At 62.2% G+C, this 101,772-nt stretch carries 67 protein-coding genes; 30 read left to right on the forward strand and 37 right to left on the reverse strand.

Going from position 1 to position 101,772, the window contains the following annotated elements:
* Window positions 1-152: 152 nt before the first annotated feature.
* Window positions 153-1,781 (reverse strand): pyoverdine maturation tyrosinase PvdP, encoded by a 1,629-nt coding sequence (gene pvdP, locus DYL61_RS11845; RefSeq protein WP_135308440.1) that lies wholly within the window; start codon window positions 1,779-1,781, stop codon window positions 153-155.
* Window positions 1,782-1,923: 142 nt separating this feature from the next.
* Between pvdP and pvdM the strand changes: the two genes are divergently transcribed.
* The 5 genes from pvdM (at window position 1,924) to DYL61_RS11870 (ending at window position 9,863) form a co-directional block, all read left to right on the forward strand.
* Entirely contained in the window at window positions 1,924-3,267 is a 1,344-nt protein-coding gene (gene pvdM, locus DYL61_RS11850) for a pyoverdine-tailoring dipeptidase-like protein PvdM (RefSeq protein ID WP_135308441.1), read from the forward strand.
* 30 nt (window positions 3,268-3,297) lie between these two features.
* The gene (gene pvdN, locus DYL61_RS11855; protein ID WP_135308442.1) at window positions 3,298-4,578 is read left to right on the forward strand and encodes a pyoverdine-tailoring periplasmic protein PvdN; all 1,281 of its coding nucleotides are present in this window, start codon (window positions 3,298-3,300) and stop codon (window positions 4,576-4,578) included.
* Between the two features lie 46 nt (window positions 4,579-4,624).
* Entirely contained in the window at window positions 4,625-5,515 is an 891-nt protein-coding gene (pvdO, locus tag DYL61_RS11860) for a dihydropyoverdine dehydrogenase (RefSeq protein ID WP_135308443.1), read from the forward strand.
* A gap of 149 nt (window positions 5,516-5,664) precedes the next feature.
* Window positions 5,665-7,323, forward strand: coding sequence for a cyclic peptide export ABC transporter (locus DYL61_RS11865; protein WP_135308444.1), 1,659 nt, complete (start codon window positions 5,665-5,667; stop codon window positions 7,321-7,323).
* A 95-nt stretch (window positions 7,324-7,418) separates the two neighbouring features.
* A complete protein-coding gene (locus DYL61_RS11870) occupies window positions 7,419-9,863 on the forward strand; it encodes a TonB-dependent siderophore receptor (RefSeq protein WP_135308445.1) in 2,445 nt (814 codons plus the stop codon).
* A 60-nt stretch (window positions 9,864-9,923) separates the two neighbouring features.
* Here the strand turns inward: DYL61_RS11870 and DYL61_RS11875 are convergent, their stop codons facing one another.
* The 5 genes from DYL61_RS11875 to DYL61_RS11895 all read right to left on the reverse strand — a co-directional run bounded on the left by DYL61_RS11875 (window position 9,924) and on the right by DYL61_RS11895 (window position 37,110).
* The gene (locus DYL61_RS11875; protein ID WP_135308446.1) at window positions 9,924-10,883 is read right to left on the reverse strand and encodes an alpha/beta hydrolase; all 960 of its coding nucleotides are present in this window, start codon (window positions 10,881-10,883) and stop codon (window positions 9,924-9,926) included.
* A gap of 59 nt (window positions 10,884-10,942) precedes the next feature.
* Entirely contained in the window at window positions 10,943-21,325 is a 10,383-nt protein-coding gene (locus DYL61_RS11880) for an amino acid adenylation domain-containing protein (protein ID WP_476705392.1), read from the reverse strand.
* Between the two features lie 189 nt (window positions 21,326-21,514).
* Window positions 21,515-29,422: a non-ribosomal peptide synthetase gene (locus DYL61_RS11885; RefSeq protein WP_135308448.1), complete on the reverse strand. Its 7,908-nt coding sequence runs from the start codon at window positions 29,420-29,422 to the stop codon at window positions 21,515-21,517.
* A 2-nt stretch (window positions 29,423-29,424) separates the two neighbouring features.
* Entirely contained in the window at window positions 29,425-35,970 is a 6,546-nt protein-coding gene (locus DYL61_RS11890; RefSeq protein ID WP_135308449.1) for a non-ribosomal peptide synthetase, read from the reverse strand.
* 156 nt (window positions 35,971-36,126) lie between these two features.
* Window positions 36,127-37,110, reverse strand: coding sequence for a TauD/TfdA family dioxygenase (locus DYL61_RS11895; protein WP_135308450.1), 984 nt, complete (start codon window positions 37,108-37,110; stop codon window positions 36,127-36,129).
* A 187-nt stretch (window positions 37,111-37,297) separates the two neighbouring features.
* On the opposite strand from DYL61_RS11895, the gene DYL61_RS11900 reads away from it, so the two are divergent.
* On the forward strand, window positions 37,298-37,549 hold the full coding sequence (locus tag DYL61_RS11900; protein ID WP_038846635.1) for a type II toxin-antitoxin system HicA family toxin: 252 nt from the start codon (window positions 37,298-37,300) through the stop codon (window positions 37,547-37,549).
* Window positions 37,546-37,911 (forward strand): type II toxin-antitoxin system HicB family antitoxin, encoded by a 366-nt coding sequence (locus tag DYL61_RS11905; RefSeq protein ID WP_135308451.1) that lies wholly within the window; start codon window positions 37,546-37,548, stop codon window positions 37,909-37,911. Before DYL61_RS11900 ends, DYL61_RS11905 begins: the two co-directional genes overlap by 4 nt.
* Here DYL61_RS11905 and DYL61_RS11910 read toward each other — a convergent pair whose 3' ends face one another.
* The 7 genes from DYL61_RS11910 to DYL61_RS11940 form a co-directional block, all read right to left on the reverse strand.
* Entirely contained in the window at window positions 37,912-39,084 is a 1,173-nt protein-coding gene (locus DYL61_RS11910) for an MFS transporter (protein WP_135308452.1), read from the reverse strand.
* 40 nt (window positions 39,085-39,124) lie between these two features.
* Window positions 39,125-40,480 carry an MATE family efflux transporter gene (locus DYL61_RS11915; RefSeq protein ID WP_135308453.1) on the reverse strand — a complete coding sequence of 452 codons (1,356 nt, stop codon included), beginning with the start codon at window positions 40,478-40,480 and terminating at the stop codon, window positions 39,125-39,127.
* Window positions 40,481-40,517: 37 nt separating this feature from the next.
* Window positions 40,518-41,501: an AAA family ATPase gene (locus DYL61_RS11920; RefSeq protein ID WP_135308454.1), complete on the reverse strand. Its 984-nt coding sequence runs from the start codon at window positions 41,499-41,501 to the stop codon at window positions 40,518-40,520.
* Between the two features lie 3 nt (window positions 41,502-41,504).
* On the reverse strand, window positions 41,505-42,548 hold the full coding sequence (locus tag DYL61_RS11925; protein ID WP_135308455.1) for an aliphatic amidase: 1,044 nt from the start codon (window positions 42,546-42,548) through the stop codon (window positions 41,505-41,507).
* A gap of 15 nt (window positions 42,549-42,563) precedes the next feature.
* A complete protein-coding gene (locus tag DYL61_RS11930) occupies window positions 42,564-42,911 on the reverse strand; it encodes an FmdB family zinc ribbon protein (protein ID WP_135308456.1) in 348 nt (115 codons plus the stop codon).
* 2 nt (window positions 42,912-42,913) lie between these two features.
* The gene (gene fmdA / locus DYL61_RS11935) at window positions 42,914-44,143 is read right to left on the reverse strand and encodes a formamidase (protein ID WP_135308457.1); all 1,230 of its coding nucleotides are present in this window, start codon (window positions 44,141-44,143) and stop codon (window positions 42,914-42,916) included.
* 87 nt (window positions 44,144-44,230) lie between these two features.
* A complete protein-coding gene (locus tag DYL61_RS11940; protein WP_193559435.1) occupies window positions 44,231-44,962 on the reverse strand; it encodes a GntR family transcriptional regulator in 732 nt (243 codons plus the stop codon).
* Between the two features lie 113 nt (window positions 44,963-45,075).
* On the opposite strand from DYL61_RS11940, the gene DYL61_RS11945 reads away from it, so the two are divergent.
* The 3 genes from DYL61_RS11945 (at window position 45,076) to DYL61_RS11955 (ending at window position 49,354) form a co-directional block, all read left to right on the forward strand.
* Window positions 45,076-46,431 (forward strand): class-II fumarase/aspartase family protein, encoded by a 1,356-nt coding sequence (locus DYL61_RS11945; protein WP_135308459.1) that lies wholly within the window; start codon window positions 45,076-45,078, stop codon window positions 46,429-46,431.
* Window positions 46,432-46,630: 199 nt separating this feature from the next.
* On the forward strand, window positions 46,631-47,935 hold the full coding sequence (locus tag DYL61_RS11950) for a cation:dicarboxylate symporter family transporter (protein WP_135308460.1): 1,305 nt from the start codon (window positions 46,631-46,633) through the stop codon (window positions 47,933-47,935).
* Between the two features lie 12 nt (window positions 47,936-47,947).
* Entirely contained in the window at window positions 47,948-49,354 is a 1,407-nt protein-coding gene (locus DYL61_RS11955; protein ID WP_135308461.1) for a class II fumarate hydratase, read from the forward strand.
* On the opposite strand, the gene urtE is transcribed toward DYL61_RS11955, so the two are convergent.
* The 5 genes from urtE to urtA form a co-directional block, all read right to left on the reverse strand.
* Window positions 49,332-50,021: an urea ABC transporter ATP-binding subunit UrtE gene (gene urtE / locus DYL61_RS11960; RefSeq protein ID WP_105698381.1), complete on the reverse strand. Its 690-nt coding sequence runs from the start codon at window positions 50,019-50,021 to the stop codon at window positions 49,332-49,334. The two genes, DYL61_RS11955 and urtE, sit on opposite strands and share 23 nt — an antisense overlap.
* Before the next feature lie 10 nt (window positions 50,022-50,031).
* A complete protein-coding gene (gene urtD, locus DYL61_RS11965; RefSeq protein ID WP_025855702.1) occupies window positions 50,032-50,790 on the reverse strand; it encodes an urea ABC transporter ATP-binding protein UrtD in 759 nt (252 codons plus the stop codon).
* On the reverse strand, window positions 50,787-51,923 hold the full coding sequence (urtC, locus tag DYL61_RS11970; RefSeq protein WP_135308462.1) for an urea ABC transporter permease subunit UrtC: 1,137 nt from the start codon (window positions 51,921-51,923) through the stop codon (window positions 50,787-50,789). Before urtC ends, urtD begins: the two co-directional genes overlap by 4 nt.
* 10 nt (window positions 51,924-51,933) lie before the next feature.
* Complete coding sequence (gene urtB / locus DYL61_RS11975) at window positions 51,934-52,851, reverse strand: urea ABC transporter permease subunit UrtB (protein WP_167497957.1); 918 nt, start codon at window positions 52,849-52,851, stop codon at window positions 51,934-51,936.
* Between the two features lie 211 nt (window positions 52,852-53,062).
* The gene (gene urtA / locus DYL61_RS11980; RefSeq protein ID WP_135308463.1) at window positions 53,063-54,271 is read right to left on the reverse strand and encodes an urea ABC transporter substrate-binding protein; all 1,209 of its coding nucleotides are present in this window, start codon (window positions 54,269-54,271) and stop codon (window positions 53,063-53,065) included.
* Between the two features lie 314 nt (window positions 54,272-54,585).
* Between urtA and DYL61_RS11985 the strand changes: the two genes are divergently transcribed.
* Window positions 54,586-57,969 carry an ATP-binding protein gene (locus DYL61_RS11985; RefSeq protein ID WP_135308464.1) on the forward strand — a complete coding sequence of 1,128 codons (3,384 nt, stop codon included), beginning with the start codon at window positions 54,586-54,588 and terminating at the stop codon, window positions 57,967-57,969.
* Window positions 57,944-58,609: a response regulator gene (locus DYL61_RS11990; RefSeq protein ID WP_135308465.1), complete on the forward strand. Its 666-nt coding sequence runs from the start codon at window positions 57,944-57,946 to the stop codon at window positions 58,607-58,609. The genes DYL61_RS11985 and DYL61_RS11990 overlap by 26 nt, the downstream gene beginning before the upstream one ends.
* A gap of 40 nt (window positions 58,610-58,649) precedes the next feature.
* Here the strand turns inward: DYL61_RS11990 and DYL61_RS11995 are convergent, their stop codons facing one another.
* Window positions 58,650-59,558 carry a LysR family transcriptional regulator gene (locus DYL61_RS11995; protein WP_105698037.1) on the reverse strand — a complete coding sequence of 303 codons (909 nt, stop codon included), beginning with the start codon at window positions 59,556-59,558 and terminating at the stop codon, window positions 58,650-58,652.
* A 203-nt stretch (window positions 59,559-59,761) separates the two neighbouring features.
* Here DYL61_RS11995 and DYL61_RS12000 point away from each other — a divergent pair, with 203 nt between their 5' ends.
* Together DYL61_RS12000 and DYL61_RS12005 are read left to right on the forward strand one after the other, a co-directional pair.
* A complete protein-coding gene (locus tag DYL61_RS12000; protein ID WP_105698036.1) occupies window positions 59,762-60,160 on the forward strand; it encodes a helix-turn-helix domain-containing protein in 399 nt (132 codons plus the stop codon).
* Window positions 60,161-60,218: 58 nt separating this feature from the next.
* Entirely contained in the window at window positions 60,219-62,981 is a 2,763-nt protein-coding gene (locus tag DYL61_RS12005; protein ID WP_135308466.1) for an ATP-binding protein, read from the forward strand.
* Here DYL61_RS12005 and DYL61_RS12010 read toward each other — a convergent pair.
* Both DYL61_RS12010 and DYL61_RS12015 read right to left on the reverse strand, forming a co-directional pair.
* Window positions 62,928-64,397, reverse strand: coding sequence for an ATP-binding protein (locus DYL61_RS12010; RefSeq protein ID WP_135308467.1), 1,470 nt, complete (start codon window positions 64,395-64,397; stop codon window positions 62,928-62,930). The genes DYL61_RS12005 and DYL61_RS12010 overlap by 54 nt on opposite strands.
* 149 nt (window positions 64,398-64,546) lie before the next feature.
* Window positions 64,547-65,497, reverse strand: a complete 951-nt coding sequence (locus tag DYL61_RS12015) for a GlxA family transcriptional regulator (protein WP_135308468.1) — start codon at window positions 65,495-65,497, stop codon at window positions 64,547-64,549.
* A gap of 189 nt (window positions 65,498-65,686) precedes the next feature.
* Between DYL61_RS12015 and DYL61_RS12020 the strand changes: the two genes are divergently transcribed.
* Both DYL61_RS12020 and DYL61_RS12025 read left to right on the forward strand, forming a co-directional pair.
* Window positions 65,687-66,409: a pirin family protein gene (locus DYL61_RS12020; protein ID WP_135308469.1), complete on the forward strand. Its 723-nt coding sequence runs from the start codon at window positions 65,687-65,689 to the stop codon at window positions 66,407-66,409.
* Window positions 66,410-66,554: 145 nt separating this feature from the next.
* Window positions 66,555-66,941 carry a hypothetical protein gene (locus tag DYL61_RS12025; protein ID WP_135308470.1) on the forward strand — a complete coding sequence of 129 codons (387 nt, stop codon included), beginning with the start codon at window positions 66,555-66,557 and terminating at the stop codon, window positions 66,939-66,941.
* Window positions 66,942-67,004: 63 nt separating this feature from the next.
* Here the strand turns inward: DYL61_RS12025 and DYL61_RS12030 are convergent, their stop codons facing one another.
* From DYL61_RS12030 to DYL61_RS12040, 3 genes are all read right to left on the reverse strand, one after another.
* A complete protein-coding gene (locus tag DYL61_RS12030) occupies window positions 67,005-68,354 on the reverse strand; it encodes a Fic family protein (protein WP_135308471.1) in 1,350 nt (449 codons plus the stop codon).
* Between the two features lie 70 nt (window positions 68,355-68,424).
* Window positions 68,425-69,183: an ABC transporter ATP-binding protein gene (locus DYL61_RS12035; protein WP_135308472.1), complete on the reverse strand. Its 759-nt coding sequence runs from the start codon at window positions 69,181-69,183 to the stop codon at window positions 68,425-68,427.
* Window position 69,184: 1 nt separating this feature from the next.
* Window positions 69,185-70,006, reverse strand: coding sequence for an ABC transporter permease (locus DYL61_RS12040; protein WP_135308473.1), 822 nt, complete (start codon window positions 70,004-70,006; stop codon window positions 69,185-69,187).
* Window positions 70,007-70,273: 267 nt separating this feature from the next.
* Between DYL61_RS12040 and DYL61_RS12045 the strand changes: the two genes are divergently transcribed.
* Window positions 70,274-71,356: an LLM class flavin-dependent oxidoreductase gene (locus tag DYL61_RS12045; protein WP_135308474.1), complete on the forward strand. Its 1,083-nt coding sequence runs from the start codon at window positions 70,274-70,276 to the stop codon at window positions 71,354-71,356.
* Between the two features lie 149 nt (window positions 71,357-71,505).
* Here DYL61_RS12045 and DYL61_RS12050 read toward each other — a convergent pair whose 3' ends face one another.
* Window positions 71,506-72,300 carry a class II aldolase/adducin family protein gene (locus DYL61_RS12050; protein WP_135308475.1) on the reverse strand — a complete coding sequence of 265 codons (795 nt, stop codon included), beginning with the start codon at window positions 72,298-72,300 and terminating at the stop codon, window positions 71,506-71,508.
* A 223-nt stretch (window positions 72,301-72,523) separates the two neighbouring features.
* Window positions 72,524-73,429 (reverse strand): LysR family transcriptional regulator, encoded by a 906-nt coding sequence (locus tag DYL61_RS12055; RefSeq protein ID WP_105699696.1) that lies wholly within the window; start codon window positions 73,427-73,429, stop codon window positions 72,524-72,526.
* Window positions 73,430-73,642: 213 nt separating this feature from the next.
* On the opposite strand from DYL61_RS12055, the gene DYL61_RS12060 reads away from it, so the two are divergent.
* From DYL61_RS12060 to DYL61_RS12115, 11 genes are all read left to right on the forward strand, one after another.
* The gene (locus DYL61_RS12060) at window positions 73,643-74,254 is read left to right on the forward strand and encodes a cysteine dioxygenase family protein (protein ID WP_105699699.1); all 612 of its coding nucleotides are present in this window, start codon (window positions 73,643-73,645) and stop codon (window positions 74,252-74,254) included.
* A complete protein-coding gene (locus DYL61_RS12065) occupies window positions 74,251-75,834 on the forward strand; it encodes a rhodanese homology domain-containing protein (RefSeq protein WP_135308476.1) in 1,584 nt (527 codons plus the stop codon). Before DYL61_RS12060 ends, DYL61_RS12065 begins: the two co-directional genes overlap by 4 nt.
* A gap of 94 nt (window positions 75,835-75,928) precedes the next feature.
* Window positions 75,929-76,759, forward strand: a complete 831-nt coding sequence (locus tag DYL61_RS12070; RefSeq protein WP_135308477.1) for a TauD/TfdA dioxygenase family protein — start codon at window positions 75,929-75,931, stop codon at window positions 76,757-76,759.
* A 197-nt stretch (window positions 76,760-76,956) separates the two neighbouring features.
* On the forward strand, window positions 76,957-79,410 hold the full coding sequence (locus DYL61_RS12075; protein ID WP_135308478.1) for a TonB-dependent receptor plug domain-containing protein: 2,454 nt from the start codon (window positions 76,957-76,959) through the stop codon (window positions 79,408-79,410).
* 9 nt (window positions 79,411-79,419) lie between these two features.
* A complete protein-coding gene (locus tag DYL61_RS12080) occupies window positions 79,420-80,937 on the forward strand; it encodes an FAD-dependent oxidoreductase (protein WP_135308479.1) in 1,518 nt (505 codons plus the stop codon).
* Window positions 80,938-81,126: 189 nt separating this feature from the next.
* Complete coding sequence (locus tag DYL61_RS12090; RefSeq protein ID WP_135308481.1) at window positions 81,127-81,492, forward strand: 4Fe-4S dicluster domain-containing protein; 366 nt, start codon at window positions 81,127-81,129, stop codon at window positions 81,490-81,492.
* Between the two features lie 156 nt (window positions 81,493-81,648).
* Window positions 81,649-82,623, forward strand: coding sequence for an ABC transporter substrate-binding protein (locus DYL61_RS12095; protein ID WP_135308482.1), 975 nt, complete (start codon window positions 81,649-81,651; stop codon window positions 82,621-82,623).
* A gap of 30 nt (window positions 82,624-82,653) precedes the next feature.
* The gene (locus DYL61_RS12100; protein WP_135308483.1) at window positions 82,654-84,000 is read left to right on the forward strand and encodes an LLM class flavin-dependent oxidoreductase; all 1,347 of its coding nucleotides are present in this window, start codon (window positions 82,654-82,656) and stop codon (window positions 83,998-84,000) included.
* On the forward strand, window positions 83,997-84,680 hold the full coding sequence (locus tag DYL61_RS12105) for a peroxiredoxin-like family protein (RefSeq protein ID WP_135308484.1): 684 nt from the start codon (window positions 83,997-83,999) through the stop codon (window positions 84,678-84,680). The genes DYL61_RS12100 and DYL61_RS12105 overlap by 4 nt, the downstream gene beginning before the upstream one ends.
* 124 nt (window positions 84,681-84,804) lie before the next feature.
* The gene (locus DYL61_RS12110) at window positions 84,805-85,974 is read left to right on the forward strand and encodes an acyl-CoA dehydrogenase family protein (RefSeq protein WP_135308485.1); all 1,170 of its coding nucleotides are present in this window, start codon (window positions 84,805-84,807) and stop codon (window positions 85,972-85,974) included.
* On the forward strand, window positions 85,971-86,915 hold the full coding sequence (locus tag DYL61_RS12115) for a D-isomer specific 2-hydroxyacid dehydrogenase family protein (RefSeq protein ID WP_135308486.1): 945 nt from the start codon (window positions 85,971-85,973) through the stop codon (window positions 86,913-86,915). The genes DYL61_RS12110 and DYL61_RS12115 overlap by 4 nt, the downstream gene beginning before the upstream one ends.
* Window positions 86,916-87,070: 155 nt before the next feature.
* Here DYL61_RS12115 and DYL61_RS12120 read toward each other — a convergent pair whose 3' ends face one another.
* The 5 genes from DYL61_RS12120 to DYL61_RS12140 all read right to left on the reverse strand — a co-directional run bounded on the left by DYL61_RS12120 (window position 87,071) and on the right by DYL61_RS12140 (window position 93,468).
* Window positions 87,071-87,817: an energy transducer TonB gene (locus tag DYL61_RS12120; RefSeq protein WP_135308487.1), complete on the reverse strand. Its 747-nt coding sequence runs from the start codon at window positions 87,815-87,817 to the stop codon at window positions 87,071-87,073.
* A complete protein-coding gene (gene tolR, locus DYL61_RS12125) occupies window positions 87,814-88,260 on the reverse strand; it encodes a protein TolR (protein ID WP_135308488.1) in 447 nt (148 codons plus the stop codon). The genes DYL61_RS12120 and tolR overlap by 4 nt, the downstream gene beginning before the upstream one ends.
* A gap of 14 nt (window positions 88,261-88,274) precedes the next feature.
* Window positions 88,275-88,967: a protein TolQ gene (gene tolQ / locus DYL61_RS12130; RefSeq protein ID WP_135308489.1), complete on the reverse strand. Its 693-nt coding sequence runs from the start codon at window positions 88,965-88,967 to the stop codon at window positions 88,275-88,277.
* A gap of 47 nt (window positions 88,968-89,014) precedes the next feature.
* Window positions 89,015-90,877 (reverse strand): phytase, encoded by a 1,863-nt coding sequence (locus DYL61_RS12135; RefSeq protein ID WP_135308490.1) that lies wholly within the window; start codon window positions 90,875-90,877, stop codon window positions 89,015-89,017.
* An 83-nt stretch (window positions 90,878-90,960) separates the two neighbouring features.
* On the reverse strand, window positions 90,961-93,468 hold the full coding sequence (locus tag DYL61_RS12140; protein ID WP_135308491.1) for a TonB-dependent receptor: 2,508 nt from the start codon (window positions 93,466-93,468) through the stop codon (window positions 90,961-90,963).
* A gap of 369 nt (window positions 93,469-93,837) precedes the next feature.
* Here DYL61_RS12140 and DYL61_RS12145 point away from each other — a divergent pair, with 369 nt between their 5' ends.
* Window positions 93,838-94,752: a GGDEF domain-containing protein gene (locus DYL61_RS12145; protein WP_135308492.1), complete on the forward strand. Its 915-nt coding sequence runs from the start codon at window positions 93,838-93,840 to the stop codon at window positions 94,750-94,752.
* Window position 94,753: 1 nt separating this feature from the next.
* Window positions 94,754-95,791, forward strand: a complete 1,038-nt coding sequence (locus DYL61_RS12150; protein WP_135308493.1) for an AraC family transcriptional regulator — start codon at window positions 94,754-94,756, stop codon at window positions 95,789-95,791.
* Here the strand turns inward: DYL61_RS12150 and DYL61_RS12155 are convergent.
* The 6 genes from DYL61_RS12155 to DYL61_RS12180 all read right to left on the reverse strand — a co-directional run bounded on the left by DYL61_RS12155 (window position 95,778) and on the right by DYL61_RS12180 (window position 101,605).
* Window positions 95,778-96,659 carry a LysR family transcriptional regulator gene (locus DYL61_RS12155; protein WP_135308494.1) on the reverse strand — a complete coding sequence of 294 codons (882 nt, stop codon included), beginning with the start codon at window positions 96,657-96,659 and terminating at the stop codon, window positions 95,778-95,780. The two genes, DYL61_RS12150 and DYL61_RS12155, sit on opposite strands and share 14 nt — an antisense overlap.
* 169 nt (window positions 96,660-96,828) lie before the next feature.
* A complete protein-coding gene (gene ycaC / locus DYL61_RS12160; protein WP_105699740.1) occupies window positions 96,829-97,443 on the reverse strand; it encodes an isochorismate family cysteine hydrolase YcaC in 615 nt (204 codons plus the stop codon).
* Window positions 97,444-97,471: 28 nt separating this feature from the next.
* Entirely contained in the window at window positions 97,472-99,310 is a 1,839-nt protein-coding gene (locus DYL61_RS12165; RefSeq protein ID WP_135308495.1) for an amidohydrolase, read from the reverse strand.
* On the reverse strand, window positions 99,307-99,897 hold the full coding sequence (locus DYL61_RS12170) for an antibiotic biosynthesis monooxygenase (protein WP_135308496.1): 591 nt from the start codon (window positions 99,895-99,897) through the stop codon (window positions 99,307-99,309). The genes DYL61_RS12165 and DYL61_RS12170 overlap by 4 nt, the downstream gene beginning before the upstream one ends.
* Window positions 99,898-99,994: 97 nt before the next feature.
* Window positions 99,995-100,828 carry an SDR family NAD(P)-dependent oxidoreductase gene (locus tag DYL61_RS12175; RefSeq protein WP_135308497.1) on the reverse strand — a complete coding sequence of 278 codons (834 nt, stop codon included), beginning with the start codon at window positions 100,826-100,828 and terminating at the stop codon, window positions 99,995-99,997.
* A 9-nt stretch (window positions 100,829-100,837) separates the two neighbouring features.
* The gene (locus DYL61_RS12180; RefSeq protein WP_135308498.1) at window positions 100,838-101,605 is read right to left on the reverse strand and encodes an SDR family oxidoreductase; all 768 of its coding nucleotides are present in this window, start codon (window positions 101,603-101,605) and stop codon (window positions 100,838-100,840) included.
* Window positions 101,606-101,772: the final 167 nt, after the last annotated feature.

A 101,772-nucleotide genomic window follows, 5' to 3' on the forward strand; every position in this document is an offset into this window, starting at 1 on the left:
AAATGTGGGGGGGAGCTTGCTCCCGATGGCGGTGGGTCAGCTTGCAGGTGGGTTGACTGGTACACCGCCATCGGGGGCAAGCCCCCTCCCACAGGGGATCAGCGGTGTACTCAATTTCCAAGCCTGACATAGAGCCAAATGTAGTGAGGCCGTTAAGCTTCGCGGGGCTTGATCTTGAGGTGCCGCGCATACCAAGGCCGCTTCGGCACGCGTTTGAACAGTCCCTTCAGGGCATCGTTCTCATCACTGAACACAATTCGCAGCGCCAGCTTCATGGTTTCCGGATCCATCTCCATCGACCGCCCCATTTGCAACCCAGGCGTCGTGCTGCACCCGTGGGTATCCGGCCCCAACCAGGGGTCGCCCACCTCCACCCAGCGCCCCGGTGCGAACCAGGCCACGCCATTGACCTCCAGCCGGCTCACTTCCCCGGGGTTGAAGCGCTCGTGAGCGCGAAACCAGTCTTCGACACGGTCATCAATCCAGCCATGGAAGTGCCAGAACACAGGGTTCACGTGGGAGGAAAACGGGTCACCAAGAAAGTCGTTCTCGGGCGCGTACCAGCGTGGGGCAAAGTCCGAGGGGTCGCGGGCAAAGGGCACCGGGCCGCCATTGGATGGGTCGCGAGGCACCGAGGCCCAACGCATGTGCAGCCAGTCGTGCAGGCCCAGCTCCATCTCGGAACCCAGTTGTCCCAAGGTCAATTTGGCCAGGTAGCGCGGATCGCGGTACTGGGACTCCCAGACCTGAAAGTTGCTGTGATAGGTCTCGGCAGCTTTTATATCACTGACCCACTGGGTGTATTCGGCATCGTCCGGTGCCGACCACGTGGGCGGCAGCGCAAAGCCATCCTGGTTGTCGAAGTAGCGCACGAAGCCCAGGCGATCACGTTCCAGGGCGGGCTGGGGCTCGGGAAACGCGGGCCATGAGGGCAAGTCCTGCATGGAACGTGCGGTACCCAGCATGTGGCGGTGCATGAAGAAGAAATCGATGCCCGAGCCGTTACGGTCCTTGCGTTTGCCTCGGGCATCGCGCTCCTTGCCACGCGGGCCGGGTTGCCAGCCGATGCCCCGCAGCGCCTCGTGTTTTTCTTCGGAGAGTTTGTGCCACTTGTCACGGGTGGCGTGCCAGAGCTGGTGGAACAATCGGTGTTCGGGAGAGATCAGCCACGCAAGCAGCGTGGGGTTAAGCCCGATGCGTTGGCGCGCCTCAGGGAACAACTGCTTGTGGGCGACAAAGCGATGGTCGCGCTCGACCAGTGCCAAGGGCCGCTGTAAATCGAAGATCTGCCCACTGAGGGTTGTAGTGCCGGCATTGCCGAAGCTGGCCCAGACTTCATCGACCGTGGTCTTGAACTCATAGGCAGGCGAGCCGTCGGTGGTGTCGCGGTCGATCAGGCGCCAATAGAGCACATTGCCCGCTACGCCCGCCAAATCCCCCAATACGCGATAACGGGGCTCGCCCTCGCTGCGCAGATTGGCGGCGGTATCAAGATAGCCCCGCAGGCCACGACCGCGAGGCGCGATGTCCAGCAGCAGTTCCAGGCCTTGGTGCGGCAAGCCTTTGATAGCGGCATCACGCCCCTCCATGCGCAGGCTCCATACGCCGCGCAAGGTGTCAGCCAGATGCTGGCCAGTGGTATCGGCCAGGTCTACGGTGGCTTCACCCGGAGTAATGGGGAATTCTTCGCGCGTCAGCTCGCGATGGGCGTAAAAGGCCGCCGGCACGGCGGCACTCGTCAGCGCCAAGCCTGCGATGAACCCACGTCGAGAGATCGTCATTGTCTACCTTAGGAAACGGCTTTATCAGAGCTAGAACGTATGCATCGCGGAAAAATTTATAGCCTGCGCGACGGCACCTAAATTTCTCGCTCCATCGCTCGTTCTTCCCAGATAGCAAAGGCCTCAACCGACTGAGACGGCAATGACAAAACCACGTTCAAAAAAGGCACTGTATATAGGCCTGCCCCTGGCGCTGGCCATCGGGGCCGGGGCCGGTTTCCTGGCTTGGGACCATTGGTTCAGGAGCGATTACCCGCTTGCGGTGATCAAGCAGGCCAACGAACTGCAAGAGCGCGTGTTGTCCTTCGACAGCCATATCACCGTGCCTCTGGACTTCGGCACTGCCGGCAAGGAGGCCGACAAGGATGGCAGCGGCCAGTTTGACCTGGTCAAGGCCAACCGGGGGCGCCTGTCCGGTGCGGCGCTGACGATCTTCGGCTGGCCGGAGATGTGGAACGGGCCAAACGCGCCACACAAACCCACCGATGGTTTTGTCGACGAGGCCCGCAACCAACAAGAGGTGCGCTACAAGATCATCTCGGGCATGGTGCGTGACTACCCCAATCAGGTTGGCATTGCCTACACCCCCGAGGATTTCCGGCGGCTGCACGGCGAAGGCAAGTTTGCGATCTTTATCAGCATGCTCAACGCCTACCCGCTGGGCAACGATTTGAACCAGCTGGACCTGTGGGCCGCGCGCGGCATGCGCATGTTCGGGTTCAGTTATGTGGGCAACAATACCTGGTCCGATTCATCACGCCCGCTGCCCTTCTTCAATGACACCACCGACGCGCTCGACGGCCTGTCGGACCTTGGCCAGCAAGCGGTGCACCGCCTCAATGACCTGGGGGTGATCATCGACGTTTCGCAAATGTCGACCAAGGCCCTGGAGCAGGTCGCACGCTTGAGCCGCACGCCCATGGTCGCCTCCCACTCCGCGCCTCGCGCAGCGGTGGATATCCCGCGCAACCTCAGCGACAAAGAAATGCAATTGATCAAGCAGAGCGGCGGCGTGGTGCAAGTGGTCGGCTTCGGTACCTATCTGCGCCCACTGACGCAGAAGACCCAGGAAAAACTCAATACGCTGCGTGCGCATTTCGACCTGCCGCCCCTGCCCAACCTGCACGTGGCACTGATGCCGGGCGATCCGATCATTGCGGCCTGGCCCGAGCAGAAGTTCGGTGAGTACGCCAGCAGCCTGTACGCGATCCTCGAAGACGAACCCAAGGCCACCCTCAAGGACCTGGGTGACGCCATCGACTACACCGTGCGCAAGATCGGCATCGATCATGTGGGCATTGCTTCAGACTTCAACGATGGCGGCGGGATCGCAGGCTGGGACAACGTCGGCGAGATCCGCAACGTCACCGCCGAGCTGCTGCAACGGGGCTACTCGGAAGCCGATATCGCCAAGTTGTGGGGCGGCAACTTCCTGCGGGTCTGGGCCGAGGTCCAGCAAGCCGCCAAACCCGTCGCTCAGCGCTGACATACTTTCTTTCCCAAGCGAATCGACTTCATGACTGACCGCCGCACATTTCTCAAGCAGGCCGGCCTTCTCGCTGCCAGCCTGCCCCTGGGCGCCGCCTTCGCCCCCCAGGCTTTCGGCACGCAGCCGCCCGCGGGCAGCCAGGATAAGTGGACCGAACTGCGCCAGCTGTTCAACCAGGATCCGGCCTACCTGCATTTCTCCAACTTTCTGATCACCTCCCACCCCAAACCCGTGCGCGAGGCCATCGAACGCCACCGGGCCGACCTCGACCGCAACCCGGCCCTGGCCATGGATTGGGAGCTTGAACACACCTGGAAATGCGAGGCTCAGGTACGTGAATGGGCTGGCCGCTACGTGCAGGCCAAGCCCGCACAAATCGCCCTCACCGGCAGCACCACCGAAGGCCTGGCGATGATCTACGGGGGCATCCACGTGCGGCCCGACCAGGAAATTCTGACCACCGTCCATGAGCACTACTCCACACGCAACAGCCTGGAGTTCCGGGTGCGCAAGGAAGGCACCCAGGTGCGCAAGATCAAACTGTTTGAGGATGCTTACCGGGTCTCGGCAGACGAAGTGCTCGGTTCGATTGACCGCGCCATCCGCCCCAACACGCGCGTGCTGGGCATGACCTGGGTGCAGTCGGGTAGCGGCGTCAAGCTGCCCATTGGGGAAATCGGCAAGCTGGTGGAAGAACGCAACCGCCAGCGGGAAGAGAAGGACCGCATTCTCTATGTGGTCGACGGTGTCCACGGGTTTGGTGTTGAAGACCTGGCGTTTCCGGATATGCACTGCGATTTTTTCATTGCCGGCACCCACAAATGGATGTTCGGACCCCGAGGCACCGGGATCATTTGCGCTCGCTCCGAAATACTCACGGACGTGACCCCCACCGAACCGACCTTTTCCCAGGACACCGACTTCGCCACCAGCATGACCCCCGGCGGCTACCACGCATTCGAACATCGCTGGGCACTGGACGAAGCCTTCAAACTGCATTTGCAACTGGGCAAGGCCGACGTGCAGGCGCGTATCCATGAACTCAACAGCTACCTCAAGAGCCGCCTGCAACAACACCGCCAGATTGAGCTGGTGACCCCGCTCAGCCCCGCTCTGTCAGCCGGCTTTACCTTCTTCCGGGTCAAGGGCCAGGACAGCGAAAAAGTCGCCGCCCACCTGATGCAACAACGCGTGGTGGTCGACGCGGTGCACCGCGACGCCGGCCCGGTGGTGCGTACCGCCCCCGGCCTGCTGAACGACGAACAGCAGATCGACCGCCTGATGGCGGTGCTTGAACAAACCCTATGACCCGAAACGCCCCGAGGCGCCCTTTTTTCCTTTATAGAGACGACTCATGAACAAAGTCCCACTGCCTACTCGCCAGTCCCGCTCCCTGCGCGGGCTGCTGGCCCTGTCCCTGGCGACCCTGCTCGCGGGTGCCGCCCACGCAGCACCGACACCCGCACCCGGCAAGGTGTTCAAGGACTGCAAGAACTGCCCGGAAATGGTGGTGCTACCCGCTGGCAGCTACGTGATGGGCACGCCGGAGGGTGAAGTCGGCAAGGAAGGCGACGAAAGCCCGCAACATACCGTGACCTTCGCCAAACCCTTTGCCATGAGCCGCTTCCACGTCACCGCCGGGGAACTGGACGCTTACATCCGTGAAAGCGGTGTGGTGATCAAGGATGGCGACACCCGCCCAGGACGCCTGTGCCAAGCCAGCAAGCCCCGTTACAAACAGGGACCGCGCCAGCCAGCGGTGTGCATCGATTACTTCGAAGTCCAGGCCTATGCCGACTGGCTGTCGAAGAAAACCGGGCACACGTACCGCATGGTCAGCGAGGCCGAACGCGAATATGCCGCCCGGGCCGGCACTACCGGGCCCTTCCCCTTCCCTTTCGATGAGGAAGGCCAGTACCAGATCAGCAAACACGCCAATACCTATGGCCCCAAGGACGGCTATACCTACAGCGCCCCCGTGGGCAGCTACCCGCCTAACGCCTTCGGCATGTACGACATGCATGGCAACGTCTACGAGTGGGTCGCCGACTGCTGGCACCCCAACTACGAAGGCGCCCCCACCGACGGCAGCGCCTGGCTGACGGGCGGTGACTGCAACGACGCCCATATCCGTGGCAATGACTGGGGCGAAGCGCCGGTGTTCTCCCGCTCCGGGAATCGCAACAGCCGAGAGAAAAATGTCAGAGGTGATTTCCTCGGGTTCCGCGTCGCACGGGAACTCTGAACCTTCTGCGTCCCGTGGCGAGCCCGCTCGCCACACTGCCCTAAATCCCGCCTGCCGCCCTTCGTCTAGTTGCTAAGAACCCTCCAGAAATCCAAGCCCTTCGGGTCGTTCGTGCCGGATTTCGGGCATTCCCCACACAGGAATTTTTCATGACCAGCCAACCTCGCGGCGCCATCAGCGAACTTTTCGCCCTGCTCAAACCTTTCTGGCCCATCGTGACGCTCTCGATTGTGCTGGGCATGGTGGGTGGCTTGGCCATCACCACCCTGCTGGCGACCATCAATACCTCACTGCACTCGGACACCGGTCTCACCCAGGGGGTGGTGCTGCTGTTCGCCGGCCTTTGTGTGCTGGCCTTGGCCAGTTCGATTTTCTCGGATATCGGCACTAACTACGTCGGCCAGAAAATCATTGCCCGGCTGCGCAAGGAACTGGGGGAGAAAGTGCTCTCGGCGCCTATCGAGCAGATCGAGCGCTATCGCAACCACCGGCTGATCCCGGTGCTGACCCACGACATCGACACCATCAGCGACTTCTCCTTCGCCTTTGCGCCGCTGGCCATTTCCTTCACCGTGACCCTCGGTTGCCTGGGTTACCTGGCAATGCTGTCGTGGCCAATGTTTGTGATCATGCTGATCGCCATCGTCATCGGCAGCGTCGCGCAATACATCGCGCGCGCCCGTGGCATGAGCGGCTTCTATGCGGCGCGGGAGCAGGAAGAAGAGCTGCAAAAGCACTACACCGCGATTGCCTCCGGCGCCAAGGAGCTGCGCATCCATCGCCCCCGTCGCCACCGCATGAATGTCGATGGCATCCAGGCCGCCGCCAACAGCATCTGCGACACCCAGGTTCGCTCGGTGAACATCTTTATCGTCGCCAAGACCTTCGGCTCCATGCTGTTCTTCGTGGTGATCGGCCTGGCCCTGGCCTTGCAGGCCTACTGGCCGAGCGCCGACAAAAGCGTGATGAGCGGTTTCGTGCTGGTACTGCTGTATATGAAGGGGCCACTGGAGCACTTGATTGGAACGCTGCCGATTGTCAGCCGTGCGCAGATCGCCTTCCGACGCATTGCCGACCTGTCGGAGCGCTTTTCCTCGCCGGAGCCGCATCTGTTGCTCAGTGATGCCGAAGCGCCGAAAGCCTCGGTGCATAGCCTGGAACTGAACAATGTGCGCTTTGACTTCCCTCCCGTGGAGGGCAGCGAGCCATTTCGCCTGGGTCCGGTAAACCTGAACATCAAGCAAGGCGACATCATCTTCATCGTCGGCGAAAACGGTTGCGGCAAGACCACCTTGATCAAGTTGCTGCTGGGGCTCTATGCGCCGCAACAGGGCGAAGTGCGCCTCAACGGCCGACCGGTGACGGCTGAAAACCGGGACGACTACCGCCAGTTGTTCACCACCATCTTCGCCGACTACTACCTGTTCGATGACCTGGTACGTGACGGCCTGCACATTCCCGACACCGCCAACCAGTACCTGCAACGTCTGGAGATCGCCCACAAGGTCAGCATCAAGGACGGTGCCTTCACCACCACCGACCTTTCCACCGGCCAACGCAAACGCCTGGCACTGGTCAATGCCTGGCTCGAAGAACGCCCCGTACTGGTGTTTGACGAATGGGCGGCCGACCAGGACCCGACCTTCCGCCGGATTTTCTATACCGAGCTGCTGCCCGACCTCAAGCGCCTGGGCAAAACCATCATCGTCATCAGCCACGACGATCGCTATTTCGATATAGCCGACCAGCTGGTGCACATGAGTGCCGGGAAGGTCAGCGCCCAACAACAGGAAATCGCCACTGTTTAATTTCCGGTTTTTCCAGGGACGTGCGTCTTATTAGTTGATTGAGAAACAATCTCACTACCTTTAACCACTGCCGACCATCAAGAGCACTTTTTAAAATGCCTGCACATCGACTTCGCCCCCAGGCCCTGGCCCTAGTGATCCGTCATGCACTCAAGCCGGACCTGCGTTTCTGTACCCTGGGCCTGAGCGCCCTGTTGCCCATGTTGGTACAAGCCCAGGAAATAACCTTCAACATTCCGGCGCAGCCACTGAGCAGCGCATTGCAGGCCTTCGGCACCCAGTCGAACCTGCAAGTGCTCTACAGCCCGCAAGATGTGGAAGGCAAGCGCAGCACTGCCGTTTCCGGTCACCTGGAGCCGTCGGCCGCCATCGCCAAACTGCTGCAGGGCAGCGGTGTGTATTACCAAATGCAAAGTTCCTCCGTGACGGTCAGCGCCTCGAACAACAACGCGCTGCAACTGGGGGCGACCACCATCAGCGGCGAGGCCCTGGGGAGCACCACGGAAAACACCGGGTCCTACACCACCGGTGCAATGCAGACCGCCACCAAACTGCCCCTGTCCCTGCGCGAGACCCCACAGTCGGTGACCGTGATCACCCGCCAGCGCATGGATGACCAAGGCATGCGCAGCCTGGATGACGTCGTCCAGGCCACGCCCGGCCTGCGTCTGTCTGCCGCGCGCCCGGCCAACAGCGAGTATTTCGCCCGTGGTTTCCCGATCACCAACATCATGTTTGACGGCCTGCCAACCACCTACAACGCCGACTGGGTCGCCACTGCCGACCTGGCCCCCTACGATCGCGTCGAAGTAGTGCGCGGCGCCACCGGCATGATGCAAGGTGCCGGCAACCCATCGGCCGCCATTAACATGGTGCGCAAGCGTCCCACCAAGGAATTCCAGGCCAGCATCACCGGCAGCGCCGGCAGCTGGGACAACTACCGCAGTGAGCTGGACGTGTCCGGCCCGGTCAATGAAAGCGGCAGCGTGCGTGGCCGTTTTGTCGGTGCCTACCACGACAAGGACAGCTACCAGGATTACGCCGGGCGTGAACGCGGCGTGTTCTATGGCATCACTGAGTTCGATCTGACCGACAGCACCACCCTCACCGTGGGCGCCTCCGATCAGAACGACAATAACAACATCAACTGGGGTGGCTTGCCGGTCAGCCCGAATGGCAGCCACATGGGTTTCAACCGTTCCAAGTCGTTCGGCTACAGCTGGTCGCATCAGGACGTCGAAAACAAAACCGTATTCGTCGAACTGGACCAACGTTTCGACAACGACTGGCGCCTGCACCTGGGCGCGTCGAAGAACTGGTCCGACTTCAAGCTGGGTGGCGCCGTACTGGAGCGCAACAACGACGCGACGTACCGCCAGCGGGTGTTCAACCAGACCCGTGACTACGACCAGTCCACCTACGACTTCTTCGCCAGCGGCCCGTTCTCCTTGCTGGGACGCCAGCACGAACTGGTGGTGGGCGCCAGCAAGCGTCAACTCAAGACCGAGGCCGTGGGCGGCACCTCCTTCCTCAACAATATCGATATCAATAATTTCAACCCGAATACGCCCAGGCCTTTCGTTCCAGACATTTACTCCATCAATGACAAGGTCGACCAGGAGGGTCTCTACGTCACCACGCGCTGGAACCTCGCCGACCCACTCAAAGTCATTCTCGGCGCACGCCTGGACTGGTACGACTCGACGTCGATCTACGACCAGACCAACGACCAGTACTACACCTCGGGCAAAACCAAGGAAGTACGCCACGTCACCAAGTACGCTGGCGTGATCTACGACCTGGACGACAACCATTCGGTCTATGCCAGCTACACCGATATTTTCCAGCCCCAGGACGAGAAAAACGGCGACGGTGCCGGGATCAAGCCAATCACGGGCGAAAACTATGAAGTGGGCATCAAGGGGGAATACTTTGATGGCGCGCTCAATGCCAGCGCTTCGTTGTTCCAGATCGACCAGCTCAACCGTGCAGCAGAAGTGGCGGACGTCAGCACTTGCCGAGTCATCCCCGTAGGCAGCTACGCCTGCTACGAGGCTGCCGGCAAGGTCCGCAGCCGGGGTATCGAACTCGAGATCAACGGCGCCCTGACGCCAAACTGGCAGATCGGCGCCGGCTACACCTTCGCCCAGGCCAAGTACGAAAAAGATGCCGACAAGAACAAGGAAGGCACCCTGTTCGACACCGATGTGCCTCGCCACATGTTCAAGGCCAATACCACTTACCACCTGCAGGGCGACCTGAACAAGCTGCGAATCGGTGCAAACGTCTACAGCCAGAGCAGCACCTACAACAAAGGCAGCAACGTGTTCGGCAACTACCATATCGAACAGGAAGCCTACGCCCTGTTCGGCCTGATGGCCGGCTACCAGGTCACTAAAAACCTGGATACCCAACTGAACATCAACAACGTGTTCGACAAAAAGTACTACCAGGGCATCGCCAGCAACTCCACCTGGAGCCCTTACGATGTCTACGGTGACCCACGCAATTTCACCGTTACCGCCAAGTACACCTTCTGATCCACGCGTAAAAAAAACCGCAGCCCAACGGCTGCGGTTTTTTTATGCCACCTGCAAAGGTCAACCCAACCGCTGGGTCAGTGCCTGCGCGACACGTTCACGGGCCAGGTCGGCCTCATCGATGATCGACCCCATCCGCAGGAAGTCATGGCACATGCCGTCGAAGACCTCCAACTGCACCGCCACGCCACCGGCCTCAAGATGTCGGGCATAGGCCACCGCCTCGTCATGCAAGGGATCGCACTCGGCAACGATCAGCAAGACCGGTGCAACGTGGGCATTCACCGTGCCCAACAACGGCGAGAACCGGGGATCCAAACGGTCAGCGGGGTTGCTCTGGTATTGCTGGTAGAACCACTCCAGGGTGTCTTTCTCCAGCAAATGGCCGACGCCATAGCGCTCCACCGAGGCACTGACACGGCTGGCATCGGTGACCGGATAGATCAACACCTGCAAACGCGGGTGCGGCAAGGCCTGCTGGGCCGCCAGGCTATTGGCCAATACGGTGGCCAGGCTGCCGCCGACACTGTCGCCCACCACCGCCATGCGCTCAGGGTCGATACCCAGCTCCCGTGCATTGAGAGCCAACCATTGCCAAGCGTCCTCGGCATCATTGAATGCCGTCGGAAAGCGCCATTGCGGGGCCAATCGGTACTCCAGCGAGAGCACGGGCAAGCCCGAATCCAGGGCCAGGTTCCAGCACAGGGCATCGTGGGAATCCAGGCTTCCCACCACGTAGCCACCGCCGTGCAGGTACAACACGGCACCACTGAGCTGGTTGGCGTCCCACTCCGGCGGACGATACAGCCGGGCTTGCAAACGCTGGCCGTCCCGGGCCGTCAGGGCAATAGTCTGGATAAATTCGGGCTCATCGGCGCCCGGGTCCATCAGCGCCGACGACTGGTCAAACTGGCGACGGGCCTCCTCAGGTTGCAGTTGATGCATCGGCAAGGCTTTACCGCTGCGGCGGCCGCTGCCCACCAGTTCCAGGTAGGCGGCGAGGTCGGGATTGAGAGGCATGATCAAGTGTTCTCCGGACGGGCACCACGCTCGGTGGTGCCCGTCGACTGGTTCAAGGTTCAGGAAGGTTCGGTAACCGCCAGCAGCTCATTGAGGGCATCTTCCAATTCACGCAATACCGACGGCTCGCGCGGCACCTGGAAGTGACCGCACGTCAACGGCTGGGCAACCCAGCCAGCAGAGCCGATCTGACGAGCCAGCTCGTGCTGTTCGTCGTCACGCCCGGCGACCCACCAGCTCAATGGCTGCACCGCAACTTTCGGGCAGTAGTCCAGCGCTCGGGACAAGCGTTTAAGGGTCCGGGCACAGGCGAAGACTTGCGTCAGCTCATCCACTCCCAATCCGGCAGGCACCTGGCCCAGCGCCTGCACGATCAGTGCCCGCACGGTCTGCGGATTTTCCTCGCGGGTGTCGGACACATCCACGGCGGCGGCGCCAGGGACGGTCGCACGCAACAACTCGCTCAGATCATCCAGCCAGTGATCCGACTGCTGAACATTGGCCGGTGACGGTACGAAGCTGTCGAGCAGCGCCAGAAACTCCACGCCCTGCCCTTGTCGCTCCAGCTCAGCGGCCATCAGCAGACTCAAGGTTGCGCCCAACGACCAGCCCAGCAGGCGATACGGCCCCTGGGGTTGTTTGTCACGCAGATACCCGACGTAGTCCTTGGCCATGGCGACCAGGGACTGCTCCTCCCAGTTCGGGTCCAGCAGTTGCCGGGCCTGGATACCGATCACCGCGCAAGTGCCGTTCAGGCGACGCGCCAACGGTTCGTAGTCAAATACCGTACCGAACCCCGCATGCACGCAAAATAGCGGCGTTGTACCACTGACCTCGGCATTGAGCGCCAGCAACGGCACGTTCTTGCCCGGCGCGGCGGTGAGTTGGGCAATGCTCGGCTTCTGGATCAGATCACGCAGCCGCAAGGTGAAGCCGAATTTTTTCAAGGCGCGGGACTTGGCCACCACCTGCATGCTGAGAATCGAATCACCGCCCAGCTCGAAAAAGTTATCCGTCACCCCGACCCGCTCGACCTTGAGCACGGTTTGCCAGATAGCGGCCATGGCCTGCTCCAGCTCGTTGCGTGGCGCCAGGTATTCGCTGCGCGCGTCGGGCATCGGCAACGCGTTACGGTCCAGCTTGCCATTGGGGTTCAGGGGCAGTCGGTCCAGTACCATCAGTTGCGCCGGCACCATGTAGTCGGGCAGCGCCTGCTTCAAGCGCTCGCGCAAGCTGTCGAGCACGCCCTGCGGCGCAAAATCACTCAGGGTGACATAACCAAACAGCTGATTGCCGCTCGGCCCTTCGCGCACCACCACGGCGGCGTGCCCGACCTCGTCCATGGCAGTGAGGCAGGCTTCGATTTCCCCCAACTCAATACGGAACCCACGGATCTTCACCTGGTTATCCAGGCGACCGAGGTAGTCGAATGTGCCGTTTTCCCGTTGGCGCACCAGGTCGCCGGTGCGGTACAGGCGACCGCCGCGGGCACAAGGGTCTGCCACAAAGCGCTCGGCGGTGAGGCCGGCACGGTTCAGATAGCCCCGTGCCACGCCTTCGCCCCCCAGGTACAACTCGCCCGCGACGCCCGGTGGCAGAGGGTTCAGGTCAATGTCCATGACATAGGCGCTGCGCTGGCCCACACACTCGCCGATCGGAGCGTAGATCGCACCGCATGGCTGGCCTTCGGCGGCCTTCCAGATCAATGGCGTGACCACGGTTTCCGTCGGGCCATAACCGTTGATGATGTACTGCGGCTTGAGCGCCTCGCGCGCCAGCGCGTAGCTGGCCTCGGGCACGGCGTCGCCGCCAAAGCAGTAGATCCGTACCGGTGGCGGGTTGCCGTCGAGCCGCGCATGCTCGGCCAACTGCAACAGGTACACCGGCGGGAACGCCGCCACGGTCACGCCATGCTGGTGCATCGCGCTGTAGGTCTGCTCAGGTGTCCAAAGCTCATCATCACGCAGCAACAGGCAACCGCCGTGAGTCAGGGTAGTGAGCCAACGCTCGTGCGCGCCGTCGAACGCGAACGACATGAACAACAGCTCGCAATCGGCAGGGCTCATTTCGTAGCGTTCACCCACGGCCTGGCAGTGCATGGCCAGCGGGCCGTGGCTGACGACAACGCCTTTGGGCTGGCCGGTGGAGCCGGAGGTGTAGATCACATAGGCGAGATTTTCCGGATGAACCCGGTTCTGCGGGGCCGACGCGGGCCATTGGCAGGTTTCGAGACGGTCCACTTCAAGCACATGCAGCGCCGGATTGATGGGCAGGCTGGCGACGATCCGCGAGTCGGTCAGCAACAGCGCAATGCCGGAATCCTGCATCAAGTAGCTCAAGCGCTCGCGCGGGTAAGCCGCATCGATGGGCACATAGGCCGCGCCGGCTTTCAAGACAGCGAGCAAAGCGACGATCATGGTTTCGCTGCGGGGCAAGGCCACCCCTACCCGCACTTCCGGCCCCACGCCTTCGGCGATCAAGTGATGGGCCAGTTGATTGGCACGGGTTTCCAGTTGTGCAAACGACAGGCTGCGCTCACCGACCTTGACCGCCGTCGCGCTGCCCTGGCGCTCGGCCCAGTGCTGGATGCGCTCATGCACCAGCGGCGCGGGTGCACTGGCTGGCAGTGCAAGCTGTGGCGCAGGCGGCGTGTACTTCAGGCCCAGATTACCGACAGGTTGGCGAGCGTCGGCCGCCAGCGCCAGCATCAACGCTTCCATATTCGCCCGGATGCCTTCCACGGCCGCGTCACTGAAGCATTGGCGCAAGTACATGTACTCGATCGCCAGATAGTCTTCCAGGGTCACCATCAGGTCCATCGGGAAGTCTGTCAGGCCCGCACCGCCAACATCGCCGAAGCGCAGGGAGTCATCCTTCCACTCCCGTAGGGTGCGGTCCAGCGGTTGGTTTTCGAACACGATAATGCTGTCGAACAGGGCTTGCCCGCTGCGGCCGGCCCAGCGCTGGATATCCCCCAGCGGGGTGTATTCATGATCGCGCAGCTCCAGGTTGACCCGCTGCAAATCCTGCAACCATTGGCCGACAGAAGCCTGGGGGTCGACTTCATGGATCACCGGCAAGGTATTGATGAACAGGCCGAGCATGCTCTGTGCCCCCGGCAAGGCGCTGGGGCGCCCGGCCACCGTCGCCCCGAAGCACACGGTACGCTGGCCACTGTAACGGCTGAGCAGCAACAACCACGCGCCCTGTACCAGGGTGTTCAGGGTTATACGCTGCGCAGCCGCAAACGCCTTCAAGTCCTGGGTCACTTGCGGCGTGAAGCGACTGTAAAGGGCCTGGTGCCCCTGTTCGCGTTTGCCACTGGCGAAGGCATCGGCGAGGTAAGTCGGTTCCTCGAACTCGGCCAGCTGCTTGCCCCAGAACGCTTGGCTGATCGAGGGGTCCTGTTGGCGCAACCAACCGATATAGTTGCGATAAGGCACTACCGGCGCGAGGGTCTGCCCGGAATAGGCGGCCAATATTTCACCCATCAACTGCGACGTGCTCCAGCCGTCCAGCAGGATGTGGTGATAGGTCCAGATCAATTGGTAGCGGTCATCCCCCAGGCGAATCAACACCACGCGCTGCAAGGGCGGCTGGGCGAGGTTGAAGCCGCGCAAGCGTTCCTCCCGCGCCAGGTCCTTGACCAGCACGTCCGTGGCCGGCTCATGACGCCAGTCCAGTTCGGTCAGCGGCAACCCGATATCACGCAGTACGAACTGCACGGGCTCATCCAGGTTCTGCCACAGGAAGCCGGTGCGCAGCACATCGTGGCGCTGCGCGACGGACTCCCATGCCTGGCGCAGGCGCGCCACTTGCAGGCCTTCGACCGAGACATTGAGCTGGTTGATATACAACTCATCCTCAGGGTCGCTGTTGAGCCCCAGGAACAACATGCCCTGCTGCATCGGTGACAAGCTGTAGAGCGCTTCGACCTGCCCATGGGGAATCGGCAACGCCTGCACCTGCCGCTCATTCAAGCCATGCAAGGCCACAGGTTGCACGTCAGCCGGAGCCTGCACCTGGGTCACAATGCCAGCCAGTTTCTCGATGGTCTGTTGCAGGAACAGATCCTTGGGGGCGAGCTGCAAACCCAGCTGCCGGGCCTGGCTGACCACCTGGATCGAAATGATCGAATCTCCGCCCAGGGCAAAGAAGTTATCGATAACGCCCACCCGCGGCAGGTTCAGCACGTCTTGCCAGATCGTCACCAGTTGTTGCTCGACCTCCGTGCGCGGTGCACGGTACTCCTCCAGCGCCTGACTCATATCCGGCGCCGGCAACAGGTTGCGGGCAAGCTTGCCGTTGGCCGTAACCGGCATCTGTGCCAGCAGCAGCCAGTGTGCCGGGACCATATAGTCAGGCAATTCCCGGCCCAGAAACTGCGCCAGTTCACTGCGCAACCGGGCGCCCTCCTCGCTGCCCGGCGCGGGCACCGTACCGTCGGCCGTCACGCAATAGCCCACCAACTGTTTGCCCAGCGCACCGTCAACCGCCAGCACCACCGCCTCGCGCACCTGAGGGTGCTCCACCAGTCGCGCCTCGATTTCGCCCAGCTCAATGCGCAGGCCACGGATCTTCACCTGATGGTCAATGCGACCGACGTAGTCAATCACGCCGTGCTCGCGGTAACGCGCCAGGTCGCCGGTACGGTACAGGCGGCCGCCACCGACGGGGTCGAACGGGTCAGGCACAAAACGTTCGGCGGTGAGTGCCGGGCGCTGATGGTATCCCCGGGCCAGCCCGATCCCGCCCAGATACAGCTCACCGCTGACCCCACGGGCCGCCGGGGTCAGGCTTGGCTCCAGAATGTGGGTCTTGAGATTGTCGATCGGCAGGCCGATGGGCACGCTGACGCCGTGCTCCTCGCCACAGGTCCAATGGGTCACGTCGATAGCCGCTTCGGTCGGGCCATACAGGTTGTACAGGCCAGCGGCAGGCAAGCGCGCCCGGGTCTGGTCCGAGAGTGCCTTGGACAAGGCCTCCCCGCTGCACACCACCCGACGAAGGCTCTGGCACTGCTCCACACCTTCGCTGCTCATAAACACCTGCAACATCGAAGGTACGAAATGCAGGGTGCTGACCTGATAGCGCTGGATGGTGTCGCGCAAGCGTTCCGGGTCGCGATGGTCGCCGGGCTGGGCGATGGCCAGGCGCGCGCCGGCCATCAACGGCCAGAAGAACTCCCACACCGACACGTCAAAGCTGAACGGCGTCTTCTGCAACACCGTGTCGTCAGCCTGCAAGCCATAGGCTTTTTGCATCCAGTCCAGGCGATTGAGCAACGCCTCGTGAGTGTTGCCTGCCCCCTTGGGTCGACCGGTTGAGCCAGAGGTGTAGATCACATAGGCCAGGTTATTGGACGACAGTGCTGGCGACGGGTTGCTGTCGCTGTAACTTTCCAGCCAGCCGCCGTCCTGGTCCAGGCACAGACTGTGCATCGATTCGGCGATGGGCAACTGCGCCAGCAGGTGGCTCTGGGTCAGCAGCAGCTTCACCCCGCTGTCTTCCAGCATGTAGGCCAATCGGTCCGTCGGATAGTCCGGGTCCAGGGGCACATAGGCACCGCCAGCCTTGAGAATGGCCAGCAAGCCCACCACCATTTCCAGGCTGCGCTCCAGCGCCACGCCCACCAGCACTTCAGGGCCCACGCCCAATTCGCGTAGCTTGTGCGCCAGACGGTTGGCCCGACGATTGAGTTGCTCATAGCTCAGGGTCTGGTCGGCGAACAGCAACGCAGGGGCATGGGGCTGCTGACGAACCTGGTGCTCGAAGCGCTGATGAACATAGCGCTCACCCGGATAGATCGCATCGGTGCGGTTCCAGGTACGCAGAATCTTGCGCCGCTCGGCGTCATCCAGCAGCCGCAGTTCATCGACACGCTGCGCCGGCTGCTCGATGATCGCCTGCAGCAGGTTGCGCCAATGCCGGCCCATCTGTTCAATGGTGCTGGCGTCGAACAATTGGGTCGCATAGGTAAACGCCGCAGACAGGCCACTGTGGTGTTCGACGGTGTCCAGGGCGAGGTCGAACTGGGTGCTGTGGGCTTGCCAATTCAGACCTTCCACGGTCAGGCCGGGGAGTGATAGACGGGGGCCCTTTACGTCGGTCTGGTGGTTGAACATCACTTGGAACAATGGGCTGTGGTTCAAGCTGCGCTGTGGCTGCAACGCATCCACCAGTTGCTCGAACGGCAGGTCTTGGTGGGCCTGGGCCTCCAGTGCCGTGTGCTTGACCTGTTGCAGGACGTCGCTAAAGGTCGCATGGGTGTCGAATTCGGCCTGGAGCACCTGGGTATTGACGAAAAAGCCGATCAATCGCTCGATTTCGCCACGCGTGCGGTTGGCCACCGGCACACCCACCCGCACCTGCGACTGCGCCGAATAGCGCTGTAACAAGGTCTGGAACGAGGCCAGCAAGAGCATGAACAAGGTCACGCCCTCATGTTTGGCCAGGGCCTTGAGATCGTTGATCATGGCCGGCTCAAGGTTGATCGTCACCTGGGCGCCGGCACGACTGGGCAACGCAGGGCGGGCACGGTCGGTGGGCAACTCCAGCACCGGTTGCTCGCCGCCCAGTTTCTGCGTCCAGTACGCCAACTGGCGGTCGCGCTCGCCGGCCTGCAACCACTGGCGTTGCCAGGCGGCGTAGTCGGCGTATTGGATCGGCAATGGCGCCAGCTCTACGGCCTGCCCCTGGCTGAATCCGGCATAGCGTTGCACCAGTTCATCCACCAAGATGGAGGTTGACCAGCCGTCGGTCACGATGTGGTGCAAGGTCAATACCAGCACGTGCTCATCAGCATCCAGGCGCAGCAACTTGACCCGCAGCAACGGGCCCTGTACCAGGTCAAACGGCAGTTGCACCAGGTGCTGGACCCGCGCCGTCAGTTGCGCCTCGCTGTCCAGCGCTTCCTGATCCAGCACAAAGGCCGTGGCCGGATGAATGATCTGCAACGGCGTATCACCGTCCTGACGGAAGGTGGTACGCAGGGTTTCGTGGCGGCTGATCAACGCCTCGAAAGCCTGGCGCAGCGCCTGAGGGTCAAGGTGGCCAGTCAAGCGCAGGGCAGCGCTGATGTTATAGGCGGCGCTGGCAGGCTCAAGCTGCCAGAGAATCCACTGCCGCTGCTGGGCATAAGACACCGCCAGCGGCTGGCCGCGCTCGACTACAGGCATCGCCTGTACGGCGGCACCACTCGCCTGCGCGGCGAGTTCGGCAAACCCCTGCAGGTCCTGAGCCTCGAACAGACGGCGCAACGGCACCTCAAGATCCAGGCGCTGACGAATGCGTCCGATCATCTGAGTGGCGAGCAACGAATGCCCGCCCAGTTCGAAGAAGTTGTCGGTCAAGCCGACCTGGTCCACCTTCAACACCTCGGCCCAGATGTGTGCCAAGGCGACTTGCAGTGGCGTCTGCGGCGCGACATGGACGCCTTGCTGCGCAGTGGCATCCGGGCGCGGCAGGGCCTTACGGTCGACCTTGCCATTGGGGGTCAGCGGCAGCTTGTCCACGACTACCAGATGCGTCGGCACCATATAGTCGGGCAGTTGCTGTTTCATATGGTTTTTCAGCGCCTGGCGCCAGGCACTCTGGGCATCGTCGTCGGCCTGGTGGGCAGCGGCGTCAACGCTGACCAGGTAGGCAGCCAATTGTTTTCCCAGCGGGCCATCGATATCGATCACCACGGCTTCGCGCACTTGCTCATGGGCCACCAGGCATGCTTCGATCTCACCCAGCTCAATGCGGAACCCGCGGATTTTCAATTGGTGATCGAGGCGCCCGATGTACTCCACCACACCGTCCTGGCGATAGCGCACCAGGTCGCCGGTACGGTACAGGCGACCGTTGCCGAACGGGTCCGGTACAAAGCGTTCGGCGGTCAGGCCGGGACGCCGCAGGTAACCCCGCGCCAGACCGTCACCGCCGATATACAACTCGCCGCTGACACCCACGGGAACTGCATCGAAGTTGTCATCCAGGATATGGAATGCGGTATTGGCAATGGGTCGCCCCAGCCAGGTTCCGGCGTGCGGGCCGACGTAGTGTACGCCGGACCAGATGGTGGTCTCGGTGGGACCGTACAGGTTCCAGACATGACCGGCCTGGGCGATCAGGCGCTGGGCCAGTTCCGCCGTCAGGGCCTCGCCGCCGCAGAGGATTTTCTTGCCCTTGAGTGCGCCTTCCGGGGCCGCATCCAACACCATGCGCCAGGTCGACGGCGTGGCCTGGATCACGCTGGCCGCTTGCTCATCGATAACCTTGAGCAGCGCATGGGGGTCCTTGTTTTCCTGGTCCCGCAACAGCACCACCGCAGCGCCCCGCAACAGCGGCAAGTACAACTCCAGGCCCGCGATGTCGAAGGACAACGAGGTCAGGGACAAAACCCGGTCACTGGCGGTTATGCCCGGTCGCTCGCCCATGGTCCACAGGAAGTTGACCAAGGCGTCGTGACGAATGGTCACGCCCTTGGGCAGGCCTGTGGAGCCGGAGGTATAGATCACGTAAGCCAGGTTCCCCGGCAATACCTGCGCCACAGGGTTTTGCTCACTGCAATCGTCCAGCCAGCCTGACGCCTGATCCAGGCACAGGCTCTGGACCGTTGCCGGGATCGGTAGGTTTTCCAGCAGGCGGCCCTGGGTCAGCAGCAGTTGCAGGCCGCTGTCATTCATCATGTGGGCCAGGCGCTCGGACGGGTAATCCGGGTCGAGGGGGACGTAGGCACCGCCGGCCTTGAGGATCGCCAACAGGCCGATGATCATCTGCGGTCCGCGCTCGAGGGCCACCCCCACCAACGCTTCCGGACCGACACCCAGGTCGCGCAGTTTGTGCGCCAACTGATTGGCCTGCCGGTTGAGTTCACGGTAGCTCAGCGATTGCCCGGCGAACACCAAGGCACAGGCCTCGGGGGATCGCTCGGCCTGGGCTTCGAACAGCTGCGGTACGCACTGCCCCTGGGGATAGTCCGCCGTGGTGCGGTTCCAGTCATGGATGATGCGCTGGCGCTCGTCGGCGCCCAGCAACGGCAGTTCATCGACCCGTTGCTGCGGCTGCGCAATGATTGCCAGCAGCAGGTTATGCCAATGTCGACCCAACTGTTCGATGCTGCCAGCGTCGAACAGGTCGACGGCATAGGTCAGGGACGCCGACAGGCCGGCGGTATGCTCGGCGGTGTCCAGGGTCAGGTCGAACTGGGTGGTATGGCTTTGCCAGTCCAGCGTGTTCACGCTCAGTCCAGGGAGCTGGCGGCCAGCACTCGCGGCTTGGGTTTGGTGGTTGAACATCACCTGGAACATCGGGGTGTGGCTCATGCTCCGTTCCGGCTGCAGCGCTTCCACCAGTTGCTCGAAAGGCAGGTCCTGATGGGATTGGGCATCCAGCGCCGTCTGCCGCACCTGTTCCAACAAGTCGCTGAAGCGCATCTGCGCGGTGAACTCGGCCTGCAGCACCTGGGTGTTGACGAAGAAGCCGATCAGGCTTTCGGTCTCACTGCGGGCCCGATTGGCAATCGGCACCCCGACCCGCACCTGGCGTTGCCCGGAGTAGCGATGCAACAACGCCTGGAAAGACGCCAGCAGCACCATGAACAACGTCACGCCCTGCTGTTGCGCCAGGCCCTTGAGGGACGCCAGCAAGGCCGCATCCACGTCGATAGCCACCCGTGCACCGACACCGCTGGGCACCGTCGGACGCACACGGTCGGCGGGCAGCTCCAGCACCGGTTGCTCGCCCCCGAGTTTTTCCAGCCAGTAAGCCAGTTGGCGCTCGCGTTCGCCGGCGTCCATCCAATTGCGCTGCCAGAGGGCATAGTCGCCGTACTGGATCGGCAGTGCTGGCAACGCCGCCGCCTGACCCTGGGTGTAACCGACATACAGTTGCACCAGGTCATTGACCAGAATGGGCATCGACCAGCCATCGGCGACGATATGGTGCACTGTCAGTACCAGCACATGGTCCTGTTCGGCCACTTGCAGCAACTTCATGCGCAGCAGGGGGCCCTGTTGCAGGTCAAACGGGCTTGAAGTCTGGGCCTGTACATAGTCGGTGATCTGACGTTCAGTATCGCCATCACTCAAGGAGTCGACGTACAAATTGAATTCACCGGCGGGATGCACCACCTGCACCGTCCGATCATCCTCCTGCAAAAACGTGGTGCGCAGCACCTCATGGCGTTCCACCAGAGCAGCACAACTGGCCCGCAGGGCATCGACATCCAGCGCGCCTTCCAGGCGCAGGGCCGCGCAGATGTTGTAGGCGCTGCTGTCCGGCGCCAACTGCCAGAGAAACCACTGGCGTTGCTGGGCATAGGAAAGCAGGAGAGGTTCGGCACTGGCTCTTTTGAAGATCGGCGTGAGCCCATAGAGGTTGACGCCCTGGCGCTTGAGCAAAGTGGCGAGCGCCTTGCGTTCCTTGGGTGACAATGACTCTACGGAATCGAGCAATGCTTGCACTTGAACCTCTCCTACAAAGATATCGGCTCAACACGCCTGGGGCACGCATGGGTGTTGAGCACATGAAAAAGCCGGACTTTTGCCGGCTCCTTGAATGCTGAAAATGAGCGTCCACCCTGGGTGGCACGGCCTGCGGGCACGGCATCCGCAATGCCTGGATGCGGTGCCCGCAAGGGAGCGCTAAATCAACTCATCAATTTCCTCTGTAGTAAGACGTTTGAGGGCCTCCAAAGATTTAGCCAATTCGCTGTGAATCGTCTGGCTCTGGTCTTGCTTGCCCGCTGCCACGCGGCAGAACGCCGCCAGGGTGGAATGCTCGAACAGCTCCCGCAGGTTCACCTCGATCGATAACTGTTCGCGTACCCGCACCACCACTTGCACCACCAATAACGAATGGCCGCCCAGTTCGAAGAAGTTGTCGGTCAGGCCAACCTGGGGCACTTTCAGAACATCGGCCCAAATGGCGGCCATCTGTTGCTCCAACGCCGAGACCGGTGCCACGTAATCCTGCTGCAGTTGGCTGATATCCGGCTGCGGCAGGGCCTTGCGATCCAGCTTGCCGTTGGCGGTCAACGGCAGCGCTGCCAACATCACCCACTGCGCCGGCACCATGTAACCCGGCAGGCTGGCACGTACATGCTCGGCCAGGTGGGTGCGCAGCTCGCCCAGCGCCTGGTTGCCGGCGTCGATCAACGCGAGGTCGCGAGGCACGCAGTACGCCACCAGTTGCTTGCCTCCCGCCCCGTCGACATCCACCACGACAACGTTGAGCAATGCCCCATGGCTTTGCAGGCGCGCCTCGATTTCGCCCAGTTCGATACGGTAGCCACGGATCTTCACCTGGAAGTCCGCACGCCCGATGTACTCCAACACGTCACTGTCCGGCTGCTGGCGTGCCAGGTCACCGCTGCGGTACAGACGCTCGCCAGGGCAGGCGCTGAACGGGTCCGGCACAAAGCTCAACGCGGTGCGCAACGGATCCCCCAGGTAACCACGCCCTACCCCAACCCCGGCGATATGCAGCTCGCCCGTTGCCCGCACCGGCATGGGTTCGAGCAGGTCATTCAGTACATACAGACGGTTGTGGTCGGTGCGCGTGCCAATCGGCAAATGGGCTTGCTCGCCGGTTGTGCGTACGCGGTACAACGCCACGTCATCGGAACATTCCGCCGGGCCGTAGGCGTTGATCAGTTCTACCTGCGGGTAACGTTCCAGCCAGCGCCGCGCCAGCGCCGGCGGCATGGCTTCGCCGGTGGTCAGCAGGTAGCGCAAGGCCGGCAATGGCACCGCCGGCAGTTCCAGCACGGCCTGGATCATCGCCGGTACACACTCCAACACGCTGACCCCGCTACTGCGCACGTGTTCCAGTAACCGTTGCGGATCCTGGGCAATGGCGTCCGCGATGATTTCCACCCGCGCCCCGCAAAGGGCGGCGGTCAGCAGTTGCCAGACGCTGATGTCGAAACTCTGGGAAGCGGTCTGGGCAATGACATCTGCCGACGACAGGCCCAGGTACGGGATCTTGCTCAACTGATTGTTGAGCATACCGGCCTGCTCCACCATCACCCCCTTGGGCACGCCAGTGGAGCCGGACGTAAAGATCACATACGCCAACAAACGCCCGGCATCCTCCGGCATGCCACGCAAGGGGTTGGCGAATGACGGCTGCGCCTGCACCTGCTCCCACACCAGCAGCGCCGGCGGCTGTGCGAGCCCGTCGAGCAACTGCTGCGCCAACGGCTGGCATGCGGCGTCGCACACCAGCACCGCCGCCTTGCTCAAGCCCAGCACCTCCACCAGGCGTTTGACCGGCAAGCTCGGGTCCAGTGACAGATACCCCCCACCCGCCTTGAACGTCGCGACGACCATGCCCAGCAACGGCAGGTCACGCTCGCCCAACACCGCTACCAGTCCATCGGCTTCGATGCCGTTGGCTTGCAGCGCTTGCGCCAAGTGGGTGGATTGTCGATCCAGGTCCTCATAACGCCAGCTGCGGCCCTGGCTACTGGCGGCCACGCGTTGGCGATGCTCCAGCGCACTGGCCGCGAACAAGCGAGCATAGCCCTGGCTCAGGGCAGGCGGCACGGCGTCGCTTCCAGCCAAGTCCCGGGTCAAGGCCGGCAGTTGGTGGAACGGTTGGTCCAAACCTTCGGCCAGGGTCAGCAACGTGGCCTGGAAGTCAGCCAGCAAGGCTTCGATGGTTGCCGCCTCGAACAGGCGCTGGTCGTAGGACAGGTGCAAGCCCAACACCTCGCCGGGGTATACCACCACGGTAATCGGATAGTTGGTGTGCGTACGCGAGGTGCCTGCCTGCACGTTCATGCTGGCCGCCTGCACGCCGACACTGGACTCCACCGGGGCGTTCTCGAACACAAACAGGCTGTCGAACAAGGGTTGGCCGGCACCGATTTCACTGCAGCCCTGGATGGTCACCAGCGGTAGATGCTCATGCTCACGCAGGTCCAGGTTGTGTTCGAACATCGCCTGCAACCAAGCCTTGGCAGATTGGCTGGAGCCTGCACCCGGCACGGCCACACGCAACGGGATACTGTTGATGAACAGCCCCACAGTCGCCTGCATTTCCGGAAACTCCACCGGGCGGCCGGCCACGGTGATGCCGAACAGCACGTCACGCTCACCGCTGTAGCGTTGCAACAGCATTGCCCAGGCGCCCTGCACCAGGGTGTTGACGGTCAGCTGGGCCGCTTGGGCCTTTTGGGCCAGGGCCGCGCTCTGTTCGTGGCTGAAGTAGACAATGCGGTCGTCGACCGTCGCCTCCCCCTGCTCACGGTTGATGGTGTGGTCGAACGGCAACGGCGTCGGCCGTTCGAACCCGCGCAGGTTGTCGCTCCAGAATGCCTTGGAGGCATCTTGGTCCCAACCTTCAAGCAGGGCGATAAAGTCGCGATAGCGCGACGGCACCGGCAACTGAACCTGCTCACCCTTGAGCAGGCCTTCGTAGACCTTGAAGAACTCGTCCACGATGCCCATCCGGCACCAGGCATCCAGCAGCACGTGGTGGTTGCTGAACACAAAACCGAAGCGTTCCGGCGCCAGCTGGATCAGACGCAGACGGAATGGCACCTCCCTGGCCAGGTCGAAGCCCTGGCGCAACTCCTCGGCCAATTCGGCGGCCAGTGTGCTTTCATAGTCGGCACTGTCGATGTGCTGCCAGTCATAGAACCGAATGACAGGCTCCTGTCGACGATGAACGATTTGCACCATGCGCTCACTGACGTCCCAATTGAACGACGTACGCAGCACCTCATGGCGCCCAACCACCACCTTCCATGCCTCCATGAAGGCGGGTACATCAATGCCATGCTCTACCCGGTAGCAGTACTGCATCATGTAGATGCCCGAGCCCGGCTCCAGCAAGGTGTGCAACAACAGCCCTTCCTGCATGGGCGACAACGGGTAGATGTCCTCAATGTCCCGCGCGGCGACTGGCAGGCGATCCAATTGTGCTTGCGTCAGGCGCGCCAGGGGGAAGTCGCCCGGCGTGACGCCCTGGTTGGATTCATCCAGGCAATGCTCGATCACCTCCTTGAGTGACTGCTCATAGGCGCTGGCCAGGTGTTGCAGGGTTTCTTCGCGGAACATGTCCCGGCTGAAAGTCCAGTCCAGGACCAACTCGCCGTTGTAGACCTGACCATTGATGCTCAGCCAGTTGCCCAGCGGTGCATGGTCGTCCTGGCGGCGACCGCAGTCTTCACTGGCCGGCACAAACAGCGCGCCCTGGTCGGGGGAGAAGCTGCCGTCGAACTGCCCCAGGTAATTGAAGGTCACCCGCGCCTCGGGCAAGGCCCGCAGCTGGCTGGCGTAGTCCTCGCCTCCCAGGTAACGCAGCACGCCATAGCCAATGCCCTTGTGGGGCACTTGCCACAGCTGCTGCTTGATGTGCTTGATGCTGTCGCCGACGCCGGCGTGGGGCGTGAGCCGAACCGGGAACAGGCTAGTGAACCAACCCACGGTACGGCTCAGGTCGATGTCGTCGAACAAGTCTTCGCGGCCATGGCCTTCCAGGGCAATGCTCACCCCAGGTTGCCCGCTCCACTGGCACAGCGTACGGGCCAGGGCGGTGAGCAGCAGGTCGTTGACCTGGGTACGATACGCCGCCGGCGCCAGCTTGAGCAGTTGATGGGTCAACCCCTTGTCCAGCCGCGAGGTGACACGGGCGGCCTGCAGAGTGGTCATGGCGCCGTCGGCTGAATCGCAGGGCAACTCCTGGCCGCCCTCTCCCTGGGCATTGAGCCAATAGTCGCGCTCCGCCGCCAGGGTGTCACTGCTGGCATAACGGCTCAGATGTTCTGCCCATTCCTGGAAAGAACCGGTCTTGGCCGCCAGAACCACTGGCGCGCCCCGACTCGCTTGGCGATAAGCCGTTTGCAGGTCTTCGAGCAGAACGCGCCATGACACGCCGTCCACCACCAGATGGTGGATCACCACCAGCAAGCGTTGCTGGCCGTCCGGCAGGTCAAACAGCACTGCGCGCACCAGTTGCCCCTGCTCAAGGTCCAGGCTGCCCTGGGCCTCGTCGGCGGCATTGGTCAGGTGGGCCGCGTCGTCCAGGGTGTTATGCCACAGGAGGGTCGATACCTTGGGTGCCTGGAACTCGGCTCGCCATTGCCCCTGTTGTTCACTGAAGCGCAGGCGCAAGGCATCGTGTGCCAGAACCACAGCCTGCAAGGCAGCCTCCAGGGCCGACGCGCTCAAGCGCTCGCCCGGGGTCAGCAAGACAGACTGGTTCCAGCGTTGGCGCTGAGGGATGGGCGCCTGGAAAAACCGCTGCTGGATCGGCAACAGAGGCACCACGCCGCTTGCCACCGATGATACCGACGCCGCACGGGGCTTTTCCTCGACCGGCCTGGCCACCTGAGCCAGCAAGCCGACGGTCTGTTTCTCGAACAGCTGCTTAGGTGTGATCTTGATGCCCTGGCGCTTGGCACGGGCAATGATTTGCAGGCTGAGAATCGAATCACCGCCCAGTTCGAAGAAGTTGTCGCTGGTGCCCACTCGATCCAGCTTGAGTACGTCGGCCCAGACGTTGGCGAGCTTTTCTTCAACGTCGCCTACCGGCGCCACATAGGGACGGCTGGTCACTTCGGGTTTGGGCAGGGCACGCTTGTCCAACTTGCCGTTGGGGGTCAGTGGCAACCGCTCCAACAGCAGGATATGGGCCGGGACCATGTAGTCCGGCAGTCGCGCCTGCAACTGTGGAGCCAAGGTCACGGCGTTGACACCATCGGCAGCTACGCAGTACGCCACCAGTTGCAGGCGTTCGGGATCGCTGTCCAACGCTTGCGCCAGGACAACGGCGTCCTGCACGCCGTCGAGTTGGCGCAACCATTCAGCGATTTCCCCCGGTTCAACCCGATAGCCACGGATCTTGACCTGTTCGTCGGCCCGCCCCAGGAACTCCACCCGCCTCTGTTCGATTCGGGCGCGGTCGCCAGCCCGATACAGTCGCTCGCCATGCCGCGCCTCAGGGTCTGGCACAAAGCGCTCGGCGGTCAGGGCTGCGCGCCCCAGATAGCCGTGGGCGACGCCCTGCCCGCCCAGGTACAACTCGCCTGCCACCCGTTCGGGGACTGGGTTGAGCCCGCCGTCCAGCACCCGCACGCAACTGTTGGCCAGCGGCTGGCCGATTGGCACGCTGCGGTAGCCGGCCAGGGTGTCACCCACTTCATGGGTGAGAATGCCGACCGTGGTTTCCGTCGGGCCATAGTGGTTGACCACCCGGCAATCGGGGCGCAGTTGGCGCACCTTCTGCGCAAGGGACCAAGGGCATGCCTCGCCCCCCACTATCAGCAATTGCCGAGGCAGCACATTCCCGGGGGTGGCGGCTTGCAACAGCCCCTGCAAGTGGCTGGGCACGATTTTCAGCACGTCGACCTGGTGCTCGCTCATGTAGGCGGCAAAACTATCGGGGTCGAATGCGTGGTCCTTGGACAGCAGGTGCAACAGGCGACCGGAGGCCAATGCACCAAACAGCATGGTGTGCCCCAGGTCTGCCGCCACCGTCGACGCCATGGCCATGCTGGCGCCTGCCGGCACGTGCAGACGGTCCAGCACGCCTTGCAGGTAGTTGGCCAACATCTGATGGCTGAGGACCACACCCTTGGGCTGGCCGGTGGAGCCCGAGGTGTAGATCACGTAAGCGGTTTGCTGTGGCAGTACGTCTACACTCACCGCTGCGTCACTGCATTCACGCCAGATGGACGGGTCGAAGGCCAGTACCGGGCAGGCGTCCAACCGGGCCAAGGCCTCATCACCCAACGGGCGAATCAACAACGCTGCCTCGCTGTCCACCAGCAACTGCTCCAAGCGCTCGGCCGGCTGGGCACCGTCCAGGGGCAGGAAGGCCGCGCCGGTTTTCAGCACGGCGAGGATGCTGGTCACCCACTCGATGGAGCGCTCCTGGGACAAGGCCACCAAAGAGCCAACGCCGACGCCCTGCTCGCGCAGGTACGCCGCCAATCGGTTGGCATGGCGCTCCAACTGCTGATAGCTGACGACCTGGGCACCGCAACGCAACGCGGGCTGGTCGCCCGCTGTCGCCAACGCCTGTTGCCACAGCCCGAGAAAATCTTGATGTGCGAAGGTGGCGACGTCGCCTTGCAGGGTTGTCGAGGCCATCGGCGGCTGATCGAGCAAACGGCTGCCAGGTGCCTGCGCCAACTGCTGCAACACCTGCTGCAACGACGCGGCAATGCGCTGGATGGTCGGCGCGTCGAACAAGTCGGTGGCGTAGGTGAAATAGCCCTCGATGCCCTGGGGGCTGTCGCTGAAGTCGAATGCCAGGTCAAACCGTGCATCGGCACCACTGAGCGGGAACTCTTCCACACTCAGTCCACTCAAGGTCTTGCGTGTATCGGCACTGCTGGCTTCGCCCGCGACATTCTGGTTGAGCTTGAACTGGAACAGCGGGTTGTGGCTCAGGTTGCGCTCCGGCGCAAGGGCGTCCACCAACTGTTCGAACGGCAGTTCCTGATGCGACTGGGCACCGCCTACCACCGCCTTGACCTGTTCCAGCAAGCCATTGAACGTGGCGCACTCATCGACCTGCACACGCATGACCTGGGTATTGATGAAAAAGCCGATCAGGCCTTCCAGGTCCTTGCGATTGCGTCCGGCGTTAGGCACGCCGACACGGATGTCCGACTGCCCGCTATGGCGCGACAACACCACGGCCACCGCCGCCAGCATCAGCATGAACAGGGTCTGGCCGTTCTTCTGTGCCAGGGCCTTGAGGCTTGCCGACAGCGCGACGGGCACATCGGCCCTGACCACGGCCCCCTTGTAACTGGCCTGGGCCGGACGCGGGCGATCCAGGGGCAGCTCCAGCACCGGCTGCTCGCCCCCCAACTGTTGCTGCCAGTATTGCAATTGGCGCTCGCCCTCGCCGGCCTCGAGCCAGGCGCGTTGCCAGATGGCGTAGTCGGCGTACTGGATCGGCAAGGGTGCCAGCTCCACGGTCCGCCCGCTCACAAGGCCGTCGTAACACTGCACGAAGGTTTCGATCATCAGTTCGCTGGACCACCCATCACTGACGATGTGGTGCATGCACACCGTCAACACATGATGGGTAGCGTCCACGCGGAACAACTTGACCCGCAGCAACGGGTCGTTGAGCAGGTCGAACGGGCGGCGCAGTTCCGCCTTGACCAATGCTTCAATGTTCGCCTGTGCATCGACCTGCGCATGCTCCAGGCTCACGTCGGAATGCTCAAGGATTTGCTGGTAGAACTCACCGTCCTCGCTGACCAACCGCGTACGCAGGGTTTCATGCCGCTGCACCAGCGACGCGAGCGCCTCGGCCAGGGCCGCCTCGTTCAATGCGCCCGTCAGGCGCACCGCCATCGGGATGTTGTAGAACGAACTGGTCGGTTCCAGTTGCCACAGGAACAGCATGCGTTGCTGGGCGTATGACAAGGGGATACGAGCCACGTCGTGGCGAGTGGCGGCAATGGGCAGCAGTTTGAAGCTCTGGCCGGTGGCGTGCATTTTTTCCAGGATCTGGCGACGCTGCTCCAGTGGCAGGCCGACGAAGCGCTTGGCAATCCGTTCAGCGGTAGTCTTATCCATGTTCAAGCCTCCGTCATTTCGTTCATCAGTCGCTCGATATCCGACAAGCCTTCATCGGTCAGCGACCGGCCGGCACTCTCCAGCGCGCGTGAAAATTCACTCAGGACGGGTGTTTCGAACAGTTGGCGAATTGGCATATCGATACCCAGTTGAGTGTTGATTCGTGAGATGGCCTGGGCTGCCAGCAGGGAGTGGCCACCCAATTCAAAGAAGTTGTCTTGCATGCCGACCCGCTCGATTCGCAGCACCATGGCCCAGATCTCGCACAGCTGGTGTTCCAGGTCGGTTTGTGGTGCGACATAGCGCGCCTGCATCTGTCGGGTGTCGGGGGCTGGCAGCGCCTTGCGGTCCAGCTTGCCATTGGGGGTCAGGGGCAACCCGGACATCCACATCAGGTAAGCGGGAACCATGTAGTCCGGCAGGCTGCTGCGAAGATCGTCGCGGATACGCCCCAACTGCGCGTTCTGCACCTCGGTATCGGCATGCAGAATCGCCGGATCGGCCGGCACCAGGTAACCCACCAATTGCTTGCCCAGTACGCCATCGATGTCGATAACCAGGGCGTCGGCAAGCAACGCGTGCTCCAGCAAGCGCGCGCTGATTTCCCCCAGTTCAATACGGAAGCCACGAATCTTCACCTGATGGTCGATACGACCGACGTACTCGATCACCCCATCATCGACGTAACGGGCAAGGTCGCCGGTGCGATACAGACGCCCGCCGTGCGGACTGAACGGGTCGGGAATAAAGCGCTCAGCCGTCAGCGCCGGACGGTTGTGATAACCCCGCGCCAACAGCCCGCCGCCGACCTGCAGTTCTCCGATGGCACCAGGGACCGTCAGGCCGGCACTGTTATCCAACAGGTAGATGGAGCGCCCGCCAAGGGCCTTGCCAATGGGCATCAGGGCCGGCGGTGCAACACTGTCGGCTGCGGCAAACGCCGTACAGTCGTGGGCGGTGACGGTGACGGTGGCTTCGGTGGGCCCATAGGTATTGAGCAGACGCACATGCCCAAGCCCCGCCTGTCTCCAGGCCACCACACCTTCCGGCGGCATGGCCTCGCCGCCCGCGTGCAACTGGTGAAGGCGCCCATAGTCCCGTGGGCCCTGGGCGGCGAAATCCTTGGCGAGCATGAACCAGTAGGCCGTGGTCAGGTCGACCACGCTGATGTCTTTGTCGATCAACTCGCGGTAGAAGGTTTCGCTGTCCCATAGCGCCGGCCCGCGAATCACCACCGATGCGCCACAGATCAGCGCCGGGTAGAGCTGCTCGACAAACCCGTCGAAATTGAACGTCGCGAACTGCAGGATGCGGTCGCTGGCCGACAGGTTGAAAAAACCCAGCGAGACCTGGGCGTGCAGGCTTAAGGAACCCTGGTTGATGCCCACACCCTTGGGCCGTCCGGTGGAGCCGGAGGTGTACATGACATAGGCCAGGGACTGCGGGTCGATGTACGTGGACAGGTTGCCCGCGTCGTAATCGGCCAACCAGTCACCCGGCTGATCGAGGCACAGGCTGGGCAGCCCTTCGGGTATCGGCAATTGCTGTTGCAGGCCGGTCTGGGTCAATAACAAGACAATCCCGCTGTCCTGCATCATGTAGCCCAGACGTTCGCGAGGATAGTCCGGGTCCAGAGGCACGTACGCACCACCGGTCTTGAGGATGGCCAGCAGGCCGACCACCATTTCCAGGCTGCGCTCCACCGCGACCCCAACCAGTACTTCCGGACCAACCCCCCATTCGCGCAGCTTGTGAGCCAAACGGTTGGCCTGGCCATTCAGCTCGTCATAGCTCAGTTGGGTGTCGCCCATCAGCAATGCAGGCGCATGGGGCTGTGCCTGGACCCGGGCTTCGAATAACCGCGCCACGGCGGTATCGGCCAGGTGCACAGTGGCTGGGCCCTGGCACCAGTCCTGTTCCAGGCGCGCTTGCTCGTGGGGCAGGAACAGCGGCAGACGGTCTACGCTTGTGTGCGGTTGCACCACCAGTGCCTGTAGCAGGTTCAGCCAGTGCGCGGCCATCTGCTCGATGCGGGCATGGTCAAACAGGTCACTGGCATACACGAACGTGGCCAGCACACCGTCAGAGCGTTCAACGGTGTCCAGGGACAAGTCGAACTGTGCCGTGCCTTCCACCAGGTCGATTTCCTCGGCGCTGACCCCGGCCAGGCTCTGCCCAGTGACTTGTTCTCCCAGGTCGCGCATGTGGTTGTACATCACTTGGAACAGCGGGTTATGCCCCAGGCCTCGCTCCGGGCCCAGCTCCTCCACCAGCACGTCAAAGGGAATGTCCTTGTTGGCCTGGGCCTGCAGGCTGGTTTCCTTGACCGACGCCAGCAACTGATCAAAGGTCGCGGCAAAGTCCACGCCCACCCGCACCACCAGGGTATTGACGAAAAAGCCGATCAAGCCTTCGAGCTCAAGGCGATTGCGATTGGTGACCGGCACGCCGATGTTGATTTTTTCGTTCGCGCTGTAGCGCGCCAGCAATAGGCCGAAAGAGGCCAGGAAGATATGGAACAACGTGGCATTGGCCTTTACCGCCAGACGGCGCAGACCGCTGGCCAGTTCGGCGGGCAGGCGCACGTCGACGCGCCCGCCGCAGTAGCTCTGGATCTGTGGCCGCACACGGTCGGCTGGCAATTCCAGTACGCTGAAATCATCTTCCAACTGGGCCTTCCAATAACCCAGCTGTGTGTGCATCTGCCCCTCTTCGAGGCGCTCGCGCTGCCAGGTGGCATAGTCGGCGTATTGCACCGTCAGCGGTGCCAGCACAGGCACGGGTTGCCCCAGAACCTGGGCGTTATAGCTGGCGATGCATTCGCGCACCATGACACTCATGGACCATCCATCGGACACGATGTGGTGCAGATTGAGCAACAGCAAGTGTTCTTCGGGGCTCACTTGCAGCAAGTTGAGGCGTAACAGAGGACCATTCGCCAGATCGAAGGGTTGCTGGGTTTCTTCCTGCAACCGTCGCTCCAGTGCCTCGCCCTGCAACGCACCGATGAACGCTTTGACCAGCGGCACCCGTACGCTGGGCAGTGGCTTCAAGTAGGGCACGCCCTGCTCTTCGACAAATACCGTGCGCAGGCTTTCATGACGGGCCACCAGCGCATCGAACGCAGCCTGCAGGGCCAACGTGTCCAGCGAACCACTGATACGCACGGCCATGGGAGTGTTGTAAGCCGCGCTGCGCGGGTGAATTTTCCAGAACAGCCATTGCCGATGCTGGGCATGGGACACCGCTAGCAGCTGCTGGCGATCCAGTTGCCGTATCGGCGCGTCATCAACCCCAGCCTGGCCGGTAACGGCGGCGCAGAAACTGCCCAGGTCAGCGCTGTCAAACAGCAGTCGCAAAGGAATATCCAGGCCCAACTGGCGGCGGGCCCGAGAGACAATTTGCGTCGCTAGCAAGGAATGCCCGCCCAGGGCGAAAAAATTGTCCCCGAGGCCGACACGCTCAACGCCGAGCACGTCTTGCCAGACTTGCGCCAGAAGCTTCTCCTGCTGCGTGACCGGCGCCGCGTACTGCGGCTCATCGCCCCCGAAACCGCAGACCGGCAAGCGACTGGCGTCGACTTTCCCGTTGGCCGTCAACGGCACTTCGTCCAGGAACAGGATATGCCCCGGAATCATGTGATCCGGCACAAACCCCTGCAGGGCCTGTTGCAGCGCCAACCGGGCCGCCTTTACCGCCGCCTCGTCCGGTAGCGCCTGGCTGGCAACCACATAAGCCACCAATTGCGGCGCATCCGGGGCGCCCGTTACCCGGACCAAGGCCTGCCTGACCCCCGGCAGGCCCTGCAAACGCTGCTCGACCTCCCCTGGCTCAACTCGATAGCCACGGATTTTCACCTGGTGATCCATGCGCCCGATAAACCGCAAGGCACCGACCGCGTCGCGGCGCACGAAATCCCCGGTACGGTACATGCGCGCACCCGCCGGGCCGAAGGGGTCCGGTACAAAACGTTGTGCCGTCAAACCCGGCTGCCCCACATAACCACGGGCCAGGCCCGCCCCGGCGATATGCAGCTCCCCCTGGGCACCGCCGGGCACCGGCAACAGGCTGGCATCCAACACCTCGACCCGCACATTATCCAGCGCAGCCCCCAGATGCGGCGGTTGGCCCATTACCAGCGGCGTGGTCAAGGCCCCCACGGTGGACTCGGTCGGGCCGTAGTGATTGATCACCGCAAGCTGCGGCGCGAATCCAGCAATACGCGCCAACAACCTTTCGGAGCAGGCTTCCCCACCCAGGATCAGGCACTGGCGCGGCAGCACCTCGGCACTGGCGTTGGCCGACAGCATCGCATCCAGGTGCGAGGGCACGATTTTCAGTGCATCGATCGAATGTTCATTCATATAGGCCGCGAACGCGTCGGCGTCCAGGACCCGCTCCCTGCTCAACAGGTGCACACATTTGCCGTTGCACAGCGCACCGTAAAACACCGTATGGCCAAGGTCGGCGGCGGGCGTGGAAGTCATTGCAAGGTGATGGATATCCGCGATGGGCAAGCGCAAGGACACGGCCTGGATGTAATTGACCAGCGCACCGTGCGTAACCGCAACGCCCTTGGGCGTGCCAGTGGTGCCAGAGGTGTAGATGATGTACGCCAGGTTGCCAGGCGCCACGGGTGCAGGCAGCGCTTCGATTGCCGTCTGCTCGATCCGGTCGAAGGCAATGGCCTGCACTCCCTCCGGTAACGCCCCCTCCCAATCGCCAGGAGCCAGCACCTGAACGACGGCCGCGTCCCGGAGCATGAAGGCCAGGCGTTGCTCTGGCTGATCAGGTTCCAAGGGCACGTAGGCCGCGCCACTCTTGAGCACTGCCAACATGCCCACCACCATGCCAAGGGAGCGGTCAGCCACCACACCAACAGCCTGCTCCGGCAAGACTCCGGCAGCCAGCAACTGTTGCTGTAATTGGCTCGCCTGGCGATTCAGTTGGGCATAACTGAGGGACTGCCCTTCATGGACTACCGCCAGGCGCTCGGGAAACTGCCGGGCAAACTGCTCGATCAACTCGTGCACGCCCAACTGGGGCTCAAGCCAGTCCGCCGCAGGCACCACCGGCACTGCATCGCCCAGGCAAAACTCACCGATGGGCATCGCAGAATCCTGCGCCAGACCGTGCAATACGCGCACCCAATGCTCCGCCAGGCGAACAATGGTGGGCCGTGCAAACAGCTCGGTGGCAAAGGTAAACGCGGCCTGCAACTGGCCGTCGTTTTCGACGGTGTCCAGGGCCAGGTCAAAGCGTGCGGTGGTCTTGGGCAGGGCGAGTTTTTCCAGCAGCAGCCCGGAGCGGGTGTTGATCGTCCCGATATCGGTCACGTTCGACTGATGGTTGAACAGCACCTGGAACAACGGGCTATGGGCGTTGCTTCGATCCAGGTTGAGCGCTTCCACCAGCTTTTCGAACGGCAGGTCCTGGAACGATTGCGCCTCCATGGCGCTGGCCTTGACACGACGCAACAGCTCGGCCGTATCGATCACGGGATCGACGACCGTATGCAGGACCTGAGTGTTGATAAAGCAACCAATCAACCCTTCTGTTTCAGGGCGGTGGCGGTTGGCAATAGGCACCCCGACTCGCTGGATGTTCTGTCCGGTATAGCGGTACAGCAGCAGGCTAAAAGAGGCCAGCAGCAACATAAACAGGGTAACGTTGTGCTTACGTGCAACATCCCTGAGTTGCGCCACCAATTGCGGATCGATGTCCACCCCGTACCGCTCACCCTGATGATCGGGTTTGGCGGGCCGCGAAAAGTCGGCAGGCAATTGCAGCACCGGATGCTCGTCACCCAGCTTGTCCAACCAGTAACCCAATTGCCGCGCCTGCTCACCGGCCTCCAGCCAGCTGCGCTGCCAGAGTGCATAGTCGCGGTACTGAATCGGCAAGGCCGACAACCCTGCGTCCTCCCCCATGCTCGCGGCCTCGTAAAGGCGCACCAGTTCATCGATCAGCACACCCATCGACCAACCATCGGCGACGATGTGGTGCAAGGTGACCAGCAGCAGATGTTCCTCGTGATTTTTTTTCAGCAGTTTGATGCGCAGCAACGGACCACTCACCAAATCGAAGGGCGCCAGCGCCTCGGCCCTGGCAAGGGTGTCGATCCGCGCGTCACGCTCGGCCCCCTGCTCCTGGGAGAAATCCATGAATTCAATGCCGACCTGACTCACCTCAACGACATGCTGGACGACTTGGTCTGCCTGCTCGCGAAACACCGTACGCAAGCTTTCATGGCGCATCACCAGAGCATCAACCGCACTTTTCAGCGCGTCCACGTCCAACGCGCCGTGCAGTTTGACCGCCATGGGCAAATGGTACGCACTGCTACGCGGATCCAGCTGCCAGGCGAACCACATACGCTGCTGGGCGTACGACAACGCATCGCGGTCAGCCACCTGCACATCGGACGCAATGGGGAAAAGCGAGAAGTCGACGTTCTCCGCCTCCAGGGCCTTAAGAAACAAAGACCGCTTCTGGGCAGGCAACTCGATGAAACGGCGAGCGAGCCGAAGTGAATCCTGGGTGTTCATTGCATTCCGTCCTTACTGATCTGCGGCCAGGCCTGCGGGCCAAGGCGTTTTCAGTAGAACGATCAAGCAAGGGGCTAATTTAGACAGGAGGACCACAGAGCGACCGTCTGCATGCAGCGCCGCAAGGCGCTGCTGCACGGGCACCTGGCCAAAGGTTCAGCGCGGTTGTTCGGTATGCCCCTCGGCCATCGCCACCACCACTTTGCGTGGCCCGGTGAAGGGCGAACGAGCGTGGGCGGCCAGCATATTATCCAACATCAGCACATCGCCCTCCTGCCAGGGAAAGCTGATGGCGCAGCTATCCAGCACCCGCCGAACCTCATCGAGTACCTGGGCCTCGATCGGCGAGCCATCCCCGTAGTAGACGTTACGAGGCAGGTCTTCCTCGTCAACGATTTCGAGCAACGTCTCGCGCACTTCCTGCGGCAGGTTGGAAACGTGAAACAGATGGGCCTGATTGAACCAGACCCGGTCCCCGGTAGAGGGGTGAATGGCCACGGCCTGGCACACCTGGCGGGTACGCAACTCACCGTCGTCCTTCCATTCCCATTCAATGGCATGGGCCTGGCAATAGGCTTGCACCACACTGCGGTCATCGGTATTGAAGACTTGCTCCCAGCCGACATCCAGGCCGTTGCCATAGTTGCGCACATACATCAGGCCCTTTTCGACAAAGCGCTGACGGATGTACTCGGGCATACGGCGGTAGACTTCACGGCTGTCGGCAATGGGCGTCTCACCGCCGGTCTGTGCGGCAACCACGCTGTAGAACCAGATCTTCATCGGCCATTCGAGGGTGTAGGCCTGCTCGTTATGCAGCGGAATACTCTGGTGTGCCGGGTATTCAGTCGAGGTGTACACCCCTTGGGTCACGTTACTGCGGGGCGTGGAACCAAACTCGTAATTGAGCAACGGGTGACCGAACGATTGGGCGAACAGGCGAAACTCATCCACGCCTCCCACCTCAAAGCCGCGGAACAAAATCCCGCCACTCTGAGGCAGGTGCTGCTCCACCAAAGGTTTCAGCTCGGCGAATACGTCCATCAAGCCGAGGCCAGCCTCGGGCGCCTCGATTAACAATGGCAAGCTGCCCCGCTCGCTCAACAACGCAGAAACGTTGAATTCCAACAATACGGTCATGTCGCTCCACTCCAAAGGCACGTCGTCCCTATAAAACGAATCGAGCGAGGAAAAATTAGCGCGAGGTGGGAGGCCGGGAGGGGTGTCATCAAGGGTTACATCAATCCCGAGAAAACCACGCAAACCCGAGCTAGCATTGACGGACACCACTTTTTGCAACTACATTTAGTTACACGCAGGGAACGCCGTGTCCAAAAATGAAAAGCTGCTCGCCAAATTGCTCAATGAACATATGGCATTTACCTGGCCCGAACTCGTTACGCTGTTGCGACGACTGGGCTACACACAGATTGAGGGGGCGGGAAGCCGGGTCAAGTTCGACATCGGCGACCCCAGTGCAATGATCACCCTGCACAAGCCTCACCCCGGCAACGAACTGAAACACTACATTCGGCGCCAGATCATCGAACAATTGAAATCAGGAGAACTGATTCAGTGAACAACCAACTGAAACACAATGGCTACATCGGCTCCATCGAAGCCAGCCTCGAAGACAACTGCCTGTTCGGCAAAGTGCTGTTCATCAAGGCACTGGTGAGCTACGAAGGCAAAACCGTCGCGGAGCTGGACGCCGCATTTCGCGAAGCGGTGGAAGACTACCTCGCGACCTGCCAGGCGCTGGGGCAAACACCCGAAAAACCTTGTAAAGGCTCTTTCAATGTTCGCGTCGGCCACGACCTGCACCTGGCGGCGGCCCTGGCGGCGACCCGCAAGAAAGTGACACTCAACGACCTGACTCGCCAGGCACTGAACGAGTTTCTGCAACATCACAGCGCGGATACGTGTCCGGCACTTGGCTGATCAGCCCAGCCGCCGATACCCCAACACCGCTGACCCCATCACCACCGCTCCCGCCACCAGCGCCACCCAGAACCCGCTGGTGGCGCCAAAGTGGTCGATCATCCAACCGGAGCTGGCGGCACCGATCGCTACACCGATGCTGAGGCCGGTGATCAGCCAGGTCATGCCTTCGGTGAGGCGGCTCGGTGGCACAACCCGCTCCACCAGCGCCATCGATACGATCAGGGTCGGGGCGAAAAACAGGCCGGAGATAAAGATCGCCGCCGCCAGTCCCGGAATGTTGGTGACCAGCAGCAACGGCAAAGTGGTCAACGCAGTAGCCACGCCACAGAACAGAAACTGTCGGGCCAACGGCGCCTTGAGCTTGAGGGTGCCGAAGGCCAACCCGGCCAGGCATGAACCAATGGCGTACACCGACAGCACAATGCTTGCCGCCGCCGGCTGGCCCTGGTGCTGGGCGAACGCCACGCTGACCACATCGACCACGCCAACGATCACGCCCATGGCCAACAGCAGGATCATCAGGATCAACACCGAAGGCGAAGCGATCAGCCAACCGCTGTGATGTTCGTGATGCTCATGCACCGGCGGCTCGGTCTCACGTTGCAACACAAACGTGGTCACACCCACCGCCAGCAGCAACGCCGCAACCAACGGCCCCGCTTCGGGGAACAGCACCACACTCAACCCCACCGACATCGGCGGACCAATGATGAAGCACACCTCGTCGAGTACCGATTCCAGGGCAAATGCGGTTTGCAGCTTGGGTTGACCGCGATACAGTTCGGTCCAGCGTGCCCGCACCATCGCCGACATGTTTGGCATGCAGCCGGCCACTGCCGCGAACAGGAACAGCGTCCAGTTCGGCGCCTGCAAGCGAGTACACAGCAACAGCAATAACAATGCCCCGCCGCCGATCAGCGCCGCGATGGGCAATACCCGCCCCTGGCTATACCGGTCCACCAAGCGCGAAACCTGTGGCGCACAAAACGCCGTAGCCAAGGCAAATACCGCCGCCACCGAACCCGCCAGGCCGTAGCCGCCGTGCACTTGGGACAGCATGGTGATCAAGCCGATACCGGTCATGGACACAGGCATGCGCGCCAGCATGCCGGCCAGTACAAAAGCACGAGCGCCAGGCACCTGAAACAGCTCGGCGTAGGGGTTTGCCATGGGTTAAACGCCTTCAAGCCTTAAGTTGCGCCACCTTTTATCACACCAACCGCGTGATCTGCTTGTGCCGCCATACCAATCGGTAATACGCGGTCTGCAAGGCCAACATCGCCAGGTAAGTCACCGGAAACGCCATCCACACCCCTTCCAGGCCGAAGTGTGCGTTGAGCAGGTAGGCCATCGGCAACTCAACACAGAGTACGCAGAAGATCGAGATCGCCACCGGCATCAACACCACACCGCTGGCGCGCATGATCCCGCCCACCACCGCCTGGAAACCGAACACCAGGATGCTCCACAGCATGATGTGCAGCAGGTGTTCAGCCTTGATCCGTGCCGCATCGTCGGTAATGAACAGACCCAGCAACCAGTGGGACAACACGTAGCCCAGCACGATCAGGCCACCAGTCAGGCAAGTGTTGATCAACAACCCGGTGCGCAGGATCGGCCCGATACGTTCCAGACGCCCGGCGCCAATGGCCTGGGCGCCGAGGATCGAGGCAGTGATAGCAATCGACAGCGCCGGGAACTGCACATAGTTGACGATCTGTGTCACCGCGCCATACGCCGCCGTGGCCTGGGAACCGTGGCTGTTGACCAGGGCGAGAATCACTAATTCCGATAGCGACAACACCACCATCTGTAGGCCGGTGGGCAGGCCGATGCGTAGGACCTTTCCCAAAATCACGCGATCCAGGCGCAAGGCGGCGATCAGTTCCCTGTCCGGCGCCATCACATGATTTTTATGGCGCAGACGCAGGACCAAAAACACCATGGCCAACGCGTTGCCCACCAGCCCGGCGAATACCGCGCTCTGGATGCCCAAGGGCGGCAGGCCGATCCAGCCGCGAATCAGCGCTGGGGTCAGCAGCAAGCCCACCAGGGTCGAGACCATCAGCGCCAGCAACGGCGAGACCGTATCGCTGACGCCACGCAACAATTGGGTATAGAGGATGAACACCAGCAACAGCGGCATGATCAACATCATCATCTGCGCGTAACCCACCGCATCGTCCAGTACGTCAATGGGCGTGCCCAACGCCTGCAACGCTGGCCGCGCAAAAAGGCTGCCCAACACGGCCGCAATCACCCCCACCAACGCCCCCAACGTCAGGGTGGCGCCCGTGATCACCTTGACCATCCCCGTTTCCTGGGCGCCCCAGGCCTGGCCGATCAACACCGAGGCGCCCGCCCCCAAGCCGATCACCAGGGCGATAAAGAAAAACACAATGGGAAACATGCCCGACACCGCCGCCAGCGCCTGGGTGCCGAGCATTTGCCCGACATAGATGCCATTGAGGGTGCCGGAAAAACTTTGCAGGAAGTTGGACAGCACCATGGGTGCCAAAAAGATCAGGTAGACCTGCCACAGCGGACGTTGCAAAGGGCTTTGCATGAAAAACGGGGCCTCGGATAACTAAAGCGTCCGAGGGTTATACCGTAATTGGATCCCACCTTCCTGTGCTTTCGGGTTCAACCACCAGGCCGGCGTTGCGCACCGTCGCAATCAAGTGCCGAGCGCCGCTTTGCAGCAGGCATTCGGCAAGTGCCGGCTCCAGCTCCACCCGCAAGCGCCTGGTCAGCGCCCTCGCGCCAAATCGCGCGTCGTGCTGGCGGCACAACCAGGCCTTCGCCTGCGCATCCACGCTTAACCTGCGCTGTTGCGCTGCCAAGCGTTGGTTGAGTTTGCCCAGCTCCACGTCCAGCAGCGCATCCAGCCACTGAATATCGATAGGCTCGAACATCAAGATACGATCAATGCGGTTGAGAAACTCCGGCTCGAAATGACCGTGCAACGCCTCTTCCAACACCGCCGCTTCATCGCGTACAAAACCACGCACCACGCGCCGCCACCCCTGGGCAAACCGCTGGCGATGGCGCCGCGCCTGCTGCGCGCCGATATTGCTGGTCATGAAGATCAGGCTGTTGCGAAAGTCCAGCGTGCGCGTACCCCCGGCCAACGTGAGCTGGCCGTTTTCCAGGATGCCCAGCAGGCTGCGCACCACTTCCTTGCTGGCCTTTTCCAGCTCATCGAACAACACGATGCCCGGCCGACTGTAGGTGCCCTGGATCAACTCGCTGTTGAACAGGCTGATGCCCTCCTTGCTGCCCACATACCCCGGCGGCGCGCCGGTCAGGGCTGCCGCGTAATGTTCCTGGGCCAGCGTATGCATGTCGATACGGCAAAAGCCATCGCTGCGACCGTGCAGCGCCTGGGCCAGCAGCCGCACGATCTCAGTCTTGCCCACGCCGGTTGGCCCCATGAACAGGTTGACACTCAGCGGTCGATCACGCTCGCCGATATCGGCCTTGACCACCTTGAGCAACCCCTCCACCTGGGCCAACGCCGCGTCCTGGCCGACGATGCGACTGCGCAGCAACGCCATCACCTGCGCCGGTTCAAAGGTAAAGCGCATGCCCTACCCCGCAGTCTTTTCTTTACCGCCATGGGGCAGTTGCCCCACCGGGCACTCGGCCACACCGACGGTGCTGCGAGTGATTTTTTCCACATTCTCCTGGGCCTTTTGCGCGTCCAGCACCCAGGTGCGATAGAACTCGAAAGGACAGTCCGCCATGCCCTTGTCGCCATCGCCCGAGGCATGCATGCCGGTGTAGCCGCGATGCAGCAATTTGAACAGATGGTTCTGCGACTGATCATTGGCCCGCGCATCGCGAATCTGCGAGATCGACAACTGCGCATACTGGATGCCCATCTCTTCTTCGCCGCATTCGCCCAGGGTGCGCCCATCAAAACCGATGATCGCCGAGTGGCCAAAGTACGAATACACCCCGTCGAAGCCGGCCGCATTCGCCACGGCCACATAGCAGTTGTTCGCCCAGGCCATGCTCTTGGACATCTGCACCTGCTGCTCCTTGGCCGGGTACATGTAGCCCTGGCAACGCACGATCAGCTCGGCGCCCTTCATAGCGCAATCGCGCCAGATTTCCGGGTAGTTGCCGTCATCGCAGATGATCAGGCTGATCTGCATGCCCTTGGGCCCCTCGCACACATACGTGCGGTCGCCCGGATACCAGCCTTCGATGGGGCACCACGGAATGCACTTGCGATAACGCTGCACGATTTCGCCGAGGTTATTGATCAGCACCAACGTGTTGTACGGCGCCTTGTGCGGATGTTCTTCGTGGCGCTCGCCGGTCAGGGAGAACACACCCCAGGTATTCGCCTGGCGGCAGGCCGCCGAGAAGATCGCAGTTTCCTCGCCAGGAATGCTCGCGGCGGTGGCCATCATCTCGTCGTGGTCGTACATGATGCCCATGGTGCTGTACTCGGGGAACACCACCAGATCCATGCCGGGCAAGCCCTGCTTCATGCCGACAATAATTTCGGCGATCTTCTTCGCGTTATCGATGACTTCGGCCTTGGAATGCAGGCGCGGCATCTTGTAGTTCACCACCGCTACACCGACGGTGTCCGGGCTGCTGGAAATGTCGCCATGGCGCATTGCAACGCTCCTGTTCTAGTGACTGATCATCCACGGCCGTGGGCCGGTCCTGGTCTTGAGGCCCAAAGGGTTGGCCTTGCTCGGCACGACTTTTTTACTCGTGCCGCAGCAACTGCAACCGGCCGGGTGCCGGCGGCTTTCCTGGTATTCGCCCACGGTTTGCGGCGCATTGGCGCTGCGTTCGTTGCCGGCGATGGCCTTGCGCTGGTGGGCCGACAAGGTTTGCAGCGCGGGAGCGGACACCAGCAGGTGCCCGCCCGGCCCTTCGCAGTACGGGCACTGGCTGGGTTCGTTGCGCTGGGCGATAGGCCGCAACATCGTGAAGGTGCCGCACGCGGCACACGTGTATTCATAGGTCGGCATGGCTACAGGTCCGGGGCGATGGGCAAATCGATGCTGCCGTCGAGGAATTTGGTCGGGCCGTTGGCATTCGGGTTGATATCGAATTCGAAGATTTCCGTGGGCAACCACAAGGTGGCGCAGGCATTCGGAATATCCACCACACCGCTGATATGCCCCTGCACCGGTGCCGAGCCGAGCAGCGCATAGCCCTGGGCCGGCGAGTAGCCGAACTTGGTCAGGTAGTTGATCGCGTTGAGGCACGCCTGGCGGTAGGCGATATTGACGTCCAGGTAATGTTGCTGGCCCTGTTCATCCACCGAGATGCCTTCGAAGATCAGGTAGTTTTTGTAGTTCGGCGTGATCGGACTGGGCTTGAACACCGGGTTCTTGATGCCGTACTTGGCCATCCCGCCCTTGATCAGCTCGACCTTCATGTGCACCCAGCCGGCCATTTCAATGGCGCCGCAAAAGGTGATTTCACCGTCGCCCTGGCTGAAGTGCAGGTCGCCCACCGAAAGCCCGGCACCGTTGACGTAGACCGGGAAGAAGATCTTCGAGCCTCGGGACAAATCCTTGATATCGCAGTTACCGCCATGCTCGCGCGGTGGCACGGTGCGCGCGCCGGTTGCAGCGGCATCGTCACGGGCCTGGCCTTTCATCTTGCCCATATGCGCCGTAGCCGCCAGCGGTGCGTTGGCCAGCGGAGGGACGCGAGTGGGGTTGGTGTCGATCAGTTCCTGTTCGCGACGGTTCCAGTCAGCCAGCATCACCGGGTCGGGCAAGCAGCCGATCAAGCCAGGGTGAATCAGACCGGCAAAGTTCACCCCCGGAATGTGCCGGGAGCTGGTGAACATGCCCTTGAAATCCCAGATGGCTTTTTGCGCGCTGGGGAAGTGATCGGTGAGAAAGCCGCCGCCGTTCTGGCGCGAGAAGAAGCCGTTGAAACCCCATTGGGAATCGGCCTTGGCGCCGATGTCCAGCAGGTCCACCACCAGCAAGTCACCTGGTTCGGCGCCGTGCACACCCACGGGACCAGACAGGTAATGCACGGTGGACAGGTCCACATCACGCACATCGCTGGCGTCGTCGTTGTTCTTGATCGCGCCGGCGGTCCAGTCGTAGGTTTCCAGGATGAAGTCATCCCCCGGCTTGACCCAGCAGGCCATCGGGATATCCGGGTGCCAGCGGTTGTGGATCTGTTCGTTTTCAGTGACGGGTTGGTTGAGGTCGACTTTGATCAGCGTTTCGGTCATGGACTGGCTCCTGGACGGATGACATTGCGTGCGATCCAGTCTCGTGGAGCCAGGTAAAACGGGGAATACGTTGGATGACGTATGGGGTCAGAGCTTGTCGCGTTTCATCTGCATGGTCAGGGTGAAACGGTCGGCAGGATAGATCGATTCCGCCACCGCAATCAGCACACCATTTTCATCGCGGTATTGGCGGATGATTGCCAGGCCCAACGCACCGTTTTGCGCCTTGAGGCTGGTGGCCAACTCGGCGCTGAGCTGCACCGGGCGCACCTGTTGGTCCACCACATCGATATGTCGTGAGTAGGCTTTGCCGATCAAGGCGGCGATCAATTCATCGGGGTGTTTGCGCGCCTCAGGGATCACATCGACATAGGCCTGCTCGGCGTAGACGTCAGTCCAGCACAGCGGTGCATTACCGTCGCCGGCATCCACCTTGATGCTCGACACACAGAAGTAATGCCCGCCCGGCTCCAGGCCCAGGCGCCGCGCCAGGGCAATATCCGCGACAAATTCACGTACGCCCTGGATATCGCGAATGTGGGTTTCAGCCACTTGCACCAGGTCGGCCACCGAGGCCATCGCCTGGGAATAACCGCCCTTGGGCGATGAGGCCTCGACCCGCGTCCCCACGCGCTTGCGCCGCGAGACCATGCCCTGCCCCTGCAACTGGTCGATGGCCGCACGCACGGTGTGGCGGCTTACCGCGTACAGCGAGCACAGCTCGAATTCCGTCGGCAACAACGACCCCACCGGGTAATGGCCGCTGCCGATGTGTTCGATCAAGTCCTTGGCAACCGCCGCATAACGCCTCTGGCTCACGCTTTCCATTTTTACCCTCGCTGACGAGTTGACAGTGTATCAGCACACGCGCAATCATAATGTACGGACATATTAAATATGTATGGTTTAAAAATAACAATTAGGATTTTCCCATGTCGAGTACCGTTTTTGATTCCGCCCTGTTCCGCGACATGTTCGGCACCGCCGAAATGCGCGGTGTGTTCTCCGATAAAGCGTTGATCGAGCGCTATATCGAAGTGGAAGTGGCCCTGGCCCGCGCCGAAGCCCGCTGCGGTGTGATCCCGGCCGAGGCGGCCGAGCAAATTGCGGCGCTGTCGCGCTACGAGGCGCTGGACCTGGCGCTGATGCAACACGAGACCGAGATCGTCGGCTACCCGATCCTGCCGCTGGTGGAGCAACTGTCGAAGATCTGCGGCGAAGCCGGGCGCTACGTGCATTGGGGCGCCACCACCCAGGACATCATGGACACCGCCGTGGTCCTGCAAGTGCGCGCTGCGCTGGCCATTGTCGAGCGGGATATCCAGGCGGTGCGCGGCCTGCTCGCCGGCCTCGCCGAGCGCTATCGCGACACGCCAATGGCCGGCCGTACGCACCTGCAACACGCGTTGCCAATCACCTTCGGCTACAAGTGCGCGGTGTGGCTGAGCATGTTCGATCGCCACGCCGAGCGCCTGGTGGAGCTGCGTCCACGGGTAGAAATCGGCCAGTTCGCCGGGGCAGCAGGCACCCTCGCCTCCCTCGGCGACAAAGGCCTGGAAGTGCAGGAAGCGTTGATGGCTGAACTGGGCCTGGGCGTGCCGCAAGCCACCTGGCACGTGGCCCGCGATGGTCTGGCCGAAACCCTGAACTTCCTCGGCCTGGTCACAGGCTCCTTGGGCAAGATCGCCCTGGACATCATGATGATGATGACCAGCGAACTGGGCGAAGTGTACGAGCCGTTCGTCAAGGGCCGTGGCGCCAGCAGCACCATGCCGCAAAAGCGCAACCCGATTTCCTGCGAACTGATGTACGCCGCCGCCAAGGGCGTGCGCCAACACGCCGGGCTGATGCTTGACGCAATGATCCAGGACTTCGAACGCTCCACCGGTCCGTGGCAGGCAGAGTGGATTGCGATTCCGGAAGCCTTCGCCCTCAGCGCTGCATCGCTGGGCCAGGCGACCTTTATGCTCGCAGGCCTCGAAGTGCGCCCCGAGCGCATGCGCAAGAACCTCGACATGACCCAGGGCCTGATCGTCGCCGAAGCCGTGATGATGGGCCTCGCCCCGGCTCTTGGTCGCCAGGTTGCCCACGATGTGGTGTACGCCGCCTGCCGCATGGCCAACGACCAGGGCACCAGCCTGCTCGACGCCCTGCTCGCCCAGGGTGAAGCCACCGCGCAACTGGACGTGGCCGAACTGCAACGCCTGACCGACCCGGCCAACTACCTGGGGCTGGCGCCGCAGATGGTGGATATCGCGCTGGCGCGTGAAGGGGCGGTCAAGCGCTAACCCCAATCCAATGAAGATCCAATGGAGATCCAATGGAGATCCAAATGTGGGAGGGGGCTTGCCCCCGATGGCGGTGTGTCAGCCACTAAACATGCCAACTGACACTCCCTCATCGGGGGCAAGTCGAGTCGTCGCACCGCCCCTCCCACAGGGGATCTACGGCGCTACATAGAACCATAACAACAATGAGATCACAGACATGTCATCCACCCCTGCTAAAAAACCGCTGTACAAGGACCTGACGTTCCAGGTCGTTGCCGCCATGTTCCTCGGCATTGCCTTCGGCTTTCTCGCCCCCGAGATGGCCGCCAGTTTCAAGATCCTCGGCGATATCTTCCTCAAGCTGATCAAGACTGCCGTCGCGCCGTTGGTGTTTTTCACCGTGGTCCACGGCATTGCCTCGGCCGGTGATATCAAGCGTGTCGGCAAGGTCGGCCTGCGGGCGCTGATCTACTTTGAAGTGGTGTCCACCATCGCCCTGGCCATCGGCCTGTTGTGGGGCAACCTGTTGCAGATCGGTTCCGGCATGCACGACGCGCACCCAAGCAGTGCCGCCGCCGCGGCCGCCAGTGCTGCGGTCGCCAAGGGCCATGCGCCCGCCTCGACCATGGACTTTATCTACGGCATCTTCCCCGACAACTTCGTCGGTGCCTTTGCCGGGGGTCAACTGCTGCAAGTGCTGGTGATCTCGGTGTTGTTCGGCTTCGCCCTGCTGGCGCTGAAACCCGAGCGCCGCGAAGTGATCGAGGACGGCCTGAACCGCATCTCCGAATGCTTCTTTGAATTCATCAACCTGATCATGAAGTTTGCGCCCCTGGGTGCCTTCGGTTCGGTGGCCTACGCGGTGGGCAGCAACGGCACCGCGGTGCTGATGTCGTTGGCCAATCTGGTGTTGATGTTCTACGTCGGTATCGCGTTCTTTATTTTTGTGGTGCTGGGCGCGGTATGCCGGTTGAGCGGTTTCAGCCTGTGGCGTTTCCTCACCTATATCAAGGATGAGATCTTCATCGTGCTCGGCACCGCTTCGTCGGAAAGCGCGCTGCCGCGCCTGCTGCAAAAACTCGAGAAGTTCGGGTGTTCCAAGCAGAGCGTCGGCCTGGTGCTGCCTACCGGTTACGCGTTCAACCTCGACGGCACGTCGATCTACATGTCGCTGTGCGTGTTGTTTATCGCCAATGCCTACGGCGTGCCGCTGAGCTGGGAACAACAGCTGGGCATCATCGCGATCATGCTGGTGACATCCAAAGGCGCGGCGGCGGTATCGGGCGGCAGTTTCGTGGTGTTCGCCGCGACGGTGACCGCCATCGGCGTGCTGCCGGCGGAAGGCCTGGCGCTGCTGTTTGGCGTGTACCGTTTCATGTCGATGGCGATTGCTACCTGCAACACCATCGGTAACAGCGTCGCAACCGTGGTGGTGTCGAAGTGGTCCGGCGAGTTCTCCGAGCAGACCGCCAAAGTCGAATATCAACGGGTGCTTGGCCGTGCTGCCGGCGCGGCGTTGTAAGGGAGCGCCTGGATGAGCACGCTACGAATCGAACACGACGCGTTCGGCCCGGTATCCATCCCGGCCGAGCGCTACTGGGGCGCACAGACCCAACGGGCACTGGAGGTGTTCGGCAGTAAACAGCCGTTCGCGCCGAGCCTGATCCGCGCCTTTGGCCAACAGAAACGCGCCTGTGCCCGCGCCAACGCACGCCTTGGCGCCCTCAAGCCCGAGCTGGCGCAGGCGATTGAACAGGCCGCCGAGGAATTGGCCAGCGGCGCCTTTGACGCGCATTTTCCGCTGTCGATCTGGCAAACCGGCTCCGGCACCCAGACCAACATGAATGCCAACGAGGTGATCGCCAACCGCGCCAACCTGGCTCTCGGCAGCGAACTGGGCAGCAAGTCACCGGTGCATCCCAACGACCACGTCAACCGCTCGCAGTCATCCAACGACAGCTTCCCCACGGTGATGCACCTGACCACCGTGTTGGAGCTGCGCGGACGCCTGCTGCCGGCCCTCGGTCATCTGCGCAATGAGCTGCAAGCCAAGGCCGACGCATGGCAAGACGTATTGAAGATCGGCCGCACCCACCTGATGGACGCCGTGCCCATGAGCCAGGGCCAGGCGTTTGGTGCGTTTGCCCAGCAGATTGCGCACGGCATCGCACGTATCGAAGCGTGCCTGCCGCGCTTGCGCCTGCTGCCTCAGGGCGGCACGGCGGTGGGCACCGGGCTGAATACGCCGCAGGGTTTTGATGTGGCGTTCTGCGAGGAAATCAGCCGACTGACCGGCGAGCCTTTCGAAACCAACCCGTGCAAGTTCGAAGGCATGGGCACTCACGATGCGCTGGTGGAAGCTTCCGGTGCGTTGAACGTGCTGGCAGTGTCGCTGAGCAAGATCGCCAACGATATTCGCCTGCTGGGCTCCGGCCCGCGTTGTGGCCTGGGGGAATTGATCGTCCCGGATGACGGCCTCACCTCTTCGATCATGCCCGGCAAACGCAACCCCACCATCGCCGAAGTGCTGGTGCAGGCGGCGATGCAGGTGATGGGCAATCACACCACCATCACCCTGGCCGGCGCCTCCAGCACATTCGAATTGAACGTGGCCAAGCCGGTGCTGATCCACAACCTGCTGCAATCGATTGAAGTCCTTACCGACTGCGTGAGCCTGTTCACCCACAAGCTGCTGCATGGCCTGGAAGTGAACCGCCCGCAGTTGGCGCGCAATGTGGAGCATTCGTTGTTGATGGCGACTGCGCTCAATCCGTTATTGGGCTATGACCGAGTCGCGCAGATCACCCGCAAGGCAGCGGATGAAGGGTTGTCACCCAAGGACGCGGCGGTGCAATTGGGCTTCATCACGGCCGAGGCGTACGCGCAACACGTACGCCCCGAAGCGATGATCCGCCCTGCTACACCGACAGATAACGACTGATCGTCGCCTCATCCACGCGGTCCCGGGTCTCTTCGATCACGAAGCGGCCCTTTTCGATCACCAGGAAACGGTCGGCGATTTCCAGGGTGAACGACAGCACCTGCTCCGAGACCACAATGGTCAAGTCCCGCAGGTTGCGGATCTCTTTGAGCGTGCGTGCAATGTCCTTGATGATCGACGGCTGGATGCCTTCGGTAGGTTCATCCAGCAGCAGCACCTTGGGGTTGGTCGCCAATGCGCGGGCAATCGCCAGTTGCTGTTGCTGCCCGCCGGACAGGTTGCCGCCCTTGCGCGATTGCATGTCGTAGAGCACCGGGAACAGCGCATACAAATCCTCCGGCACCTTGCCCCGCGCCGAGGCCGGAAGGCCGGTCTGGATATTTTCCAGCACCGTCATGCTCGGGAAAATCATGCGGCCCTGGGGCACGTAGGCGATGCCGCGCTCTACCCGTTCATGGGTTTCCAGCGCAGACACATTGTGCCCATCCACACTCACCTGACCTTTCCACTGCGGCAGGATGCCCATCAGGCTCTTGAACAAGGTGGTCTTGCCCATGCCATTGCGGCCCATCACCGCGACAATCTCACGCTTGGCCACATTCAGGTCCAGGTCGTGGAGAATCTGGCTCTGCCCGTAGCCGCAGGACAACTGGTCGATCTTGAACATGCCTGCTTCCTCAGTGGCCCAAATACACTTCGATGACTTTAGGGTTGCTTTGCACCGACTCCATGCTGCCTTCGGCCAGCACCTTGCCCTGGTGCAGCACCGTGACTTTGTGGGCGATGCTTTTGACGAATTCCATGTCGTGCTCGATCACCAGCACCGAACGGCCCTGGCTGATACGGTTGAGCAACTCGGCGGTTTGCGCGCGCTCGTTGACGCTCATGCCGGCCACCGGTTCATCCAGCATCAGCAGCTCCGGGTCTTGCATCAGCAGCATGCCGATTTCCAGCCACTGCTTTTGCCCGTGGGACAACAGGTCGGCCTGTTGTTGCAGCAGGTCGCCGAGGAAGATTTCCCGGGCGACCTCTTCCACCCGCGCAATCACCTGGGCGTTGCGCTTGAAGAACAGCGCGCCCCAGACCTTGCGTCCCGCCGGATACGACATTTCGAGGTTTTCGAACACCGTGAGGTTCTCGTAGATCGACGGGTTCTGGAACTTGCGCCCCACACCGGCCCGCACGATGTTGTACTCGCGCATCTTGGTCAGTTCCTGGCCGTCGAACTGAATACTGCCGCTGGTGGCGCGGGTCTTGCCGCAGATCAGGTCGAGCACCGTGGTTTTACCGGCGCCGTTGGGACCGATCACCACGCGCACTTCATTGCGGTCGATATACAGGTTGAGGTTGTCGACCGCCTTGAAGCCGTCGAATGACACGGTGAGGCCCTCGATGGCCAGCACCGGTTTTTTCATTTCAAAGCCGACGGCGGTCATGGCTGGGTCTCCAGGATTTTGCTTTTCGCAGCGTTTGCCTTGGGTTTACGCCGCAGCAGTTTCGCCAACGCCTGGCGCCCATGGCTCTCCCACAAACCGGCCAGGCCGTTGGGGAAATACATCACCACCGCAATAAACAGCCCGCCCATCAAGTACAGCCACAGCTCGGGGAAGGATTCGGAAAAGTAGGTCTTGCCGTAGTTCACCAGCAGCGCGCCATACACCGCGCCGAGCAGCGACATGCGCCCGCCCACGGCGGCGAAGATCACCATCTCGATCGACGGCACGATGCCGACGAATGAGGGCGACATAAACCCCACCTGCAAGGCAAACATTGCGCCGCCAATCGCCGAAAACGCGGCGGCTATGCAGAACACGAAGATCTTGAAGCTGGCCACGTCATAGCCGGAGAAACGCACGCGCTCTTCCTTGTCGCGCATCGCCATCAGCAGGCGGCCCAACTTGGACGCGAGGATAAAACGCCCGATAAAGATGCAGCCAAACAGCAAGCCGGCGTTGATGAAGTACAGGATCAGCTTGGCGCTGTCGGTGCGCAGGTCCCAGCCGAGCAGGGTCTTGAGGTCGGTGATGCCGTTGACGCCACCGGTCAAGCCTTGCTGGCCAACGATCAGTACCGTGAGGATCAGCGCAATCGCCTGGGTGACGATGGAGAAATACACATCGCCCACCCGCCGCTTGAACAGCGCCATGCCGATGATAAATGCCAGCAGCACCGGCACCGCGATCACGGCGAAAACAGTAAAGCCAAAACTGTGAAACGGTTGCCACAACAGCGGCAGTTCGGTGATCTGGTTCCAGTCCATAAAGTCCGGAATGCCCGGCGTGGATTGGATCTTGGTGCTCTCCGGGTCCGAGGCTTCGAGCTTGAGGAACATCGCCATGCAGTAGCCGCCGACGCCAAAGAACACGCCTTGCCCCAGGCTGAGAATGCCGCCGTAACCCCAGCACAACACCAGCCCCACCGCGACGAACGCATAGGTCAGGTACTTGCCCACCATGTTCAGGCGGAATGCGTCCAGGGTCAGGGGAAATACCACCAGGATCAGCAGCGCCAACAACACAATGCCGATCAGGTTTTGCTGGCCGCCCAGCAGCTTGTCTAAAGCCTTCATCCGCTCGCCTCTACTTGCGCACTTTGATGGAGAACAACCCTTGCGGGCGCAGCATCAGGATCAGAATCACCGAGGACAAGGTAAGCACCTTGGCCATCGAGCCACTGAGGAAAAACTCCGACAGCGATTGGGTCTGGGCGATCACGAACGCCGAGGCGATGGTGCCGAACAGGCTCTGCGCGCCGCCGAACACCACCACCAGGAAGGTATCGACGATGTACTGCGAACCTGCCGTCGGCCCGGTGGAGCCAATGGTGGTGAACGCCGCACCCGCCACACCGGCCACACCGCAGCCGAGGGCGAAGGTCATGCGGTCGACCTTGCGCGTATTGATGCCCACTGCACGGCTCATCAGGCGGTTCTGCACGGTGGCGCGGACTTGCAAGCCCCAGCGCGAGCGGTACAGCATCATGAAGATCGCGCCGGTGAGCAGCAGGGTCAGGCCCATCATGAACAGGCCATTGCGCGGGATCTCGATGGAGTCGGTAAAACTCACCGAACCCATCAGCCACGCCGGCGGTTCGGCGCTGACTTCGCGGGCGCCAAACACCGAGCGGAAGGTTTGCTGCATCACCAGGGACAGGCCCCAGGTGGCCAGCAAGGTGTCCAGCGGGCGCTTGTACAAGCGGCTGATCATCGCCCATTCCACCAGCCAGCCAATGGCACCGGCCACCAGGAATGACAGGGCAATGGCGAAGAAGAAGTAATAGGGTTGGAAGCTTGGCGCAAAGTGCGCCGTGAGGCTGGAACACACGTAGGTGGTGTAGGCGCCGATGGTCAGGAACTCACCGTGGGCCATGTTGATCACGCCCATCTGGCCAAAGATGATCGCCAGCCCCAATGCCATCAGCAACAGCACGCAGAACACGGACAAGCCGTTGAACCCCTGCATTGCCGCGATGGCTCCAAATTCCGATAGCCATTCCATGATGATGGTCTCCTACAAAAGAGATGAAATGCAGACTGCTTTTGCTTGGCTTTGCTTGGCTTTGCTTGGTTTTGCTTGGTTTTGCTTGGCTTGGCTTTATGTGGGAGGGGGCTTGCCCCCGATAGCGGTGGGCCAGCAACAAATCAGGTGACTGACACTCCCTCATCGGGGGCAAGCCCCCTCCCACATTCAAACCTCTTACATCAGTTGGTTATTGGTAGCCCTTTGGAAACGGATTCGGCTCGATCAGATCCGACTCGTAAATCACCTTGAACTGCCCATCCGGCTGCACTTCACCAATGCGCGACTTGCTCCACAGGTGATGGTTCTCGTGGATCTTCACATAGCCTTCCGGCGCGGTTTTCAGCTCGATGCCCGGTGAGGCCGCGACGACTTTATCCACGTCGAAACTGCCGGCCTTCTCCACCGCGGCTTTCCACAGCCATGGGCCGAGGTACGCCGCCTGGGTCACGTCGCCGATCACCGCGTCCTTGCCGTACTTGGCCTTGAAGGCTTCGACGAAGGCTTTGTTGTTGGGGTTGTCCAGGCTCTGGAAGTACTTCATCGAGGCGTAGAAACCGGCCATGTTTTCGCCGCCGATGCCGAGCAACTCATCCTCGGTCACCGACAGGGTCAGCAAGGTTTGCTTGGATGAATTCACACCCGCCGCGTTGAGCTGTTTGTAGAAGGCCACGTTGGAGCCGCCCACCACCGCGGCGAACACCACATCCGGTTTTTTCAGCTTGACCTTGTTGATCAGCGAACCGAACTGGGTGTTGCCCAGCGGGTAGTAGTCTTCGCCGACCACGGTGCCGTGCAGCACGTTTTCAATGTGCTTGCGCGCGATCTTCATCGAGGTACGCGGCCAGATGTAGTCCGAGCCCACCAGGTAGAAGGTCTTGGCGCCTTTGGTCTTGGCGATCCAGTCGAGGCTGGCGAGGATTTGCTGGGTGGCTTCCTGGCCGGTGTAGATCACGTTTTTCGACTGCTCCAACCCTTCATAAAAGGTCGGGTAGTAGAGCAAGCCGTTTTCTTTCTCGAAGATCGGCAACACGGCTTTGCGCGAGGCCGAGGTCCAGCAGCCAAAAACCGCGGCGACCTTGTCGTTGACCAGCAATTTCTTGGCTTTTTCAGCGAAGGTCGGCCAGTCGGACGCACCGTCTTCCTGGATCACCTTGATCTGCCGTCCCAGGATCCCGCCCGAGGCGTTGATCTGTTCGATGGCCAGGCGCTCGGCCTGGATCGAGCCGGTTTCGGAAATCGCCATGGTGCCGGTGGCCGAGTGCAGCTGGCCGACAGTGACTTCAGTGGGGGTCACGGCCAGCCCTTCGTTATCGGCCAGCACGCCCTGGCTGAACAAAGCGGCGGCCAACAATGACAGGGCCAACAGCGGTGTGGAGCGGATCAATCGTGGTGCCATGGGGCGACTCCTCTGCAATGAGGGGTCCAGCATGGCGGCAAGGGGCCAGCTCGGGTATACGCAGCCTGACGTAACGGCGTACGTCATTTGACGTATGCCGCGGCGCACCATTTTCGAGCAGGATCGCGCCCGCCCCACTGCCAATGGCGATCCAATGTGGGAGGGGGCTTGCCCCCGATAGCAGTGGGTCAGTCAACTGATGAGTCACAGATACACCGCTATCGGGGGCAAGCCCCCTCCCACATTTGCCCCCCTTCGTCTGCAAGGGCATGGAACTTGCTCATTCACCTCGTCCCCTTCTGGAGATCCCCACCGTGCACCCTCCTTCCGGCACCCAGCGCATCGTCAAGATCCGCCGCGACTACAACTCCTGGGTCGCCGACGAGACCATGGAAGACTACGCCCTGCGCTACACCCCCAAGTCCTTTCGCAAATGGTCGGAGCTGCGTATTGCCAACACCGCCCTGGGTGCGGTGTCGTTCCTGGCGCTGGAAGCCATCGGCGGCGTATTGGCCTTGAGCTACGGTTTCACCAACACGTTCTGGGCAATCCTCACCATCAGCCTGGTGATCTTTTTCACCGGCCTGCCCATCAGCTATTACGCGGCGCGCTATGGCCTGGACATGGACCTGCTCACCCGTGGCGCAGGGTTCGGCTATATCGGCTCCACCATCACCTCGCTGATCTACGCCAGCTTCACCTTCCTGTTCTTTGCCCTGGAAGCGGCGATCATGGCCCTGGCGCTGGAGCTGTATTTCCATATCCCGCTGGCCTTTGCCTATGTGATCTGTTCGCTGCTGGTGATTCCATTGGTGGCCTATGGCGTGACCCTGATCAGCCGCCTGCAATTGTGGACGCAACCGGTCTGGTTGTTGCTGCTGGTACTGCCCTACGGCTTTGTGTGGTGGAAAAACCCCGACGCCTTCAGCGACTGGACCAGCTTCGTCGGGCGCAGCGGCGACGGCGGCGAGTTCAACCTGTTGGCGTTCTGCGCCGCCTGCACCGTGGCGCTGTCGTTGGTGACGCAGATCGGCGAACAGGTCGACTACCTGCGCTTCCTGCCGGAAAAAACCGCCGCCAACCGCAAGCGCTGGTGGGCTGCATTGCTCAGCGCCGGGCCGGGTTGGATCATTCCGGGTGCGTTGAAGATGTTTGCCGGCGCGTTCCTGGCGTTTCTCGCGCTGCAACATGAGATCCCCATGGAGCGTGCCGCCGAGCCGACCCAGATGTACCTGGTCGCGTTCCGCTACGTGTTCAGCTCGCCGGAATGGGCCCTCGGCGCCATGGTGCTGTTTGTGTTCATCTCGCAGATGAAGATCAACCTGACCAACGCCTACGCCGGTTCCCTGGCCTGGTCGAACTTCTTCGCCCGCGTCACCCACAGCCACCCCGGCCGCGTGGTGTGGCTGGTGTTCAACGTGGCCATTGCGCTGATGCTGATGGAGCTGGGGGTGTTCGATGTGATCGACCAGGTGCTGGGGCTCTACGCCAATATCGCGATTGCCTGGATCGGCACGCTGGTCGCCGACTTGGTGATCAACAAGCCATTGGGCCTGTCGCCCAGGCATATCGAATTCAAGCGCGCGCACCTCTACGACATCAACCCGGTGGGCGTGGGCTCGATGCTGATCGCCTCATTGCTGTCGATCCTCGCCCACTTCGGCCTGTTCGGCGCCCTGGCCCAGGCGGCGCCGCCGTTTGTTGCCCTCGGCACCGCACTGGTGATGGCGCCGTTGTTGGCCTGGCTGACCAAGGGCAAGTACTACATCGCCCGCACCAGCGATGCGCAATTGATCCACCCCGTGGCGCCCGCGACCCACGTGGTGTGCGGGCTGTGCAGCAACCCGTTTGAAACCGCAGACATGGCGTTCTGCCCGGCCTACAGCACGCCGATCTGTTCATTGTGTTGTTCGCTGGATGCGCGCTGCGGTGATCGCTGCAAACCCCATGGGCGGCTGGTCACCCAATTCGAAGGCGTGCTGCGCTGGTTGCTGCCCAATACGATGATGCCGCGCCTGCACACCCGATTGGCGCACTACCTCGGATTACTGCTGGCATTGGTGTTGATGCTCGCGGGCGCCCTGGCGTTGATCTATGTGCAAGCGGCCCAGGGGCTGCCCCATTCCGAAACCTTGTACCAGGCGTTTTTCAAGGCCTTCCTGACCTTGTCCGTCCTCGCCGCCGTACTCGCCTGGTGGGTGGTGCTGACCCGCGAAAGCCGCGGCGTGGCCCAGCAGGAATCCGACCGCCAGACCCTGCTGTTGATGCAGGAAATCGACGCCCACAGCCTCACCGACCAGGCGCTGCAACAAGCCAAGGAAGCCTCGGAGGCAGCGAACGCCGCCAAAAGCCGCTACGTCACCGGGCTGTCTCACGAACTGCGCACGCCGCTCAACAGCATTCTCGGGTTTACCCAGATACTGCAACGTGACAGCGCCATGCCCGAGCAACATCAAGACGCCCTGGCAACCATTCTGCGCAGCGGTTCGCACCTGGTGTCGTTGATCGATGGCTTGCTGGATGTGGCCAAGATCGAGGCCGGCAAGCTGCGCCTGGAGCTCACCGAAATCCCCTTCCCGGAATTGCTCCACGACCTGGAACAGATGTTCACGCCCCAGGCCCAGGACAAGGGTTTGCGTTTTCGCCTGGACTGCGTGGGCAAGATCCCGGCGGTGGTACGCGGGGATGAAAAACGCGTGCGGCAGATCCTGATCAACCTGCTGGGCAACGCGGTGAACTTCACCGACAGCGGCGAAGTACGCCTGCGGGTCAGCTATATGCGCGAGACCGCCAATTTTGAAATCATCGACACCGGCATCGGCATTGATCCGGGCCAATTGGAACGGATTTTCCAGCCTTTCGAACGTGGCGACCTGATGCGCCAGGACAACGGCGTGGGTCTGGGCCTGACCATCACCCGCATGCTCACCGCATTGATGGGCGGCGAGCTGCGCGTGACCAGCGAGTTGGACAAGGGCACGTGCTTTCAGGTGCGATTGTTCCTGTCCCAAGTGCGTGCGCCGCAGGCCGTGGTGCATGTGGAGCACGACATCATCGGTTATGAGGGCGAGCGTCGACGCATCCTGGTCGTGGACGATCACGTGGACCATCGCAAAGTCCTCAGTGGCATGCTCACGCCCCTGGGCTTTGAGGTGATCCAGGCCAGCAATGGCCAGGACGCGATTCGCCAGGTGGCGTTGCTGGCGCCGGACCTGATCCTGATGGACCTGTCGATGCCGACGCTGGACGGTTACGAAACCAGCCGCCTGATCCGGCGCAATGCGCTGTCCAGCGCGCCGATCATTGTGATCTCCGCCAATGCCTTTACCGACGACCGCGAACGCAGCATTGCCGCTGCGTGCAACGATTACCTGGCCAAACCGGTGCGCACCCCGGAACTGCTCGGGCGCGTGCAGCAACACCTGGGCTTGCAGTGGCTGCGGCGCACCCAACGCCGCGTGCCGCCAGCACCGCCCAGCGTATTGCCCAGCGCCGAAGACCTGGCCGAACTCGCGGAGCTGAGCGCCATCGGCTATGTGCGCGGCCTGCACGGCAAACTCGACAGCATCCTGGAACACCACCCTGACACCGCGCCGTTTATCAGCAAGGTGCGCGGGCTGCTCAAAGGCTACCGCCTGGATGAACTCAACCGAACCCTCAAGGAGGCCGAAGATGAATGCACTCACCCGCAGCACTGAACCTGGCGTCGTGCTGATCGTCGACGACACGCCGGACAACCTGGCAATGCTCTCGGATGCCCTCGACGACGCGGGCTACATGGTGCTGGTGGCCCTCGACGGTCTCAGTGCACTGAACCGCGTGCAACGCCGGCGCCCGGACCTGATCCTGCTGGACGCGATGATGCCCGGCCTGGACGGCTTCGAAACCTGCCGCCGGCTCAAGGCGCAACCGGCCAGCGCGGATATCCCGGTGGTGTTCATGACCGGCCTCACGGACACCAAGCATGTGGTGCAAGGCTTCGAAGTGGGCGGCAGTGATTACGTGACCAAGCCGATCCAGACCGACGAAGTGCTGGCGCGGGTGGCGGCGCATTTGCGGGCATCGCGTACGTTGCTGTCGGCACGGGAGGCCAGGCAGCCGAGTGTGTTGACGCTGGACGATGAGCCGGCGCATCGGTTGTTGTCGGCGCGGTTTGCGCTGACGGAGCGCGAGGTGGAGGTGTTGCGCTGGGTGGCGTGTGGCAAGACCAATCGGGACATTGGCGATATTTTGGGGCTGAGCCCGCGGACAGTGAATAAGCATTTGGAGCATGTGTATGTGAAACTCGGGGTGGAGACCCGCACCGCCGCCACCTCGGTTGCGTTGGCGGCCATCTGAAGCTGTGGGGGCTTGCTCCCCGCAAGCCCCCACAGCTGTTTCAAAGCACCCGCGACATATGCTCGCCGATCCGCCCGCGCAACCAGCGCTCCGCCGGGTCGTTGTCATGCACCCCGCTCCACACCATCGACAACTCGGCCGCATCGATGGCGAACGGCGGGTCTTCGGCGCGTAGCGACGTGCCCTCGGTCAGCGCACAGGCGGCATAATCCGGCACCGTCGCGATAATCTGCGTACCGGCCAGCAGCGCCCGCAACCCGCTGAACTGCGGCACCGCCAACACCACCCGACGGGCGCGACCGATACGCGCCAGGTCCAGGTCGATGTTGCCGCTCAAATCCCCCGAGAACGACACCATTGCATGGGGCCGCTCGCAGTAGTCGTCCAGTGTCAGCGGTGCCGTCCCGTCATCCCCACGCAGCACCTTGCACGGGATATCCCGCAGTTTCTTGCGCTTGGCATTCGCCGGCAATTCCGTGGTGTAGCTCACGCCCACGCTGATCTCGCCACTGGCCAGCAGCGATGACATCAACAGGTAATTGGCGCGGCGCACCACCACGACAATCCCCGGCGCCTCTTCGCGCAGTTGGCTGAGCAATGGCGGGAACAGGCCGAATTCAGCGTCGTCGGACAGGCCGATGCGAAACACCGCACAGCTGGTGGAGGGGTCGAAATCCTTGGCGCGGCTGACGGCGCCCGAAATGATGTCCATGGCCGGTTGCAACTCCTTGAGTATCGCCACCGCACGTGGCGTGGGCTCCATGCCCCGCCCGTTGCGCAACAGCAACGGGTCGTCGAACAGATCACGCAAACGTCCCAAGGCCGCACTCACCGCCGGTTGGCCCATAAAGAGCTTTTCGGCGACCCGGGTCAGGTTCTTCTCGAACATCAGTGCCTCGAAAATCACCAACAGGTTCATGTCGACGCGACGCAGGTCGTTGCGGTTCATAGCGGTATCCAGACGATGAGCAAGCCGCCAGATAAGCATGCAAACCCCGACCGTGATTGCACGCCTGTGCTGTCTTTTCAGCGCCCAGGCCTGGCGAAATTAACAACGATTAACTCGTCAGCAGCGGCCCTGGCGCCAAGAATGTGTCGGTCTACACTGCATCCATTCACCGGGAACGCTCCCATCGACTGCGGATATTCGTCATGGCCCGACTTGAGCACAGTGCTCCCCGTTTATCCGCTACCGGCGGCCTATGCCCTCGGCGCGAGCGTATTGCCAAGCAATTGATCCTCGCCAACCTCGGCGAAAGCCTGGCGATTGCCGACCTGGCCCAGGCCTGCGCGCTGTCGCGCAGCCATTTTTCCCGGGCCTTCAAATGCACCACCGGGCTGTCGCCTCAGGAATGGATACGCCAACAACGCATCCAGCGCGCCAAGGAACTGATCACCGGTTCGTCCTTGAGCCTGACGCAAATCAGCCTGGAGTGCGGGTTCTGCGACCAGGCGCATTTCTGCCATATGTTCACCCGCAGCGAGGGCGTCAACCCCATGACCTGGCGAAATCACCAATTGCGCGAAAAACCTCAAGTGATCGCAGCCTAGTGGTCTGCACCTACCTGGAATATGCTTGCCGCTCCCTTACGCCAGAACCTGGGCGACCATGAGCGACTCAAGCGACAAGGCCGTGCACTTCGGCCCCTACTGCGTCCACCCGCACCAACGCCTGGTGCTGGAGGCCGGCCGGCCGTTGCGCCTCGGGCGCCGCGCGGTGGAGATTCTGCTGGTGCTGCTGGAACAGGCCGGCAATGTGGTCAGCAAGCAGGAACTGATCGCCCGCGTCTGGCCGAAAAGCGTGGTGGAAGACGGCAATCTGCGGGTGCATATGGCGGCGTTGCGCAAGGCCCTGGGCGATGGCCAGGCCGGGCAGCGCTATATCGTTACGGTGGCCCAGCGCGGCTACAGTTTTGTTGCACCACTGAGCATCGAACCGATGAGCCTACCCACCGAGGGTGCCCCGCAAAGCCAGGGCCACAACCTGCCCCTGCGCCGTACGCGGATGATCGGCCGCCAGGCCCTGATCGACAGCCTGGTGCAACTGCTGCCCGAACAACGCTTCATTACCCTGACCGGCGCCGGCGGCATCGGTAAAACCACCGTGGCCTTGCGTGTCGCGGAGTTGCTGATCGGCCATTACCGCGACGGCATTCGCCTGCTGGACCTGGCGCCACTCAGCGCACCGTCGATGATCCTGCCCAACCTCGCCGCCCTGCTCGACCTCAGCCACGTCCAGCAAGAGCCCCTGGCGACGTTTGCCCGCAGCGTGCAGGAGCGCCAATTGCTGCTGGTGATCGACAACTGCGAACACCTGTTGGACGACATCGCGCTGATCAGCGAAACCCTGCTGCGCCACGCGCCCAAGCTGCACATCCTGGCCACCAGCCGCGAAGCCCTGCGCGCCGAAGGCGAATACGTACAACGCCTGGAGCCCCTGGCCTGCCCACCCGCCAGCGGCAATCGCGCCCAGGCCCTCGGCTACCCGGCCCTGCAACTGTTGATCGAGCGGGCCATGTCGCAACAGGACAGCTTCGCGTTGAGCGAGGCGGAACTGCCGCTGGCGATTGATATCTGCCAGCGACTGGACGGTATTCCCCTGGCCATTGAGCTGGTGGCGGCGCAAATCGAACGCTTCGGCCTGCCAGGGCTGCTGGTGCAGATGGAAGATAATTTCCGCCTGCTGACGCGGGGCCGAAACAGTGCCCTGCCCCGTCACCAAACCCTGCGCGCCACATTGGACTGGAGTTTCGAGCTGCTGACCACGTGCGAGCAAATCTGCCTGCGCCGTTTGGCCGTGTTCCGTGGCGGATTCAGCCTGGCCAGCGCGGCGGCGGTGATTGCCGGGGAGCAAATCGCGCCGAATGAAGTATTGGGTTCCATCACCCAACTGGTGGCCAAGTCCCTGCTCAATGTCGAAGCCGGTGATGACGAGGTGGTCTATCGCCTGCTGGACATCACCCGCACCTATGCCCTGGAAAAACTCAGCGTTGCCAACGAACTCGACGCCACCCGCGAGCGCCATGCAGAACGCTGCCTGGCGCTGATGAACCAGGCCCAGGACGATTGGCAAATCACTGCCACGCAGGTGTGGATCGACCGCTACGCACCGCTGCGCGAGGATGTCCGGGCCGCACTCGATTGGGGCCTGGGCGACCACGGTGTGCACCTGCTGGGCGTCCGCCTGACGGTCAGCGCAATGCCGCTGTGGCAGGAATTGTCGCTGCTGCGTGAGCACGGCTTGTACGTGGGCAAAGCCCTGGCGCGACTGGAGCAATCCAATGAGCCAAGCCCGCGCTTGAACATGGCATTGCAACTGGCACTGGGCAGTTTTTTCTATCACACCCAAGGCGGCACACCGCAAACCATCGCGGCTTTCGATACCGCGCGACGCCTGGCGGAAACCGGCAAGGACCAGGCCGGTCAACTGCGGGCCGTGTCCGGGCATATGGCGGTCAACCTGTGCTGCGGCAACTACCGTGAGGCCCTGGCGCAAAGCCTGCACTTCGACCGACTGGGGCCCCAGGCCGAGCCATTACTGGCCCTCAGCGCCCAACGCCTGCGGGTATTGGCGCAGCACTATGCCGGCAACCAGGCGCTGGCGCTGCATAACGCTGAACAGGTGATCCAGCGCATGGCCCAGAGCGGCCACCTCAACCGGTTCACCCATGGTTTTGGCGTGCAATACGACCAGAGCGTCGCCTCGCTGACCGTCCTGGCGCGCATCCTCTGGCTGCGGGGTTTTCCGGAGCGTGCCTGGCGCACCGCACGCCAGGCCCTGGAACTGGCATTGCAGATCAATCATGGCACCTCCATTTGCTACACCCTGGCCTTGGCCGGGGTGGTGATCGCCCAGTACAACGGCGATTCAAACGCCGTCCGCGACAACCTCGACCTGTTGTTGCAACAGGCGCAAAAGCATTCCGCACAATTGTTCCAGACCTGGGCGCGCTGCTACGAAGGCACGCTGCAAATCGCCGAAGTAGAGGGGCTGGGGCTGGTGGAAGATACTCTGGTGACGTTCAACACCATCGAGGTGCAAGACGCCGTGTTCGAGCGTGCCCGCAATGGCGAGGCCGGCTGGTGCACGCCGGAGATCCTGCGAGTGCGCGCCGAAAGCCTGGCGGACACGCGCGCGGCCGAAGCCTTGTTGCTGGAAGCCCTGGGCCTGGCGCACCAGCAAGGGGCACTGGCCTGGGAGTTGCGGTGCGCGACCTCGCTGGCGCGGTTGTGGCAGCGTCAAGGCCGTCTACAGCCCGCGCGTGACGTACTGAATCGCGTCTACGCACGCTTTACCGAAGGGTTTGCCACCCAGGATCTAGTCCGCGTACGCCGCCTGCTCGACGAGTTGCAGGACAAACGGCCGGCCTGAGAACGGTCCCAGATAGTGCCCATACCCCTGCTGTAGACGCGCCACCTGCTCGGGATCACGCAACTGTGCCAGCGCATAGCTGCGCACACAGTTGAGCAGGCGATAGCGTGCAGTGCCCGGGCCCGGCTCGATGCTCAGCAGGGAGGTGCCGACCAAACGCCCCAGCAGGTAGGCCAGGTCGGCATGTTCCAGTTCCGTACCGGCCACCAGTTCGCTCAAGGTGGGCAGGGTCACGGCCATCTTGAACAGGCCCAATTGCAGGAACAGCCAGCGCTCCGGCAGGCTCAGGCGTTCGAAGGTCCAGTCCAGCGCCGCCGTCAGCGACTGGTGGCGCTCCACCGCCGTGCGTCGGCCACGGGTCAGCACCTGCAAGCCCCGGCGCAATTGCATCTGCAAGCCGCGCACACCCAGCGCATCGACTTGGGCGGCCGCCAGCTCCAGGGCCAAGGGAATACCGTCGAGACGGCGGCAGATATCCCACAGGGGGGCCAGGTCCTGCTGACGCAATACAAACCCCTGTTGCCCGGCACAGGCACGCGCGACAAACAGTTGCACCGCCGGATACGCCATCGTCTGCTCGACACTGCCTACCGCCGACGGTGCGGGCACCGTCAAGCGAGGCACGCGCTGCACCCATTCGCCAGCGACCTGCAACGGCTCACGGCTGCTCACCAGCACACTGACATGCGGCGCTTGATCGCCCAATACCCGCAGCAGATGTCGACAGGCACTCAGCAGAAGATCGGCGCCGTCGAGCACCAGCAATAACTGGCGAGAAGACAATTGGCGGGCCAACTCGGTGGCGCTGGCACAGGGTTCAAGATGCAGCGCCGCCGCCAGGTGGCGCAACATGGCCATCGGCGCCTGCACCGTCGCCAGGTCCACCCACCACACGCCATCGCGGTATCGCGACAACACGCGCTCGGCCAGCACCAGGGCCAGGGTGCTCTTGCCCACGCCGGCGCAACCGGTGAGCGTCATCAGGCGTTGCCCGGAGAGGCGTCGAACCAGCACGCCCAACAGCTCATCGCAACCCATCACCGGGCTGAGCCGTGCCGCCAGGTTATGCCGGGGAGCCGCGTACTGGATCACCCCCTGAACGGGCGCGGCAAAGCAGTAGCCGCGCTGGGGGTCGTTGAGGATGAAGCGGGGCCCGTCGAGGGCGCGGCGCAACGCGGCGATATGCACCCGCAGGTTGTTTTCTTCCACCACGCTATTGGGCCAGACCCGCTCGATCAACGTGGCCTTGCTGATAAATTGCCCCGGTGCCTCAAGCAACACGGCGAGGATGTCCAGCGCACGCCCGCCCAGCGGCACCGGCCAACCGGCCTTGCTGACCAGTCGCTGTTGCCGGTGAAAGACATAGGCACCGAAACGCAACGTGCCATCAGCGTCCATCGCCTGGGGGTTGTTCATGTGTGTAATAGCGCTGAAACACCCGGCCTTGGGCGTTTGCGCATCCTTTTCCGTGGGCTTGGGGCTATCTTGCCAGCTAGCGATGACAGGACAATGCTGGCACGGGGAGCGACACGGACAATCGGGTGTCCGAGACGGACATTATGTCGTTAACTGAACTGCTGTCGGTATTGGGTGGGGTTGAGGCCGAGTTTTTCACTGAACAGAAATCGCATGTAGCGCACGCTGCCGAAGCCTGCGTGGAACGCCACGGTCTTGAGCGGCAGGTCGGTGGTTTCCAGCAAATGCCGGGCACGGTCAATGCGTGCGCCTTGCAGAAAGGCCATGGGGGTCATCTGCACATCCTTGGCAAACAACCGGGCAAAATGGCGCGGGCTCATCCCGGCCAATTCGGCCATGGATTCGATGGTGAACGGTTGGTCCAGGTGGGCCAGCACATGGTTTTGCACGCGGGTGATGGCGGTTTCCTGAGTGGCCACCGCTGCCGTCATCGGGCTGAACTGGGCCTGCCCGCCCTGGCGCTTCATCACCACCAGCAGCACCTTGGCCACTTCCACCGCGACGTGCTTGCCATGGTCCTGGGCAACAATCGACAGCGCCAGGTCGATACCGGCGGTCACCCCGCCCGAGGTAATCAGCCGCCCATCCTGCAGATAGATTCGATCAGTCTCGACCATCGCCTTGGGGAACGCCTTGATCAGCCGCTCGGTGTAGTGCCAGTGGGTGGTCACGCGATGGTCATCCAGCAGCCCGGCATGCCCGAGCACAAAGGCGCCGGTGCAGATTGAACCGAAGCGCCGCGCACGGGGGGCGGCGGTTTTGAGCCAAGGCAGCAGTGCCGGATGGCATTCGTTGTAGGCGCCTGGGCCGCCGGGCACGAGTAATAAGTCATAGGCACCCTGGGCCTGATCCAGCAACAGGTCGGTATGCACCACGACGCCATTGGAAGCGCGCAAGGGCCCGGGCTCGGTGCCAATGGTAAGGATCTGATAATGCGCCGCCGCCGGCAGATAACGGTTGGCAATGGAAAACACTTCAAGCGGCCCGGCCATGTCGAGCAGCAGGAAGTCCGGAAACAGCGCCATGGCCACGGTTTTCATAGGGTGAACGTCCATCGAGTAAAAAGAGGCGGGTGGAAAACGCGCATTATGGCACGCCTTTAACTGTCAATCACACAGAGACAGTTATTCAGATTTCAGCTTCTTAATGAATATTTGGATAACCATTAATCTTCTTCTCAACGCAGGAGCCCTGCATACCGCAGCCCGCTCCCACTTGAGGACAAGACCATGCTGACCCTTCGCAAAGCTTCCGAACGCGGCGCCGCCAATCACGGTTGGTTGAAGTCGTTCCACACCTTCTCGTTCGCCAACTACTGGAACCCGAAAGAGCAGGGTTTTTCCGACCTGCTGGTGATCAACGATGACCGGGTTGCCGCCGGCAAAGGCTTCGGCCAGCACCCGCACCGCGACATGGAGATTTTCTCGTATGTGCTCGAAGGCGCCCTGGAACACAAGGACACCCTGGGCACCGGTTCGGTGATCCGCCCTGGCGATGTGCAACTGATGAGCGCCGGCAGCGGCGTGGCCCACAGCGAGTTCAACCACAGCCAGACCCGTGGCGTGCACTTCCTGCAAATCTGGATCGTGCCTGCCGTGTCCGGTGCCGAACCACGCTATCAGCAAGAGCATTTCAGCGAAGCGCAAAAACGTGGACGCCTGCAATTGATCATCTCGCCGGAAGGCTCCGACGGCTCCCTGACCGTGCGCCAGGATGCGCGGGTGTATGCGGGGCTGTTCAACGGTGATGAAAGCGCAACCCTCGACCTGGCGCCGGACCGTCACGTGTACATCCACGTGGCCCGGGGCAGCGTTGAAGTCAACGGCCAGCGCTTGCAGGAAGGCGATGGTGCCCGAGTGCGTGATGAGCGCCAGATCCGCCTGGGCCAGGGTGAAGACGCCGAAGTACTGGTGTTCGACCTGCGCCCCAACGAACTGCCGCAGATGCCATGACCAAGGCTGCGATAGCCCGCAATAACGGGCTATCGCTGGCGTCGATAGTCACCATCAGCCCAATGAAGTTCTCTTAAAAAATGCAACGCGTAACATCAAACCCATACCCAGCAGCACTTAACTAAAACACTTGGAGCACACCCTCATGAAACGCCAAATCTTGCTTAGCCTCGCTTTCTCGGTACTGGCTGCAAACGCTTTTGCCCACCCGGTTGTCGCTGAAGGCGGCGCGGATCGCCTGATGGAAAGTCGCGTTGCCGAGGGTGGTTCTGACCGCCTGCTGGAACGTCGTGTAGCTGAAGGTGGGTCTGATCGTCTGCTGGAACGTCGTGTGGCCGAAGGGGGTTCTGATCGCCTGCTGGAACGTCGTGTGGCCGAAGGGGGTTCTGATCGTCTGCTCGAACGTCGTGTAGCCGAAGGCGGTGCGGATCGTCTGCAAGAGCGTGGCCTGGCCGAAGGCGGTGCGGATCGTCTGCAAGAGCGTGGCCTGGCTGAAGGTGGTGCGGACCGCTTGCTGAGCACTCACGTATAACCCCGCAGCGCTTGCGGGACACCCCAAACCGGCCTGATCAGCCGGTTTTTTTTTCGCCTGTAATCAACCCAGCGCGGCTTTCCTGACATTGGCCTCGGCGTCGTCTCGGCCGATATAGAGAAAACCCTTGCCCTCCTGAACCTTCAACACCACCTTCATGCCAACCAGTCGTTCCAGGTCATTGCGGGCAGTATTCTCGGTAATGTCATAGTCATGGGTGAGCTCCTTGGCCGTGAAGATACGCCCAGGATGCTGGAGCACTTTCTTTAAAAAATGCGCTTGCCGATAGTTCAGCCCAACCTTCAATTGCAGGGTTTCCACCCAGGTCATCAGCTCTAACGCTTCAACGCGTTTACCTTCGAAATAGTGCATGAATTGCTTGATTGCGCGTTCCACCACCCGCAGTTGGTAAATCACGAAATAAGTCAGATCAAACCCATCGGTTTCGCAATACACATAGGAGCGGCCATATTGCATGGGCGCTTCCTTGAGCAGTGTACTGATGGAGATGTACTCGAATGGCCAATACCCGCTTTTGAGCATGAACCAGTAGAACAGACAGCGTGCAGTGCGCCCGTTGCCGTCCCTGAAGGGGTGCTCATAGCCAATCATGAAATGCAGGATGATGGCCTTGACCACTGGATGAATGAACGCCCTGCCCTCCTGCCCGTCGTGCCGCTCATTGGCAAACTGGCACAACGCCTCAAGCCGGGCCGTCAGCAGTGATGCCTTGGGCGGTTGATGGACAACATCATCACTTGGCCCGCCGACAAAAATATCATCCGTCTCCCGGATGTGCCCCGGATGCGCCTCGGCCTCATCGACACCGGCGGTCGCAATGCTCTGGAGCTCGCAGATCAACGCGACAGACAGCCGCTCGTCCTTGTTGAACTTGGCATGCTTCATCAGTTGATAGTTGTTGAGGATCATCCGCTCGTCATCGTTCTGCGGTGCGCGCTCCTTGGCCAACATGTCCTTGGCGATTTTGCGAGTCGTGGCGGCGCCTTCCAGTTGGGCGCTGGAGATGGCCTCTTCCATCATTAATGAATCGACCAGGTACTTGGCGTTGTCCCGATAGTGGGGCGAGGACGCCGCCGCTCCGCCCAGCCGCGAGGTCATCGACTCCACGGCATGGATCACGGCATCACAGAAATCGGTGGTGTGCAGGAGAAATGGGCTGCCACACTCGCTGCGCAGTTCGAGGGATTTGCTGGCACAGGCACGGGACAACTTGATCGCAGCCCACGCAGCCTCTTTGTTGAAACCCTGGGCGGGATACCGGCGAAACTCGTCCCAATGCAGGTACCGACCGTTGTCATCTACCGCCTTGAACAGACGTGCCAGCTCGAAGACTTCCATGCCGTACTGCTTGAGCAACACAGTGAAGTCGGTTGGCTTCTGGACTTTGGCCATCGCTGAAACTCAATTTATGAAAATTGAGTTGATCGTTGCGCGCGGCGCTTACAGTGTCAAGCCTGCTTGATCAGCCATGGGCAACCCGCTTGAAACTGACCGCCGCCGGTCGCGCCGCCGGCGTGTCCACTTCCACCCCCAGCAGGTGCAGCAAGCGCGCACGAATCGCCTGGAAACCGGCCTGGCCAGTGTCCCGCGCACGCGGCAGATCAATGTGCAGTTGCTCGGCGATCTTGCCGTCGGCCAGCACGATCACGCGGTCGGCCAACAGGATCGCTTCGTCAACATCATGGGTCACCAGCAATACTGCCGGGGTGTGCTTGCGCCACAGGTCGATGATCAGGCGGTGCATCTTGATGCGGGTCAGGGCGTCCAGCGCCGCGAAGGGTTCGTCGAGCAGCAACAACTTGGGCTCACGCACCAGGCCACGGGCCAGGGCCACACGTTGAGCTTCACCGCCGGACAATGTGGCCGGGTAGGCTTCCAGGCGATGGGCCAGGCCGACTTCGGTCAAGGCCTGCACCGCACGCGCCCTGGCATCGGGAATGCGCAAGCCGAGGATGACGTTTTTCCAGGCGCGTTTCCACGGCATCAGCCGTGGTTCCTGAAACACCGCCGCGCGAGCCTTGGGCACCCGCAGTTGGCCGCTGTCGATACTGTCCAGCCCCGCCAGGCTGCGCAGCAAAGTGGTCTTGCCGGAACCACTGGCGCCAAGCAGCGCGACGAACTCGCCGGGCGCAATATCCAAGTCGAGGCCATCAATGACCCGTTGCTGGCCAAACTGACGGACCACATTGCGCAGTTGCACGGGAGCTTCAATTGCAGACATATCAGTTCCTCACAAAGGATGGGCGCCAGGCCAGAGCGAAGCGTTCGAGGGTGCGGATCAGGCCGTCGATCAACAGGCCGAGCACGCTGTAGATCAGCAGACAGATGACGATCACATCGGTGCGCATGAAGTCCCGCGCATCACTGGCCAAAAAGCCGATGCCGGCGGTGGTGTTGATCTGCTCGACAAACACCAGGGCCAGCCAGGAAATGCCCAGGGCATACCGCAGGCCGACAAAAAACGAGGGCAGCGAGCCTGGCAGGATCACGTGCCAGATCAGCTCGCGACGGTTGAGACCCAACGTGTTGGCAGCCTCGATCAATTTGGGGTCGATATTGCGGATGCCGGCAAACAGGTTGAGGTACACCGGAAAGGTCGTGCCGACCACAATCAGCGCGATCTTGGTGAACTCACCAATGCCGAACCACAGGATAAACAGCGGCACCAGCGCCAGGGACGGGATGGTGCGCACCATCTGCATCGGCGAATCAAGGATCACCTCGCCGCGCCTGGACAGACCGCTGATCAATGCCGCCACCACGCCGATGCTCACGCCAATACCCAGGCCGAACAACGCGCGTTGCAGGGACACCAGCAAGTGCTTGCCCAACTCTCCGGATACGATCATCGCCCACAGCGTGCCGCCGATCTGCGACGGCGCCGCGATGACCCGCGCCGGAATCCAGCCCAACTGCGAAGCCACTTCCCACAGCAGCAACAACACCAGTGGGCTGACCAGCCGCAACACCGCGTCCGGGGTGCGCCAGGCACGCGCCGCGCGGGGCTTGGCGGCGACCTTGTTGATGGAGAGCGTCTCGGTCATCGGGTGGCTTCCTTATAAAGAGTCGATCACATGCTAATCGCATAAAAAACCGCCGTGAAAGTCTTTCTGGGAATAACCTAATGCACACAAAATGCAAATTACTGATACATATACCAATCAATGATTCTACTTTTTAATAATTAGGTTAGAACCAATCGGCATTTTACAGGCCCGCCCCCTGCCCCTACTTTGGACGCGAATAACCGACCCCCTGCCCGGTGGAGGTAGCGATCACGCAGCGTCTCAAGTACAGGAAAAGGACAGACCATGAGCATTGAATTCATCGGCTACATTGGTGGCCATCACGCCTCTGAGATCCACCCCCGCAGCGGCCCGACCCTGCAACCGGACTACGTGGAAACCGTGGCCCGCGCCCACGAAGAAGCCGGTTTCGACCGCGCCCTGGTGGCCTTTCACTCCAACAGCCCGGACAGCACGCTGATCGCCTCCCATGCGGCCAGCGTGACCAAAAAGCTGCAATTTCTCATCGCTCACCGCCCCGGTTTCGCCCAACCCACGTTGGCAGCGCGCCAGTTCACCACTCTGGATGTGTTCAACGGCGGGCGCACTGCCGTGCATATCATCACCGGCGGTGACGACCGTGAATTGCGCGCCGACGGCAGCCATATCGGCAAGGATGAACGCTACGCGCGCACCGACGAATACCTGAGCGTGGTGCGCCAGGAATGGACCAGCGAACAGCCGTTCGATTTTGAAGGCACCTACTACCAGGTCGAAGGCGCACACTCCACGGTGAAATCGCCGCAGCAACCGCATATCCCGCTGTACTTTGGCGGCTCCTCTCCTGCCGCTATCGCCGTCGCCGGCAAGCACGCCGATGTCTACGCGCTGTGGGGCGAGACCTACGAGCAAGTGCGCGAGATCGTGACCCAGGTACGCGCCGAAGCGGCCAAGCACGGGCGTACGATTCGTTTTAGCCTGTCACTGCGGCCGATCCTCGCCGAGACTGAAGAGTTGGCATGGGCACGGGCCGACAGCATCTTGCAGCAGGCGACCGCGCTGGCCGAGAAGAATGGCTTTGTACGGCGTGAACCACCGAATGAAGGCTCGCGCCGGTTGTTGGCGGCGGCGGCGCAGGGGTCGCGGTTGGACAAGCGCTTGTGGACCGGGATTGCCGGATTGCTCGGTGCCCAAGGCAACTCCACCTCGCTGGTGGGCACCGCTGAGCAAGTGGCTGAGGCGTTGCTGGATTACTACGATTTGGGCATCACCACGTTCCTGATTCGTGGCTTTGATCCGCTGAACGATGCGATTGATTACGGCAAGCGCTTGATCCCGCTCACCCGCCAGCTCATTGCTGAACGCGAACAGTCCAAACAAGTCGCTTAATCAGGCACAACACAAAACCCATGTGGGAGGGGCGGTGCGACGATTCGACTTGCCCCCGATAGCAGTGTGTCAGTCTCAGTTGATTTGACTGACCCACCGCCATCGGGGGCAAGCCCCCTCCCACATTTTGATCTCCACAGAATTTCAGATCAGTTCTTGTAGTCAGTATCGGTACGCTCCAACTGCCGTACCAACGCATTCCAATGCCGCGCCACACCTGGCCCATCGCCACTGGCGAACACCTTGGCCTGCTGCTCCACCTTCTCCACCACCTCTTTGGGCGGAAAGATCAACTCCGCATTCCCCGCCGCCTGCGCCGCCACCTGGATATTGCACGCACGCTCCAACTGTTGCAGTTGCTGAAAGGCATGCTCAACGCTGACACCCGCGGTCAACAAACCGTGGTTACGCAGGATCATCACGCTCTTGTCGCCCAGGTCCGCCACCAAGCGCTCGCGCTCATCCAGGTCCAAGGCCACCCCTTCATAACCGTGGTACGCCACGCGCCCGGAAAAACCGATGGAATGCTGGGAGATCGGCAGCAAGCCGTCCTTCTGCGCCGACACCGCAATGCCGTCACGGGTGTGGGTGTGCAGCACGGCTTGCAGGTCATGGCGTGCACCGTGGATGGCGCTGTGGATCACATACCCGGCGTAGTTGATGCCCAGTCCGGTCGGGTCATCGACGATGGTGCCGTCGAGGTCGACCTTGACCAGGTTGGAGGCGCTGATTTCATCGAACAACAGGCCAAAGGCATTGATCAGGAAATGCTCCTCCGGCCCCGGTACACGGGCGGAGAAGTGGGTGTAGATGTGGTCGGTCCACTTATACAAGGCCGCCAGGCGATACGCGGCGGCCAGCTTGACGCGCACTTCCCATTCTTCTGGCGTGACGCGTTGGCGAACGTTGTTGGAAACGCTGGAAATCGAGGTGACGCTGCTCATGGCAAAACTTCCTGGATGGCCTTAAGGACTTCCAGGCAAGCCTAGGGGATGCCAAAAAATAATAAAAAGCACATTTTAATCTAAGCTAATTATTATTTTTTTTCATAACCATGATCGTTCCCACGCTCCGCGTGGGAATGCATCCCCTGACGCTCCGCGTCATGACCCAGAGCGGACGCGGAACGTCCGAGCGGCATTCCCACGCAGAGCGTGGGAAGGATCATCAGGCGGCGTCGCGGATCTTGTGCAGGGAAGCCGCAACCAACTTCCCGAACGCATCCACCGGCCCCTGCAAGTTGCCCAGGAAGTGCGGATAGATCAGCCACAAATCCATCACCGGCTTGAAGTCCTTGAGCGGCATCACCGCCAACTGCTCACGATGGGCGCTACGCTCCAACAACGGACGCGGCACCAGGCCCAAGCCCAATCCGTCCGCCACCAGGCCCAATTGCAACTCGGTGCCGAAGGTTTCAAGGTTTACCCGCAAGGCCAGGCCCTGGTCAGACAAGGTGCGCTGCAACCCGGCGCGGAAGCCACAACCATCCGGGTTGAGAATCCAGCCACTCTCGTACACGTCCGCCAGCTTGCACGGTTTCTTCGGCAGTTGCGCCTTGGCACACACCACCACCAACTCCATCTTGCCGATGGACTCGCCGACGATGTTGTCCGGGAAAATTTTGCCCGCCGGGAACAGCGCCGCCGCCGCGTCCAGCTCGCCGCGCTCGATCTTGCCGACCAATTGGCTGCCCCAGCCGGTGGCGACTTGTGCGCGCAGGTCGGCGTATTCGGTGCGCAAATGCTTGAGAGCATCCAGCAGCACCACGTCGCCGATGGTCTGCGGCACGCCCAGGCGCAACAGGCCGGTGGGCGGTGCGTCGGTGGCCACCAATTCGCGCAGGGCATCCATCTCGCGCAGGATCAACCGGCACTGCTCGTAGACGCGGGTGCCGATCAGCGTAGGCTTGAGGGGTTTGGTGTTACGGTCGAACAGCTCCACACCCAACGCCTGCTCAAAGTTCTGCACACGACGGGTAATGGCCGGCTGGGTCAGTTGCAACGACTCGGCGGCATGGCTGATGGACTGGCAACGAATCACTTCGACAAAGGCATCGATATCGTCAATTTTCATTTGGGCCGCACATAGAGAACAGTCATTAAGATGTGTGCCAAGCATAGTTGCAGGACGGCTATCTGGATAGCCTGCGCTGTGATCGATAACGTCTAACCCTAGTCGGAGCGGTTCTAAATTACCTTCAGATATAAGCTAATCATTAAAAAATAGCATATTAACTATAAACATTATGCTTATATAAACCCATCAACACCCACCGATGGAATTGCCATGACCCAGGCCAAACACCCCGAGCGACTCAGAGCCTTTATTGGCGCCCTGGCGGAATTGATCGACGGCAATCCACGTGAAGGTGACCTGCTGCACCGTGGCGGCAAGCTACTGGCGCAACTGGTCAGCCATGACGACTGGCTCCCCGATGAATTCGCCCAACCCGACCCCGAGCGCTACCAACAATTTTTGCTGCATGCCGATTCGCGCCAGCGTTTCAGTATCGTCAGCTTTGTGTGGGGGCCGGGGCAAAGCACGCCGATTCATGACCACCGGGTGTGGGGGCTGATTGGCATGTTGCGCGGTGCGGAGTTTTCCCAAGGCTTTGAGCGAGCGCCCGATGGCCGCCTGGTGGCTGAAGGCAAGCCGATCCAGCTCGTGCCCGGCCAGGTTGAGGCCGTATCGCCCAAGGTTGGCGACATTCACCAGGTGAGCAATGCCCACAGCGACCAGGTGTCCATCAGCATTCATGTGTACGGCGCCAACATCGGTGCGGTACGCCGCGCGGTGTACCAGCCCGACGGCAGCGAAAAACTGTTTATCTCCGGTTATTCCAACGCCTTCCTCCCGAATATCTGGGATTTGTCCAAAGAAAAGAGCCCTGCCCTATGACCACCGTATCCACACGCAGCTTTGCCCAGATTCGCCAGGCCCTGTTGGACCATCAGGAAGTTGCCCTGGTGGACGTGCGCGAAGAAGCGCCGTTCGCCGAATCCCACCCGCTGTTTGCCGCGAATATCCCACTGTCCAAATTGGAACTGGAGGTGTATTCGCGCATTCCACGCCGTGACACCCAGGTCACCGTCTACGACAACGGCGAAGGCCTGGCCGCCCGCGCCGCCGAGCGCCTGGTGGCGCTGGGCTACACGCAGGTTGGATTGCTGGAAGACGGCCTGGACGGCTGGCGCAAGGCCGGCGGCGAGCTGTTTATCGACGTCAACGTGCCGAGCAAAGCCTTTGGCGAACTGGTGGAAAGCGAACGCCACACCCCGTCCCTGGCCGCCGAAGAAGTGCAGGCGCTGCTCGACAGCCAGGCCGATGTGGTGGTGCTCGACGCCCGCCGCTTCGACGAATACCAGACCATGAGCATCCCCACCGGCATCAGCGTGCCGGGCGCCGAGTTGGTGCTGCGCGCCCGTGAACTGGCGCCGGACCCGGCCACCCGCATCATCGTCAACTGCGCCGGGCGTACCCGCAGCATTATCGGCACCCAGTCGCTGATCAATGCGGGCGTGGCCAACCCGGTGTCGGCGCTGCGCAACGGCACTATCGGCTGGACGTTGGCCGGGCAGAAACTTGCCCATGGCCAATCGCGCCGCTTTGCGCCGACCTCGGAAGCACATCGCCAAGTGGCCGCAGTGGATGCACGCGGCGTCGCCGACAAGGCCCGTGTCGGCCGCGCCACATTGGCCGACCTGCAAGGCTGGCAACAGGAAGCCCATCGCACCACGTACCTGTTCGATGTGCGTACCCCGGAAGAATTCGAAGCCGGCCACCTGCCGGGCGCCCGCTCCACACCGGGCGGCCAACTGGTGCAGGAAACCGACCACGTCGCCAGCGTACGCGGCGCGCGCCTGGTACTGGCGGATGACGATGGCGTGCGCGCCAATATGTCCGCGTCCTGGCTGGCCCAACTGGGCTGGGAGGTGCATGTGCTGGACGACCTGCAACCGTCGCACTTCAGCGAACAAGGTGCGTGGGTCGCCCCGGTGCCGACGCCGCCCCAGGCCGAGCTGATCAGCCCCCACACCCTCGCCGAATGGCAGGCCCACGGCGACACCGTGGTGCTGGACTTCACCGCCAGCGCCAACTATGTAAAACGCCATATCCCCGGCGCCTGGTGGGCCCTGCGTGCACAACTGCCCGAGGCCCTGGCCAAGGCACCCGCCGCCCAGCGTTACGTATTGACCTGCGGCAGCAGCCAACTGGCGCGGCTGGCGGTGGCCGAAGTCGAAGCCATCACCGGCAAACAAGTGTTCCTGTTGCAAGACGGCACCGCCGGTTGGATCAACGCCCAACTGCCGCTGGAAGAAGGTGAAACCCACCTCGCCTCGCCGCGCATCGACCGCTACCGCCGCCCGTACGAAGGCACCGACAACCCCAAGGAAGCCATGCAGGCCTACCTGGACTGGGAATTCGGCCTGGTGGACCAACTGGCCCGCGACGGCACCCACGGTTTCTACGTGATCTGATCCACCCCACTGCCTGCACCCACCGAGGGTGCAGGCCCCCACATCCGACCCCTCTCCAGGCGGAGGCTGAACCCATACACGAGAGGACACCCGCATGACCCTGCATATCACCCGCCTGGAACCCACCATCGGCGCCGAAATCGCCGGCATCGACCTGCGCGAGCCACTGACCCACGCCTTGCGTGATGAACTGCGCCAACTGCTGCTCACCCACAAAGTGCTGTTCTTCCGCGACCAGGCCATCAATACCGAACAGCAAATCGCATTCGCCAAGGAATTCGGCGAGCTGTACGTGCACCCCACCACCCAGCAAAACGATCCGACAAAACCCCAAGCGCACCTGATCGAAGCCCAGGACGAACGCAAACTCTACGGCCCGCGCATCAGTGGCCGTTGGCACACCGACACCAGCTGGCTGCTGCAACCGACCCTCGGCGCGGTACTGCGCGCGGTGGACTTGCCGGAGGTCGGCGGCGACACCCTGTGGGCCGACGCCGGTGCGGTGTACCGCGCCCTGCCCGACGACCTGCGCGCCGAAATCGACAACCTGCACGTGGTGCACGACTTCAAGAAGTCCCTGGATAAAGTCGGCTACGACTACCCGATCCTCGCCCATCCCCTGGTACGCACCCACCCGGAAACCGGCGAAGACGGGCTGTTTATCAACTTCTCCCAGAACCCCTCGGTGATCGGCTGGACACCCCAGCAGAGCAAGCAGTTGATCGACCGTCTGTTGCTGGAATTCAACAAGCCCGAGCACCAGGTGCGCTTCAAATGGCGCCCCGGCTCCGTGGCGTTCTGGGACAACCGCTCGACCCTGCACTACCCGGTCTACAACTACGGCGACTACCCGCGTCGCATGGAGCGAGTGTTGATTGCGTATGACGATATTCCGCATCGGGTAAGAGCCGCCAACGCCGCCTGACCTTTTCTCTTAAAGCCCCACACAGTCCCCCCAGGTGGATGCAATCCCCTGTGGGAGGGGGCTTGCCCCCGATAGCGGTACATCAGCCAACTCATCAGTGACTGACACTCCGCCATCGGGGGCAAGCCCCCTCCCACACTGACCGCATTCACAAAGGGCGATCTGCGGCGTTCTCTCGTCTTTTGGAAACAACCTCCATGCCTCCATCGCGCTTTCACTACTGCGCAGCAGCGCTGAGCCTGCTCGCCATCCATTTCCCGGCCCTGGCCGAAGACACCGATAAAACCCTCGGCACCGTGGTCGTCACCGGCAACCGGGGCAACCAGGCGCGCACCATCGCCGACAGCCCCTCGCCCATCGACGTGATCAGCGCCGAGCAGTTGCAGGCCAGCGGCAAGGTCGGCCTCAAGGAGTTGCTGGCGCGCCTGCTGCCGTCGTTCAACCTGCCCGCCATCAACGGCGGCGGCACCTCGTGGTCGGTGCGGGGCGTGACCATGCGCGGCTTGTCCGGCGACCAGGTACTGGTACTCGTCAACGGCAAGCGCCGCCACAACACCGCACTGATCAACAACCTGGCGCGTATCGGCACCGCTGCGGTGCCGGTCAACCTGGACTTGATTCCGGTGAGCGCCATCGACCATATCGAAGTGCTGCGCGACGGCGCCTCGGCCCAATACGGTTCGGATGCGATTGCCGGGGTGATCAATATCATCCTCAAGGAAAACGACAGCGGCGGCAGCGCCGAAACTTCCTTCGGCCGCTACGGCGCAGGTGACGGCGACACCGTGCACCAGACCGTCAACTACGGCCTGCCGCTGCCCAACGACGGCTTTGCCAACCTGGCGCTGGACGTCAAGGAGCAAGAACCCTTCGACCGCACCGGCAGCGCCACCGGCCGCCTGTATGGCACCGCCGCCAACCCCGACAGCCGCGACCAGACCGTCAACCGCCACGGCTGGAACCCCAGCTACGGCCTCGGCCGCGAGAAGGTCACCAACGCCAGCTACAACCTGGAGCTGCCGCTACAGGATGACCTCAAGTTCTATTCGTTCTCCACCGCCAGCTACATGGAAACCACCAAGGTCACCGGCAACTACCGTCCCAACGAGATCACCTCCCTGGCCGGCGACCCGAACACGCCCTACCCCGATGGCATCCACGCGCAACGGCGCAACCGCACCAAGGACTTCCAGGTGGCCGGTGGTTTCAAGGGCCTGATCGGCGGTTGGGACTACGACATCAGCTCGACCTGGGGTGAAGACGACTCCACCCTCAATGCCAACAACACGCTCAACCCGTCCTGGGGCCCCACCAGCCCGACCTCGTTCAACCTGGCCACGCAGATCTTCGACCAGTGGACCAACAACCTCGACCTGAGCCGCACCTTCGATATCGGCCTCAGCCACCCGCTGCAAACCGCGTTCGGCTTTGAATACCGCTGGGAGAAATACCAGATCGAAGCCGGCGACTACGCGTCCTATACGCCGGGCAACTACGTGCTGCCGAGCGGCCCATTTGCCGGGCAAACACCGCTGCCGGGATTGGCCTCCTACAACGGCACCAGCACGGCGGATGCCGGTGAGATCAGCCGCAGCAACGTCGCCAGCTACCTCGACCTGGGCCTGGACGTGACCGACCGCTGGTACGTCGGTGCTGCCGCACGCTACGAGCGCTACACCCAGGACATCGGCAGCACCTGGAGCGGCAAGTTGTCGACCCGCTTCAAGCTCACGCCGGAATTTGCCCTGCGCGGCACCATCAACAATGGCTTCCGGGCGCCGTCGCTGGCGCAGACCATTTATGCATCGTCCACCTTTACGTCCGGCGGCGTGGTCAACGGCCAACAAGTGTCGGTGCCGGTCAAGGTGCTGCCAGTGGACACGGCCGAAGCGCAAGCATTGGGCGCGGAGAAACTCAAGCCGGAAAAATCGCTGAACTACAGCTTTGGCTTCACCTACGAGCCCACGCAAAACTACCGCCTGACCACCGACCTGTACCAGATCGGCATCCGTGATCGCATCGTCTCCACCAGCCTGCTCGGCGGCCCGGCCGTGTCGCAGATTCTCGCGGCCAACGGCCTGTCGCCGGGCCTGTACGCGCAGTACTACACCAACGCCGTCGACACCCGCACCCGTGGCATCGACATCATCAACGAATACCGCCAGCAGCTGGACGAATACGGCCAAGTGCGCTGGAGCCTGGCCTACAACTGGAACCAGACCAAGATCGAAAAGCTCCAGGACACGCCACCGGCACTGGCCAGCCTGGGCTCCAACTACCAGATCTTCGACCGTCGCCTGCAAAAAGACCTGACCGTCGCCACGCCCCAGTCCAAATTGATCCTGGCGGCCAACTGGAAGGTCAGCGCCTACACCCTCAACCTGGCCTTGACCCGCTACGGTAGCTACATCGAAGGCGACAACAACCCGATCAACGACCGCAAGTTCAGCGCCAAGTGGATCAGCGATATCGACGCGGCCTACGACATCAACAAGCACTTCACCGTGGCCCTGGGCGCCAACAACCTGTTCAACGTGTACCCGGACAAAAAAGGCATCAAGGACTGGGCTGGCGGCTATGAATACGGGCAATTCTCGCCGTTCGGTTTTGGCGGCGCGTATTACTACACACGGCTGGCGTACAACTTCTGAGGCCCTGACATGACTCAATTGTGCTGCGATGTATTGATCGTCGGCGGCGGTTTGGCGGGCACCTGGGCCGCCATCGCGGCCGCCCGCGAAGGCGTCAAGGTGATCCTGGTGGACAAGGGCTACTGCGGCACCAGCGGCGTCACCGCCACCGCCGGGCCCGGCCACTGGTGGGTGCCGCCGGGCGCCCGCGAAGCCGCCATCGACAAACGCCTGGGCACGGCCTACGGCCTGGCGGATGCACGCTGGATGGCCCGCGCCATCGACACCACCTGGACCAGCCTGCCGGGCTTGAGCGACTACTACGCGTTCCCGCAAAACGAACAGGGCGAGACCCAATACCGTGGCCTGCGCGGCCCGGAATACCTGCGCGGCCTGCGCCGCCGGGTGCTGGACAGCGGCGTGACGATCCTCGATCACCACCCTGCGCTCGAGCTGCTACGTGATGACCATGGCGACGTGGTCGGCGCCCGTGGCTGGCGCCGCCAGGCCGGCGGGGACTGGTTGATCCGTGCCAGCGCAGTGGTGCTGGCCACCGGCGGTTGTGCCTTCCTGTCACGACTGCTGGGCAGCCACACCAACACCGGCGACGGCTACTTGATGGCCGCCGAGGCCGGTGCCGAACTGTCGGGCATGGAGTTTTCCAACTACTACTGCATCGCAGCGGCGGGTAGCAGCATGACGCGTTCGATGGTGTACAGCTTTGGAGAATATTTCGATGCGGCGGATCGCCCATTGAATATCAGTGGCGGCCCCGGCTTTACCGATGACCTGGCCAGGGCCCTGCTCAATGGCCCGGTGTATTGCCGCCTGAATCGAGTGCCCGCGGATATCCGTGCGCAACTGCCCAGTATCCAGCCGAACCTGATGCTGCCGTTTGATCGGCGCGGGGTAGATCCCTATCGCGAGCGGTTTGCCGTGACCTTGCACCCCGAGGGCACCATCCGCGGTGTCGGCGGGCTCAGGGTGATTGATGACGATTGCCAGACCACCGTGCCCGGCGTATTTGCCGCCGGTGACGCCGCCAGCCGTGAGCCGATTGCCGGTGCCACCTCGGGCGGTGGTGCACAGAACTCGGCGTGGGCGTTGTCTACCGGGCAATGGGCGGGCCGTGGGGCGGCGCGATTGGCGCGCCAGAAAGCGGCGTATCACGGCGCGCTACGCGGGTTCGATGGCGTTGCCGGTGGCAGCCCGGAACTGATCCAACGCATCCAGGCCGAAGTGCATCCGCTGGACAAAAACCTGTTCCGCAGCGGCGCACAACTGGAGCGGTCCTTAAGCGCGCTCGACAACATCTGGGACCAAGTACGTGCAACACGCCCTGGCGCCAACCCCCTGCGCGCCCGCGAAACCGCCGCCATGGCCGCCACCGCCCGCTGGTGCTACACCGCCGCCGCCTTGCGCAAGGAAAGCCGGGGCATGCACCAGCGCAGCGATACGCCGCAGCAGAGTGTGTTGTATGACGCGCATTTGCGGGTGTCCGGTGTGGACCAAATACAGGCGCGTTTCGACCCCGTTCACCCAGGCTAAAGACTTCACCTGTGGCGAGGGAGCTTGCTCCCGCTGGAGTGCGCAGCACTCCCAAAAAAAGCCGGCTCCAGCTGCGCTGTCGAACGGGAGCAAGCTCCCTCGCCACAGCAAGCTCCCTCGCCACAGCAAGCGCCCTCGCCACAGCAAGCGCCCTCGCCACAGGTAACTCACACACTAGAGATATCCAACATGCTCGAGCTGATCTACTCCGACCTGTGCAACGGCTGCGGCCAATGTGTCGCTGTCTGCCCCACCAACGTGTTGGCTGCCAACGCCCAGGGCAAACCCCTGATCGCCGATCAACAAGCCTGCCAGACGTGCTTCATGTGCGAACTGTATTGCAGCAGCGACGCGCTCTACGTCGACCCGGACGTTGAACAACTGCGCCATCCCGATCCGATAGCCGTGCGTGAAGCCGGGCTGCTCGGCCAATACCGCCGCGACTCGGGTTGGGATGAATGGGCGGATGATCCTGCCCATCGCAACGAACACTGGCGCATGGATGGCATCTTCGCCCTGGCCCGCAGCACGCCAACAAATGCAATAAGAGAATAATCAATCATCTAATAATGAATTATTTTGATAATTACCATATAACCAAAAAGAACTTCACAGCGAGTTCTTATGGGAATAACGTCAACTCACTCACCGACCCCTTCTCCAGGCGGAGGTAACCGAACCCTTTCTTGATCTGCCTGGAGCCTGTATCCCATGGTCTTTACCACCCCGTTCAAACGCCTGCTCCTGGGCACCGCCCTCGCCCTTGGCCTGATCGGCAGCAGCCATGCCGCCGACCTGCAACCGCTGCGGGTGGCCAATCAGAAATCGACGATCAAGGCACTGCTGGAAGTCTCCGGCGAAACCAAGAACGTGCCTTACGACATCCAGTGGTCGGAGTTCCCGTCCGCCTCGCCACTGGGTGAAGCGTTGAATGCCGGTGCGGTGGATATCGGCGCCCTCGGCGATGCACCGTATGTGTTCGCCCTCGGTGCCGGCGCTTCGCTCAAGGTGGTCAGCATCATTCACGCCGAAGGCCGCAACACCACGGCCCTGCTGGTGAACAAGGATTCGCCGATCAAGACCGTGACGGACCTGAAGGGCAAGAAAATTGTCACCGGGCGCGGCTCCATCGGCCATTACCTGGCGATCAAGGCCCTGGCCACCGCCGGATTGACCACCAAGGATGTGCAGTTCATTTTCCTGCTGCCCAGCGAATCACGCCTGGTGCTGGATAACGGCACCGCCGATGCCTGGGCCACCTGGGACCCGTACACCACCGTGGTCACTTCGCAAAGCCAGGCCCGCGTGTTGATCAGCGGCAACAAGCTGCTGAGCAACCACTTGTACCTGGCGGCCACCAGCCAGGCCATCGCCGACAAGCGTGCGCAGTTGGACGATTTTGTTGCGCGCCTCGACCGCGCCTACGCCTGGGCCAACACCCACCCTAATGAATATGCCGCCGCCCAGGCCAAGATCACCGGCCTGCCGCTGGAAGTGCACGTGGCAGTGGCCAAGGACACCCAGCTGACCCCGGTGGCGATTGACGATTCGGTGATCAGCGGCCTGCAAGCCACTGCCGATATCTACCAACAAGAAGGCCTGCTGACCAAACACATCGACGTGTCGCAGGGCTTCGATAAAAGCTTTAACGCCAAGCGTGCCCCCCTTTCCCAAGCCTCGCGCTGATAAACAGCCTCGCGCTAACAGGAGCAGAACATGAGCAAGCCACGTCAACTCAAACTCGGTGCAATGGTCCACGGTGTCGGTCACGGTTGGGGCGAATGGCGCCATCCCCAGGCCCTGCCCAACGCCAGCACCAACTTCGGCTTCTACAAGCAGCAAACTGAACTGGCCGAAGCCGCCAAATTCGACTTCGTGTTCATCGCCGACAGCCTGCATATCCACGCCAAATCCAGCCCGCATTACCTCAACCGCTTCGAGCCACTGACCATCCTCTCGGCCCTGGCCGCGATCACCACCCATATCGGCCTGGTCGCCACCGTGACCGTCAGCTACACCGAGCCCTACCAGGTGGCGCGCCAGTTTTCGTCCCTGGACCATATCAGCGGCGGCCGCGCCGGTTGGAACGTGGTCACGTCGTGGCTGAGCGGCACCGCCGATAACTTCGGCAAGGCCGAGCACCCGCCTCACGCCGTGCGCTACCGCATCGCCAAGGAGCACGTGAATGCGGTCAAGGGCCTGTGGGACTCATGGGAGGACGATGCGTTTGCCTACAACAAGCAAAGCGGCGAGTTCTTCACCCCGAGCAAGCTGCATGCACTGAACCACAAGGGCGAGTTTTTCTCGGTGAAAGGCCCGTTGAACATTGCGCGTTCGCGCCAGGGCCAGCCGGTGATTTTCCAGGCGGGCACCTCCGAGGACGGGCGCAACTTCGCGGCCGAGAATTCCGACGCGATCTTTGTGCATGTGGAGAGCATCGAAGAAGGCCTGGCGTACTCTCAAGACTTGAAGCGCCGCGCCAAAGGTTTTGGCCGCGACCCCGACAGCCTGTCGATCCTGCCGGGCATCCGCCCGATTGTCGGGCGCGATGCGGCCGAGGTGGAAAGCCGCTATCAGCAGGCCGTGGACCTGGTCACCGTGGAAGACGCCATCGTTGCCCTGGGCCGTCCATTCAACGACCACGACTTCAGCCAATACCCACTGGACGCGCCCTTCCCGGACCTCGGCGACCTGGGCTCGAACAGCCAGCGCGGTGGCTCCGACCGTATCAAGCAACTGGCCAAGGACGAAGGCCTGACCCTGCGCGAAGTGGCCCTGCGTTTCTCGCGGCCCAAGCGTGATTTTGTCGGCACCCCGGAGCAAGTCGCCGATGCGATCCAGACCTGGTTCGAACGCGGCGCCAGCGACGGTTTCATCGTCAACTCGGTGCTGCCGGACGGCTTGCAGTACTTCGCTGAACTGGTGGTGCCCGTGTTGCAACAGCGCGGTCTGTTCCGTACTGAATACAGCGGCCAGACCCTGCGCGACAATCTGGGCCTGGACGTCCCGGCCAACCGCTACAGCGTCGCCGAGGTTGAAGAAAAACAGGAGGCACTGGCATGAGCGAATCCCTCAATCGTCAATTGGCGGACCTGCACGCCGAACGCGTCGCCACTTGGGCGCCCGAGTCGTTGAAGGTCAATATCGACCAGCGCCAACGCCTGGTGGACGAAGCTCGCCCAGACGACTACGTACAGGTTGGCGATGAGCTGGACCCATTCACCCTGCGCAACGTCGAAGGCGGTGAACTCAATCGCGACCTGCTGTTGGCCGATGGACCGGCGGTGTTGGTGTTCTTCCGCTTTGCCGGCTGCCCGGCGTGCAACATCGCCCTGCCCTATTACGAGCGCCAGCTCTACCCACGCCTGCGCGAACTCGGCGTGCCGCTGGTGGCGGTGAGCCCGCAAGTGCCGGAGCGTTTGGTGGAGATCAAGACCCGCCACAACCTGCAATTGCTGGTGGCCAGCGACAAGGACAACAACCTCGGGCGACGCCTGGGGATCCTCTACAGCTTTGACGAGGCCTCGCGCAATGCAGCGCTGGCCAAGGGCAGCAGCATTGGCGAGACCACCGGCACCGGCACGTGGGAGTTGCCGCAGCCGACGGTGGTGGTGATTGCCAAGGATGGGACGGTAGCGTTTGTGGAGGTGAGCCCGGACTGGTTGGTGCGTACGGAGGCTGAGCCGGTGTTGCAGGTGGTTGAACACCTGTTGGGCCAACAGCCCGTACGCCTAGCCATCTGATTGACGCCGATCCCCTGTGGGAGGGGGCTTGCCCCCGATAGCGGTGGGTCAGCCAGTACTTCTGTAGCTGATACACCCTCATCGGGGGCAAGCCCCCTCCCACATTTTGACCGAGTACATTCCTATGACCCAACCATCTCTACGCTCCGTGGAAGTCGCCAACTTCGAGGCCCTGCTCGAACGCCTCACCACCGAACTGGCCAGCACCGCCCACCTCTACGATGAAAGCGGCGCCTTCCCCCACGCCAACTTCAAGTTGCTCCACGAGCACGGCCTGGTCGCTCTCACCGTGCCCAAATCCCTCGGCGGTGGCGGTGCCAGTCTGCCCCTGGCACGCAAGGCCATCAGTGCGATTGCCAAGGGCGAACCCTCCACCGCGCTGATCCTGGTAATGCAGTACCTGCAACACACCCGCCTGCAAGACAGCAAGACCTGGCCCGCGCACCTGCGTACCCAAGTGGCCGAAGACGCCGTGCGCAACGGCGCATTGATCAATGCCCTGCGCGTCGAGCCCGACCTCGGCACTCCGGCCCGTGGTGGCCTGCCGGCAACCACCGCCGTGCGTACCGCCGAAGGCTGGCGCATCAGCGGGCGCAAGATCTACTCCACCGGCAGCCACGGTCTGAGCTGGTTCAGCGTGTGGGGCCGCAGCGATGACGCCGACCCATTGGTGGGCGCCTGGCTGGTGCCAAAAGACAGCCCCGGTGTAAGCATCATCGACACCTGGGACCACCTGGGCATGCGCGCCACCTGCAGTCACGAAGTGGTGCTCGACAACGTGCTGGTGCCGCTGGATCACGCGGTCAGCGTCAGCCCCTGGAGCGCGCCCTCGCCAGAACTGGATGGCGAGGGCTTCCTGTGGATGTCGGTGTTGCTGTCCTCGGTGTACGACGCCGTGGCCCACGCCGCACGGGATTGGCTGGTGAACTGGCTGGAAGAACGCGCACCGTCCAACCTCGGTGCTTCCCTGGCCACCTTGCCGCGCTTCCAGGAGACCGTCGGGCATATCGACACCCTGCTGTTCGCCAACCGCAGCCTGCTCGACGCCGCCGCCGAGGGCCACACCCCGACCGCCAACGCCGCGCAATTGAAGTACCTGGTGACCAACAACGCCATCCGCGCCGTGGAGCTGGCCATCGAGGCCTCGGGCAATCCTGGCCTGTCGCGCTTGAACCCACTGCAACGCCATTACCGCGACGTGCTGTGCAGCCGTGTGCATACGCCGCAGAACGACGCCGTGTTGCAAGGCGTCGGCAAAGCCGTCTTCGCCCAACGCCAGAAGGAACGCACATGACCCAGGTGATTATCGCCAGCCAGCTGGACGAAGACTTCAACGAAGTGATTCGCGAGCGTCTCAAAACACTCCACCCCGAAGCCCAAGTCATCGGCATTCCCGCCGGCGTGCCGAGCGACTTGCCGCCCCAGGCGAATATCCTGCTGGCCCGACCGATCAACGTACGCGGCTACAGCGCCCCGGACACCCCGCCGCCGGGCTGGCCGTATGGTGCGCAGTGGGTGCACCTGGTGTCGTCGGGCATCGACTTCTACCCTCGGTGGCTGTTCAACGGCCCGCCGGTAACCACCTCCCGAGGCAGTGCGGCGGATAACCTGGCCGAGTTCGCCCTGGCGGCGATCTTTGCCGCGTCCAAGCATTTGCCGGATATCTGGGTGAAGGACTCTCAGTGGAATTTCACCCCGTTGCGCCCGCTCAAGGGCACCACGCTGGGCATCCTCGGCTTTGGGGCGATTGGTGAAAGCCTGGCGCAAAAGGCCCTGGCCTTGGGCATCCACGTGGTGGCGCTGCGTCAAAGCCAGACGCCGTTCAGCGCCGGGGTAGAAGCCGCCAAGGACATCCACGACCTGTTCGCCCGCGCCGATCACCTGGTGGTCGCGGCACCGTTGACCGAGGCCACGCGCAATCTCATCAACCGCGATGTGCTGGGCAGTGCGAAGCCAGGGCTGCATTTGATCAACATTGCGCGGGGCGGCTTGCTGGACCAGGCGGCGCTGCTGGAGGCGTTGGATAACGGCCAGGTGGGGCTGGCCTCGCTGGATGTGACGGAGCCGGAGCCGTTGCCGGATGGGCATCCGCTGTATACGCACCCCAGGGTGAGGTTATCGCCGCATACCTCGGCGATTTCGACGAACAGCAAACAGGAGATTGCGGATACGTTTTTGGCGAATTTGGAGCGGTATGCCGGCGGTCGGGCGTTAGCGAACCTGGCGAATTCATAACGTCGTATCAAGATCCAAATGTGGGAGGGGGCTTGCCCCCGATAGCGGTGGGTCAGCCAGTACATCTGTAGCTGATACACCCTCATCGGGGGCAAGTCGAGTCGTCGCACCGCCCCTCCCACATTTGCCCTGTGTTGCCTGGGAGGAATCAGAGGTCATTTGATGCGGTAGTGGAACGTGTTGCGCACTGCCGGGACGGGTACGGGTTTTCCGTCCACGATCCTCGGCTGATAGCGAAAGGTATTCGCCGCCGCCAATGAAGGCCGCATAAACAATGGATGGCAACCTTCCAACACCTTGGGATTTTCCACCCGCCCCTGGGTGTTGACCGTGTACTCCACCGAACAATCGCCTTCGATGTTCTTGTCCAGCGCACGCTCGGGATAGTCCGGGGCTTCCTTGCTCAAGGGTTGATATTGCCGACTGTCGAATGCCGGTGCCGGTGCCGGGACAGGCGCGGCGGCAGCCGGGCGCTCAGCCACCCGGCGCTGTTGTTCCAACTCGCGGTTGCGCTGCTCTGTCGCCAAGCGTTCTTGCTGCTCTTCGATTCTCTTTTCTTCGACGCGCTTGCGGGCCAACGCCGCTTTTTCGAGCTTGCGGGCCTGGATCTGTGGGTCAACCGTCGGTTTGACGGGAACCACCACGGGCTCCGGCACCGGTGCTGCGACGGCAACCGGTTCAGGCGCAGGCGCAGGTGCGGGCGGCATGATCACCAATTGGGTATGCATCACCCGTGGCGCCTCCACCGTCGGCTTTTCCGTCGACCAGCCGAGCATCAGCGCCGCCACCACACCCACGTGCAGCGCCACCGCGAGACTGGCCGCGAAGCTGTTTCGCCAAAAACCCGAGGGTTGCCCTGGCGCCATCGTCAACGTGGGACTGTGCATGATCATCGCCGTCATTGCGGGGCCTCAGTCACCAGCCCCAGGTTGCTCACCCCACCCTTCTGCAACACCGCCATGGCCGCGACCACTCGGCCATAGCCGGCGTGATCGTCGGCGCGGATATACACCTGGGTGTCGCTGCGCGCCGCCACCACCTGCATGACCTTGGCGCCCATTTCGTCGAGGCTCACGGCGCTGTCGGTCTGGTGCTGGGTGTCGAGTTCGCCGCCGAGGTTCCAGTAGTAGCTGCCATCGGCCTTCACCGACAACGTGAGAATCTGCTGGCGGGTGTCGGTGGCCAGTGCTTCGGCGGCGACCTTGGGCAGTTCGATCTTCACGCCCTGGGTCAGCATGGGCGCGGTGACCATGAAGATCACCAGCAACACCAGCATCACGTCGATATAGGGCACCACGTTCATCTCGGCCTTGGGCCCGTGCTTGCGTTGCGGCCTGGTCAGCATGGTCTTGCTCCTGTTCAGGCGGCCACGGCCAGGTTGATCGACGTACCGCGCAGGGTGCGATGCAGGCGCACTTGCAGCTCATTGCCGAAAGCGTAGTAGCGGGTGAGCAAGGTCTGGCCGCGTGCGGCAAAGCGGTTGTAGGCGATCACCGCGGGAATCGCCGCAAACAAGCCGATGGCCGTGGCGATCAACGCTTCGGCGATGCCCGGCGCCACGGTGGACAACGTGGCCTGTTGCACCTGGGACAAACCGATAAAGGAATTCATGATGCCCCACACGGTGCCGAACAAGCCGATGTAAGGGCTGACCGAACCCACCGTCGCGAGAAATTGCAGGCCCTTTTCCAACTCGATTTCCTGCTCGGTGATCGCCACCTGCAAGGCCCGCTCGACCCCTTCCAGCACCGCCGGATCATGGCTGTGCAAGTGCTGGTATTCCTGGACCCCGGCGACAAAGATCGGCGCGATACCGCCCTCACCCGCCTGTAGCGTTTCGCGGTACAGCGGCTGCAAGTCGGACGCGGCACGAAAGCGCTGCACAAAGCCGTTCAACTGGCGTTCCAGGCGGCGCAGCACGCTGGCGCGCTGGATGATCAAGTACCAACTGACCAGGGAGGCCAGCAGCAAGGTGACCATCACTGCCTTGACCAACAGGCTGGCGTCACTGATCAGGCCCCAGATCGTCATATGTTCCATCGTCGCGTGCATGGTAGAGCTCCTATTCGATTAAAAAGTCATGACCGAGTGATGACGGTTCACGGCAAATTCAACGTGCGGGTCACCTCGGCCCACGGCACAAACTTGAAGTTCTGGGCCTGCTCGGGCATGCGCTTGCGCCCGTCCTGCACCACCAGCATGCCCTTGTTCCACGGCCCACCCAGGTTGACGGCGGTAACTTCGATCCCGTCGGTTTCCGAAGCACCGTCGATGCCGGCGGCGGCGTTCAGGCCGACGCGGAACGCACCGTGACTGGCAAACGGTGGTTCGGCATCCACCACCAGGTAGCTGTCGTTGCCCTGGCTTGAGATCACCAGGTAGTCGCGCTTGTCGCTCTGGTACAGCGCCAGACCCTCGACATCGGCATGCAGCTGCGCACCGACCTTGATCACGTTGGTCAGCGTGGCCGGTTGGTCGGCGCGGGCATCCACCGCCCACACGCCGACGTCTTCTTCACCGATAAACAGGCGCTGGCGCTGGTCATCGGCCACGCAGCCTTCGGGCTGGCTGTCGACCTTGAACTGGCGCACCAATTCGCCCTGCACGCGGCCATCCGGCGCGCTCAGGCGGTATTGCAGGAAGGTGCCGTCCTTGTCGTTGGCGACGGCATAGACCTCGCCGCTGGCGGGCTGGAACAGGCAGATGCCATAGATGGCCTTGAGCGGCGTCGGCACTTCACCGGCTTCACGCAACTCACCGGTGGCGCGGTCGATGCTGAACAGGCTGAGGCTGTTGTGGTCGCGATTGCTCGCCACGGCCAGGTCGACGGTTTGCGTGCCAAGCTTGAAATTGGGGCGCACGTCGACGTTGTTCAGGCGGCCGACGGCCAGCTCCTGCATCAGCTTGCCGTCGAGGTCGTAGGCCAGCAGGCCCTGTTTTTTATTGGTGCCCAGCACGCGGCTTTTCTCCGGGTGCTCGGGGTGAATCCAGATGGCCGGATCATCGGCGGCATCGCCCTGGCGCGCGACCGGGTCGCTTTGGCGTAGGGCGGCGACTTCCGGGATCACCGGCTCGACCGGTACAGGCTTGGCCTGCCAGTTGAGCTTGCCCTGGTACAGCTTGCCGCTGTCGTCGTCACGCACCAGCACCTGCTGGCCGTGGATGCTCAGTTGCTCCGGCTCTTTCAGGCCCGGCAGGCTCAGGCTGGCTTGCTCGGTCCAACGTTCGCCGGTTTGTTGAAACAGATGCAGTTGGGCGGTCTTCGGGTCCAGGCCGATCACGCCACCCGGCACCAGCGCCAGGGCACCGGCTTCGCGTTTCGGCGTGTCGAATACAGCGATTGGCGTGCGTTTTACATCCGCTTCCGGATGCGCCGGGTAGGCCCACCAGCCGACGTTTTCTTCATTCACCACCAAGCGATTGCCGGCGTCATCCACCTGGCAGAACTGCGCCGAAGGCGGCAGCGGCAGGCCGCGTACGCGCTGGGGTTGGTTCAACAAGGTTGCGCCGTTGCCCACCAGCCACTGTTCGCCCTTGCCCTCTTCGCCCACCAGGAACACAAACACATTGGCCGCGGAATCGCGGTATAGGCACAGGCCGTTCACGGCGAAGTCGCGGGTTGGCAGGTAGAGCGGCTTGCCGAAGGTTTTGGTGGAGGCGTCGAGGCTGATCAGCATTGCTTGCTGGCGATCGTTGTCGAGGCTGGCCACCAGCGTCTGGGCGCCTGCAGCGCGGGTGTCGAGGCTGGTGAAATTGCCGTTGAAGCGCGCCAGTTCTGCGCCCTTGGCATCCACCAGTTGCAGGCCGTCGCGGGGGCTGGCGGTGAGGTGCTCCTTGGCATTCAAGAACGTCATGGCCTCGGCATTGAGGCTTGGTGCCCAGGGGGTCAAAGCCAAATCAGCGGCGAATGCAGGCGCAGAGGTAGCTAATGCAATCAACAAGTACAGCTTGGAAATTCTCATGTACGGCTAAATCCTTCAAAAACAATGGAGATCTACTGTGGGAGGGGGCAAGCCCCCTCCCACATTTGGATCAGTGTGGGGGCTTAGAAATGGGTAAAGGTCAGGCCCAGCTTGTAGGTCGGGCCGTACTCCTCGTACTGGCCGTTGTAGCTGCGGTGGCCGGTGTAGACGAAGTACGACTCATCGGTGAGGTTCTGCGCCTCGAAGCTCACTTGCAGGTTCTTGGTCAGCGAGTAGCGCGCACTGAAGTCCACGAAGGTCTGCGCATCCACGTGCAGGTCGTGGGCCTTGTCATTGATCGAGGCCAGCTCGTACAGGTAGGCGGACTTGTAGTTGGCCGACAGGCGCAGGCTGAGCTTGTCGTCTTCCCAGCCGAGCATCAGGTTGCCGACGGTGTCCGATTGGTTCGGCAGGCTGATGTTGCGCTTGCGGTGGGTGCCGCTGGCACTGTCGAAGCCTTCGATATCCGCACTGGAACGGCTGAAGGTGGTGTTGGCACCGATCAGCAGACCGTTCCACGGCGCCGGCAGCCAGTCGAACTTCTGTGAGTAGGCCAGTTCCAGGCCGTAGAGCTTGGCGCTGTCGCCATTGGCGTAGGTGTGGGCCTCTGAGAAATTGGTCCAGGCGCCGGTGCCGGCCAGGTCGGTGTTGTAGACGAAGTTCTTGATGTCCTTGTAGAACACGAACGCCGATACGGTGCCGGCACGGCCCATGAAGTGCTCGATCCCCAGGTCGAGGTTGCTCGACTCCAGCGGCTTGAGGTCCGGGTTGCCGAAGGTGGCTTCGTCATCGTCGATCACAAAACCCGGTGCCAGTTGGCCGAAGGTCGGGCGTACCACGGATTTGGTCCAGGCCGCGCGCACCTGGGTGTTCTTGTCGATCTGGTAGCGCGCATGCAGGCCCGGCAGCCAATGGTGATAGCGGCGCTTGGTCTCGCTGGCGGTGAACACGCCGTCGGTGGCGCCAGTGCCCTTGGCTTCGAATTCGGTGCCTTCGTAGCGCAGGCCGGCAATGAAACGCCAGTCATCGATATCGACGGTGTTCATGAAATAGCCGGCGTTGATGTCTTCGCGAATGGTGAAGTCATTCACCCGCGATTCGGTCTCGTCATAGAAGTCCGCCGCGTTGAGGCCGCCGATCAACTGCTTGATGCTGCTCGGGCTGATGCCGGGGCCGAAGTTGCCCAGGCGGTAGTCGACGTTGCCCTTCTGGAACTGGGTGAGGTTGAGCTGATCGGCCGTGAAGCCCAGGGTGTCGAAGTCTTCGTAGCTCCAGGCTTCCAGATCGTTGCTCTTGTGGCGACGGCTGACCTTGCCGCCGAACTTGAACTGCGACGCGTAGCCGCTGAGGTCGTAGTCGCGGGCCAGGTCCAGGCGCAGGTTTTTCTCGGTGTCCTTGGTGTTCTGTTTTTCCCAGTCGACTTTGTCCAGGGTGTAGTTGCTGGTGTCGTAGAACCCGGCGCCGATGATCGGGCGTGGCTTGTCCAGGTCGTAGAAACCGCTGTTGGCGAAGTCGCCGCCGTCGAACGTGGCGCTGGCGATATGGCCCGGGCTGTCTTCGCTGGATTGGCTGTAGCCGGCCTGGCCGCTCAAGGTCCACAGGCCCAGCATGCGTTCGCCGCCAAACACATAGGATTGGATTTCCTGGGTTTCTTCGCGGTTTTTCAGCTTGCGCTTGGCCTCTGCATCGCCCAACTCGCCGGCGGCCAGTGGGTCGGCAAATTCGATGCTGGTGGAGTTGCGGGTCTCGGTGTCTTTGTAGCGGCTGTAGAGGGTGCGCAGGTAGTAGCTGCTGAGGTCATCGGGCTTGTAGTCGAAGTTCAGGCCGCCGCCGGCGCGTTCGCGGCTGATGTCGTAGTCGCGCTGTTCGAATTCGTTGAGCCTGGCGCCGTCGGTGAAGTCCCAGGCGCCGCCGGTTTCGACGTTGTCCGAACCGAAGTCGCGCTTCTGCCAGCTCAGGGCGGCGGCCACGCCGAAGTTGTCGATGCCATCGCCCAGGCTGAACCGGTTACTGGCGGCGCCGGAGAATTTCGGACTGGTCTGGTGGGTGTTCTTGTCGTAGCTGGCCTCGGTGCTACCGGTGTAGAACAGGCCCTTGTGGTCGAAGGCCGAGAGGCTTTGCACATCGACGGTACCACCGAGGGAGTTGGCGTCCATGTCCGGGGTGAGGGTCTTGATCACCGACAGCGACTGCACCAGCTCAGACGGCAGCACGTCGAGGGCCACAGCGCGGCGTGCGCTTTCCGGGGCGGGTACGAGAGTGCCGTTGATGGTCACGCTGTTGAGGTCCGGGCCCAGGCCGCGCACGCTGACGAAACGGCCTTCGCCCTGGTCGCGCTCGACGCTGATGCCGGGCAAACGCTGCACCGCTTCGGCAACGTTTTCATCCGGCAACTGGGCCACGCCATCGGCGTGCACCACGCTCTTGATGCTGTCGGAGGTGCGCTGTTCTTTCAGCGCCGAGTCGATGGCAGCGGCCTGGCCGACCACCTCCACATGCTCGGTGGCATCGGCGGCGTTGAGTCGCTCGCTGGCCATCGCCAGGGCCAAGGCGGTAAGCGTGAAGCTGACGAGCCCGGTGCGCTTGTACATGCAATCCTCCCCAAGAATCCGTTGGCGCCAGGCAAGAGACCCGGCAACTGGGAGGGCACGCTAGGGGTGGGGGATGACGGTTCTGTGACAGGGGGTGGCGGGAAGGCCCGTAAACCGAGGGTTTGAGCCTGAAATGAGCTGATATGACCTGTGAAGTTCTACTGTGGGAGGGGGCTTGCCCCCGATAGCGGTGGATCAGTCACCTTGTTTTTTACTGATACACCGCTATCGGGGGCAAGCCCCCTCCCACATTCTTTGACCTTTGTTGCCTGTGAGATGAGCTGATTCGACCCACCCCCGCCGTCACGCAACCGTCACATCCATCTGCTGTGCTGGCGCCCACGACTGAATCACCAGAGGCCCCCGGCCATGTTTTCCGTGCTCAAACCCCACCGCTGGAAACTCACCGCGCTGCTGATCGCCGCCAACCTCGGGCTGATCCTGCACTTGGCCTGCGGCACCCTCAAAAGTGTCAGCGAGTGGGAATGGCTGGATATCGTCGGCGAAGGTGGCTCGGCGCTGTTGGCCCTGGTCTGGCTGGGCCTGGTGCTGAAAAGCCGCCCCGCCGGACGCGTCACCAATTACCTGGCACTGGGGCTGTCGTGCATCTTCTTCTCCTGGTGGATCGACAGCCTCGACGAGTTCATTCGCCTGCCCGACAGCATCACCTGGGACCACTGGCTGGAGTCCGGGCCGATGCCGGTGGGCATGATCCTGCTGACCATCGGCATCTTCCACTGGCACCGCGAACAACTGGCAATCAGCACGCAGATGGAAAAACGCGAGCGGCTGTTCCGTGAACATCGCCTGTTCGACAAACTCACACCCCTGGCCGGTGCCGACTACCTCAAGCGCCAGCTCGCCGATAGCCTGCAGGACAGTCACACCCAACAGCAACCGCTGTCGCTGCTGGCCCTGGACCTGGACAACTTCGCCGCCATCAACCAGGCCTACGGGCATGCCGAAGGCGACGCGGTATTACAGGCACTCAGTCACTTGCTATTGCTCAACCTCCGTCGTCAGGACCTGCTCTGTCGCTTGGCCGGTGACCGTTTCGTCGTGCTGCTGCCCAACACCGGCGAACGCCAGGCCCAGATGCTGGCGCTGGAGTTGCAGCAGGCCGTACGCGCCCTCGCCCACAAGACCCGTCAGCAAGGCGAACGTTTGCAACTGGGCGCCACCACCGCCGTGGTGATGGCCTTGGACGAACCGCCCCAGGACCTGCTCAAGCGCCTGAACCTGGCGTTGGCCAAAGCCAAGCAACCCCTTGCGAAAAGCGCTTGAGATGGCCGTGAAAAGCAACTGGTATGAAGCCGACAGCCGCTTCATTCCGGGGCATTACCAACCTGCCACCTTGATCGATCTGGCGTTGTCGCGGGACATCGACAGCCATCGCCTGCTGCGTGGCACCGGGCTGTTTCATGAGGACGTCCTGGCCGGCACGGCACGCTTGAGTCCGCAGCAATTCCTGGGATTGATCGGCAACAGCCGCAAGTTGTTGGACGCCGACGACAGCAGCTTCCTGTTCGGCCAACGCCTGTTGCCGGGCTATTACGGCGCGGCCAGCCATGCCTTGGGCCATGCACAGAACCTGCATCAAGCGCTGGACATCCTGATCCAGCAGCAGGTCCTGCTCAGCCCGTTGGTCACCCTGCACCTGGAGCTGGATGAACACCACGCCTACCTGTACTGGCTGGACAGCTGCGGCGCTGGCGAACACTGGCGCTTCCTGCTGGAAGCCAGCATGACCTCGCTGGTCGCCATGAGCCAATGGCTCAGCGGCGAACGCCTGCCGTGGGTGTGCAGTTTCAGCCACGCCGAGCCGCGCTACGTCGAGCAGTATTGGGTGCACCTGGGGGAAGACACGCGCTTCGGCCGCCCATTGGATGTGATGTGTATTCCTCGCCAATACCTTGCCCGCCCCTGGCCGGGAGCCTCCGCCACCGCCGGCCAGGTCGCGCGCCAACACGCCCGCGAGCAAATCGAACAGTTGGGCTTCGCCAGCAGTTTTCTCGATTGTCTTTACGACTATCTGCACGAACACGTGCGTCAACCGCCGAGCCTGGAACAGGCGGCGCTGGCGTTCGCCATGAGCCCGGCGACCCTCAAGCGCAAACTGCACAAGCACGACACCGGTTTCCAGCAGCAAGTGGACCGGGTGCGCAAGCAAGTGGCGCTGCACCTGTATCAGGTCAAGGGCTACAGCAATGAGGAAGTGGCGGCGTACTTGAATTTCAACGACGCGGCGAACTTTCGCCGCTCGTTCAAGCGCTGGACCGGCAGCACGCCGAGCCTGATCCGCCAGTTGTTCAACAGCCGCTAGCCAGGCGCTCGCGCAGGAACTCCACCAGCGCCTGCACCGGCCGCGAGCTCTGCCGATGCTGCGGGTACACCGCCGACAGGGTCAGGTCTTCGGGGGCGAACTCATCGAGGATCGTCACCAGGCGGCCGTCCTTCAACGCGTCGCCGACGATAAAGGTCGGTAAATAGGTCACGCCAAACCCGGCGATGGCCGTGTCACGCAGCAGGTCGCCGTTGTTAACCCGCATGCGTCCGCACACGTTCAACGCCTGTAGCTTGCCCTTGAAACGCCATTGCACCTGGCGGCTATGGCCATAGGGCAGGCAGTCGTGATTGGCCAGGTCATCGGGCAGCATCGGTGTGCCGCGCCGGGCCAGGTAGTCGGGGCTGGCGCAGTACACGCGGGGGATGCTGGCGATGCGACGGGCAATCAGCGTGGAGTCTTCCAGGGTGCCGATGCGCAGCACCAGGTCGTAGCCTTCGCCGATCAGGTCGACGGGGCGGTCGCTGAGATCGACTTCCACCGCCACTTCGGGGTGGCGCTCTAAAAACTGCGGTAACAGGCAACCCAGGTGCGCAATGGCGAACGACAGCGGCGCACTCAGGCGAATAGTGCCGCGCGGCTCGCTGTTCTCGCCAGCGATGCCCTGCTCCACTTGCTCGACTTCACTGAGCAGGCGCAAGGCCGATTCGTAATAACTCTGGCCCAGTGGCGTAACGTCCAGGCGCCGGGTGGAGCGGTTGAGCAGGCGTACGCCGAGGCGGTCTTCCAGTTGGATCAGGCGGCGGCTGACGAACTGCTTGGACAGGCCCAGCTGTTCGGCAGCGGCGGTAAAACTGCCGGACTCCATGACCTGGCAAAACAGGCGCATGTCTTCAAAAGGGTTCATTGTCGCTTCTCGGTGGACATTTTCGGTTTTTATATCGGGTATGTCGCCATACCACAAATCAAATGTGGGAGGGGGCTTGCCCCCGATGGCGGTGTGCCAGTCTGAATATCTTTGACTGACACACCGCTATCGGGGGCAAGCCCCCTCCCACAAGGGACCGCTTAGCCGGTTACTTGTTGAACGCCGAGTAGCTGTTCATCAGGTTGCGGTAGTTCGGGATGCGCGGCGACAGCAGGTTGGCCAGGCCTTCCATGTCGTTGCGCCAGTCGCGTTGCAGCTCGCAGGCCACGGCGAACCAGTTCACCAGTTGCGCACCGGCAGCGGTCATGCGTGCCCAGGCGGCTTGTTGCACGGTTTCGTTGAAGGTGCCCGACGCGTCGGTGACCACGAACACTTCAAAACCTTCTTCCAGTGCGCACAGGGTCGGGAACGCGACGCACACGTCGGTCACTACACCGGCAATGATGATTTGCTTGCGGCCGGTGGCCTTGACGGCCTTGACGAAATCTTCGTTGTCCCAGGCATTGATCTGGCCTGGACGAGCGATGTACGGCGCGTCCGGGAACAGTTCTTTCAGCTCTGGCACCAGCGGGCCGTTAGGACCGCTTTCAAAGCTGGTGGTGAGGATGGTCGGCAGGTTGAAGAACTTCGCCACGTCGGCCAGGGCCAGGACGTTGTTCTTGAATTCGTTCGGGGAAAAATCCTGCACCAGGGAGATCAGGCCAGTCTGGTGATCGACCAACAGTACAACGGCGTCATCTTTGTTCAAACGTGGGCTAGCCATGGTTCAACTCCTTACGGGGGATGGGAAATCAGAAAGCAAAGCACGAACAGCCAAACGCACCCCAGAACCCCTGGAAGTCGCTGACCGGCACGCTGGAAAGGCGGGCTTTTTCGTGGCTATGGGAATGCACGCCGCACGGGCCGCTGCATTGGTGAACTTGCGCTTGCAAAGGCGAGCTTGGGCGCCAGTGACCCGGCACCTTGACCACCGGCGACCAGTCCGGCAGTACCGGCACGCGCGGCGGTGCGAAATCTTCAAAGTCGCCGGCGCCATACACCACCTTGCCGCCGACCACGGTCAGTACCGATTCGATCCACTTGATGGCTTCTTCATCGACGCTGAAAAAGTCCGCCGACAGCGCGGCAACGTCCGCCAATTGGCCGACCTTGATCTGGCCTTTCTTGCCCTGTTCGGACGAGAACCAGGCGCTGCCATGGGTGAACAGCTCCAGCGCAGTCAGGCGTGGCAGGCCTTCGGCGTGCAGCTCCAGGCCACCGACGGTGCGGCCGCTGACCATCCAGTACAGCGAGGTCCACGGGTTGTAGCTGGACACGCGAGTGGCATCGGTGCCCGCACCCACCGGCACGCCTTCGGCGAGCATGCGCTTGATCGGCGGCGTGGCCTCGGCGGCCTTGGCACCGTAGCGTTCGACGAAGTACTCGCCCTGGAACGCCATGCGGTCCTGGATCGCAATACCGCCACCCAGTGCACGGACGCGCTCGATGTTTTTCGGGGTGATGGTTTCGGCGTGGTCGAAGAACCACGGCAAGCCATTGAACGGGATATCGCGGTTGACCTTCTCGAACACGTCGAGCATGCGCGAAATCGACTCGTCATAGGTGGCATGCAAACGGAACGGCCAGCGCTGTTCCACCAGGTGACGCACCACCGGCTCCAGCTCCTGCTCCATGGTCAGCGGCAGGTCCGGGCGTGGTTCAAGGAAGTCTTCGAAGTCGGCAGCGGAGAACACCAGCATCTCGCCGGCGCCGTTGTGGCGCAGGTAGTCGTCGCCCTGGTGCAGCTTGACGCTGCCGGTCCAGTTCTGGAAATCAGTCAGTTCTTCCTTGGGCTTTTGGGTAAACAGGTTGTAGGCGATACGCACCGTCAACTGTTCTTCCTTGGCCAACTGCTCGATCACCGCGTAGTCATCGGGGTAGTTCTGGAAACCGCCGCCGGCGTCGATGGCGCTGGTGAGGCCCAGGCGATTGAGTTCGCGCATGAACTGGCGGGTCGAGTTGACCTGGTATTCCAGCGGCAGTTTCGGGCCTTTGGCCAGGGTCGAATACAGGATCATCGCGTTCGGACGGGCCACCAGCATGCCGGTGGGGTTGCCGTTGCTGTCACGCACGATCTCGCCGCCCGGCGGGTTCGGCGTGTCCTTGGTGTAGCCGGCCACGCGCAGGGCAGCACGGTTGAGCAAGGCGCGGTCATACAAGTGCAGCACAAACACCGGGGTGTCCGGCGCGGCCTGGTTCAACTCTTCCAGGGTCGGCATGCGTTTTTCGGCGAACTGGAATTCGTTCCAGCCGCCCACTACGCGTACCCATTGTGGGGTTGGGGTGCGGTCAGCCTGGTCCTTGAGCATGCGCAAGGCATCGGCCAGGGAGGGCACACCTTCCCAGCGCAGTTCGAGGTTGTAGTTCAGACCACCACGGATCAAGTGCAGGTGGGAGTCGTTGAGACCGGGGATCACCGTGCGACCCTTGAGGTCGATAACCTTGGTGCCACTGCCGCGCAGGGCCATGGCTTCACCGTCGGTGCCCACGGCGACAAAGCGCCCCTGGCTGATGGCGACGGCAGTTGCGCGCGGGTTTTCACGGTCCACGGTGTGGAACTGGCCATTGAACAGAATCAGATCGGCGTTCATAGGGTTTCCTTTACAGGGGCTTCAAGCCAGGGAGCGAACAGGCGGGTGGCGGCCGGCATCAGCAGGTAGACCACCAGCACTACGATAGTCACGGTGACCAGGAACGTGGCGACCACGTAGTTGGAGAGAAACGGGTGCAGGCGCAGGACCGGGCCCCAGATGATCGGAATCAGCAAGGTCAGCGGCAGGATCACGAACAGCGTCACCACCGCCTGCTTCCAGCGCGGCGGCTTGGCGGCGTTTTCGGTTTCGGGGTTGAACCAGAACTCGTTGACCGCACCGATTTCGGTGTTGTCGCCGTCGGCCAGCAGGGGCGCGGCTTCGGCGATCAAGGTCTGGCGTTCGCTGGATTCGAGCCAGGTTTCCAGGTCATCGGTGGAACGGTAGCGCAGCACGCACGTGAACAACGCCAGACCGTTTTGTTTACTGCGCACGACGTCAACGCCCAGGTGGCCAGGGCGTGCGCCGGCGATGCGCACGATGCGACGAAGCCAGGCTTCGTAGTCAGCCTCACGGCCTTGTTTGATCAGGTGTTTGACCACCAGGGTGACGACTTCGTCGGGCCCTGTCTTGGGTGCTGGGTCCATGGTGTGTCCCTCTGCTTGGAGATTTCAGCGATGAGGGAAGTGTGCCGGGGATGCCCTTAGGGAAAATTGGATGTACGTGCTGTTTGGATTAAGGGCTTCACCGCCAATCTGCAACAATTCCTTGCTCCAGCGCAAAAGCCTGCGCCGCAAGGGTTCGACGCTGAAAGCGCGGCGCCTCCTCAGCCGTGGCCAACCACAACATCACTGCTGCGGGCACATGGGGCGGCGCACTGCCGGCACGCAAGGCGATCAAGCCTTTGTCACCAATGGTCGCCTTGAGCGCCTCGGTGGTCACCACCCCCGGGTTGACGGTATAGGCTCGCACACCCGCCTCGCCCAGCTCGATGGTCAACACGCCGGACAACCGCGACACCGCCGCCTTGCCCGCGCCGTAGGCATAGCCCCAACCGCCCTTGCCCGCCGCCACCGGTGGGTCGCTTTCTCCGGCGCCGGAGGTGACGTTGATCACCACCCCGCCACCCTGCTCCACCATGTGTTCGGCCACCGCTCGCGTAAGCAGAAAGGGGTTGAGGATATAGCCCTGGAACATCCGCTCCAGGGTTTGGACTTGCAACGCCATCACGCCGGCGTTGAGGTCACTGCCTTGATAGATCGCATTGTTGATCAGCACGTCGATGCGTCCGTATTCAGCCAACACCGTCTGGCACGCGGCCAACACCGAGGCGCTGTCGAGCAGGTCCATCGGCACCACCAGCACGCGGCAACCTTCGTCGCGCAAGGCCTCGGCCGTGCCGTTGAGGCTGCCGGCCAGGGGCGCGCCCGAGGCGTCCCGCAACCCGTGTTCGTGCTGTTCACCCTCGTTGAGGGTGCGGGCGCTGATCGCCAGGTCGAAACCGGCGCGGGCAAAGGCCAGCGCGGTTTCGCGACCAATGCCTCGGCTGGCGCCCGTGATAAAGGCCACTTTGTTCATAAGCTCTCCTTAGAACCGCGCCGCGCGGACCATGGCGTCGATGCCGCCATCGACAAACACCACGCTGCCATGCACAAACGCCGCCGCGTCGGATTGCAGGAACGCCACCACCGCGGCGATTTCCCCTGGCTCGCCGGTACGCCCCAGCGGCGCGACAAAGTCACGGGTGGCCTGGCCAAACCGCGCATCGTCCAACGAAGCCTGGTGCAGCGGAGTGTGCACCGCACCCGGCGCGACCACGTTCAAGCGCACGCCCAACTTGCCCCATTCCACGGCCAGGCCACGGGCATGCTGGGTGATGGCGTTCTTCGACGCGGCATAGGCCACGTGGGATTGCCCGAGCGCGTTGGCCAGCGCCACGGAGTGGGCCTCATCACCCGCCAACAGGCACTCGATCATCGGCTGGGCATCCGGCCCGGCGTGGGTCGCCGAGACAGAGCCAATCACCACCGCCGCCGGTTGCCGCCCCTTGGCCAAGGCGCCTTGTAAACCAGCGAGCAACTGGCTGACCCCAAAGTAATTCACCGCCAGGATCAACCCGCCATTCGGCGCGGTCACCCCGACACCGGCGCAGCAGACAAGCCCATCGAGCACCCCGCCGCTGAGTTCGAGCACACGGGTGATCGCGGCATCACGCCCTTGGGCGGTGGACAGGTCGGCGATCACCTCGGCGTCGTTGCGATCGATCCCGATGACCTGATGGCCGGCCGCACGCAGGGCTGCGCTGACGGCGGCCCCGATTCCTGAGGCGCTGCCGGTGATGGCTGTAGTAGGCATAGTGGTTCTCCGTGATAAACGTAGGTACTTACAAGTTGCACTTGGGGGTGAGCGGGCTTGCCCTAATGCCAGTCAGTTAAGAAATGACAGGAGCAACACCGCCTCTGTAGTGAGCGGGCTTGCCCCGCGCTGGGTGGCGAAGCCGCCCCAAATCCATCCACCGCGGA

Source organism: Pseudomonas nabeulensis (assembly GCF_004682045.1).
Lineage (GTDB): Bacteria > Pseudomonadota > Gammaproteobacteria > Pseudomonadales > Pseudomonadaceae > Aquipseudomonas > Aquipseudomonas nabeulensis.

What these genes read in the sequence shown, in the direction of transcription:
- DYL61_RS12025 (WP_135308470.1), top strand. Translation starts at nt 66,555, where the DNA reads ATGAAACGCCAAATCTTGCTTAGCCTCGCTTTCTCGGTACTGGCTGCA.
- DYL61_RS12070 (WP_135308477.1), top strand. Translation starts at nt 75,929, where the DNA reads ATGACCCTGCATATCACCCGCCTGGAACCCACCATCGGCGCCGAAATC.
- DYL61_RS12105 (WP_135308484.1), top strand. Translation starts at nt 83,997, where the DNA reads ATGAGCGAATCCCTCAATCGTCAATTGGCGGACCTGCACGCCGAACGC.
- DYL61_RS12035 (WP_135308472.1), bottom strand. Translation starts at nt 69,183, where the DNA reads ATGTCTGCAATTGAAGCTCCCGTGCAACTGCGCAATGTGGTCCGTCAG.
- DYL61_RS12065 (WP_135308476.1), top strand. Translation starts at nt 74,251, where the DNA reads ATGACCACCGTATCCACACGCAGCTTTGCCCAGATTCGCCAGGCCCTG.
- DYL61_RS11915 (WP_135308453.1), bottom strand. Translation starts at nt 40,480, where the DNA reads ATGCAAAGCCCTTTGCAACGTCCGCTGTGGCAGGTCTACCTGATCTTT.
- DYL61_RS12170 (WP_135308496.1), bottom strand. Translation starts at nt 99,897, where the DNA reads ATGGACCCAGCACCCAAGACAGGGCCCGACGAAGTCGTCACCCTGGTG.
- DYL61_RS12090 (WP_135308481.1), top strand. Translation starts at nt 81,127, where the DNA reads ATGCTCGAGCTGATCTACTCCGACCTGTGCAACGGCTGCGGCCAATGT.
- DYL61_RS11945 (WP_135308459.1), top strand. Translation starts at nt 45,076, where the DNA reads ATGTCGAGTACCGTTTTTGATTCCGCCCTGTTCCGCGACATGTTCGGC.
- DYL61_RS12010 (WP_135308467.1), bottom strand. Translation starts at nt 64,397, where the DNA reads ATGAACAACCCCCAGGCGATGGACGCTGATGGCACGTTGCGTTTCGGT.
- DYL61_RS12115 (WP_135308486.1), top strand. Translation starts at nt 85,971, where the DNA reads ATGACCCAGGTGATTATCGCCAGCCAGCTGGACGAAGACTTCAACGAA.
- pvdO (WP_135308443.1), top strand. Translation starts at nt 4,625, where the DNA reads ATGAACAAAGTCCCACTGCCTACTCGCCAGTCCCGCTCCCTGCGCGGG.
- DYL61_RS11910 (WP_135308452.1), bottom strand. Translation starts at nt 39,084, where the DNA reads ATGGCAAACCCCTACGCCGAGCTGTTTCAGGTGCCTGGCGCTCGTGCT.
- DYL61_RS12020 (WP_135308469.1), top strand. Translation starts at nt 65,687, where the DNA reads ATGCTGACCCTTCGCAAAGCTTCCGAACGCGGCGCCGCCAATCACGGT.
- urtE (WP_105698381.1), bottom strand. Translation starts at nt 50,021, where the DNA reads ATGTTCAAGATCGACCAGTTGTCCTGCGGCTACGGGCAGAGCCAGATT.
- DYL61_RS12040 (WP_135308473.1), bottom strand. Translation starts at nt 70,006, where the DNA reads ATGACCGAGACGCTCTCCATCAACAAGGTCGCCGCCAAGCCCCGCGCG.
- DYL61_RS12080 (WP_135308479.1), top strand. Translation starts at nt 79,420, where the DNA reads ATGACTCAATTGTGCTGCGATGTATTGATCGTCGGCGGCGGTTTGGCG.
- urtD (WP_025855702.1), bottom strand. Translation starts at nt 50,790, where the DNA reads ATGACCGCCGTCGGCTTTGAAATGAAAAAACCGGTGCTGGCCATCGAG.
- ycaC (WP_105699740.1), bottom strand. Translation starts at nt 97,443, where the DNA reads ATGGCTAGCCCACGTTTGAACAAAGATGACGCCGTTGTACTGTTGGTC.
- DYL61_RS11870 (WP_135308445.1), top strand. Translation starts at nt 7,419, where the DNA reads ATGCCTGCACATCGACTTCGCCCCCAGGCCCTGGCCCTAGTGATCCGT.
- DYL61_RS11890 (WP_135308449.1), bottom strand. Translation starts at nt 35,970, where the DNA reads ATGAACACCCAGGATTCACTTCGGCTCGCTCGCCGTTTCATCGAGTTG.
- DYL61_RS12100 (WP_135308483.1), top strand. Translation starts at nt 82,654, where the DNA reads ATGAGCAAGCCACGTCAACTCAAACTCGGTGCAATGGTCCACGGTGTC.
- tolQ (WP_135308489.1), bottom strand. Translation starts at nt 88,967, where the DNA reads ATGCACGCGACGATGGAACATATGACGATCTGGGGCCTGATCAGTGAC.
- DYL61_RS11930 (WP_135308456.1), bottom strand. Translation starts at nt 42,911, where the DNA reads ATGCCGACCTATGAATACACGTGTGCCGCGTGCGGCACCTTCACGATG.
- DYL61_RS12050 (WP_135308475.1), bottom strand. Translation starts at nt 72,300, where the DNA reads ATGAGCAGCGTCACCTCGATTTCCAGCGTTTCCAACAACGTTCGCCAA.
- DYL61_RS11995 (WP_105698037.1), bottom strand. Translation starts at nt 59,558, where the DNA reads ATGAACCGCAACGACCTGCGTCGCGTCGACATGAACCTGTTGGTGATT.
- DYL61_RS12055 (WP_105699696.1), bottom strand. Translation starts at nt 73,429, where the DNA reads ATGAAAATTGACGATATCGATGCCTTTGTCGAAGTGATTCGTTGCCAG.
- DYL61_RS12165 (WP_135308495.1), bottom strand. Translation starts at nt 99,310, where the DNA reads ATGAACGCCGATCTGATTCTGTTCAATGGCCAGTTCCACACCGTGGAC.
- DYL61_RS12075 (WP_135308478.1), top strand. Translation starts at nt 76,957, where the DNA reads ATGCCTCCATCGCGCTTTCACTACTGCGCAGCAGCGCTGAGCCTGCTC.
- urtC (WP_135308462.1), bottom strand. Translation starts at nt 51,923, where the DNA reads ATGAAGGCTTTAGACAAGCTGCTGGGCGGCCAGCAAAACCTGATCGGC.
- DYL61_RS12135 (WP_135308490.1), bottom strand. Translation starts at nt 90,877, where the DNA reads ATGAGAATTTCCAAGCTGTACTTGTTGATTGCATTAGCTACCTCTGCG.
- pvdN (WP_135308442.1), top strand. Translation starts at nt 3,298, where the DNA reads ATGACTGACCGCCGCACATTTCTCAAGCAGGCCGGCCTTCTCGCTGCC.
- urtA (WP_135308463.1), bottom strand. Translation starts at nt 54,271, where the DNA reads ATGGCACCACGATTGATCCGCTCCACACCGCTGTTGGCCCTGTCATTG.
- DYL61_RS12000 (WP_105698036.1), top strand. Translation starts at nt 59,762, where the DNA reads ATGGCCCGACTTGAGCACAGTGCTCCCCGTTTATCCGCTACCGGCGGC.
- DYL61_RS12175 (WP_135308497.1), bottom strand. Translation starts at nt 100,828, where the DNA reads ATGAACAAAGTGGCCTTTATCACGGGCGCCAGCCGAGGCATTGGTCGC.
- DYL61_RS12095 (WP_135308482.1), top strand. Translation starts at nt 81,649, where the DNA reads ATGGTCTTTACCACCCCGTTCAAACGCCTGCTCCTGGGCACCGCCCTC.
- DYL61_RS12145 (WP_135308492.1), top strand. Translation starts at nt 93,838, where the DNA reads ATGTTTTCCGTGCTCAAACCCCACCGCTGGAAACTCACCGCGCTGCTG.
- DYL61_RS12155 (WP_135308494.1), bottom strand. Translation starts at nt 96,659, where the DNA reads ATGAACCCTTTTGAAGACATGCGCCTGTTTTGCCAGGTCATGGAGTCC.
- pvdP (WP_135308440.1), bottom strand. Translation starts at nt 1,781, where the DNA reads ATGACGATCTCTCGACGTGGGTTCATCGCAGGCTTGGCGCTGACGAGT.
- DYL61_RS11955 (WP_135308461.1), top strand. Translation starts at nt 47,948, where the DNA reads ATGAGCACGCTACGAATCGAACACGACGCGTTCGGCCCGGTATCCATC.
- DYL61_RS12120 (WP_135308487.1), bottom strand. Translation starts at nt 87,817, where the DNA reads ATGACGGCGATGATCATGCACAGTCCCACGTTGACGATGGCGCCAGGG.
- DYL61_RS12110 (WP_135308485.1), top strand. Translation starts at nt 84,805, where the DNA reads ATGACCCAACCATCTCTACGCTCCGTGGAAGTCGCCAACTTCGAGGCC.
- DYL61_RS11865 (WP_135308444.1), top strand. Translation starts at nt 5,665, where the DNA reads ATGACCAGCCAACCTCGCGGCGCCATCAGCGAACTTTTCGCCCTGCTC.
- tolR (WP_135308488.1), bottom strand. Translation starts at nt 88,260, where the DNA reads ATGCTGACCAGGCCGCAACGCAAGCACGGGCCCAAGGCCGAGATGAAC.
- DYL61_RS12030 (WP_135308471.1), bottom strand. Translation starts at nt 68,354, where the DNA reads ATGGCCAAAGTCCAGAAGCCAACCGACTTCACTGTGTTGCTCAAGCAG.
- urtB (WP_167497957.1), bottom strand. Translation starts at nt 52,851, where the DNA reads ATGGAATGGCTATCGGAATTTGGAGCCATCGCGGCAATGCAGGGGTTC.
- DYL61_RS12150 (WP_135308493.1), top strand. Translation starts at nt 94,754, where the DNA reads ATGGCCGTGAAAAGCAACTGGTATGAAGCCGACAGCCGCTTCATTCCG.
- DYL61_RS12015 (WP_135308468.1), bottom strand. Translation starts at nt 65,497, where the DNA reads ATGAAAACCGTGGCCATGGCGCTGTTTCCGGACTTCCTGCTGCTCGAC.
- DYL61_RS12005 (WP_135308466.1), top strand. Translation starts at nt 60,219, where the DNA reads ATGAGCGACTCAAGCGACAAGGCCGTGCACTTCGGCCCCTACTGCGTC.
- DYL61_RS11920 (WP_135308454.1), bottom strand. Translation starts at nt 41,501, where the DNA reads ATGCGCTTTACCTTTGAACCGGCGCAGGTGATGGCGTTGCTGCGCAGT.
- DYL61_RS12060 (WP_105699699.1), top strand. Translation starts at nt 73,643, where the DNA reads ATGACCCAGGCCAAACACCCCGAGCGACTCAGAGCCTTTATTGGCGCC.
- DYL61_RS11875 (WP_135308446.1), bottom strand. Translation starts at nt 10,883, where the DNA reads ATGCCTCTCAATCCCGACCTCGCCGCCTACCTGGAACTGGTGGGCAGC.
- DYL61_RS11895 (WP_135308450.1), bottom strand. Translation starts at nt 37,110, where the DNA reads ATGACCGTATTGTTGGAATTCAACGTTTCTGCGTTGTTGAGCGAGCGG.
- DYL61_RS12140 (WP_135308491.1), bottom strand. Translation starts at nt 93,468, where the DNA reads ATGTACAAGCGCACCGGGCTCGTCAGCTTCACGCTTACCGCCTTGGCC.
- DYL61_RS12180 (WP_135308498.1), bottom strand. Translation starts at nt 101,605, where the DNA reads ATGCCTACTACAGCCATCACCGGCAGCGCCTCAGGAATCGGGGCCGCC.
- DYL61_RS12045 (WP_135308474.1), top strand. Translation starts at nt 70,274, where the DNA reads ATGAGCATTGAATTCATCGGCTACATTGGTGGCCATCACGCCTCTGAG.
- fmdA (WP_135308457.1), bottom strand. Translation starts at nt 44,143, where the DNA reads ATGACCGAAACGCTGATCAAAGTCGACCTCAACCAACCCGTCACTGAA.
- DYL61_RS11885 (WP_135308448.1), bottom strand. Translation starts at nt 29,422, where the DNA reads ATGGATAAGACTACCGCTGAACGGATTGCCAAGCGCTTCGTCGGCCTG.
- pvdM (WP_135308441.1), top strand. Translation starts at nt 1,924, where the DNA reads ATGACAAAACCACGTTCAAAAAAGGCACTGTATATAGGCCTGCCCCTG.
- DYL61_RS11925 (WP_135308455.1), bottom strand. Translation starts at nt 42,548, where the DNA reads ATGCGCCATGGCGACATTTCCAGCAGCCCGGACACCGTCGGTGTAGCG.
- DYL61_RS11990 (WP_135308465.1), top strand. Translation starts at nt 57,944, where the DNA reads ATGAATGCACTCACCCGCAGCACTGAACCTGGCGTCGTGCTGATCGTC.
- DYL61_RS11950 (WP_135308460.1), top strand. Translation starts at nt 46,631, where the DNA reads ATGTCATCCACCCCTGCTAAAAAACCGCTGTACAAGGACCTGACGTTC.